Origin of the sequence: Pseudonocardia sediminis, assembly GCF_004217185.1 — a bacterium.
GTDB classification, from domain to species: Bacteria; Actinomycetota; Actinomycetes; order Mycobacteriales; family Pseudonocardiaceae; genus Pseudonocardia; species Pseudonocardia sediminis.
The window spans coordinates 5,452,717-5,568,059 of sequence record NZ_SHKL01000001.1 but is presented as its reverse complement, the minus strand read 5'-3'; the positions used below and the strand labels follow the sequence as shown (position 1 = coordinate 5,568,059).

Genomic DNA, 115,343 nt, shown 5'->3' with positions numbered 1-115,343 from the left:
GACGTCACCCCGCGCCGGCTGCGCGAACGGTCCTGGTGGAGCGGACCGGACGTGTGGCTGCTCGTCGACGACTACGACCTCGTCGCTCCTACCGGGTCGGGCTCGCCGCACCCGCTGCTGGCCCTGACCGAGTACCTGCCGCAGGCCAAGGACGTCGGGCTGCACGTGGTGCTGACCCGGCGCAGCGGCGGCGCCGGGCGGTCGCTGTTCGACCCCGTCCTGGGGCGGTTGCGCGAGCTGGGCGCGCCCGGTCTGGTCGGCAGCGGGAGCCCGGACGAGGGCGCGCTGGTGGAGTCGGTGAAGCCGTCCCCGCTGCCACCAGGGCGCTCAGTGCTGGTGGACCGCCGGCGCGGGGCGCGGCGGGTGCAGCTCGCGTGGCTGGAACCGGACCTGTCGTGACGCCGGTGGTCGCGGTGCAGGCGGGGGTGTCGGCGACGCGGCTGGCCGCGCACGGGCCCGACGGGCGTCCCGAGGTCGTCGCGACGCTGCCGGCCGGGACCGCGCCCGCCGCCGCGCTGGAGGCGCTGTACGGGGACGCACCGGTGCCCCTCGTCGTGCTCGTGCACCCGCCGGGGCAGGGGCCGGAGGAGGTCGCGGCGTCGGCCGAGCAGCTCCGGCCGTGGGCGACGACGGTGCGCCCGGTCCCCGCCCCGCTCGCCGTCCTCGCCGGGCTCCGGGACGCCGCACCCCGCCCCCTCGCCGGAGGCAGCAGCGCGTCGCCGGACTCGGCTCGTCCGTCGCCGGGCCCGCCCCGTCTCGTCGTCGATGCGGGTGCCTCGGGGACCGACCTGACGGTCGTCGTGGGGGAGCGGGTGCTGCCTCCGCGACGGGTGGACGTCGGCGGCGACCGGCTCGACGCCGTGCTCGGTACGGCTCTCGGACTGACCCCGGTGCTCACCCGGCCGGTGCGCGAGTCGCTGTCGTGGCGTACCGAGGTCGTCCTGCCCGGCGGGGGACGCTGCGACGCCGAACGGTGCCGGGAGGTGCTCCGGCCCGCCCTCGCCGAGCTGTCCGCCGCCGTCGCCGAGACCGTGCGACGGTCCGGTGCGGCCGAGGTGGTGCTCGCCGGTGGGCTCGCCCGGACCCCGCTCCTGGCCGCGACGCTCGACGACGCCGTGGCGGTCCCGGTGCGCGTCGCCGGGACCCCGGAGGCCGCGGCCGTCCTCGGCGCCGTCGGTCTCGACGATCCGGGCCGGGACGCCGAGCGGGACGTCACGGCTGTTCCGGGGGCTCACAGGAGCCCTGACGTCCCTCCCGGGACGAGTGGTGACGTCCCGGGAGGTCGACGCCCGGCAGCGCCGGCCGGTGGCCTGCGAAGCCGCTGGGCCGACCCGGCACTTCCCGCCGGAGGCCCGGGGATCGCCGTCGTCCGACGTCGCCGGAGGGTCCGTCTCCGGGGCGCGCCGGTCGCCGCCGCGCTCGGGATCGCCCTCGTCGCCGCGGGCACGATGGCCGGTCGCGGACCGGCGGAGCCCGATCCGTCGGCGGGCGCCGCGCTCGTCGTCCAGTACGGCTACTCGACGGTGCTGCCCGCCGGGTGGGAGCACACCGGCGGGCGTCCGGAGAGCCGCCGGACCCTGCTCACCCGTGCCGGCTCCCCGGCCGGTGTCGAGCTGATCGCCGTCGAACGCACCCCGCTCGGCTACGACAGCGCCGTCGAACCGGAGCGCGCCCGCGCCGAGCTGGCCGCGGAGTTCCGGCGCCGCTCGGGCGAGGAGGACCTGCGCGACTACCGCGACGACACCGTCGCCGGCCGTCCGGTCGTCCGCTACCGCCAGGCCGGTCCCGGACCGGCCGTGGACTGGTTCGTGCTCTTCACCGGCACCGACGAGCTCGTCGTCGGTTGCCGGTACCCGGACGCGCCCGCCGTGGCTCCGGCGTGCGCCGCGGTCGTCGCGTCGGTGCGCCCGACCGGCTGACGACCGGTTCGCAGGCGCGAACGGAACTCCCCGAACGGCCACCGGGTGTCCCCGCCCGCTGCGACCGTCCGGGCTGCCGGGCGCGCCGCACGGCGAGGACACGACACGAGGACGAGGTGACCGCGATGGCCCCGACGGCCGACGGTTTCGGAACGACGACCGAGGAGATGGCACGGGCGGCCCAGCACGTCGACGCCGTGAACGAGTCCGTGCGGGCCGAGCTGGCCGGGCTGCGCGGGAAGCTGGAGCCCCTCGCCGGGCTCTGGACCGGCCGCGCGTCGGTCGAGTTCGTCAGGCTGATGCAGCGCTGGGACACCGACGCGCAGCAGCTCAACGAGGCCCTGCGCACCATCGGCGGGGCCCTGCAGGGGTCGCGCACCAGCTACGAGCAGCGCGAGCAGGACCAGGCCCAGGCCATGTCCGGCATCGCGTCGGCGCTGGGCTGAGGGGGAGGGAGACGATGAGCAGCCCCGAGATCAAGGTCACCTTCAGTGCGCTGTCCACCGCGCAGACCGACGTCGCCGCGACGGCCGGGCGGATCCGCGCCCAGCTGGAGGACCTGAAGAAGTTCCTCGCCCCGATGGTCTCCACCTGGAGCGGTCAGGCCGCCGAGGACTACCAGGTGACCCAGCGCAAGTGGGACACCTCGGCGAACGACCTCGCCCAGGTGCTCGCCCAGATCGGTACCGCGCTGGGCGCCGCGCACGACAACTACCGCCAGACCGAGCAGGCCAACGCCGCCCGCTGGAGGGCGTGAGCGCGGCGCCGCCGCACCCGGACGACCGGCCCGCGGACGCGGACGTACGATGGGAACTTCGGACGATCAGGTCCGGGTGCCCACGAGCGGCGCCCGCGGGCCGGCGTCGTCCCCATGGGGGGCCCGTCAGCCTCCCGGGGATCGGCGGGTACGCTTGACACTCGTTGTGCTTGCGGTGGAGACCCGGGATCGAGTCCGGTCACCGGCGTCCACCGCGCCGCACGCCGTGAGAGTCCGACAGGACGCCCGCGGTAATACCGGAAGAACACAGTGACACCAGAGTGGACGTAACCGACGAGGTCGTCCACCCGCAGCCGAGAACGACGACGAGGTAGATCCGTGCCCACGTACAGCCCGAAGCCCGGCGACATCAACCGCGCCTGGCACGTGATCGATGCCAACGACGTGGTGCTCGGTCGGCTCGCCACCCACGCGGCGACCCTGCTGCGCGGCAAGCACAAGCCGACCTACGCGCCGCACATGGACACCGGCGACTTCGTCGTCGTCATCAACGCCGAGAAGGTCGCCGTCACCGGCAACAAGCGGGAGGGCAAGTTCCTCTACCGCCACTCCGGTTACCCGGGCGGTCTCCGGTCGCGCTCCGTCGGTCAGATGATCGACACGCACCCCGACCGGCTGGTCGAGAAGGCCATCAAGGGCATGCTGCCGAAGAACCGCCTCGGGCGCGCCATGGGCAAGAAGCTGAAGGTCTACGCCGGCCCGTCGCACCCGCACTCGGCGCAGAACCCGACGCCGTTCGAGATCACCCAGGTCGCCCAGTGACCACTGCCGACAGCAACGAAGAGGGACAGCCCGTGACCAGCCCCGAAACCGGACCCGCCGACGAGGTCGTCGAGCCCGCCGAGGTCGTCGACGCCGTCGAGAGCGAGGGCGTCGAGGCCGAGGCCGTCGAGTCCGAGCTCAGCGCCCCGATCGGCGACGAGGTCGCCGACGTCGACTACTCGATCGGCGAGAACGCCGACTTCGACGCCGACACCTTCGCCGCCGAGGCCCCCGTGCTCAGCGACCGCCCGGTGCAGACCGTCGGCCGCCGCAAGGAGGCCATCGTCCGCGTGCGCCTGCTGCCCGGCACCGGCAACTTCACGCTGAACGGGAAGTCCCTCGAGGACTACTTCCCGAACAAGCTGCACCAGCAGCTGATCAAGGACCCGCTGAACACGGTCGAGAAGGTCGAGCGCTTCGACATCTTCGCGAACCTGCGAGGCGGCGGCACCTCCGGTCAGGCCGGCGCCCTGCGCCTGGCGATCGCCCGTGCCCTGGTCGAGCTGGACTCCGAGGACCGCCCGCCGCTCAAGAAGGCCGGCTTCCTCACCCGTGACGACCGTGCCGTGGAGCGCAAGAAGTACGGCCTCAAGAAGGCCCGCAAGGCGCCCCAGTACTCCAAGCGCTGATCGAATACCCGGATGCGTCGACTCTTCGGAACCGACGGGGTCCGGGGCCTGGCCAACGGCGAGCTCCTCACTCCGGAGTTCGCCGTTGGTGTTTGTGCCTCGGCCGCCCGGACACTCGCGCGCGACACCGGACGGCGGCCCGTGGCCGTCGTCGGGCGGGACCCGCGCGCCAGCGGTGAGATGCTCGAGGCCGCGGTCGTCGCGGGCCTCACCTCGGCCGGTGCGGACGCGATCCGCGCCGGCGTGCTGCCCACCCCCGGTGTGGCGCACCTGGTCGCGGAGCTCGACGCCGACTTCGGCGTCATGATCTCCGCCTCGCACAACCCGATGCCCGACAACGGCATCAAGCTGTTCGCCGCCGGCGGCCACAAGCTGGACGACGCCGTCGAGGCCGAGATCGAGCGCGGCCTGGAGACCGTCGTCGAGCGGCCGACCGGTGCGGCGATCGGGCGGGTGCGCGAGTACCCGGACGGTCTGGCGAGCTACGTCGAGCACCTGCTGGCCACGATCCCGGAACCGTTGAACGGCCTGCGGGTCGTCGTCGACTGCGCGCACGGTGCGGCGTCGTCCGCGGCGCCCGAGGCCTACCGGCGTGCCGGGGCCGAGGTGGTCGCGCTCAACGCCGACCCGGACGGTCTCAACATCAACGACGGCGTGGGCTCGACCCACCTCGGGCCGCTGCAGGCCGCCGTCGTCGAGCACGGGGCCGACCTGGGCATCGCGCACGACGGCGACGCCGACCGCTGCCTGGCCGTGGACGCCGCCGGGCAGGTCGTGGACGGCGACCAGATCATGGCCGTGCTGGCCGTCGCGATGCACGACGACGGCGAGTTGGCCCGCGACACGCTCGTCGCCACCGTGATGAGCAACCTGGGCCTGCACCTGGCCATGCGCTCCGCCGGGATCACCGTCACGACCACGAAGGTCGGGGACCGCTACGTCCTGGAGGAGCTCCGCGACGGCGGGTACTCCCTCGGCGGCGAGCAGTCCGGGCACGTCGTGATCCCCGGGCACGCCACCACCGGCGACGGGCTGCTGACCGCGCTGCGGATCATGTCCCGGATGGCGCGCACCGGAAAGCCGCTGGCCGAGCTGGCCGGCGTCGTCGTGCCGCTGCCGCAGGTGCTGGTCAACGTGACGGTGACGGACAAGGCGGCCGTCGCGTCGTCGTCCGCCGTCGCCGACGCGGTGGCCCGGGCCGAGTCCGAGCTGGGCGAGACCGGCCGGGTGCTGCTGCGTCCGTCCGGGACCGAGCAGCTGGTGCGGGTGATGGTCGAGGCGCCCACGGCCGAGACCGCCGAGGCCACCGCGAACGCTCTCGCCGAGGTCGTCGCCGGGGTCCGCTGACGGGTACACCGCCGGATCCTCCCGGCGGGCGCGCCCGGCTCCGTCCTGGGCGGTCGCCTCTTCAACGACCGGCGTGTTCGCGATCGTGACCGGGCGGGGTGGTTCCGTGCCCCGGCGATCATGTGCCGGGGCACGCTGACCGGCATGTCGGCGGAGCTGCATCTCCATCCGGACGGTCTGCGCCGCGTCGCGCACACCGCCCGCCGGATCGTCGATCGCCTCGACGCCGCGTCGGCGCCCCTGCCGTCGGCCGCCGGGGACGCGGTCGAGCGCGACCAGGCGGACGTGCGGCAGGCGGTGCTCCGGATCCGGGACGAACTGCTCGGTCTGGCCGACGCCGCGGTGGCGTCCGCCGCCGGGGCCGAGGAGGCCGACCGTGCGGCGGCGGACCGGTTCCGCCGCTGCGACACGTTCTCCACCGCCCTCGCCGCACCGGACGGCACACGTGCGTCCGGCCCGGTGCCGAGGCGGGAGCCCCGATGACCGGTCCGGCCCCCGCCGACCGTCATGCCGTCGCGCTGCGTGCGGTGCTGGAGGCTCTCGACGACGCCGTCGACGGCACCGCGTCGATGGCCGCCGAGGTCGCCGTCTCCTGGCGTGACGGCGTCGGCGCGGGCTGGGCGGCACGGCTCGACCTGCTCGGGCGCGAGCTGGCCCGTCAGGCCGGTGTGGCGGCCGAGCTGCTGCGGGTGGTCGAGGGGCTCGCCGGTGGAGCCGATACGCCGGAGCCCGGGCACGGGGTCGGCGGGTCCGCGGTCACCGGGCACGCGGTCGGCGGGTCCGCGGTCACTGGTCCTGTGGTCAGCGGGCATGCGGGGGACGGGCCACCGACCGCCGATCGACGCGGTGACCCACGGGCCTGGCCGCCGTCCGACTCCCCGCAGGGATGGTCGCTCCCGGGCGTCCGGCTCGGCGGGACCGACGGCACACGCGCGACCGAGCGGCGCGGCGTCGTCGTGCCGACACTGCCGGACGAGCCCGGCGGCTGACCCGCACCGCCCGAGCCGTGCCGAGTGACGCGGTGTTGCTGTCGGGGCCCGGTGCGGCTGCGACCACGCGTCGTTCGGCGGCCGGTTGGACCTGTCCCTACCCCCCCGCCGCCGGTCGGGGCGGCGAGAGTCACGTAGTGGTCGGTCCGGCCGCCGGAACGTGACGCTCGTTGGTCGAGTTCCGGGGGCGTGGACGGTCGGCGGTCGTGGGGGTCACGAGGTGGTCGATCGGGCCGCCGGAACGTGACGCTCGTTGGTCGAGTCCCGCGGTCGTGGACGGTCGGCGGTCGTGAGGGTCACGAGATGGTCGGCCGGGCCGCCGGAGCGTGACGCTCGGCCGGGGCCGGGGTCAGTCCTCGGTGTTCTCGTCCTCGTCCCGCGTCGGGTCGACCAGGGGAGCGCCGGGGACGTCGCCCTCGGTCAGGACCGAGGCGCGGCTCTCGTCGCAGAGGTGCTCGAGCAGGAACGCGGTGACCAGCGCCCGGGTGATCTTGCGGGTCTTGGGCTGGGCCTTGTTCTGGAACAGGATGCTGCTCCAGTGCCGGCCCGCGCAGAAGCCGAGGTGACCGGCCTTGTCCAGGGTGCGCAGCTGCACCGGACGGCCCGCCTCCAGGCCGGCCTCCGTGAGCGGTTCGGCGTGCCCGGCGGCGGGCGCCCAGGAGTCGATCTGCGCCGCGAGGTGCAGCGTCGGGGCGGTGATCTCCTTGGCCGCGTCGATGTTCGACGGCTGGATCTTCGACGGCGCGAGCGTCACCACGGCACCGAGGCGCTCCCGGCGGGCGGCGGCGAGCATCGCGGCACCCGCGCCGATCCCGTGCCCCATCAGGGCGGTGCGGCGGGCGTCGACGCTGATCCGGCCGTCGCCCAGGCGCACGCCGCAGACGACGTCGAGCGTGGTCAGCAGGTCGGCGGAGAACCGCGTCATGCTCGGGACCGGGCCGCGCTGGGTGTTCGGCGCCGCGGCGACGAAACCCCAGGTCGCGAGGTGGCGCAGCAGCTCGACATAGCGCGAGGCGGGCTGGAGCCAGTCGTGGCCGAGCACGACGGCGGGCAGGCCGAGGCCCTCGACCGGGGTGTAGATCGTCCCGGAGAGCCCGACGAGCCCGAGGTCGCCGATCCGGACCTCGTGCGGGCCCGGACGCGACAGCACCCCGAGCGCGTCCTTGGCGCCCTTCATCGACGGAGGTCGGGTGAACGTGCTGGTCCGGCTCACGTCGGGCACCGTACCGGGGCCGATCACACCCCGCCGCCCGCGGCTCGCCCTACAGCGGTGAAATCAGCCGATCATGCCGCCCTTAGGCTGGGTCCCATGTGTGGCATCGTCGGTTACGTCGGTCATCGCCCCGCACTCGACGTGGTCCTCGCGGGCCTGCGCCGGCTGGAGTACCGCGGGTACGACTCCGCCGGGGTCGCGCTCCCGCACGAGGGCGGTCTGGCCGTGGAGCGCAAGGCGGGCGCCCTGGTGAACCTGGAGACGCGCCTCGACGAGGTCGGCCGCGACACCTTCACCGGCACCGCCGGGATCGGGCACACCCGCTGGGCCACCCACGGCCCGCCCACCGACCGCAACGCGCACCCGCACCGCAGCGGCGTCATCGACGGCGGCAAGACGGCCGTCGTGCACAACGGCATCATCGAGAACTACCTCCCGCTGCGCGCCGAGCTGGAGGCCCAGGACATCTGGGCCGAGTCCGACACCGACTCCGAGATCGCCGCGCACCTGGTGGCCCTGGCCTACGCCGGTCGCGCCGCCGACCCGTCCACCAAGGGCGACCTGACGGCCAGCGTCCGCTCGGTGGCGCTGCGGCTCGAGGGCGCGTTCACCCTCGTCGTCACGCACGCCGACGAGCCGGACACGATCGTCGCCGCGCGCCGGTCGTCGCCGCTGGTCCTCGGTCTCGGCGAGGGCGAGACGTTCCTGGCCTCCGACGTCGCCGCGTTCATCGAGTTCACCCGTGACGCGGTCGAGCTGGGCCAGGACCAGGTCGTCACGATCACCCGGGACGGCTACGACGTCACCGACTTCCGGGGCGAGACGGTCGCCGTCAGCCCGTTCGAGGTGACCTGGGACCTGGCCGCCGCCGAGAAGGGCGGCCACGACTACTTCATGCTCAAGGAGATCGAGGAGCAGCCGACCGCGATCGCGGACACGCTGCGCGGTCACCTCGTGGACGGCCGGATCGTGCTCGACGAGCAGCGCCTGACCGACCAGGACCTGCGCGACGTCGACAAGGTCTTCGTCGTCGCCTGCGGCACCGCGTACCACTCCGGGCTGCTGGCCAAGTACGCCATCGAGCACTGGACCCGGCTCCCGGTGGAGATCGAGGTGGCCAGCGAGTTCCGTTACCGCGACCCGGTGCTCGACCGCTCCACGCTGGTGGTGGCGATCTCCCAGTCCGGCGAGACCGCGGACACCCTGGAGGCGCTGCGGCACGCCAAGGAGCAGAAGGCCCGCGTGCTGGCCATCTGCAACACCAACGGCGCGCAGATCCCGCGCGAGTCCGACGCCGTCATCTACACCCACGCCGGCCCGGAGATCGGCGTCGCGGCGACGAAGACGTTCACCGCCCAGGTCGCGGCGAACTACCTCGTCGGCCTGGCGCTGGCCCAGGCCCGCGGCACCAAGTACCCGGACGAGGTCGTCCGCGAGTTCCACGAGCTCGAGGCCGCGCCTAAGGCCGTGGAGACTGTGCTGGAGTCGCTCGGCGAGGCCCGTGCGCTGGGCCAGCTGCTCGCCGACTCGAAGGCGGTGCTGTTCCTGGGTCGCCACGTCGGCTACCCGGTGGCGCTGGAGGGCGCGCTCAAGCTCAAGGAGCTCGCCTACATGCACGCCGAGGCGTTCGCCGCGGGCGAGCTCAAGCACGGTCCGATCGCGCTGATCGAGCCCGGCCTGCCGGTGATCGTCGTGATGCCCTCGCCCAAGGGGCGCGCGGTGCTGCACTCCAAGCTGCTGTCCAACATCCAGGAGATCAAGGCCCGCGGCGCCCGCACGGTGGTGCTCGCCGAGGCCGGTGACGAGACGGTGAAGCCGTTCGCCGACCACCTCTTCGAGCTCCCGCCGATCTCCACGCTGCTGCAGCCGCTGGTGGCCACGGTGCCGCTGCAGGTGATCGCGGCCGAGATCGCCCGCGCCCGCGGCTACGACGTGGACAAGCCCCGCAACCTGGCCAAGTCCGTCACCGTCGAGTAGGCACCCGCCACCCCGGGAGCGCCCGGCCGATGATCGTCGGCTGGTCCGGGGCGGGTCGGCCACCGGTGGGTCGTGCGGGCGACCGGTACCGACGCCCGACTCCCCCTCGGACGGGCGAGTTCGACCAGCGGTCGCGGATCGGCCCGGCTCGAAGGCGGCGCCGGACTCGGCCTGGGGTGGGGGCGGATGTGTGGGACGGCGCCGGGCGGGCAGTCCGGGTGGGTCGCTGCCCGTCCGTGTGAGGAGACCCGTTGCCACTGAACGCCCAGGCCCAGGAACTGCTCGACGCCCTCGCCGAGCTCGGTCCGGCGGTGATCGGCCGGTCGAGCCTCGAGGAGGCGCGGGACTCGCCCGGCCTCGCGGACGCCGTGAGCGTGATCCTGCGCAGGCGCGGCGAGGACCCCGCCGTCGACGCCGCGCACACCGACGAGCGCCGCACCGTGCCCGGGCCGGCGGGCGACGTCGAGGTCCGCGTGCTCCGTCCCTCGCCGGGCGGGGCCGAGGCGCTGCCGATCCTTGTCTACGTCCACGGGGGCGGCTGGGTGCTCGGCGACCTCGACGACGATGGGATCGTGCCGGAGCTGGTGCGCCGGGCGGGGTGCCTGGCGGTCTCGGTCGGCTACCGGCGTGCCCCCGAGGCGCCCTTCCCCGCGTCGCACGACGACGTCGTCGCCGCGCTGCGGTGGGTGCTCGCGCACGGCGACGAGCTGGGCGGCGACCCGGGCCGCGTCGCGGTCGGCGGCGACAGCGCCGGCGCGACGATGGCGACCGCGGCGTGCCGCACCCTCGCGCTGGCCGGTGAGCGCGGCCCGTCGGCCCAGCTGCTCGCCTATCCGCTCGCCGACCTGACCGACGGCGACCGCCCGTCGCGGCGCGACGCGGCCGACACCCCGCCGCTGACGGCGACCGCGCTCGACTGGTTCGTCGCGCAGGAGACCACCGAGGACGGCCAGCGCCGCGACCCGCGCCTGTCGCCGCTGCTCGCGACCCACGACGAACTCGCCGCCCTGCCGCCCACGCTGCTGTTCACCGCCGAGCAGGACGTGCTGCGCGACGAGGGTGAGGCCTACGCGCGGGCGCTGATGGACGCGCGCGTGCACGTCACGCTGAGCCGCTTCCCGGGGATGATGCACGGCTTCCTCGGGTGCCACCGGGTCCTCGACGGCGCGGACCTGGCGATGACCCAGGCGGCCGCGTTCCTGAGCGCCGGTTTCGAGGGGGCCGAGCCCGCCGCGCAGTAGCCGTCGGCGGTCCGGATCGGCCGTCCGCTCGCGTGTCGACAGGGCGGCGGTGCGCGGCGGGCGGGCGCGGGGGCGGCTAGCGTCACGGCGATGGACGGTGTGTTCACGGCCGATCAGATCCGCGAGGCCGAGGGCGCGATGATGGCCGACGTCGCGCCGGACGCGTTGATGCGCCGGGCGGCGGCGGGCCTCGCGGCGCACGTGCGGCGGTTCCTGGGCGACACCTACGGGCGGCGGGTGACGCTGCTGGTCGGCGCCGGGGACAACGGCGGCGACGCGCTGTGGGCCGGGTTCGAGCTGCGCCGCCGCGGCGCGTCGGTCACCGCGGTGCTGCTCTCCCCGGACCGTGCCCATCCGGCCGGGCTCGCCGCGCTGCGCCGGGCCCGCGGCCGGGTCCTCGCCGTGGACGGCCCCGCGCGGGATGCGGCGCCGGACGCCGCGCGGGACGCCGTCACCGGGGCCGACGTCGTCGTGGACGGCGTCGTCGGCATCTCCGGTCGGCCCGGGCTGCGGGAGCCGGCGGCCGGCCTGGTCGCGGACGCGGCCGGAGCGGGGGTGCCGGTGATCGCGTGCGACCTGCCCAGCGGGGTGGGCGCGGACACCGGCGAGACCGACGGGCCGTACGTCCGGGCCGCCGCCACCGTCACGTTCGGCGCACGCAAGCCGGTGCACGCGCTCGCCGCACCGGCGTGCGGGCCGGTGCACGTCGTCGACTTCGGGCTGGGTCCCTACCTGCCCGAGCCGCACGCCCACCTGCTCTCCGAGGCCGACGTCGGCGCGCTCTGGCCGGTGCCCGGCCCGGCCGACGACAAGTACAGCCAGGGTGTCGTCGGGATCGCCGCCGGGTCGGCGACCTACCCGGGTGCGGCGGTGCTGGCCGCGGGCGCGGCCGCGCTGTCGACGTCGGGCATGGTCCGCTTCGCCGGGTCGGCCGCCGACGAGGTCCGGCGGCACTGGCCGGAGATCGTCGCCACCGGCTCCGTCGCCGACGCCGGGCGCACCCAGGCCTGGGCCGTCGGGCCCGGCATCGGGACCGGTGACGCGGGCCGGGCCCTGTTCGAGGCGGTGCTCGACCTCGACGTGCCGCTGTGCGTGGACGCCGACGCGATCACGCTGCTCGCGAAGCACCGCGACCTGCGCGAGCGGATACACGGACGTCCGATCGTGCTCACCCCGCACGCCGGGGAGTTCGCGCGGATCGCCGGTGACGTCGGGACCGACCGGGTCGCCGCCGCCCGCCGGGCCGCCGCCGACCTGGGGGTGACGGTGCTGCTCAAGGGCAACGCGACCGTCGTCGCCGACCCGGACGGGCGCGCCCTGATCGACCCGGCCGCGGACTCCTTCGCCGCCACCGCCGGGTCCGGGGACGTGCTCACCGGGGTGCTCGGCGCGCTGCTCGCCGCCGGGCTGGAGCCGTGGTGGGCCGCCGGGTGCGCGACGTTCGTGCACGGCCGCGCCGCGACGACGGCGTCACGAGAGCACGGCCTGCCCCCGGTCCCGGCCCCGGCGTCACGGATGCAGGCGGCGATCCCGGAGGCGATCCGCGCCGTCCGCGCCGCCCGGTCCTGAGACGGCCCGGTCCCTGCCCGGCCCGGGGGCGGTCGCCGGGAGGCGATCACCGCCCGTCGTGAGACCACCGTCACACCCGGCGTGACCACCTGGTCACCCGGTGCTCCCGTGTGACGATCATGATCAGGGTCCGCTGCGGCTCCGTCGGGAGCCTCACGGATGTCATGATTCCGCACGTGCCCGAACTCGTCGCCCCGCGCGCCGAGGCGGTCGTCGACCTCGACGCCGTCCGGCACAACGTCGGGCTGCTGTCCGGGACCGCGGCCCGCTCCGGCGCCGCGACGATGGTCGTGGTCAAGGCCGACGGGTACGGCCACGGTGCCGTCGACGTCGGCCGCGCGGCCCTGTCCTCCGGCGCGACCTGGCTCGGGGTGGCCACCCTGGAGGAGGCCACCGCGCTGCGTGCCGGCGGGATCACCGCGCCCGTGCTGAGCTGGCTGCACGTGCCGGACGAGGACTTCGACCCGGCCGTCGGCGCCGGGGTGGACCTGTCGGTCTCCTCCCGTGAACACCTGGCCGCCGTGCTGGCCGCGGGCCGCCGGACCGGGCGGACGGTCCGGCTGCACCTCAAGGCCGACACCGGGCTCGGCCGCAACGGCGCCCCGCCCGCCGAGTGGGCCGGTCTGGTCGACGACGCCGCCACGGCCGTCGCCTCCGGTGCGGCCGAGATCGTCGCCGTCTGGTCGCACCTGGCCCAGGCCGACGAGCCGTCGCACCCGATGCAGGACGTCCAGGCCGCCGCGCTCGACGCCGCGTGGCGCCACGTCCGCGAGCGCGGGTTCACCCCGCTGCGCCACCTCGCCAACTCCGCGGCCACGATGACCCGCCCCGACCTGCACCTCGACCTGGTCCGCCCGGGCATCGCCGTCTACGGGCTGGACCCGATCGCGCAGCCGTCGGCGAGCCCGTTGCGCCCGGCGATGACGCTGCGGGCCCGGGTCGCGCTGGTCAAGACCGTTCCGGCCGGGCACGGGGTGTCCTACGGCCACGAGTGGACCTCCACCGCGCCGACGCGGCTGGCGCTGGTCCCGGCCGGGTACGCCGACGGCGTCCCGCGACGGCTGAACGACGCCGGCCGGATGCGGGTGCGGATCGGCGAGGAGATCCGCCCGGTCGTCGGCCGGGTCTGCATGGACCAGGTCGTCGTCGACTGCGGCGACGTCGACGTCCGCACCGGGGACACCGTCGAGCTGTTCGGCACCGGCGAGGGCGGCGGGCCGACGGCGCGGGAGTGGGCCGACGAGCTGGGCACCATCCACTACGAGGTCGTCACCGGGATGCGGGGACGGATCCGGCGCACGGTCCGCGGAACCGGTACCGGCGCCGGAGCGAACAACAACGGAGCCGGGACACCGGCCGGACACGTCGGGGGCGGGCGATGGTGAGCCGCAAGGCATGGCAGGCGGCGGGCGTGGCCGGGGGCGTCGCGAGCGCGGCCGGTGCGGCCGTCGGGCTCGGGGTGGCCGCGCACCGGCGCCAGATCGCCACGGCCCGGCGCGCGCTGGCCACCGACATGGCCGAGCACGGCGGCGTACCGCCGATCGGTCTCGGCGAGGAGTGCTCGGTCACCGCCGACGACGGCGTGCGGATCGCCTGCGAGGAGATCGAGACCCCGGACGGCGAGAAGCCGGCGCTGACCGTCGTCCTCGTGCACGGGTTCGCCCTGGACCGGCGCACCTGGCAGGAGCAGCGCGCGTTCCTGGCCGGGCTGGCCGAGCCGCGGATCCGGTTCGTGCTCTACGACCAGCGCAGCCACGGCCGCTCCGAGCGGGCCCCGCAGGCCAGCTGCACGATCGAGCAGCTCGGCCACGACCTGGACGCGGTGATCCGGGCGCTCGCGCCGGAGGGACCGCTGGTGCTGGTGTCGCACTCGATGGGCGGCATGACCGTGATGGCGCTGGCCGAGCAGAACCCGGACCTGTTCCACGAGCGGGTGGCCGGCGTCGCGCTGATCTCCACCTCGGCCGGGGACATGGCGTCCGGGCTGCCCGGCACGTTCCTGTCCCGGCGCAACCCGCTGACCCGCGGGCTCGGGATGCTGGCGGCGTGGCAGCCGGGCCTGGTGGAGACCGGGCGCCGGGCGCTCGGCGACGTCATCTGGGCGATCACCAAGCGGTTCGCCTACGGCGACCGCCACGTCGACCCGCGGATGGTCGACCTGGTCGACACCATGATCGACTCGAACGCGGTGGGCGCGCTCACCGACTTCGTCGACACCCTCGGCACGCACGACCGGGTCGCGGCGCTGCCCGGCCTGTCCGGCTGCGAGGTGCTCGTGCTCGCCGGCGACGCGGACCGGATCATCCCGTACCGGCACAGCGAGGTGATCGCGGCCGCGCTGCCGACCGCGCGCCTGGTCCGGCTGACCGGCGTCGGGCACATGCCGATGCTGGAGCAGTCCGAGCGCGTCGACGACGAGCTCGCCGACCTGATCGAACGCAGCCTGGAGCGCTCGCGCAGCGGACGGTTCCGGCTGCGCCGCCCGCGCCGCAGCACCGAACCACCCGCCGGGGCCGACGCCCCGACGAAGGGCCGCGGCGGTGCCCGTGGGCGCCGATCGAAGAAGCGGGCGTGAGCACCCGCCGACATACTCCCTCCCGTGGAGGTGGACATGAGTACAGCGGGGATCGTCGAGGGCGAGCGCGAGCTGCCGACCGTCGACGACACCGAACGCCTCGGCGAGGAGCTCGGCGGGCAGCTCGGGGCCGGTGACCTGCTCCTGCTCGCCGGTCCGCTCGGGGCGGGCAAGACGGCGCTGGTCCGCGGCCTGGCCCGCGGGCTCGGGGTGGCCGGCGCGGTCACGTCGCCGACGTTCGTGATCGCACGCGAGCACCCGTCGGCGGGCGCGGGACCGGCGCTGGTGCACGTCGACGCCTACCGCCTCGGCCTGGCCGAGGGAGCCGACGTCGCGGCCGAGCTGGACGACCTGGACCTCGACACCGACCTCGAGCACGCCGTCGTCGCGGTGGAGTGGGGCACCGGCGTGGCCGAACGTCTCTCCGACCGGTCGGTGCACGTCACCCTCGAACGCCGCCCCGACGACGTGCGGATCGCGACCATCCGCCGCGGCTGAGGGGTCGTGAGCGGATACCGTCGCCCCGGCAGCGATTTCCGCGCACGGCCGGTGGTGGGACGGCGGGCGGCGGGGCCTGGGGACCGGACCCGCGCCGGGCGCTCGTAGTCTGGCCGGTGTGCTGGTACTGGCCCTGGACACCGCGACCCCCGTGGTCACCGCGGGTCTCGTCGACCTGACCGCCGACGGCTCGTGGCCGTCGGTCCGCGCCGCGCGGGCCCACGACGGGCGCAAGCACGGCGAGCTGCTGATGCCGGCGGTGCTGGAGATCGTCGCCGAGGCCGGGGTGACGCTCGCCGACGTCGAGGCCGTCGTCGTGGGGTGCGGGCCGGGCCCGTTCACCGGGCTGCGGGTCGGGATCGTCAGCGCCGCCGCGCTCGGTGACGCGCTCGGGGTCCCGGTGCACGGGGTGTGCTCGCTGGACGCGATCGCGCTCGCCGCGGCCGGGGAGTTCCCGCCGTCGGAGCGGGCCGCGAGCCCGGGCAACCTGCTCGTCACCACCGACGCCCGCCGTCGCGAGACCTACTGGGCCGTCTACGACCCGGCCGGACGCCGGCTCACCGGCCCGTCGGTGGAGGCCCCGGTGGAGCTGCGCGAGCGGCTGACCGAGCTGTTCGTGGGACGGGCCGTCGGCGACGCCGCGTTCGCCGAGCGGCTCGGCCTGGAGATCGGCGGCCCCGCGTCGCCGCCCCCGGACGGGCTCGCCGCGGCCGCGGCCGGGGTGCTGCTCGCCGGGAGCGAACCGGCCCCGCTGGAACCGCTCTACCTGCGCCGCCCCGACGCCGTCGAGCCGACGGGGCGCAAGCGGGTCACGGCCTGATGGCCGCGCCGTCGCCCGAGGTGACGCTCGGCCCGCTCTACCGGGCCGACGCGCCGCGGTGCGCGGAGCTGGAACGGATCCTGTTCCCCGGCGACGACCCGTGGAGCGCGCAGGCCTTCCGCGACGAGATCGCGATCGGGCACCCCTACTTCGCCGCCCGGATCGGTCACGAGCTGGTCGGCTACGCCGGACTGGCGTTCGTCGCCGGTCCGCCGCAGGCCGAGGCCGAGGTGCACACGATCGGCGTCGACCCGGCCTGGCAGGGCCACGGCATCGGCCGCCGCCTGCAGAACGCGCTGCTGGCCGTCGCCGACGAGATGCACGCGACGGTGTTCCTCGAGGTCCGCACGGACAACGAGCCGGCGCAGACGCTCTACGCCTCGACCGGCTTCACCGTCGTCGGCCTGCGCAAGCGCTACTACCGCCCCAGCAACGCCGACGCCTACACGATGCGCCGCGACCCGGCGTGATCGCAGCCTCGGCGGCGATCCACGACACCGCTGACGCGTATCGCCGCCGATCCGCTGATCAACGGTGTGCTCAGGACGTCGCCGAGAGGTAGGTCAGGAAGCGGAGCTCGTCGTGGGTCAGGGCGAGGGTCCGCATCGGCAGGATCTCCGCGAGCTGGGCCGGGGTACGTGCGCTGACGATCGGTGCCGTGACGGCCGGTTGCGCGGCCAGCCAGGCCAGCGCGACCGACGGGACGGGCACCTCGTGCCCGGCCGCGATCTCGTCGAGCCCGGCCAGCACCGCCTGCCCCCGGGAGTCCAGGTAGGCCCGCGCCCCCTCGGCGCGCGGGCTGCCCGGGTCCGGACCGTCGGCGCGGTACTTGCCGGTCAGGAACCCCTTGGCCAGGCCGTAGTACGGGTAGCACGGCAGCTGCTCGGACTCGATCAACGGCGCCAGGGCGGCCTCGAACCCGTCGCGCTCCATCAGGTTGTAGTGCGGCTGCACGGCGGTGAACGCGGTCAGCGAGTCCCGCGCGGAGATCTCCAGCGCCGAGCGGATCCGCTCGGCGGAGAAGTTCGACGCCCCGATCGCGCGGACCGAGCCGTCGCGGACCAGCGCGTCGAACGCGTCGAGGGTCTCCTCCTGGGCGGTGTCCGGGTCGTCGCGGTGCGCCCAGTAGAGGTCGATCCGGTCGGTCCGCAGCCGCCGCAGCGAGTCCCGCGCCGCGGCGGCGATGTTCTCCGCGGACAGCCCCGTCCGCCCGGGCAGCGCGCCGACCTTGGTGGCCAGCACGACGGCGTCCCGGTTCCCGCGTGCGGCCATCCACTCGCCGAGGATCGTCTCGGACTCGCCGCCGGAGTTGCCCGGCGCGCGGAACGTGTACGAGTCCGCGGTGTCGATCATCGAACCGCCGGCCTCGACGAACGCGTCCAGCACCGCGAACGACGCGTCCCGGTCCGCCGTCCACCCGAACACGTTCGCCCCGAGCACCAGATCCGCCACGCCGACGACGCTACCCACCGGCCCGCACCGGCACTCGTGCGCCATCGGTCCCTCGTAGCGGTACGCGAGCCGCACGAGTGCCGGGTCGCCCGGCCCGCGGGTCCGGCACCCGTGCGGCATCGGTTCCGTGTCGCGGCACGGCAGCGTCATGAGTGCCGGGCCGTGCGGCGCCGTGCGGCGGGGCCCGGCGTCAGGCGGGGTTCAGGCCGGGGTTGCGGTCCTCGGTGACGAAGCGGGCGCGGGTCTCGACCGGGGCGCCCGGCTTCTTCACGTACGGGACGACCTTGAACTCGCTCGTCAGGCGGTTCGGCTCGAAGCGGGTCGAGACGTAGCCGCGGCGGTTGTTGTAGAAGCGGATGTGCGGGTTCTCGGCCAGCGTCGTGGCCGTGTCCTTCTGCGTCTCCGAGCCGTCGCCGCCGGAGGTGATCGAGCTCGACACCAGCTCGGTCCCGATCACCGGCGACGACGGGTCGTCGAAGCGGGCCTTGATGTCCGCGCCCCAGTGCGCGTGCACGTCCCCGGTGAGCACGACCAGGTTGCGGGCGCGGGCACGCTTCGTCGCCGCCGTCCAGGAGTCGACGACGCGGTCGCGCGAGCCCGGGTAGCCGTCCCACGCGTCGGGGTTGAACCCGCGTCCGGCGCCCGGGGCGAAGTCGACCTGGGAGAAGAACACCTGCTGGCCCAGCACGTCCCAGCGGGCACGGGACCGGGCGAAGCCGTCGGCGATCCAGCGCTCCTGGGCCGAGCCGGGCAGCGAGCGGGCCGGGTCGGTGCGCTCGGCGCAGTCGGTCCGGAACTCGTCACCGCAGGGCTGGTCGCCGCGGTACTGCCGCGTGTCGAGCATGTGGAACGTGACGAGCCCGCCGAAGCCGACCCGTCGGAAGAGCTGCATGTCCGCCCCGCGAGGGCGCTGCGCGGCGCGCAACGGCATGTTCTCCCAGTACGCGCGCAGCGCCGCCGTGCGCCGGGCGGTGAAGTCGCCGGGCGGGTCGATCGGGAGCTCGCGGACGTCGTCGGCCCAGTTGTTCTCGACCTCGTGGTCGTCGAACACGACCAGCCACGGCGCGGACGCGTGGGCGGCCTGCAGGTCGGCGTCGGCGTGGTACTGCCCGTGCCGCTGGCGGTACCCGGCCAGCGTGGTGGTCTCCGGGCCGGCGTGGTCGCGGACGTTGCCGCCGGGGGCCTCGTAGCCGCCGGCCTCGTACTCGTAGATGTAGTCGCCGAGGTGCAGCACGACGTCCGCGCGCTCCTCGGCGAGGTGGCGGTAGGCGGTGAAGTAGCCGTGCTCGAACTGCGAGCAGGAGGTGAAGCACATGGCCAGCGGCGCCATCGAACCCGGCGACGGCGCGGTGCGGGTGCGCCCGGGCGGCGACAGCGCGGAGCCGGCGCGGAAGCGGTACCAGTACTCCCGGCCCGGGGCCAGGCCGCCGACCTCGACGTGCACGCTGTGCCCCAGCTCCGGGCCGGTCCGGGTGCGGCCGCGGCGCAGGATCCTGGTGAAGCGCTCGTCGAGGGCGATCTCCCACTCGACGTCGGTCGTCCGGTTGCCGAGCCCGCCCAGGCCGTCGTCGGCGGTGGGGTCGGTGGCCAGCCGGGTCCAGAGCACGACGCCGGTGGGCGTCGGCTCGCCGGAGGCCACACCGAGGGTGAACACCTCCCCGGGTGCGGCCGGTCGGGGCCGGGCGGGGGAGGCGGCGAACGCGGTGCCCCCGAGAGCACCGGCGGCGGTCAGGGTGGCGGTGGCGGTCAGTCCGGCGCGCAGGACGTCACGGCGTGTGGTGGGCACTCCGACATCGGATATCGCCCGGACGTGTCCACGGTGGCGACGGCCGGAAGGGCGGGTGAACTCCCGGCGACGAACGTCCCCGGGGCGGGCGATCGGGACCGTCCCGGTGATCTCGGTCGGGTACGGGTGACTCGTCCTGCGACACGTGGTTGTGGCCGCGCGCACGCTCTGGCACTCTCGTGAGTAGAGTGCCAGAGCGCAGCCGGTGACCGGCGGCCCCGACACCCGCGACGGCGGGGACACGGTCGGCCGGGTGCGGACACTTCGACCCAGTGACATCGAGATTCACCCCAGGAAGGGGAGGTCATCGTGGCGAACATCAAGCCGCTCGAGGACAAGATCGTCGTCCAGGCCAGCGAGGCCGAGACCACCACGGCCTCCGGCATCGTCATCCCGGACACCGCCAAGGAGAAGCCCCAGGAGGGCAAGGTCCTGGCCGTGGGCCCGGGTCGCGTCGACGACAACGGCAACCGCGTCCCGCTCGACGTGGCCGTGGGCGACGTCGTCATCTACTCGAAGTACGGCGGCACCGAGGTCAAGTACAACGGCGAGGAGTACCTGATCCTCTCCGCGCGTGACGTGCTCGCGGTCGTCAACTGACCCAGAAGTACCCCGTGTAACAGCGACCGCCCCGGTGGTCCGTCGACTCCGGCGGACCCCGGGGCGTTCGCGTCTCACCCCGAGATAACCGGTACCGAAAGACGAGAGGCACAGATGGCGAAGCAGATCAGCTTCGACGAGGACACCCGGCGCGCGCTCGAGCGCGGCGTCAACCAGCTCGCCAACGCGGTGAAGGTGACGCTCGGCCCGCGTGGCCGCCACGTGGTCCTGGACAAGAAGTTCGGTGGCCCGACCGTCACGAACGACGGCGTCACCATCGCGCGCGAGATCGACCTCGAGGACCCGTACGAGAACCTCGGCGCCCAGCTCGCGAAGGCCGTCGCCACCAAGACGAACGACGTCGCCGGTGACGGCACCACCACCGCCACCGTGCTGGCCCAGGCGCTGGTCCGCGAGGGCCTGCGCAACGTGGCCGCCGGCGCCGGCCCGGCCGCGCTCGGCGAGGGCATCGCCGCGGCCGCGAAGAAGGTCTCCGAGATCCTGCTGTCGAAGGCCACCCCGGTCAACGGCAAGCAGCACATCGCCCAGGTCGCGGCCATCTCCTCGCGCGAGCAGGAGATCGGCGACATGGTCGCCGAGGCCATCGAGACCGTCGGCAACGACGGCGTGATCACGGTCGAGGAGGGCTCCACGCTCTCCACCGAGCTGGAGATCACCGAGGGCCTGCAGTTCGCCAAGGGCTACCTGTCCCCGTACTTCGTCACCGACTCCGAGTCGATGGAGGCCGTGCTCGAGGACGCCTACATCCTCCTGCACCGGGACAAGATCGGGAACATCCAGGACCTGCTTCCGCTGCTGGAGAAGGTGCTCGGCGAGGGCAAGCCGCTGCTGATCATCGCCGAGGACGTCGAGGGCGAGGCCCTGTCCACCCTGGTCGTCAACTCGATCCGCAAGACCGTCAAGGTCGCCGCGATCAAGTCGCCGTTCTTCGGTGACCGTCGCAAGTGGTTCATGGAGGACCTGGCGATCGCCACCGGCGGCACGGTCATCAACGCCGAGGTCGGGCTCAAGCTCGCCGAGGCCGGCCTGGACCTGCTGGGCAAGGCACGTCGGATCGTGGTCACCAAGGACAACACCACGATCATCGAGGGCGCCGGCACCAAGGACGCCACCGACGCCCGCGTCGCGCAGCTCAAGCGCGAGATCGACGAGGCCGACTCGGACTGGGACAAGGAGAAGCTGCAGGAGCGCCTCGCGAAGCTCTCCGGCGGCGTCGCCGTCATCAAGGCCGGAGCGGCCACCGAGACCGCGCTCAAGGAGCGCAAGCACCGCATCGAGGACGCCGTCGCGGCGACCCGTGCGGCGGTCGAGGAGGGCATCGTGCCGGGCGGCGGTTCGGCGCTGGTGCACGCGGCGGCCGAGCTCGAGGGCGGCCTCGGGCTGACCGGGGACGCGGCGACCGGTGTCGCCATCGTCCGCAAGGCGCTGTCCGCCCCGCTGTTCTGGATCGCCGAGAACGGCGGCGACGAGGGCGCGATCGTGATCTCCCGCGTCGCCGAGAAGGGCTGGGGCACCGGCTACAACGCCGCCACCCAGACCTACTCCGACCTGCTCGCCGACGGGGTCATCGACCCGGTCAAGGTGACCCGGTCGGCGGTGGAGAACGCCGCGTCCATCGCGCGCATGGTGCTCACCACCGAGAGCGCCGTGGTGGACAAGCCGGAGAAGGAGGAGCCGGCGCCCGCCGGTGGCCACGGCGGCCACGGGCACGGGCACTGATCTCCCCCTGACAAACGAGAACGGGCGGGTGGCCGATGGCCACCCGCCCGTTCTCGTCGTACGAAGTCCTGCGCCGCGGTGCGCCCGCTCCGTCGCGCGAGCTGCTCTCAGGCGGTGTCGAGCGTCGCCGGGCCGGTGACCGTGGGCCCCGGGTCGCCGACCTTGAGCGTGCGCCGCGGTCCGCGGATGATCGTGTCCCGTTCGGACTCGGACAGCCCGCCCCAGATGCCGTAGGGCTCGTGGACCTCGAGTGCGTGCTGACGGCACTGCGCCACCACGGGGCACTCGTTGCAGACCTGCTTGGCGCGGGCCTCGCGGCGCGCCCGTGCGGGGCCCCGCTCACCCTCGGGATGGAAGAAGAACGCACTGTCCATCCCCCGGCAGGCTCCCTCCATCTGCCAGTCGTAGATGTCGGCGACCGGGCCGGGAAGCCTCCGGATGTCCGCCATGTCTGTCACCTGCTCTCACGTGCTTGCGAAGTCGATGGATCCGAGATTCCCCCGGGTCGGGGGCGGCAAACCTTCCCCACCCCGGGAAGTGGCGGATCGTGCGGTGTGATGTGCGCCGCTGCCCGCGGGGCCGCGGTGGCGCGGTCGTGACGACGTGCGGAACGGCGCCGGGCGAGCGCCGGGAGAGGATGACGGCGTGGATCCGGTGACGCGCTGGGCGCACGCCGTGTCCCTCGGCGGGCGGGGGCACTACGCCGCCGCGGCGACCGTCCTGGACGGACTGCGGACCGGCCACCGGGTGCCGCCCGCGGTCCGGGCGCACGCCGCGATCACCCGCGCCGCGCACCTGCGCCAGCTCGGCGCCCACCGTCTCGCGGCCGCACTGGACGGTCGCGGACTGCATCTGGCCCGCCTCGCCCACCCCGCGCCGGAGCCGGGCACCCCACGACCGGGCACTCCGCGGCCGGGTGCCCCGCGGCCGGGCGCCCCGTCGTCGGAGGTTCTCGCCGCGGACGCCGTGGCGGACGCACTCGTCGGGCTGGCCGCCGACGCCGTCGGGCGGTGGGACGCCGCCGCGGCGGGCCGTCTGCTCGACCGTGCGGAGCCGTGGTGCGCCGGCGGCGGGCGCCCGGCGGTGCGGTGGCACTGGGTGCGGGCGGAGACCGCCCTGCTGAGCGACGACCCGTCGGCGGCGGTGCGGGCGGGCGACGACGCCGTGCGGGCGTCGGGGGAGCTGGGCTCGGAACGGCATCTGCTCAAGTCGCGTCTGGTCCGGGCGGTGGCCCGCTCGGTCGCCGGGCGCGCGGTGACCGCCGCGGCGTCCGGGCCCGTGTCCTCTCCGGACGGCGACGGGGACGGGCTCCCGGAGCTGGACCGGATCGCGGAGGAGGCGGGCGCCACCGGCCTGCTGCCGCTGCGCTGGGCCGCCCTGCTGGCGGCGGCCGACGCCGCGGAGGCCGGTCCCTCCACCGGCGGCACGGGGGAGGCGCCGGGAGCTGCGGCCGGAGGTGGCGCGCACGGGGCCGAACGGGGTGGCAGGGTGGAGCCGGACGGTGATCCGACCCGGTCGGGTACCCCGGTGCGGCCGAACGAGCGACACGCCCGGACGTCACGATCGAATACCCTGAGTCGTCAAACGGATGCACAGCGTCGCCGACATGCCGCAGCAGCCACGTTGAACGTGATCTACCTGCGAACAGACCCCCTCGGACGCCGATCGTTGCGGGAGTCCGCGTGGATCCCGGCCCGGATCGCGGTACCGTACTGACTACTCCATTCGGACATGCTTCACCCACATGACGTCCAGTCATCGGGGGATGGGTTCCCGGATGGAGGGCACAAATTCGCCCCGACCGTGTCAAGGTGAGAGCATCACCCGCCGATTCGGAGGGTGAATATCACCCGGCTGCAGGAAGCTGCAGGAAGGAATCGTCGTGACGACGGTACTCATTTGCGACGATCGTCGCAGCGTCCGTGAGGGTCTGACCCGTGTCATGTCGGCAGTGGCGGGGGTCCAGCGCATCGACTGCGTGGCCCACGGGGACGAGCTCCTCGCCCGGTACGCCCGGCAGTCGGTGGACGTCGTCCTGGTGGGGACGCAGCGCGCGGTCCCGACCGGGGTCGAGGCGACCCGGCGGCTCGTCGCCGCCCACCCCCAGGCCAACGTGATCGTGTTCGGCGCTCCCGACGACGCGGGCAGCATCGCCGCCGCGATCGCCGGCGGTGCCCGCGGCTACCTCCGCTGGGACGCCTCGCGCCCCGAGCTGGTGGCCGCACTGGCACACACCCTGGCCAGCACCTCGGTCCCGACCCCGCGGGTCCCGACCGACCCGGGCGTCCAGCTCACCGAGCGCGAGCTGCAGGTGCTGCGCGGGATGAGCCAGGGCAAGAGCAACGGCCAGATCGGCCGCGAGCTCTACCTGTCCGAGGACACGGTCAAGACCCACGCCCGCCGGCTGTTCCGCAAGCTCGGTGTGCGCGACCGTGCCCAGGCCGTCGCGCACGGCTTCCGCCGCGGTCTGGTGTCCTGACCGCCGATCCCCGGGTTCCTGTGGACCGGTCCCCGACCCGGTCCGTGAACGCGTCGATGTGACGCGCGGCCTCCGCGAGCGCGCGATCCTTCCCGGTGCCGGCCGTGCTCCCCGCGGCCGGGGCCGACCGTTCCTCCTGTGCGCGTGGCCGTGCCCCCGCGGCCGCGCGGACCCCCGCGACGTGCCGGTCCCCGTGACCGGTGCGTCCCCCGCACGAAGAACCGTCCGGATCTGCGGACGGTCGCGCACCCCGTGAAGATCGAACCGGGGACGCGGCGACCGCTCGCCGCCCGTGGTCGTCTGGTGACCGCGCGCATCCGGCGATGTGCGCAACCTCTCGCATACCCGATCGTCTGGTTCTCCGTGGAGCAGATCCCGGACCGGCCAGGTCCTTCGATACGGTGTCCCGTGAACCTCCCGGGCTGCGCTGCGTCGGCCCGGTTCCACGATCGGATGATGTCCACACAGCCTCGTAACGCCTTGGCGGTCCTGCGCGATGAGTGAATCAAGAGACGTTCCCGACGAGTGGATCGCGGCTGCCATGGCCGGTGACCGCACCGCAGTCGAGCGCGTACTCGGAGTCATCCGTCCGCTGGTCGTGCGCTACTGCCGCGCCCGACTGGGGTCCGACCGGTCGTCCGTCTCCGCGGACGACGTTGCGCAGGAGGTGTGTCTTGCCGTGCTGACGGCGTTGCCGGGGTATCGCGTCCAGGGACGCCCATTCCTCGCTTTCGTCTACGGCATCGCGTCGCACAAGGTGATCGACGCGCACCGAGCCGCTTCCCGAAACCGTTCCGAGCCCGTGGCGGACGTCCCCGACCGCATCGCGCTCACCGACGGACCGGAAGCGAAGGCGTTGCAGGTTGAGCTGTCCGAGGAGATGGCCAGGCTGCTGGAGATCCTCCCCGAGAAGCACCGGGAGATCATCACGCTCCGCGTGGTGGTCGGGCTCTCCGCAGAAGAGACGGCCGAGGCCGTCGGATCGACACCCGGCGCCGTCCGGGTGGCCCAGCACCGGGCTCTGACCCGGCTCCGCAAGTCCATGAGTCCCGAGGAGGTGGTCTGAGATGCGTGATCTCGGAAATCACGGTTCCGATCGACGTCCTCCCCGCCCGGACGACACGGATCCGTTCGGCAACGTACGTCAGGGCCGGTTCGGTACGAACGGGCATGCGCACGCCGCCGCCCCGACCCACCGTTTCGAGTACGAGCTCGACGACGAGGGCCCGATCGACCTCGTCGAGCTGCAGGCCGACGACGAGCTGATCAACGCTCTGTCGTCGGGGATGGGCATGACCGGCTCCGGCCGGGGCGGCTACGACTCCGACGACCGGCTGGTCGCGATGCTCGCGTCCTGGAAGGCCGACGTCGACGCCGAGCCGATCCCGGCGCTGGTCGAGCCGGACGTCGCGGCACAGATGCTGCAGCCGTCCCGCCCGTCGCGTCGCGGGGTGAGCTACCTGCGGCCGATCGCCGCGGCGGCCGCCGTCGCCGCGGTGGCGCTGGCCGCGGTGTCGATCGGGGCGCACGAGGCGGTCCCGGGCGACACGCTGTGGGGCGTCTCCAAGGTGCTCTACAGCGAGCGGGCCGAGCAGGTCCAGGCCGCGAGCGACCTGCGCACCGGGATCGAGCGGGTCAACGCCAAGCTCGCCGCCGGCGACACAGTGGGCGCGCAGCAGGATCTCGCCGCGCTGGCACCGCTGCTGTCGAAGGTGGAGCCGGGTCAGCAGCAGACCTACTTCAGCCAGCAGTCGGACTTCCTCGTCGCGAAGGTGGCGGAGACCCCGCCGGGGACGCCGACTGACCCGTCCGCACCGTTGAGGAACGGGACGGCGGCACCGCAGCCGCCGGCGGCCGAGGGCGAGGCGGACCCGGCACCCGCCCCGGCACCGGCCCCGGGCGCGGGGACACCGGCGTCGCCGAACGGCCCGTCGTCCGGCTCCGGGACGCCCGGGACCGCACCGGGTGCAGGCACGCCGGGCCAGGGCGGCCCCACGGACCCGCGCGCGGTGCAGGGGCCGGAGGCGACGGACCCGTCGACGACGGACCCGTCGGCGATCCCGACGACCTCGCCGACTCCGCCGCCGCCGACGTCGCCGACCCCCGAGGGATCGGTGGACCCGTCGACGACCGGTCCGACCACGCGGCCCACGGCCTCCGGCGAGGGGACGTCGGACCCGACGACGTCGTCGTCGAGTTCCGGCGCGGTGAGCAGCACGCCGAACTAGGTCGCGGCACCCCGTAGTACGACGAAGGCCCCGGAGAACCGTCTCCGGGGCCTTCGTCGTGAGCTGTCGTGGGACCGGGCGGTCGTGGGCGCCCCGGCGTCTCAGTCGTCGCTGAGGGTCGCGTCCGCGTAGCCGCGGCAGTACTCCCACGTGACGTAGTGGGCCGGATCCGGGTCGTAGGCCGGCTCGTGCGGGCGCATCTGCCCCTCGTCGAGCAGCTGCTGCAGGCTGGCCCGCAGCAGGCTCCACTCGTGGAAGTGCTGCTCCCCGCAGTCGGCGCAGTCCACGACCACGCCGCGGACGCCGCGACCGGACAGCAGCGCCTGGTAGACGGCGAGGTCGGCGAGATCGGCGAGGATCTCGCTGCGGTCGGACTCGGTCAAGGGCCCGCCGTCCTCGTCGCCGTCCGACATCGCGTCCGTGTCCAGGGCGTCCATGCGCAGAGCCGGGTCGTCCGGGTCTCCGGCAAACGGGTCCGGTGGCAGGGCCTCTGGTGACACGCCGTACACGGTACTCGGCCGGACGGTCACGGTCGCGCGGCCCCGCTCGGCGATCCCGGAGGCCCTCCGGTGCAGGGGGTTTGCCGTCCGCCGCCCCGGCCCGCCCGTGACCGGGCCCACGCCGGGCCGGGACGTAGGATGACATCTTGCGGCGCCGACCCGCCGCGGCGCCGGAGTGCGAAGGGGTGCGTGTCCACCAATGACGAGCGAGATCGGCGGCCTGCCGTCCAAGTTCGCGATGCTCGGCCTGACCTTCGACGACGTCCTCCTGCTACCCGCGGAGTCCGACGTCGTCCCCAGCTCGGCTGACACCTCGTCCCGGGTGACCCGCCGGGTCCGGGTCCAGGTGCCGCTGGTGTCGTCCCCGATGGACACCGTGACCGAGTCCCGGATGGCGATCGCGATGGCGCGCGCCGGCGGCCTGGGTGTCCTGCACCGCAACCTCTCCGCCGAGGCCCAGGCCGCGCAGGCCGAGGTGGTCAAGCGTTCCGAGGCCGGGATGGTGACCGACCCGGTCACCTGCACGCCCGAGGCGACGCTGGCCGACGTCGACGCGCTGTGCGCCAAGTTCCGGATCTCCGGCGTCCCGGTGACCGACGACAGCGGCCGCCTGGTCGGCATCATCACCAACCGCGACATGCGCTTCGAGCTCGACTTCGACCGTCCGGTCTCCGAGGTGATGACGCGCGCGCCGCTGGTCACCGCCCGGGTCGGGGTCACCGCCGAGGCCGCGCTGGGCCTGCTGCGCCGGCACAAGCTGGAGAAGCTGCCGATCATCGACGGCGACGACATCCTGCGCGGCCTGATCACGATCAAGGACTTCAACAAGACCGAGAAGTACCCGCTGGCGACCAAGGACCCGGACGGGCGGCTCGTCGTCGCGGCCGCGGTCGGCGTCGGCCAGGACGCACACGCCCGGGCCATGCTGCTCGTCGAGGCCGGCGTGGACGTGCTGATGGTCGACACCGCGCACGGTCACTCCCGCCGGGTGCTCGAGACCGTGGCGAAGCTGCGTGCCGAGGTCGGTGACCACGTCGACGTCGTCGGCGGGAACGTCGCGACCTACGAGGGCGCGCTGGCCCTGGTCGAGGCCGGGGCGGACGCGGTCAAGGTCGGCGTCGGGCCGGGCTCGATCTGTACCACCCGCGTCGTGGCCGGCGTCGGTGCCCCGCAGATCACCGCGATCTACGAGGCCACCCGGGCCTGTGCCCCGCACGGCGTCCCGGTGATCGGTGACGGCGGCATCCAGTACTCCGGCGACGTGGCCAAGGCGATCGCCGCCGGTGCGTCCACGGTGATGCTGGGCAGCCTGCTGGCCGGTACCGCGGAGTCCCCGGGCGAGGTCGTGCTCGTCGGCGGCAAGCAGTTCAAGACCTACCGCGGGATGGGCTCGCTGGGCGCCATGCAGGGCCGCGCCGGGCAGAACGGGCGCTCCTACTCCAAGGACCGCTACGCCCAGGACGACGTGCTCAGCGAGGACAAGCTCGTCCCGGAGGGCATCGAGGGCCGGATCCCGTTCCGCGGGCCGCTGTCCTCGGTCGTGCACCAGCTCGGCGGCGGTCTGCGCTCGGGCATGGGCTACGTCGGCGCGCAGACGATCCCGGACCTGCAGCAGGCGCAGCTGGTCCGGATCACCGCGGCGGGACTCAAGGAGAGCCACCCGCACGACATCACGATGACGGTCGAGGCCCCCAACTACGCCGCCCGCTAGAGCCTCCGCTCACCGCCGTCGGTACCGCCGGTTAGGGTTGCCCCGTGCGTGACCTCGTGGAGATCGGGATGGGCCGGGAGGCCCGTCGTGCCTACGACCTCGACCAGATCGAGATCGTCCCGTCCCGTCGGACCCGGAGCTCGAAGGCGGTGTCGACGGCCTGGCAGCTGGACGCCTACCGCTTCGACATCCCGCTGCTGACCCACCCGACGGATGCGGTGGTGTCCCCGGCCAGTGCCGCCGCGCTGGGCAAGCTCGGCGGGCTCGGGGTGCTCAACGCCGAGGGCCTGTGGGCCCGGCACGCCGACCCCGAGGCCGCCCTGGCCCAGGTCGTCGCGGCCGCCGCCGGGGACGACCCGGACAGCGCCCAGGCCGTGCTGCAGGAGCTGCACCGCGCGCCGATCCAGACCGACCTGATCACCGAGGCGCTGCGTCCGCTGCGCGACTCCGGCACGCCGGTCGCGGCGCGTGTCAGCCCGCAGCGCGCCCGCGAGCTCACCCCGGCGCTGCTCAAGGCCGGCGTGGAGATCCTCGTCGTGCAGGGCACGATCATCTCCGCCGAGCACGTCTCGGACGACGAGCCGCTCAACCTCAAGGACTTCATCGCCGACCTCGACGTCCCGGTCGTCGCGGGCGGGGTCGGTGACTACCGCACGGCGCTGCACCTGATGCGCACCGGCGCGGCCGGCGTCATCGTCGGGTACGGGCAGTCCAGCGCGACGACGACCGACGAGGTCCTCGGCGTCGGCGTCCCGATGGCCACCGCGATCGTCGACTCCGCGGCCGCGCGCCGCGACTACCTCGACGAGACCGGCGGCCGCTACGTCCACGTGATCGCCGACGGCGGCATGGGCACCTCCGGTGACATCGCCCGGGCCATCGCCTGCGGCGCCGACGCGGTGATGCTGGGCGAGCAGCTCGCCGACGCCGAGGAGGCCCCCGCGGGCGGTCTCTACTGGACCTCCACGGCGGCGCACCCGTCGCTGCCGCGCTCCGAGGTGACCGGCCTGGCCGGCTCCGGGCGTCCGCTGGAGCAGGTGCTCTTCGGGCCGACCGAGAGCCCCTACGGCACCACGAACCTGTTCGGCGCCCTGCGCCGGGCTATGGCCAAGACCGGCTACTCCGACCTCAAGGAGTTCCAGCGGGTGGGCCTGACCATCCGGGCCTGAGCCCGCCCGCCCACGCCGGGGTCACCGGCGTGGACGGACGTGAGGTGCCGGCGGCTCAGGAGGTCGGGGTGCCGCCGGGCGACGTGCTGCCGGTGGAGCCCGATCCGGTGCCGGTCCCTGTGCCCGTCCCGGTCGCCCCGCCGGTCCCGGTCCCGTTTCCTGTACCGCTTCCGGTGGATCCGCCCGTGCCCGTCCCCGTGCCGGGGAGCCCGGGGATGCTCGGGAGTCCGGGAATGCTCGGGAGCCCGGGGACGCCCGGCAGGCTCGGGAGTCCGGGCAGGTTCGGCAGCGACGGTCCGGTCGAGGGATCCGACGGCGTCGTGGGCGTGGTCGGCGGCGTCGACGGGTGGGTCGGGCGCGGGTGGTCGTCGGACCAGTCGTGGTCGTAGCCGTCGTGGGACCAGTCGTTGTGCGACCGATCGCTGTGCGACCACGTGTCGCCGGACCACTCGTAGGACCTGTCGTGGCCGCCGTAGGTGTAGCCCGGCCCGAACGTCGACCCCGCGGAGCCGGAGTCACCGCAGTCGCGGCCGTCGCGGTCGCGTTCACGCAGGTCGGAGAGGTAGGACCCGTCGGCGTCGTTGCGGCCGTCGAACACCGCGGTGTGGTCGCGCGCGGCCATCAGCCGGCCGAGGTCGCCGTCGCGGGTCGCGACGTAGCGCAGCAGCCGGTCGCTCGGGTCGCGGTCCACACCCTGCTCCCGGGTGAGGACGACGGTGCGGCCGGCGAGCAGGTCCCCGGCGTCGTCGGACGCCCGCGTGCCACCGGGGGTCCCCGCCTCGCACGAGTCGATCCCGAGCACCCGGACGCGCTCTCCGCCGCCGATGTCGAAGGTGTCGCCGTCGACGACCCGGACCACGCGCACGGTCTCGGCGCCGACCCCGGCGACCGGGCGGGCGATGCCCGAGGCGTCGTCCGCCGTGCCGGTGGACCCCGACGCCGCCGACACCGGCGTCGAGGCCGGCCGGGACGCGGGTGCGGCACCGGCGGAGCCGCAGCCGGCCAGACCGAGGCCGGCCACGACGACCGCCGCGACGAGGACGGATTTTCGGGCCATGACGGGAGCCACCTTTCGACGCTGACGAGCCGGCATGCGCACGGCTGCTGATCAGGTAGCGCCGGAGAGGGCGTCGTCGTTAACGAAGATCATCAATTCTGGGGATCGTTTACCCGATGAGCGGTCGTCCGGTGGCGGGGACGGCCCGCTCCGGGGAAGGCTCGGTCAGAGTCCGCAGTCGACGAGGAACTGCTCGCCGGCGGCGGTGACCGCGACGCGCGCCGGTCCGTCGTCCGGGGTGCCGGTGTCCGCGATCAGCCCGCCCTCGTACGCGCGCCGGGCGAGCTGCTCGGCCATGGCCTTCTGGTCGTCGGTGGCGTCCGGCCCGGCGCGGAACAGGGCCGAGACCGGGGCGACGTCGTTGCCGGCGGCCTGGATGCGCATCAGGAACGTCGCGAGCGGGTCGAGCATCGGCATGGTGAGTCCTGTCCGTCGTCGTCGGCGGCGCGGCCGGTCCCCGGGCGTGATCTCCGCGCCCTGCGCATTCTGCGCGGCGGCAGCGGGGTGCGGCCAGCCCCGGGACGGCACGGGCGGCCCGTCCGGCGAAGGACGCCGGCGGCCGGCGGTGCGATAGTGGCACCGGGCGCCGTGATCTCCGCGCCCGCCGACGACGAGGGGGCCCGCCCATGAACCCGCCCGATCCCCGCGCCCGGGTCACCGCCGCCTCGGTGATGGGCGGCGGACGCCCGTTCGTCGACGCGACCGGGACCTCGGTCCCGCTGGGTGGCCCGGTCCGGACGGTGCTCGCCACCGACGAGTCGGTCGGGGCGCTCCTGGTCGAGCTGGGCGCGAACCTCGTCGGCTGCGCCGGGTCGCTGGACGGCGTGGCCTCGGTGGGCGAGGCCCGCTCACCCGACCCCGCCGCAGTCGCGAAGCTCCGGCCGAGCGTGATCGTCACCGGCGCGGTGGGCCGGACCCACGACCTCGCCGACCCCGCCGTGGTGACGGCCCTGCGCAAGGTCGCCCCGGTCGTCGCCGTGGACCTCGACAGCCCCGCCTCGGCCGCCGCCGACCTGCGCGCCCTGCTCGGCCCCGTCCAGCCGCCCGGGAGCCGATCCCTCGGCCGCCACGAGGACCCCTCCTCCGCCTGACGCGACCTCACACGGCTCCGGTTCTCCTCACATGCCGTACGACGTGTGTGAGGTGGGGTGAACCCGTGTGAGGTGCGCCCGAGGGACGGGCCGGTGCCGTCGGACACGCAGCGGCGGTGCGGGTGCCGGTGCTCGTTACCCTGGCCCGGTGGAGACGCCGACCGTCCTTGTCGTGGACTACGGAGCCCAGTACGCGCAGCTGATCGCCCGCCGCGTGCGGGAGGCCGACGTGTACTCCGAGATCGTGCCGGCGAGCACGCCGGTCTCCGAGATCGTGGCGAGGAACCCGGCCGCGGTGATCCTCTCCGGCGGTCCGGCGAGTGTCTACGCCGACGACGCTCCCGCCGTCGACGGCGCGCTGTTCTCCGCGGGTATCCCGGTGCTCGGGCTCTGCTACGGCTTCCAGGCGATGGCCCGTGCGCTCGGCGGCGAGGTCGCGCACGACGGGACCCGCGAGTACGGGCGCACCGAGCTGAACCTCACCGGCACCACCGGCACGCTGCACGGCGGGCTGCCCGCGAAGCACCCGGTGTGGATGAGCCACGGCGACTCGGTCGTCGCCGCGCCGGAGGGCTTCACCGTCACCGCGTCCTCGGACAGGGTCGCGGTCGCGGCGTTCGAGGACACCGACCGGCGCCTGGCCGGCGTGCAGTACCACCCGGAGGTCGGACACTCCCCGCACGGGCAGGAGGTGCTGCGCCGGTTCCTGCACGACGTCGCGGGCATCGCGCCGAGCTGGACCACCGCCTCGATCATCGACGACACCGTCGCCGCGGTCCGCGAGCAGATCGGGGAGGGCCGGGCGATCTGCGGCCTGTCCGGCGGGGTCGACTCCGCGGTCGCCGCCGCGCTCGTGCAGCGGGCCATCGGGGACCGTCTGACGTGCGTGTTCGTCGACCTCGGGCTGCTGCGCTCCGGCGAGCGCGAGCAGGTGGAGAAGGACTTCGTCGCCGCGACGGGCGCGAACCTGCACGTCGTCGACGCCCGTGACCGGTTCCTCGGCGCGCTCGCCGGGGTGACCGACCCGGAGGAGAAGCGCAAGATCATCGGCCGGGAGTTCATCCGGGTGTTCGAGGCCGCCACGGCAGAGGTCGCGGCGGAGGAGCATGTCGGGTTCCTGGTGCAGGGGACGCTCTACCCCGACGTCGTGGAGTCCGGGGGCGGGTCCGGGACGGCGACGATCAAGAGCCACCACAACGTCGGCGGTCTGCCGGACGACATCGAGTTCGCCCTGGTCGAGCCGCTGCGGGCGTTGTTCAAGGACGAGGTCCGCACCGTCGGCGCCGAGCTCGGGCTGCCCGAGGTGATCGTCAACCGGCAGCCGTTCCCCGGTCCGGGGCTCGGCATCCGGATCATCGGCGAGGTCACCGCGGAGCGGTTGGAGACGCTGCGCGCGGCGGACGCGATCGCCCGCGACGAACTCACCACGGCCGGACTGGACGCCGAGATCTGGCAGTGCCCGGTGGTGCTGCTGGCCGACGTCCGCAGTGTCGGCGTGCAGGGCGACGGCCGGACCTACGGGCACCCGATCGTGCTGCGCCCGGTCAGCTCCGAGGACGCGATGACCGCGGACTGGACCCGCCTGCCCTACGACGTCCTGGAGCGGATCTCCACCCGGATCACGAACGAGGTGGCCGAGGTCAACCGCGTGGTCCTCGACGTGACGAGCAAGCCCCCGGGCACCATCGAGTGGGAGTGAGCCCGGTGGCGGGCCCGACGTGAACGGGGCGGGGCCGGTGGAACCGGCCCCGCCCCGGGCCGCCCACGTCCACAGACGGCCCGACCCCCGTCGGGCCCGCGACTGCGCGGGCGGAGCGGCCTCCGGCAATGCTCCCCAGCTTGCCGGTGACCGATGCCTGTTAGTCGTCCGAAGTGGTCCGGGAGTTACCGCTACCGCGCAGGCTCATCACAATGAATGACACGCCGGCCAGGACGGCCACCACGGCGAGGCCCCAGCGCAGGTCGACGCCGGTTCCCGGGGTCAGCCCCGAGTAGCCGTAGCCGGCCACGACGAGGGCGAGCAGCCCGCAGATCAGCGCGACCGGGTCGGGTGCGCCCCGCCCGCGGGACCGTCCGTCCTCAGCCACGGGTCACCACCACGGAGCCGACCTCGGCGTGCAGGTCGAGCTCGATCGGACGTCCGCCCGGACCGTCCGAGCCGGGGTCGTTCACGGTCGTCGAGACCGGGGCACCGTCGACGGCCCGGCCGTCCAGCGAGATGTCGCCGACCCCGACGTCGCCGCGGGCCACCAGGTCCGCACCGGGCGGGACGAGCACCGTCACCGTCCCGACGCCGAGCTGCGCCGACGTGCGGACCGGGGTCACCGGGACGCCGGGCGTCGCCGTGAGGTCGAGACCTCGCAGGTCGAGGGTGATGTCGCCGGCGCCACGGCGGTACTCGGTGGCGACCTGGGCCGCCGTCTGCGGCGCGGCGGTGAGATCACCGACCCCGTCGTCCAGATCGGCCCAGGGGACGGCGGCGGCCAGCCACGTCGCCGCGGCGAGCACGAGGGCGAACGGGATCAGCCACCGTCCGACGTGGCGGAACGCCCCGACCACGAGCCCGACACCGACCACCGCGAGCGCGGTCGCCGGGACCGCGGCCACGCCGAACAGGCCCGGTGCGGTCAGCGCGAGGACCGCGACGATGCCCGAGGCGACGAGTGCGATGCCGAGCGTGATCGGGGTGAGCCGTGACCGCGGCGGCAGGGGCGGGGCCGGCTCGGGGCCCGGTTCCGGCAGGTCCCAGGCGAAGGGGGCGGCGCCGAGCGGGTCCCAGGACGGGGGAGCGGGCGGGGGCGCGACCGCGTCGGCCCGCGCCGGGGCTGCGCCGTCACCGTCGGCGGCGGTGTCGCTCGCGACCGGGGCGGTGGCGTCACCGCCGGTCCCGGGCGGGCCGGCGGGCGCCGGACGGTCGTGACCGCCGGCCGGGTCGACGAGCGCGGTGGGGCCCGTGTGGTGGGCCGTCGCCGGGGTGTCCGGACCGGCCGGCCCGCCGTCGACGGCACGCCCGGCCGGGCCGCGACGCCCGCGCGTCACGTGCAGCGCGACCAGCAGGCCCAGGCTGGCCAGCATCGGCAGGAACCAGCCCCCGTCGGCGCCGAGGAACAGCAGTGCGGAGACGACGGCGGCCGACGCGACCAGGACGGTGACCGTCAGGGCCGCCGCCTGCCCGCGTCCCGGACGGTGCGGCGACCCGGCGTCCGGGAGCGCGGCGCACCCGGCGAGGTAGAGCGGGATACCGGGGCCGTAGAACGCGGCGACGACGAACGCGATCCGCACCAGGACCGGGTCGACGTCGTAGCGACGCCCGATCGCCGACGCCACGCCGGCGACCTTGCGGTCGTCGCGCGGCCGGGACGGGCGGGTCCGCCACATGTCGTGCAGCTCCGCCCGTGCCCGCGCCGTCGAGCTCCCCACGTCCGTGTCCGTCCCACCCCGCCGGTCATCGTCCCCGATGTCCGTACCGCTCCGCCGACCGTCCGTCTCGTCCATGTGACCGAGCCTGACCTGCGCCGCCGCCGTCCGGATCGGGGACGTCCCCGATCCGACCCTGACCCCGATCCCGATGGAACGCGCCCGGATGCGTGTGACGATGGTGCCGTGAGCGTTCCGCAGGCACAACGGTCTCCCCGGCAGGGACACCCGCAGCAGGGACCCCCGCAGCAAGGGTCCGTGCAGCAGGGGCCCGTGCGGGCCCCGCTGGCACGGCGCCGATCCGGGCGGATCGTGGCCGGTGTCGCGGGCGGCGTCGCCGACCACCTGGGCGTCGACGTCCGATGGGTGCGCGCCGGGTTCGTGCTGCTGGCCGTCATCGGCTGGTCCGGGGTGCTCGCCTACGCCCTGCTGTGGATCTTCGTGCGGCAGGAGATCACCCCGGTCGAGCGGACGATCGGCCGGTCCGAACGCCAGCAGGCGGTCGGGCTGGCCGCGCTCGGGCTCGGGGTCGGCCTCGCCCTGGCCGCGGCCGGCAACGGGGTCGTCAGCTGGATCGCCGGCCCGCTCGGCGTGGCGGCGGTCGGTGCGGCCGTCGTCTGGCGCGAGGCCGACGAGGCCCAGCGACGCCGGTGGGCGCACGGCGCCCGCGGCGTGACGGCGGGAGGCGGGACGGCGGTGGCCCGCACCGTGGTCGGAGCGGTGCTGGTCGCCGGCGGGCTCGCGGTGTTCCTGCTCGGCAACGTCAACCTCGACCAGGTCCGGTTCGGTCTGCTGGCCGCGTTCGCGACCCTGCTCGGTGTCGCCGTGCTGACCGTGCCCTGGTGGGTGCGGCTGGTCCGCGACCTCGGTGAGGAGCGCCGCGCCCGGATCGTCGGCGCCGAGCGGGCCGAGATCGCGGCGCACCTGCACGACTCGGTGCTGCAGACGCTCGCCCTGATCCAGCGCCAGGCGTCGTCGCCGCGGGAGGTGCAGCGTCTGGCCCGCGGCCAGGAACGGGAGCTGCGCGCCTGGCTCTACGGTCCGAACGGCTACGGCAGGGACCCGTCCGAACGCGACCCGGAGGCGTCCGGGCGGCTGTCGGCGGCACTGACCGAGGCCGCCGCCGAGGTCGAGGACACCTACGCGGTGACGGTCAACCCGGTCGTCGTCGGCGACGCGACGATGGACGGCGACCTGCGCGCGCTGGTCCTGGCGGCCCGGGAGGCGATGGTCAACGCGGCCAAGCACGCCGGGGTGGACGAGGTCAGCGTGTACGCCGAGGTCGAAGACGAGGACGAGGTGAACGTGTTCGTCCGCGACCGCGGTTCGGGGTTCGACCCGGACGCCGTCGCCGAGGACCGGCACGGGCTCGCCGACTCGGTGCACACCAGGATGCGCCGCCACGGCGGTACGGTCCGGCTGCGCAGCGCGCCGGGTGAGGGCACCGAGGTGCGGTTGACGATGCCCGTTCACCGGGAACAGGCGGCGGCCCCGCCTGCACGTCAGGAGTCCGGGGCCGGCGCGGAGACGCAGGAGGGCACGAGATGAGCGACGACACGAGGACCCCGTCGGAGGCCGGACCGGCCCCGGACACCGCGATCCGCGTCTTCCTGGTCGACGACCACGCCCTGTTCCGCTCCGGCGTGCGCGCCGAGCTCGACCGCGGCGACGGCGGCGAGCCCGAGGTCGTGGTGGCCGGCGAGGCGGGCTCGGTGGACGAGGCGGTGGCCGGGATCGGGCACCTGCGCCCGGACGTCGTGCTGCTCGACGTCCACATGCCCGACGGCGGCGGCGCCGAGGTGCTCCGCCGGGTGCGTGCCGCCGGGGCCGGGGGCGGGGCGCAGGCGGGGGCGTCTGTGCAGCCGGTGTTCCTCGCGCTGAGCGTCTCCGACGCCGCCGAGGACGTCATCACCGTGATCCGGGCCGGGGCCCGCGGCTACGTCACGAAAACGATCTCCGCCCAGGAGCTCGCGGACGCGGTGCGCCGGGTGCGGGCGGGCGACGCCGTGTTCTCCCCGCGCCTGGCCGGGTTCGTCCTGGACGCGTTCTCCGACCGCCCGGGCGCGGCTCCGCCGATCGACCCGGAGCTGGACCAGCTGACCCGCCGCGAACGCGACGTGCTCCGGCTGCTCGCCCGCGGCTACTCCTACAAGGAGATCGGCGGGGAGCTGTTCATCTCGGTGAAGACCGTCGAGACGCACGTGTCCAGCGTCCTGCGCAAGACACAGACGTCGAACCGCTACGAGCTGTCCCGCTGGGCCACCGACCGCAGGCTCGTGTAGGCCGCCCCGCGGCCGGAACGGGCCGGAGGGAGCATCGATACCGACCCGGAGGCTCGTTCCAGCTCGGAGCCCGCTACTTCGCGCCGGTCAGGCCGCCGACGAGGCCACCGGCCGTGTCGGTGACCGAGGAGACGGTGTCGGTGACGACGCTGCCGCCGGCCGAGCCGGACGTGTCGTCGGAGGAACCGGAGGCGGACGCCGAGCCCGAGGACTCCGAGCCCGACGAGTCCGGATCCGACGAGGACGAGCCCTGGGACGAGGAGTCCGAGTCGGACGACGACGCGCTGCTGATCTTCGGCGACAGGACGCCCGTCACCGTGCCGACGGTGCCGGAGACCAGGTCGCTGACCGGCTTCGTGGCCGTACCGCCATCGGCGACCGCGCGGTGCTTGCCGCCGGAGGACTTCTTCTCGTCGGCCGCGGGGGTGTCGAGCAGGCCCGTGACCGGCGAGAGCGACTCGAGGATCGGCCCGGTGGTGGGCTCGGTCGCCGCCAGGACCGGCCCGGTGACGGGCTGCAGGGCACCCAGTACGGGCGTCGTGACGGGCTCCAGGGCCCCGGTGAGCGGCTTCGTGACCGGCTTCAACGCGTCGGTCACGGGCTCGACGGTCCTCGTGACGGGGGTGAGGACCCCGCCGACGGTCTCGCCGACCGGAGCGGTCGCCCGGGTGACCGGACGCACGACCTCGCCGACCGTCTCGCCGACCGGGCGCACCGTCTCGGTGACGTCCTGCAGCGGTCCGGTGGTGATCCGGGGCCCGGACGGACCGGACCCGCCGGTCGAGCTGCCGCCGCCGGACGAGCCACCGCCGGTGAGCGGGTCGAGCAGGTTGCTCTCGGTGGGCCGGTCCGGGTTGTTCAGGATCGGCAGGAGACCGCCGCCGCCGGCGGTGCCGCCACCGGAGGAGGAGCCACCGCCGCCGGGGGCGGTCGTCCCACCCGGGCCGGTGCCGGGGGCGGTGGTGCCGCCGGAGGCGGCCGGGGTGTTCTGTACGGCGTTGCTCGCCGCCGGGATGGCGTTGCCGAGGGCGGACGGCATCGTGGTCGCGGTGCTCAGGGTGCCGGTCGCGGCGGAGTTCGGGGCCGCGGCGCTCCGCGGGAAGGCCACCTGCATCCAGTCGGTGGCGCCGGGCTGCAGGACCGAGGCCGCGGGGAGGGGGCTGGTCAGCGCGACGGTGGTCGGCAGGTAGGTCGCGGGCAGCGTCGCCGGGGTCGCGGAGCCGGACGGCAGGCCGAGGCCCGGGAACAGGCCGTCGGCCGCGGCCTGGGCGTCGGAGCTGTGCGAGGCCGCGCCGTTGTACATCGCGGCGCCGAGCACGGAGCCGGCGGCGATCAGTGCGCCGGCGACGGCGGCGGCGCGACGGCGGCCCGACGCCGGGCGGGCCGGCCAGACGGGGGCCATCTCGGCCTGACGGACGGCGCGCGGCTGCATCGGGCGGTCCAGCGCGTGCGGGGCGCGACCCTCCCGGCGGAGCAGCGACCCGACGGAGACGATCTCGGCGACGCCCGTGTGCGACCCGGTCTCCCGGGCGACCGGGACGTGCACGGTGGCGGTACCGGCGGACTGACGCGCGATCAGTGCCGCGACGGTCAGCGGCTCACTGCGTCCGGATCCCGTGGCGCTGGGGAGCGGGGATCCGGCGGGAATCTCGGTCACGGCCGCTGTTCCTCCTTCGGGTGAACTGGACCCGAGAAGGTGTACCGGACCCGGGGACGATCACCAAGCGGAGGTAATCCGCTCGGCGCGCGTCACCCGAGAGGGTGAAATCCGTTCATCGGCCGTATCCGACCGCTGATCGCTCCCGTTATGCGAGGAGGCAACCCTTGTCGGACAGTGCCTCCGGAGAAACCCCAGGTCGTGCTCGCTTTGACCGCTGCGTGACGGCTCAATCACACCGATGTCATCAATCGGCGAGCGGTCGTACCTTTTCCGCCCCGGACGCGGTTGTCCATCGATGCTCCGAGTGGGTGGTCGACTACGCAGCGCGACTCCGCATCAGCTGCTCGGATAACGGTTTCGCTCCGTCTGCAGGCCCTTGTAGCCCACGACGCCTCCGCCGAGCGCGAGGATGAGGCCGAACAGGTCACCGCCGAACGAGCCGCTGCTCGTCACGATGAGTAGCCCGATCAGCGAGACGCCCGCCGCGCCGCCGGCGACCGGCCACCGGCTCTTCGCGTAGGTGGCGACCTCTCCGCCGGAGAGGCCCTTCTTGTTGGCCGCGTTCTGCAGCATGGCGATGTAGCCGACGTGCCCGAGCGCGGCCAGGAGCCCGGCCAGCGCGATCAGTGCCGCGATGATTCCCATACGACCCAGAGTGCCACGGTCGGAGCCCGCAGGTCGGGAAGTGGATCACCCGGTCGGGTCAGCGCCCGCCGAGCCGTCCCCGGCCCAGACGCAGCAGCATCATCGCCAGCTCGCGACCCTCGACGCCCAGGTCGGCGAACCGGTCCAGCACCGCCATCTCGCGGCTGTAGACGATCCGCGGCCCGCCGGACGCCATCCGCGTCGCGCCGATCCGTTTCGAGACCTCGGTGCGGCGCTGGATCGCCGACAGGATCTCGGCGTCGAGGCGGTCGATCTCGCGACGCAGCTCGTCGATCTCCTCCTCGGTCGTGGGGACCGGGGGCAGGTCGGAGGCGTCCGAGGGTGCCTGCGAGGTCAGCGGGTCCGGTGCGGGGGTGGTCATGGTCTGCTCCGATGAGGTGGGAGTCGGCGGCACCGGACATACGAGACGCCCCGGGTCCGCGGACTCCGGGGCGTCGGTTCTGCTCGTTCAGGCGACGGGTGCCGGACTCCGGTACCCGTAGGAAAATCGCCTGGTGGTCTGCACGGCGACGAGTGTGCCACACGATCGGAGCACCGTGGGGCACGCGCGGGCGAGCGCGAGGGTTGTCGGTGGGCGGCGGTACCGTGTTCGACACGATGAGTGCGCTGTTCGAACTCCCCGCCCAGGACACCGGTGCGACCTCCGCCGGGACCGCACCGACGACCTCCCGTGGCCGTGCGCTGCTGGAGGGCCTCAACCCGCGGCAGAGCGAGGCCGTCACCCACGCCGGTGCGCCGTTGCTGATCGTGGCCGGGGCCGGGTCGGGCAAGACGCGGGTGCTCACCCACCGGATCGGCTGGCTGCTGGCCGAACGCGGGGTGCACCCGGGCGAGATCATGTCGATCACGTTCACGAACAAGGCCGCCGCGGAGATGAAGGAGCGGGTGGACGCGCTCGTCGGGCGCCGCTCGGCGGCGATGTGGGTCTCCACGTTCCACTCCATGTGCGTGCGGATCTTGCGCCGCGAGGCCAAGCACCTGGGCGTACGCAGCGCGTTCTCGGTCTACGACGCGGACGACTCGCGCCGTCTGATCGGGATCGTCGGCCGGGACCTGGAGCTGGACCCGAAGAAGTTCGCCCCCCGGGCACTGGCCGCGCAGATCTCGAACCTGAAGAACGAGCTGCTCTCCCCGGACGACGCCTCCGAGCGCGCCGGCACCGAGCACGAGCGCCGGATCGCCGAGGTCTACGGCGTCTACCAGGCCCGGCTGCGCCAGGCGAACGCGTTCGACTTCGACGACCTGATCATGGAGACGGTCTCGCTGCTGCAGCGGATGCCGGCCGTCGCCGAGTACTACCGCCGCCGGTTCCGCCACGTGCTCGTCGACGAGTACCAGGACACCAACCACGCCCAGTACGAGCTGGTCCGCCAGCTCGTCGCACCGGCGACCGAGCGTGCCCAGCCGGCCGAGCTGTGCGTGGTCGGCGACTCCGACCAGTCGATCTACGCGTTCCGCGGCGCGAGCATCCGCAACATCGTGGAGTTCGAGCAGGACTTCCCGAACGCGCGCACGATCCTGCTCGAGCAGAACTACCGCTCCACCCAGACGATCCTGACCGCGGCGAACGCGGTGATCGCGCGCAACACCGAGCGCCGGGACAAGCGGCTGTGGTCCGATCAGGGCGACGGCGAGAAGATGATCGGCTACGTCGCCGACAACGAGCACGACGAGGCCTCGTTCGTCGCCTCCGAGATCGACCGGCTGGTCGACTCCGGGGAGTACCGCAACTCCGACATCGCGATCTTCTACCGCACCAACGCCCAGTCCCGGGTGTTCGAGGACGTGTTCCTGCGCGTCGGGATGCCCTACAAGGTCGTCGGTGGCGTCCGGTTCTACGAGCGCCGCGAGATCCGGGACGCGCTGGCGTACCTGCGGGTGCTCTCCAACGCCGACGACACGGTGAGCCTGCGCCGGATCCTGAACGTCCCCAAGCGGGGGATCGGCGACCGCGCGGAGTCGGTCGTGGCGGACCTGGCCGAGCGCGAGCGGATCTCCTTCGCCGCGGCGCTGCGGATCGCGGCCGAGGAGCCCGACCGCGCACCCGCCCTGGCCACCCGGTCGCAGAAGAACATCGCCGGGTTCGTCCGGATGATCGACGAGCTGCGCGAGATGGTCGAGCGCGGCGACGACACGTCGGAGATCCTGGAGACGATCTACGCCCGCACCGGCTACGTCGAGGAGCTGCAGGCCAGCGAGGACCCGCAGGACGGGACCCGGATGGACAACCTGGCCGAGCTCGTCACGGTGGCCCGGGAGTTCGCCGGCGACGCCGCGGTGGCCGACCTCGCCGCGCTCTCGACCGACCCCGACGCCGCCGACCGCGCCGCGGCGGCCGCGGAGCGGGCCCAGGAGGAGTGGGCCCAGGAGGAGCGGGGACAGGAGCGGGCCGGGGCCGCGGGCACCGCGGAGGACGACGACGCCGACGCCGGCGCGCCCCCACCGGGCTCGCTGGCCGCGTTCCTGGAGCGGGTCGCGCTCGTCGCCGACGCCGACTCCATCCCGGACGACGACTCCGGCATGGTCACGCTGATGACCCTGCACACGGCGAAGGGCCTGGAGTTCCCGGTCGTGTTCCTCACCGGCTGGGAGGACGGGATCTTCCCGCACCTGCGCACGCTGGGGGACCCGAAGGAGCTCGCCGAGGAACGGCGCCTGGCCTACGTCGGGATCACCCGGGCCCGCGAGCGGCTGTTCCTGTCCCGGGCGATCGTCCGCTCGGCGTTCGGCCAGCCCTCGACGAACCCGGCGTCGCGGTTCCTCGACGAGGTCCCGCCCGAGCTCGTGGACTGGCGGCGGACGGAGCCCGAGCGCCCGTCCGCCCCGGTCGGCCGGTTCGGTTTCGGGCAGCGGCGCGGCAGCGGCGACCGCGGGGACTGGAAGGTCCCCGAGCGCACGATGAACGCGACGATCTCGCTCGACGTCGGCGACCGGGTCAACCACGACAAGTACGGCCTGGGCACGGTGATCGCCTCGGACGGCGTCGGCCAGCGCGCCACCGTCACGATCGACTTCGGCAGCTCCGGCACGGTGCGGCTGATGCTGATCGGCGGGGTCCCGCTCACGAAGCTCTGAGCCCGCCCGGCTCCGGAGCCCGCCTGCAAGGGCCGCCATCGGCTCGACGCGGCGGGGTCAGCGGCGCCCGGGCGGCCCGTCGAGCATCCTCGTCGCCAGCCGCGCCCCGAGCCCGGTGCCGTGAGTGTAGAGACCCGGGAGGGCCCGCTTGGCCGCCCACGTCAGGCGTCCCTCGACCTGCGGCAGGACGTGCAGGCGTCCGCGGTCGTGGGCGTCGAGAGTCCGGCGCACCACCGTCTCCGGGGCCCGGCCGGTCGCGGCCATGATCCGGGTGGCCAGGGCCGAGGTCGCCGGGTCGATCCGGCCGGAGCCCAGGATGGACGTCCGCACGAACGTCGGGCACAGGACGCTGACCGTCACCCCGGACCCGGCCGTCTCCGCGGCGAGCGTCTCGGACAGCGCCAGGACGGCGGCCTTGCTGGTCGAGTAGGCGCCCATCCGGGGTGCCGCGGCGAACGCGGCGGCCGAGGCCACGTTGATCACCCCACCGCGCCCGGCGGCGCGCAGCAGCGGGACGAACACGTGGCAGCCGTGCACCACGCCCCAGAAGTTGACGTCGTGGGTGGCGTGCCAGTCGGCGAGGTCGTCGTCGGGGCCTCCGATCACCGGGCCGCCGGCGCCGATCCCGGCGTTGTTGACGACGAGGGTGGGCGGTCCGCCGAAGAACTCCCCGGCGGTCGCGGCCAGCGCGCGGACACGGTCGGGCTCGGTGACGTCGCAGGTCACCGCGAGCGCCTCACCGCCGTCGAGGTCCCGGACGAGGCGCACGGTCTCGGCGGCGCCCGCCTCGTCCCGGTCGGCACAGACGACCCGGCCGCCGCGACGGGCGAGCTCCCGCGCGAACGCCCGCCCCAGCCCGCTCCCCGCCCCGGTGACGACGGCGTCGGCGCGCAGACTGTGCGGGTGGGGGCGGCGGAACGGGCGCATGGGCTCAGCCTCGCGCGCCGGTCCGGGCCGTGCCCGGCCGGACTCCCGGCATCGAGTGACGCGCCACGACCGGAAACGGGCCCGAGCGGTCAATGCCGCGTCACTCGGCAACCGCACAGGGCGGGAAGGGACATGGTGCGTCACTCGGCGGCCGGGCCGTCGCCGGACGGGCCGCGACCGGGTGACGCGTGATCGCGCCGATTCGGGCCGGAGAGGGACGTGGCGCGTCACTCGCGACCCGGTACACGGCCACTCAGGCGCGGCTCGAGTCGTCCGCGCCGCTGCCGGCCTCGCTCTCGGCCTCGGACTTCGCCGGGCCGGTGACGTCGATGCCGCGCTCGGAGAGCCACGGCAGCGGGTTGATCTTCGAGCCGTCCGGCTCCCACACCTCGAAGTGCAGGTGCGGGCCGGTGGACTGGCCGCGGTTGCCGACCTCGGCGATCTCGTCGCCGGCCCGGACCTTCTGCCCGACCTCGACGAACGCGCGGTTGATGTGGCCGTAGACCGAGGAGGTGCCGTCGGTGTGCTTGAGCACGACCCACATGCCGAACCCGCTGGCCGGACCGGCCTTCTCCACCACGCCGTCGGTCAGCGCGTAGATCGGGGTGCCGATCGGTGCGGCCAGGTCGATGCCGTAGTGCGTGACGCCCCAGCGCCCGCCGAAGCCGGAGGTGAACTGGCCGCGGGTGGGCATGGCGTAGGTGGTGCCGTCGTAGACGACGGCCTGCGGTGCGCCGTGGGAGAGCGCGGCACCCGTCGTCTCCTCCTCCTCGGCGGCCTTCTCGCCGAGGCGGGCGGCCTTGGTCAGGTTCGCGACGTCGACCTTCGCGCCCGGGTCCAGCGAGGACACGGCGCCGGTCGAGCTGAGCTGCTCACCGCCGATCGCCGAGGTCACGGCGGGGGCGGTCGGGTCGCCGGTGCGCGTCTCGGACACCGGGAGCATCGCCGAGGCGGCGAGCTTGGCGTAGGACTCCTCGGCCGTCGGGGCGGTGGACATCCCGAACGCGCTGGCCGCGGTCTGTCCGGCGGCGACGAGGGCGCCGCCCGCGGCGGCGATCATGGTCGCGCGGGCACACAGCGGACGTGCCGGTGGCGCCGGGAGCCGGGTGCTCGTCGCGGTGACCGTCACGCCGGGGGACGTGTCGGGCCGGGACTCCGGTCGGGCGCCGCTGGGGGAGCGGTGGCGCGCCAAGACCTGCCCTTCTGGTGTTCAGGTCGTCCGGTCCGGGGCGGCGATCTCGGAGCTGGGGACTCCGTTGGGGAGTGGCGCCGTTCGGGGCTGGCGCCGATCGCTGTGACCGGTCCGTGACGTGGACCGTCAGAAGTTAACCCGTGCGCCGTAGCGGAGCAACGGCAGGGTCCACGGACGGGCGCGGACGGCACACGATCATCGGCGACCGGTCGAGTGAGAACGGTGAACCGTCGTTGCGCCGATCGGGCTGCGCGCATTCGGGTGCGCCCGCCGGAGGGATTCGTCGGCGGGCGAGGTTCAGGGGGCGGCGTTCAGGACGCGGGCGCGCCGCGTTCGGCGTGGTGCGGGTGGGACTGCCGCAGGTGTCCGCCCCGGATCCGGCGGTGCCGCATCCGTTCGTGCTCGGCGTCGCGGGCCCGCTCCCCGCGGGCGAGCTCGCTGGCGACCCAGTGCACGGTGCGCGGGTCGATCGGCAGCGACAGGTGCCCGACGTCGCGCAGCTCGAGCTCGTCGACGTCGAGGTCGGGGTGGCGCAGCCGGGCGTTGCCCTGCGGGACGATCATCTCGTCGAGCCGGCTCCAGACGACCAGGAAGCGGGTCGGGCAGTCCGGTGTGGGCTCGGCCAGCTCGGTGACGATCTCCGACCCGGGACGCAGCTGGCGGGCCAGCGGGGTGGGGAGCAGGTACGCGGCGCGGCTACCGGAGTGCGGGCTCCCCAGCGTGACCAGGGTGTCGACGACGGCGGAGCCGCCCATCCGCTGCACGTAGTAGCGGGCGATCATGCCGCCGAGCGAGTGCCCGACGATGTGCACCTTGTCCGAGCCGGTGAGCTCGCGCAGCCGTTCGACGTGCCCGCGCAGCTCGTGTGCGGCGCTGCGGAGGTCGCCGGTCAGGATGCTGTAGTTGATGGCGTGCACGACGCCGAACCCGCGCCGTCGGAGCGCGTTGCCGAACACCGAGAACACCGACCGGTTGTCCATGATCCCGTGCACCAGCAGGATCGGGGTCCCGGCCGCGGCCGGATCGGCGACGACGAGGCTGCGCTGCGCGGGCGGCAGGCTGTCGGTGCGGTAGACGTCGTGCTGGCGGATCGTCTCCTCGGCCAGGCCGATCGGGTAGAGCGCGATGTGCGTGGCCATCCAGGCCCACTCCAGGGCCATCCCGCGGATCCCCGCGGGGGAGGCGAAGGTGCGCACCGCGTAGTCCGCCGCCTGCCCGACCTCGCCGGCCACCGTCGTGACGCCGTCCGCGAGAGCGCGCAGGCGCCGCAACCCTGCGAGCGCCATCGCCATGGAGAAACGGTATGCGACAGATCACTTCTCGTGCCACTCCTGGCGCCGCGCGCCGCCCGGCCCCCCGGTCGGGTGATCGACGACGCCTGGTCGGCGGGGCGAGGTGACAGCGGTCACCGGCCCAGGTCAGGAACGGTGCGACGGTCGTGGCTAGGCTCCCCCCGGAGCAGCACGACCGACGTCCGCGAACGCACCCCGCCCGCGGCGGGCAGTCCTTCTTCCCGCCCGCGCCGGAGGGTGACGAGCGAATTCGCGGCGAGAGCGAAGTGGAGCGGGAGAGCCGAGTGGACCTCTACGAGTACCAGGCGAAGGACCTTTTCGCCGCGCACGGAGTCCCGGTGCTGCCGGGCCGGACGGTGGAGACCGCCGACGACGCGAAGGCAGCGGCCTCCGAGCTGGGCACCGCCGTCGTCGTCAAGGCGCAGGTGAAGACCGGTGGCCGGGGCAAGGCCGGTGGCGTCAAGCTGGCGCAGACCCCGGACGAGGCCAAGGAGAAGGCCGAGGCGATCCTCGGCCTCGACATCAAGGGCCACACCGTGCACCGGGTGCTGGTCACCGAGGCCAGCGACATCGCCGAGGAGTACTACTTCTCGTTCCTGCTGGACCGGTCGAACCGCACCTTCCTGGCCATGTGCTCGGCCGAGGGCGGCATGGAGATCGAGGAGCTGGCCGTCGAGCGTCCGGAGGCGCTGGCCCGGATCCCGATCGACGCGATCGCCGGTGTCGACAAGGCCAAGGCCGACGAGATCGTGGCCGCGGGCAAGATCCCGGCCGCCGTGGCCGACCAGGCCGCCGACGTCATCGTCAAGCTGTGGGACACCTTCGTCGCCGAGGACGCGACGCTGGTCGAGGTGAACCCGCTGGTCCGTGACCCCGAGGGCAAGGTCATCGCCCTCGACGGCAAGGTCACCCTCGACGAGAACGCGGAGTTCCGTCACTCCGAGCACAAGGGCCTCGTCGACGAGCGCACCGAGAACCCCCTCGAGGCCAAGGCGAAGGCCAAGGGCCTCAACTACGTCAAGCTCGACGACGGCCAGGTCGGGATCATCGGCAACGGTGCGGGCCTGGTCATGAGCACGCTCGACGTGGTCGCCTACGCCGGGGAGAAGCACGGCAACGTGAAGCCGGCGAACTTCCTCGACATCGGCGGCGGCGCCTCGGCCGACATCATGGCCGCGGGCCTCGACGTCATCCTGGGCGACGACGACGTCAAGAGCGTGTTCGTCAACGTCTTCGGCGGCATCACCTCCTGCGACGCGGTCGCCAACGGCATCGTCGAGGCGCTGAAGATCCTGGGCGACGGCGCGACGAAGCCGCTGGTCGTGCGCCTGGACGGGAACTCGGTCGAGGAGGGTCGCAAGATCCTCGCCGACGCGAACCACCCGCTCGTCACGGTGGTGGGCACGATGGACGACGCGGCCGACAAGGCCGCCGAGCTTGCGGCTGGAGCCTGAGAATGTCGATCTTCCTCAACGAGAACAGCAAGGTCATCGTCCAGGGCATCACCGGTGGCGAGGGCATGAAGCACGCCACCAAGATGATCGCCTCCGGGACGAACATCGTCGGCGGCGTGAACGCCCGCAAGGCCGGGACCAGCGTCAACGTCTCCGGCCAGGACGTCACGGTGTACGGCACGGTCGAGGAGGCGATGAAGGAGACCGGGGCGGACGTCTCGGTCCTGTTCGTCCCGCCGAAGTTCGCCAAGGACGCCGTGATCGAGGCCATCGACGCCCAGATCGGGCTCGCCGTCGTCATCACCGAGGGCATCCCGGTGCACGACTCCGCCTACTTCTGGGCCCACGCGTCGGCCAAGGGCAACAAGACCCGGATCATCGGGCCGAACTGCCCCGGCATCATCTCGCCCGGCAAGTCCAACGCGGGCATCATCCCGGCCAACATCGCGGGCCCGGGCAAGATCGGTCTGGTGTCGAAGTCCGGCACGCTGACCTACCAGATGATGTACGAGCTGCGTGAGATCGGGTTCTCCACCGCCATCGGCATCGGCGGTGACCCGGTCATCGGGACCACCCACATCGACGCCCTCGAGGCGTTCGAGGCGGACCCGGAGACCGAGGCCATCGTGATGATCGGTGAGATCGGTGGCGACGCCGAGGAGCGTGCCGCGGACTTCATCAAGGCCAACGTCACCAAGCCGGTCGCCGGCTACGTCGCGGGCTTCACCGCGCCGGAGGGCAAGACGATGGGCCACGCCGGCGCGATCGTGTCCGGCTCGGCCGGTACCGCGCAGGCGAAGAAGGAGGCCCTCGAGGCCGCCGGGGTCAAGGTCGGCAAGACGCCGTCGGAGACCGCCGCGCTGATGAAGGAGATCATCGGCTCGAAGTGAGCCCCCGCAGTACCTCACGCGCGGCCCCCGGGAACCCTCCCGGGGGCCGCGCGTCGTCATGGGGGCGCCCGTGGGCGCTCCCGGGAGGACGCGCTCGCCGCCGGTGCGGTGGAATGCCCCGGATGGGTTAGCGTGCCCGGACCGAACCGTATTGCCGACGCCGCGCCGGTCGCGGCCCGCGGGAGATGTCCGACATGACGACTGGCCCTTCATCGGAGACCTCGCCCTCCGGGGCGCGGGAGAGCGCGGGACGGGGCGGTGCCGTGTCCGCGGTGCCCCCGCTCGCACCCGGACCGGCCCGGATGGTGGTGTTGGTCGGGGCCGTGCTGGCCCTGCTCACCTACCTGTGCGGGTTCTTCGGTGCGGCGATCCTGTCGTTCCCGATCACCCTGATCGTCGCCGGTGGGGTGCTCGGCCTGCTGTCGCTGCTTCCCGGGGTCGGGCGGGTGCTGCCCGTCGCCGCGGCGATCTCGGTCACCGGGTTCCTCATGTCGCTGCTGGCCCGCACCAGTGCCTCGGAGATCGCGGACCCGGGCGCCGTCGGCTGGGTCGCGATCGCGTTCGGCCTGCTCAGCACGGCCGCGCTGGTCGGCGGGCTGCTGCTCGACGTCGGCCTGGTCTCGATGCCGGCCCCGAAGCCGAAGCCGGACCACCACGCCGGCCCGCAGGGAGGCTGGGGGCAGCCCGGGTACGGACCGGCGCCGGGGCAGCCCGGCTACGGCCAGCCCGGCTACGGCCAGCCCGGCGGCTACCCGCAGCAGCCCGGTTACGGGGAGGGCCACCCCGGCCAGGCCGGCGCGTTCGGCCAGGCCCCCGGCTACGCGCCGCAGGGCTACGGGCCCGGGTACGGCGGCTACGCGCCGCAGGGCTACGGCTACGGCGTCGCCCCCGGTCAGGGTGTCCCGGGGCAGGGCGTCCCCGGGCAGGGCTCCTACGGCGCGTCCCCGTACGGCGCCGTGCAGCCCGGGCAGCAGCCTTACCCGGGCTCCTACCCCGGTGCTACGGAGCAGGCAGGTCAGCAGGGGCACGGGGCGCTGTTCGCGGCGCCGCCGGGTTCCGGTGACGCCTCCGCCCACGGTGGCGCCCCGGCCGCCGCGCCGGGGCAGTCCGCCGCCCCCGGCCAGCAGGTGCCGGGCCAGCAGGCCTACGGGCAGGCGGCGCAGGGACAGCCGTCCGCCGGGCAGCCCGGATCGGCGGGATCGGCCGGGTCCTGGGCGAGCGGGGAGGCCACCAGTGCCGTCCCGTCCGCGGGGCAGGCGTCGTCGGAACAGCGTCCCGACACCCTCGTCGAGGGCGCCGACGACGAACGGACCCACTCCTTCCGCCCGGACGGCGACCCGAAGAACTCGGCGGGCTGAGCCGCTCCACACCGGATCCCCGTACGCGGGATCCGGGTGGGAGGGCCCGTCGCGCCGGGGATGTGACCACGGTCCTCCCCGGCGTGCCTGCCCGGTGTCCCGGCCCGGCGCTGCGACCCTGACCGGGTGAGCACCACGGCCCCGATCCCGACCGAGCGCAGCACGGGCGGCGCCGCGCGTGCCCGGCCGCAGCGTCGCCCCGGCCGCGGTGCCCGCGACCGCAAGGGCACGCCGGGCTCCGGACGGCAGCGCCGCGACGGCCTGGAGCGGCTGCGCGTCCTGCTCGCCGGGACGATGGGTGCGATCCTCGCCGGCTACACGATGATGGTCCCGCTCGCGGCGGTGCTGACCGCGTCCGGTGGTGAGGGCGTCTCCCCGGACGGGGCCCTCGCGACCGCCGTCCCGCTGTGGCTCGCCGCCCAGCAGATCCCCCTGGTGCTCGACGGCCGGCAGCTCGGCGTGCTGCCGCTGCTGCCCACGATCGCGGTGTTCACCGTCGTGACGATCGCGTCCGGGTGGTCGGTGCGCCGGCTCGGCGGGCGGGTCCGGCACGACGCGGGCGCCGTCGTCGCGTCGCAGGCCGGGGCGGCCGCGGTGGTCGCGGTGCTCGGAGGGGCGCTGCTTCCCCAGGACATGGCGGTGACCGCGCCGTGGGCGTCGATGGTCGGGGCCGGGCTGGTCGCCGGGTCCGCGGCCGGCGTCGGCGTGCTCCGGGCCTGCGGTCTGCCGGAGACCTGGCGGGAACGGCTGCAGGGCTGGCCCGCGGCCGGGCTGGCGGGCGCCCGTGCCGGGGCCGCCGGGCTCGTGCTGTCCGGGGCGCTGGTGCTGCTGGCCGGTCTGCTCGGGCACGCACCGGAGGTGGCGCGGTCGTTCGCGACGCTCGCCCCGGGTGCCGGGGCCGGTCTCGGGGTGGCGCTGCTCGCCGTCGCCTACCTGCCGAACGCGCTTCTCGGCGGCATGGCCTGGGCGCTCGGTCCCGGGGTCGACGTCGGTGCGGCGCGCAACGGGCCGTTCGGCGCCGTCGACGGGGCGATGCCGCCGTTCCCGCTGTTCGCGGCGTTCCCCACGGCTCCGGTGTCGGTCGGGGCGGTGCTGGTCCTGCTGCTCCCGCTCGGGGCCGGGGTGGCCGCCGGGGTCGTCTGCTCCCGGTCGCTCGGACCGGTCGCGGACCGGACCGACCGCCTGGCCGCGGCCGGTGTCGCCGCCGCGGTGACCGCCGCCGGTGCGGGGCTCGGTGCCGCGATCGCCGGGGGACGCCTGGCCGACGGCCCCTACGACCCGGTGACGCTCTCGGGCTGGCTGGTGTTCCTGGCCGCGCTGCTGCTGGTCGGCCTGCCCGCGGTGGCGGTCTGCATGGGGCTGGACCGCTCGGCCACCGGCGCCGGGCGCGCCCGCGGGGTGGCCGAGGCCCGTCGCACGGCGCGGGCGGACGCCGGACGTCCGGGATCACCGCGTGCGGGGACGGGACGCTCCGCTGCGGCCCGGGCGGCTGCGGCACGGGCGGCCGGACGGGCCGCCTCGGCGGAGCACTCCGACGAGCCCGTCGCCCGCCGCCCGGGGACGCGACGACCGGCCGGGGACGACGAGGGTCGCGACGGGGGAGAGGACGGCGGCGACGACCGTCGGGCGGGGAGCCGCACGCCGTCCGGACGGGGCACGGCCTCACGCGACGCGCGGGCCCGCACGGCCGATGGTCCGTCCCGCCGCTCGGGACCGGCGACCCCGGAGGCGGAGCACGACGAACCGCCTCGCACCGTCGCCGACCTGGTGGCGCGCCGGGAACGCGAGTCGGCCGCACCGCATCCCGACGAGGACTGACCTCCGCCCGCCGGGTGACGCACCATCGCGTCGTCCGGTGCGTTCGGGAGCGACCGTGCGTCGCTCGCGGGCCGATCGGTGCAGGTCGGACGGGCGGCGGGCGTGTGAGCCACGTCCCGGCCTACCCTGGTGGGGGTCCCACCGGGCCCACCGGTGCCCTCGGCCGCGCTCCCCACCGTGCGGCCGACCGCCGGTCCGAGGGGTGTCGGCGTCCCGTCCGCCGCCCCGCGATCTGCCTCGAGGAGCCGTGGTTGCCCGCACCGCACCGGCTCGTCGTCCTCGTGTCCGGGACGGGCACCCTGCTGCAGGCGCTGCTGGACGCCGCCTCCGAGCCCGGGTACCCGGCGGCCGTCGTCGCGGTCGGGGCGGACCGGCCCGGGACCGAGGGGGTCGAGCGCGCCCACCGCGCCGGTCTGCCGACGTTCGTCGAGCGGCTCGCCGGGCACCCGGACCGGGCCTCCTGGGACCGGGCGCTGCTCGACCGCGTGCGTTCCCACGCCCCGGACGTCGTCGTCGGGGCGGGGTTCATGAAGGTCGTCTCACCGGAGTTCCTCGACGGCATCGGATGCCCGATGCTGAACACGCACCCGTCGTTGCTCCCGGACTTCCCCGGCGCGCACGCCGTGCGCGACGCGCTGGCCGCGGGGGTGGCGGTGACCGGCGCGACGGTGCACCGGGTCGACGCCGGCCTGGACACCGGGCCGGTGCTGGGACGGACCGAGGTGCCCGTCCGGCCCGGCGACACCGAGACCACCCTGCACGAGCGGATCAAGACCGAGGAGCGGCGGCTGCTGGTGGAGGTGGTCCGGGGCATCGCCCGCGCGGACGCCGCCCCGGGCACGTCGCGACAACCACAGACCTGACCCGCAGGGGTCGCACGGACCTGCCCGGACCCCGGGCGGCGCGCCGGAGTAGGCACGAACCACGAGGTGAGTCATGAGTGAGCGCAGGCCGGTCCGCCGGGCCCTGATCAGCGTCTACGACAAGGCCGGTCTGCTGGACCTGGCCACCGGGCTGCACGCGGGCGGGGTGGAGATCGTGTCCACCGGCTCCACCGCGCAGCGGATCGCCGACGCCGGGGTGCCGGTCACCGCCGTCGAGGAGGTCACCGGGTTCCCCGAGTGCTTCGACGGCCGGGTCAAGACCCTGCACCCGCGGGTGCACGCCGGGCTGCTGGCCGACACCCGCAAGCCCGAGCACGTCGCCCAGCTCGAGCAGCTGGGCATCGCGCCGTTCGACCTGCTGGTGTCGAACCTCTACCCGTTCGCCGAGACCGTCGCGTCCGGGGCGAGCTCCGACGAGGCCGTCGAGCAGATCGACATCGGCGGGCCGGCGATGGTCCGGGCCTCGGCGAAGAACCACGAGAGCGTGGCCGTCGTCGTCGACCCGGCGCGGTACTCGTGGGTGCTCGAGCAGGTCGGCGCGGGCGGGTTCGTCCTGGACGACCGCCGCCGCCTGGCCACCGAGGCGTTCCGGCACACCGCCGCCTACGACGTCTCGGTCGCGTCCTGGATGGGCGAGACCCTCGCCCCGGCCGACGGCGGGGAGGCCGCCGACGCGGCCGGTCTGCCGTCCTGGTTCGGCGCCACCTGGACCCGCGAGCGCGCGCTGCGCTACGGCGAGAACCCGCACCAGGCCGCCGCGCTCTACCTGGGCGCCCGGTCCGAGGGCCTGGCCGGTGCCGAGCAGCTGCACGGCAAGGAGATGTCCTACAACAACTACGTCGACTCCGACGCCGCCTGGCGCGCCGCGCACGACCACGGTGACCAGCCGACGGTCGCGGTGATCAAGCACGCGAACCCGTGCGGGATCGCGGTCGGAGCGGACGTCGCGGAGGCCCACCGCAAGGCCCACGCCACCGACCCGACCAGCGCGTTCGGCGGCGTCATCGCCGTGAACCGCGAGGTCAGCGTCGAGATGGCGCAGCAGGTCGCGGAGATCTTCACCGAGGTCGTGATCGCCCCGTCCTACGCCGACGGCGCGCTGGAGGCGCTGCAGACCAAGAAGAACGTGCGCGTGCTGCGGATCCCCGGCGGCTACGTCCGCGGAGGCACCGAGCTGCGCCCGATCTCCGGCGGTCTGCTGGTCCAGCAGCGCGACCTGGTCGACGCCGACGGCGACGACCCCGCCGCCTGGAAGCTGGTCACCGGCAGCCCGGTGTCCGACGCGGTCCTGGCCGACCTCGCGTTCGCGTGGCGGGCCTGCCGCGCGGTGAAGTCGAACGCGATCCTGCTGGCCTCCGACGGTGCCGCCGTCGGGGTCGGGATGGGGCAGGTCAACCGGGTGGACGCGGCCAAGCTCGCGGTCGCCCGCGCCGGGGACCGGGCCCGCGGCTCGGTCGCCGCCTCGGACGCGTTCTTCCCCTTCGCCGACGGTCTGGAGGTGCTGCTCGACGGCGGCGTCGCGGCCGTCGTGCAGCCGGGCGGCTCGGTCCGTGACGAGCTGTCGATCGCGGCCGCGGAGAAGGCCGGCGTCCCGATGTACCTGACCGGGACCCGCCACTTCGCCCACTAGCCCACCCGCGCTCCTCCCCACCCGCCGGCGGCGCGCACCCCACCGGTCGGCGCGCGCCGCACCAGTCGTCGCGTACTCCACCCGTCCGCGCGCGGTCCGCGCACCGCGCGTCGGCGGCCCGGGTGCGCGTCGGCCGGTGGATCGGCCTCCGGGCCCGCATCCCGGCCGATGCGCGCCGTCCTTCGTCGCGCGCTCGCGGCCGCGGTCGCGTCACGAAGACGGGCGCGCGTCGTGACGTCGAGCGCGCGATGCTGTGCCTCTCGTCCACACCTGACGGCTCCGGTGTGCAGTGTCGACGTTTCTGTCGGGGGTCCCTGCCAGGGTGTTCCCATCCCCCGGACGGGGACTTGAGGGCGTTCGAGGTCTGACCTAGACTTCGAACATCAGTTCGATGCACCGTCTCCCCGCGGTGCACCGGACGGCGGCGGCGAGGCGGGGAGGCGTTCGGTGATCGATGCGGCGGTCGGGTCCAGGGGGCCTGTCGACGTCGAGGAGGACGCGGCGACGGCTGGGGAGCCCGTGGCCGCGTCTCCGGATCCCGGAGCCGGGTCGCGGGACGGGCGGGGGCCCTCCCGCGACCCGGCGGCACGGGCGTGCGACCGGGGCGGTCGGCTGGAGCTGGCCCGTGGGTTGCTGCGCCGGATGGAGACCCGCAGCGAGCGTCCGCACGAGGCGCCGGTGCCGGGGGAGGACGGTCGGCTGCTGCCGGTGCCCGGGCCGCTGGCTCCGCTGCTGCCCGGGGGCGGGTTGCGCCGGGGGTCGACGGTGTCGGTCGCGACCGGGCCGGGGGCCGGGTCGTTGCTGTTCGCGCTGCTCGCGGCGGCGTCGCAGGACGGCACCTGGGCCGGGGTGATCGGACGTCCGGGGCTGGGCGCGGTGGCCGCGGCCGAGGCCGGGGTCCGGCTGGACCGGCTCGCGCTGGTGCCGGAGCCGGGGCCGGACCTGGTCGCGGTCGCCGCCGCGCTGCTCGACGGCCTGGACCTGGTGGTGATGTCCGGTCCGGAGCGGGCCGGGATCCGGGCCGCGGACCGGCAGCGGCTGGCCGCGCGGGCCCGGCAACGCGGCGCGGTGCTGCTCGCGCTCGGGTCCTGGCCGGGCGCCGACGTGCGGTTGCACTGCGCGACGGTGCACTGGGAGGGCGCCGACGCCGGGGCCGGGCGTCTACGGTCTCGCCGGGTCGAGGTCCGCGCGCACGGCCGGGGGACCGGGGCCGCGGGCCGCAGCGCCGAGCTGCTGCTGCCGGGTCCGGACGGGCGGGTCGCCGTCGCCCCGCAGCGGGCCGGCCGGGGCACCGTGCCGTCGACGCGGGTCGTCGCGGCGGTGGCCGGATGAGCGGCGAGGACCGGGTTCTGGCGGTGTGGTCGCCGGACTGGCCGGTCACCGCGGCCGCCCGCGCCGCGGGTGTCCCGGCGCACCGTCCGGCCGCGGTGTTCCACGCGAACCGGGTGCTGGCCTGCTCGGCCACGGCGCGCCGGGCCGGTGTCCGGCGGGGGCTGCGCCGGCGCGAGGCCCAGGCCCGCTGCCCGGACCTGGCCGTGCTGGCCCCCGACCCGGACCGCGACGCGCGGGCGTTCGAACCGGTGGTGGTCGCGGTGGAGGAGCTCGCCCCCGGCGTGGAGGTGATCCGCCCCGGTCTGCTCGTGCTGCCCGCGCGCGGCCCGGTCGGCTGGTTCGGCGGGGAGCGGCCCGCGGCGGAGCGGCTGATCGACCAGGTCGCACTGCACACCCGGGCCGAGTGCCAGGTCGGGTTCGCCGACGGGACGTTCGCCGCGGTGCTCGCCGCCCGCCGCGGCCGGGGCGTCGAGCCGGGGTGCACGCCGGAGTTCCTGGCCCCGCTGGAGGTGGCCGAGCTGGACCGGGACCCCGACGTCGACCGCTCCGAGCTGGTCGACCTCCTGCGACGGCTCGGGCTGCGCTCGCTCGGGGCGTTCGCCTCGCTGCCGGCCGCGGACGTCGCGTCCCGGTTCGGAGCGGACGCGGTGGCCGCGCACCGCCTGGCCCGCGGGCTCGACCCCCGCCCGCCGGTGCGCCGGGTCCCGCCGGAGGAGCTGGCCGCCGAGCTGGAGCTGGACCCGCCGGTGGACCGGGTGGACGCCGCCGCGTTCGCCGCCCGCGGGCTGGCCATGGAGCTGCACCGCACGCTGGCCGGGCACGGTCTGGCCTGCACCCGCCTCGGCGTGCACGCCCGCACCGGGTCGGGGGAGGAGCTGCTGCGGGTCTGGCGCTGCGCGGAGCCGTTGACGCCCGCCGGCACGGTCGACCGGGTGCGCTGGCAGCTGGACTCCTGGCTGGCCCGGGGCGGGTCCGGCGCACTGGTCGCGCTGCGGCTGACCCCGGAGGACACGGTGACCGCCGGTGCGCTGCAGCGCGGTCTGTGGGGTGACGTCGGGGAGGCCGACGAACGGGCCGGGCGCGCTCTGGTCCGGGCGCAGGCCCTGCTCGGCCCGCAGGCCGTGCTCACCCCGGTGCTCACCGGCGGGCGGGACCCGGGCGAACGCGTGCGTCTCGTGCCCTGGGGGGAGGAACGCGCCCCGGACCCGGCGGAGGAGCTCCCGGCGGTCGTCCCCGTGGCGGTCCCGGAGGCCGTCCCGGAACCGGTCCCGCTCCTGTCCCGGCCCGCTCCGGTGGATCCAGGACCGGCGCCCGCCGCGACGCCACCCGCCGCGACGCCACCCGCCGCGACGCCACCCGCCGCGACACCGCTCGCCGCGACATCGCTCGCCGCGACACCGACCGCTACGACACCGATCGCCGCGACACCGACCGCTACGACACCGATCGCCGCGACACCGACCGCTACGGCACCGACCGCCGCGGGCCCGCCCGATGCGCGACCGCCCGGCCCGTCCTCGGGACGGGCGCGCACGACCTCACCGGTCCGCAGCCGCCCGCCCCGCGACCCGCCGCCGTCGTGGCCCGGCCGCCTCCCCACCCCGTCGCCGGCGACGGTGCCCCCGGAACCGATCCCGGTGCAGCTCCTCGACGTCGACGGCGAGCCGGTGCACCCGGCCGCCCCCGACCTGCTCGGATCGACCCCGGCCCGGCTCGTCGACAGCGGACGGCCGCCCCGGGAGGTCCGGAGCTGGGCGGGGCCCTGGCCGGTCCGTCAGCGGTGGTGGGGCGCCGGGAGTGCGCCCGCCCCGGAGATCGTCGTGCGCATCCAGGTCGTGCTCGCCGACGGCGCCGCCTTGCTGCTCGTCCACCGCGGCCGGGGGTGGTGGGTCACGGGCGTCTACGACTGAGGGGCGTGGCCGGCCGTCGAGCGTCACGTTCCGGCGATCAGCACCGCCGCTTCGTGACGCTCGATCCGTCGTCGTTCCCCGCGACCGGTCGAGCGTCACGTTCTGGTCGGGTGGTCGTCCACTTCGTGACTCTCGACGGGCGACGGGCGACGGGCGACGGGCGACGGGCGACGGGCGACGGGCGACGGGCGACGGGGCGACGGGGCGACGGGCCGGACGGATCGGGGCTGCCAGGGCAAAGGGGATCCACGGGTCGTCCGTGCCACCCGCTACACGACGGCGGGCGCGGCACGGGTCCTCCTCGATCCGGCGGAGGCGGCCGGCGTCTACCGCGCCGGGATCCCGTCCAGCGACACGGCGAAGCGCCCGATCCCGAGGGCCATCGCGTCGATGTTGCGGTCGAAGGCGGTGCGGTCGACGTTGGTCAGGCGATCGCACTCGGTGTGGTAGCACGGGTCGTAGGGCTGCCCGGCCTGTCCGCCCCAGGCCTGGGCCTGCTCGGGGGTCTTGCGCTCCTCGGCGCCGGTGAACAGACCACCGGCGGGGATGCCGGCCTCGATGAACGGGCCGTAGTCCGAGCGCCCGTCGAAGTCGGTGCCCTCGGCCCGCACCCCGACCGAGCCGAGACCGTCGACCAGCACCTTCTCCACCACGTCGGATCCGGCCGGTCCGGGGCCCGCGCCCTCGTCGTCGGAGTTGTCGCCGTCGTAGGCGAGGTAGCCGGCGTTCGGCGAGCCGACCATGTCGAAGTTCAGGTACGTCGCGATCTTCTTCTTGTCGGCGTCGGAGAGCGACTCGACGTACTTGGTGGACCCGACCAGCCCGATCTCCTCGGCGCCCCACCAGGCGAAGCGCACGCTCTGCCCGGCCGGCGGCGCGGCGCCCAGCTTCTGCGCGATCTCCAGCAGGGCCGCACTGCCGCTGCCGTTGTCGTTGATCCCGGCGCCCTCGGGCACCGAGTCCAGGTGCGCCCCGGCCATCACCACGCGGTTCGGGTCGCCGGTCGTCGTCTGTGCGACCACGTTGCGGCTGGTCTGCTGCTGCAGGGTGGTCGCGAGCAGCAGGGTCGCCTGGGCCCCGTTGCGCCCGACCAGGGTCTGCCCGGCGCTCCTGGTGACCGACGTACTCGGGACGACCCCCTGGGTGTCGCCGAGGGTGGCCGAGAGCGGTGTGTCGTCGGTGTTGACCACCACGACGCCCGCCGCGCCGGCCTGCCCGGCGAGCTGGGACTTCTGCCCGAACGGGCAGGTGCCGCGCAGGACCACCGCGATCGCGCCGCGGGGCATCCCGGCGAAGTCGGCGGTCTCGCAGCCCGACGTCGCGTCCTGGGGCACGACGAACAGCGGTGCGGTGAGACCGCCCGGCGCGGTGGCCGGGGAGAAGCCGAGCACCGAGGACTCGACCGCGGTGCCGCCGACGGTCAGGCGCTGGTCCTGCACGGAGAACGTGCGGACGTCGAAGGACGGGGTCTGCACCTCGTAGCCGGCCTGGCGCAGCGCCCCGGCGACGTACTCGACGCTCGCGTCGTAGCCGGGGGTGCCGACGGCGCGGTTGCCGTCGTTCTCGTCGGCGATCCGCTCCAGGGCCTGCAGGTGGGTGACGGCGTCGTCCCCGCTCACCGCGTCGGCGAGACGCCGGGGCAACGTCGGGTCGGCCGCGGCGGCGGACTGCCCGCCGGATCCACCGGACGCCCCGGTGTTCGACGACGAGGACGCCAGGCCGGGACCGGCCGGCTCGTTCGCGCACGCCGCGAGGGCCGCCGTCGTCGCCACCACGGCCACTGCAGCCAGAACGCGTCGTCTGATGGATCGCATGAGCCAGTGTCCCCCGATGCCCGGTTTCGTCTCGTCCGCATCGTGTCATCCCGGGGCCGTCCGGAGTAGCGGAAGCAGTTGTCCACAGGAGTTGTCCACACTGTGATCACCCAGGGTGTCCGTCGCCGGGTGCGATCGGGGCACGATCCACGGACTGTTCACGGCTCGGTCTCAGCTCTTACACAGATACGGCTGGTGAACTGTTCTCACAGCACGGGAGCGGCCGTTCCGACCGGCCGCTCCACTCCTTCCGGAGCAGTCCGGTGCCGACGCTGGGGAGCGGTCGGCACCGGGCGGCTCCGGGTCCTCGTGCGAGGCCGGCCGGCGCTGGGGAGCCCCCGGCCGGCCACGCACGTACTCCCGTCCGCTGTCGTTCGAATATCTGTTCGACTACGATGGCCCGGGTGGGCTGGCAGAACCCGGACGTCCCGTGGACCGAGCTGGAGGGCGTGCTCTCCGGTCGTGCCGGGGCACGGACCGGGTCGAGCCTGAGCGGCGGCCCGGAGGCCGACGGCGGTGACGCGCCCGCGTGGTCGGCGCACCGCGGCCCCTACGAACCGCCGGACACGCTGACGGCCGAGGAGACGCACAGCCCGTACGCGGAGCTGCACTGCCACTCCAACTTCAGCTTCCTCGACGGCGCCGCGCACCCCGAGGAGCTGGTCGAGCGGGCCTTCGAGCTGGGCCTCGACGCGATCGCCCTCACCGACCACGACGGTATGTACGGCGTGGTCCGCTTCGCCGACGCCGCCCGCGCGCTGGGCGTGCGCACGGTGTTCGGCGCCGAGCTGAGCATGGGCCTGTCCGCGCCGCAGAACGGCGTCGCCGACCCGGAGGGCGAGCACCTGTTGCTGCTGGCCCGCGGCCCGGACGGCTACCGGGCGTTGTGCCGCACGATCTCCACCGCCCAGATGCGCGGAGCGGAGAAGGGGCGTCCGGTCTACGACCTGGACGAGGTCGTCGCCGACACTGCGGGCAAGGTCGTGGTGCTCACCGGCTGCCGCAAGGGCTCCGTCCCGCGCGCCCTGGAACGCGGCGGGCCGGGCGCGGCCGCGGCGGCGCTCGACGAGCTGGTCCGGCTGTTCGGGCGCGAGCACGTCCGCGTCGAGCTGACCCGGCACGGCGTCCCCACCGACACCGAACGCAACGACGCGCTGGCCGCGCTCGCCGAGGCCGCGGGCGTCGCCACCGTGGCCACCACCGGCGCGCACTACGCCCGCCCGGACCGGGCGCCGCTGGCCGAGACGGTGGCCGCGGTGCGGGCCCGGCGCAGCCTCGACGACGCCGACCCGTGGCTGCCCGCGGCCGGCGCGGCACACCTGCGCGGCGGCGCGGAGATGGCGCTGCGCTTCGACGACCGTCACCCCGGTGCGGTGGCCCGCGCCGCGGAGCTGGGCCGCGAGCTGGCCTTCGAGCTGCGCCTGGTCGCACCGGACCTGCCGCCGTTCGACGTCCCGCCGGGGGAGACCGAGGCGAGCTGGCTGCGCGCGCTGACGATGCAGGGCCTGATGCGCCGTTACGGGAGCGCGACCGAGCACCCGTTCGCCGCGCACACCGTGTTCCGCGAGCTGGCGATCATCGAGGAGAAGAACTTCCCCGGCTACTTCCTGATCGTGCACGACATCGTGGCGTTCTGCGCCCGCGCGAACATCCTGTGCCAGGGCCGGGGATCGGCCGCGAACTCCGCGGTCTGCTACGCCCTGGGCATCACCAACGTCGACGCCGTGCGGCACGGCCTGCTGTTCGAGCGGTTCCTGTCCCCGGACCGCGACGGCTACCCCGACATCGACCTCGACATCGAGTCCGGGCGCCGGGAGGAGGCGATCCAGTACGTCTACCGGCGCTACGGCCGTCTCTACGCCGCGCAGGTCGCGAACGTGATCACCTACCGTCCGCGCTCCGCGGTCCGCGACACCGCCCGCGCGCTCGGGTTCTCGCCCGGGCAGCAGGACGCCTGGAGCAAGCGGGTCGAGCGCTGGCACGCCCTCGAGGCCGCGGCACTGCCCGAGGACATGCCGCCGCAGCTCCTCGAGCTGGCCGGGCAGCTGATCGGCTTCCCGCGTCACCTGGGCATCCACTCCGGCGGCATGGTCATCTGCGACCGCCCGGTCTCGGAGGTGGTGCCGGTGGAGTGGGCGCGGATGGCCGACCGCACCGTCGTGCAGTGGGACAAGGAGGACTGCGCGTCGGCCGGTCTGGTCAAGTTCGACCTGCTCGGGCTCGGCATGCTCACCGCGCTGCACCTGATGCTGGACCTGGTGGCCGCCCACGACGGGCTCGACATCGAGCTGCACGAGCTGGGCGAGTCCGACCCGGAGGTCTACGCGATGCTCTGCCGGGCGGACTCGGTCGGGGTGTTCCAGGTGGAGTCCCGCGCCCAGATGGCGACGCTGCCCCGGCTGCGCCCGCGGGTGTTCTACGACCTGGTCGTCGAGGTCGCGCTGATCCGGCCCGGCCCGATCCAGGGCGGCTCGGTGCACCCCTACATCCGCCGCCGCAACAACCTGGAGAAGTGGGAGCACGACCACCCGCTGCTGAAGCCGGCGCTGGACAAGACGCTGGGCATCCCGCTGTTCCAGGAGCAGATGATGCAGATCGCGGTGGACGTCGCCGGGTTCTCCCCGGCCGAGGCCGACGAGCTGCGACGGGCGATGGGCGCCAAGCGCTCGACCGAGAAGATGGAGAACCTGCGCGAGCGCTTCTACGCGGGGATGGCCGTCAACGGGATCACCGGCGAGCTCGCCGAGTCGATTTTCACGAAGATGCTGGCGTTCGCCAACTTCGGTTTCCCGGAGAGCCACTCGATCAGCTTTGCGGCGCTGGTCTACTACTCGGCCTGGTTCAAGCTCTACCACCCGGCCGCGTTCTGCGCGGCCCTGCTCAACTCCCAGCCGATGGGCTTCTACTCCCCGCAGTCGCTCGTCGCCGACGCGCGCCGGCACGGGATCCGGGTCCGGCACCCGGACGTCAACGACGGGCGCGCGGAGGCGACGCTGCAGCCGGACCCGGGCAGCGACGGCGGGCACGCGGTGCGGCTGGGCCTGGCCGAGGTGCGCACGATCGGCACCGACCTCGCCGAGACGATCGACGCCGAGCGCGACGCCTCCGGGGCGTTCGCCGACCTGGCGGACCTGGCCCGGCGGGTCCGGCTGACCGGACCGCAGGCCGAGGCGCTGGCCACGGCCGGGGCGTTCGGGTGCTTCGGCGTCGAGCGCCGGGAGGCGCTGTGGGCGGCCGGGGTGGTGGCCGGGGTGCGCCCGGGGCACCTGCCGGGCACCGCGGTCGGCCTCGACGCCCCGGCGCTGCCCGGGATGACCGACGCCGAGCTGACCGTCTCCGACGTCTGGGCCACCGGCGTCTCCCCGCAGAGCCACCCGATGCAGCACCTGCGCGGGCGGATGGACGCCCTCGGCGCCGTCCGGATCGACCGTCTCGACGCGGTGGGACGCCGGGCGGGGCCGGACGCCCCGCCGCGGGTGCTGGTCGGCGGTCTGGTGACGCACCGGCAGCGTCCGGCGACCGCCCGCGGGGTGACGTTCGTGAACCTGGAGGACGAGTCCGGGATGCTGAACGTGACCTGCTCGCAGGGACTGTGGGCGCGCTACCGCCCGGTCGCGCTGGGCAGTGCCGCCCTGCTCGTGCGCGGACGGCTGGAGCGCAGTCCGGAGGGAGTGCTGAACCTGGTCGCGGACCGGCTGCAGCGGCTGCCGCTGGCCGTCGCGGTGAAGTCACGGGACTTTCAGTAGCCCCGGGTTCCCGACGGGCCGGAACGGCCGGACGCGGGCCCCGCCGTGTCGGCGGAGCCCGCGTCGGGTCGGAGCGGGTGGTGGCTACTTCTGGATGGGGTTACCCATCGCCATCTCCTTGCCGCCCAGGTCCTGGGCGAAGTTGGCGTAGGCGATGTAGGCGAAGACCGCGGAGAAGATGAAGGTCGTGATCCCGGCGATCGGGAACAGGCCCGCCGCACCGGCGCTGACGCCGATGAAGGCCAGCACGAACGTGATGTCGACGAACACGAAGGCCGTGGTGAAGGCCAGCGGCAGCCGCAGGGTGGCCAGCGTCATCAGGATGAACACGATCGTGAACGACAGCAGGTAGGTCGCCTGGATGTTCGCCACCTGGTCGGCGGTGATCGCCTCGCCGGTTCCCGCGTTGATGATCCAGCCGTTGTTCAGGGCCAGTACGAGGAACCCGAAGCTGAACCAGAACGCGGCGAACAGTCCCAGCACGCCGGCGACCGCGTTCGCGCGTTCCCGGGCGGCCCAGATCGTCGAGATGATCAGGCCCATGCCGGCCGAGAACATCAGGATCGGGATCATGCCGCCCGGCAGCGCCGTGGTGTCCAGGTAGCCGACGAACCACAGGCCCAGCGTGATACCTCCTGGCAGCACGGTGATCAGGGCCAGGGGGATGGGGTTGGCGGCGGGTGCGGCCGGTTCAGCTGCTGCGGCCGCGGCGTGTGCCCCCGCGGTGTCACTCTCCACGCTCATGAAATACTCGCAATCAGATCGGGCCGGTCCGACACCGGCAGAGTGATTCTGCTCTCAGCAAGATTGTTTCGGCCCCTCCGAACGGGCAGACCGGGCCCACGACCTTTCGTGCACGCGTCCTCCGCGTCACGCCTGGTCGAAGGGGACAAGCCCCTCCTTTTGTCGCACGTGGGCCCGTGCACCCATCGATTGGCGAGGGGTACTTGCCCCGACCGTCCCACCTGTGCCATACCCGTGACGTGGGTCATCCACCCGGCGACGCCGTTTCCCCGGTGCCCCGGACGGCTCTGCGAGGATGACGGCGTGAGCGCACGGGTGATGGACGGCAAGGCGACGTTGGCGGAGCTGCTCGAGGACCTCTCGGGCCGGGTGCAGAAGCTGGCCGCGGCCGGCGTCACGCCGGGTCTGGGGACGGTCCTGGTCGGGGACGACCCCGGCTCGCACGCCTACGTCCGGGGCAAGCACCGCGACTGCGCCAAGGTCGGGATCACCTCGTTCCAGGAGGAGCTGCCCGCGGACGCGTCGCAGGCGCAGGTCTCCGACGTCATCGACCGGCTCAACGCCGACCCGGCCTGCACCGGGTTCATCGTGCAGCTGCCGCTGCCGAAGGGCCTGGACTCGGGCGCGGCGCTGGAGCGGGTGGACCCGGACAAGGACGCCGACGGCCTGCACCCGACGAACCTGGGCCGTCTCGTGCTCAACGAGCCCGGCCCGCTGCCGTGCACCCCGCGCGGCATCGTCGAGCTGTGCCGCCGATTCGGCGTCGAGCTGAACGGCGCGAACGTGACGGTGATCGGCCGCGGCGTGACGGTCGGCCGCCCGCTGGGCCTGCTGCTGACCCGCCGCAGCGAGAACGCGACCGTCACGCTGTGCCACACCGGCACCCGCGACATGGCCGCGCACGTGCGCGACGCCGACGTGGTGATCGCCGCGGCCGGGGTGGCCGGGCTGATCACGGCGGACATGGTGAAGCCGGGTGCGGCGGTCCTCGACGTCGGCGTCACCCGCACCGACCTCGGGCTCGTCGGCGACGTCGACCCGGAGGTCGCCGAGGTGGCCGGCCTGCTGGCCCCGATGCCCGGCGGTGTCGGGCCGATGACACGCGGGATGCTGTTGACGAACGTCGTGGAAGCAGCCGAGAGGAACCTGTCGGCGTGAGTGCCGGGGTCGGTGGAGGCCGGGGCAGCATGTCCGGGCACTCGCTGCGGGCGCGCCTGTCCGCGCACTGGCCGTTGCTGCTGGTGCTGGCGCTGGCGCTGATCGGCATGCAGAGGGTGCTGACCGAGCACTGGCGCGAGGGCGCGGCGCTGCTCGGACTGGCCACGCTCGTGGCGGCAGGACTGCGGGTGCTCCTGCCGCCGGACCGGGTGGGCCTGCTGGCCATCCGGGGCCGGACGGCGGATGCGCTGATCTACGGCGGGTTCGGGATCGCCGTGCTGGCGCTGGCCCTGACGATCACCCGCGGGTCCTTGTCGGTCAGCTGAGGTTGCGGGCCGGCGACGCGGGTGTGCGCGTCGGCGGACGGCGCGGGCCGGCCGGGCGTTTGCTGCCCGGTCGTCCGGGCCCGGTACTGGTGGCGGTCGCCGGCCGCACTCGTACCGGTGCGGCCGGACCCGGTCCGGGCGTCTGCCTCGGAGGCCGGTGGGCGTCAGTGATAGTGATCATCGCTAACAAGATGATACCGGCCGGTAGACGACCTTCCGGCCCCGGGTGAGGGTTCGTTCCAACGATCACGAAGGATCCGCAGGTGCCGGGGGAAGTCGATCGCCGCAGCACTTACCGTGGGTCCGTGTCCGACTCGACCCCGTCCCGCCCGGCCGTTCCCCGTCTCCCCGCGCTGGCCCCCGACGACCTCGACGACGCCCAGCGGGCCGTGCACGCCGAGCTGACCGGCGGCGCCCGCGGCGGCGTCCCCGCCGCCCCCGACGGCAGCCTCGCCGGCCCGTTCAACGCCATGCTGCACGCCCCGGCCGTCGGGGGTCCGCTGCAGGAGCTCGGCGCCGCACTGCGCACGCGTGGTGCGTTGCCGGGCCGGGCCCGTGAGCTGGCCGTCCTGGCCGTCGCCTCGCACCACCGCAGCGCGTTCGAGTGGTGGGCCCACTCCTCCATCGCGGCCCGTCTGGGTGTCCCGGACGAGCTGGTCGAGGCCGTCCGGACGCAGGACCCGGCCGTGCGGTCCGGCGACGTGACCGAGCAGGTGGTGCTGGACGCGACCTGGATCCTGCTGGGCACCGGGGACCTCGACGACCTGCAGTACGCCGCGGTGCACGACGCGCTCGGCGACGCCGGCCTGGTCGAGCTGACCACGCTCGTCGGCTACTACGCGCTGCTGGCGATGCAGCTGCGGGTGTTCCGGGTGGCGCTTCCCGAGGGCGCCGTCGGCGCCTGGACCTGACCGGGTCCGATGTGGTCCCCCGATCGGGGGCCGATCACGGCAGTATGTGTCCATGAGCGACCGCGCCGGCCTGATCGTCGACACCCTCGTGACCGCGTTCGACGACCTGATGGCCGCCGACCCCGCGGCGTTCCGGACGAAGTTCCGCAAGATGGCGGGGAGCCCGTTCGCGTTCTACCGCGGCAGCGCGTGCCTGTTCTACGCCGACGCGGCGGAGCGCGAGGACCCGTGGGCCGACGAGCGGACGTCGCGGGTGTGGATCCAGGGCGACCTGCACGCGGAGAACTTCGGCACCTACATGGACGGCGACGGCGTCCTGATCTTCGACGTGAACGACTTCGACGAGGCCTACGTCGGGCACTTCACCTGGGACATCACCCGGTTCGCGGCCAGCCTGGCGCTGCTGGGCTGGAGCAAGGCGATCTCCGACGACGACATCACCGACCTGGTCGAGCGTTACGTCCGCGCCTACCTCGACCAGGTCCGCTGGTTCGTCGAGTCCAGTGACGACCGCAGCTTCTCGCTGCGCCTGGACACCACCGACGGCCCGGTCCAGCAGGTCCTCGAGCTGGCCAAGCTGCGCACCCGCGTCTCCCTGCTCGACGGCATCACCGAGACCGAGGGCTTCGACCGGATCCTGCGCGACGGCCCCGGGCTGCGCCGTCTCGACGACGCCGAGAAGGAGAAGGCGAGCGAGGCGTTCCGGCGCTACGTCGAGACGATCCCGGAGCACAAGCGCCACCGCGGCGTCGCCTACGAGATCAAGGACATCGCCGGACGGTCCGGGTTCGGCATCGGCAGCGCCGGCCTGCCCGCCTACACCGTGCTGGTGGAGGGCCTGAACCAGGCGCTGGACAACGACATCGTGGTGTCGATGAAGCAGGGCAACATCGCGGCGCCGTCGCGGGTCGTCACCGACGAGTCGGTGGCCGGGCACTTCGAGCACCACGGGCACCGCACCGCGGTCTCCCAGCGCGCCCTGCAGGCCCACGCCGACCCGATGCTGGGCTGGACCGACGTCGACGGCGTCGGGTTCGTCGTCAGCGAGGTCTCGCCCTACGAGGCCGACCTGGACTGGTCCGAGCTCACCGAGCCCGACGAGATCGGGCCGGTCGTGGAGTACCTGGGCCGGGCGACGGCGAAGGTGCACTGCGTCGCCGACTCCGACGCCGACCACTCGCTGGTGGACTTCCAGACCGAGGAGGCGATCGAGAACGTCGTCCGCGGCCGGGAGGACGAGTTCGTGGCCTGGGTCGTGGAGTTCGCCCACTCCTACGCCACGCAGGTGCGTGAGGACCACGCCCTGTTCGTCGACTCCTTCCGCGAGGGCCGCATCCCGGGCGTCTCCGCCAGCGGCTGAGCGGGGACCGTGGTCACCACTCGAACGGTGCCGACAAGCCGTCGAACATCGGGAAGTGGCGGACGTTGAGCGTGGCGAGATCGCAGCCGTGCACGAGAGCGGTCGCCGCGATCAGATGGTCCGCGATACCGATCGTGTGGTGCGAACGGTGGAACCGGCGGCGGAGCTCACCTGCCTGCCGTGCGACGGCGTCGTCGACGGGAAGCGCGATCAGTGTGTCGAGCAGCCGGACGACGTCGCGACGCTCGGCGGACCGCATCCCGCCGGTGATCTCGGCGACGGAGACGACACTGATCGCCAGGCGTCCGGTCCGCTTCCGGGCGTCGGTCAGCCAGAGACGGGCGGCCTCGTGTGCACGCAGATGCGCGATCAGCACATCGGAGTCGACCAGGATCATCGCGAGGCGATTCGCTCCAGGTGGTCACCTCGTGCTCCGTCGCCGCGTTCGACGGTGAGGTCGACGTCGGAGAGGGCGCCGAACGAACCGTCGATGGCGGCGAGGTCGGAGTCGAGGTCGTCCGAGCCGCCCTGGAGAGCGCGGTCCAGGATGCGTCGCACGAGCTCGGCACGCGAGATCCCCTCCGCCCGGGCGCGGGCGTCGAGCTCGGCACGCTGCCCATCACTGAGGTAGATGTTCGTGCGATTCATACACCACAACATACATCAGAGTGGGCCTCCCATCGCTGTGAACAGCACGAACGGGACCCGGGGTGCACTGGTGCACCCCGGGTCCCGTTCGTGGGGCTCAGCGCGTGGTCAGAACCCGTCGATCGCGGCGTTGAACGTCGCGGACGGGCGCATGATCTCGTCGGCCTTGGCGCGGTCGACGTAGTAGTAGCCACCCAGCTCGACCGGCTCGCCCTGCACCGCGGCGAGCTCGGAGACGATCGCGTCCTCGTCGGCGGCCAGCTTCTCGGCCAGCGGGGCGAAGATCGAGGCCAGCTCGGTGTCCTCGGTCTGCTCGGCCAGGGCGCGGGCCCAGTACAGCGCGATGTAGAAGTGGCTGCCCCGGTTGTCGATCTCGCCGACCTTGCGCGAGGGCGACTTGCCGTTCTCCAGCAGCGCCCCGGTCGCGTCGTCGAGCGCCTGCCCCAGCAGCTTCGCCCGCAGCGGCTCCTCGGTCTTGGCCGCCAGCATCTCCAGCGAGACGGCCAGCGCCAGGAACTCGCCGAGGGAGTCCCACCGCAGGTGGTTCTCCTTGACCAACTGCTGCACGTGCTTGGGCGCCGAGCCGCCGGCCCCGGTCTCGAACAGCCCGCCGCCGTTCATCAGCGGGACGATCGAGAGCATCTTCGCCGACGTGCCGAGCTCGAGGATCGGGAACAGGTCGGTGAGGTAGTCGCGCAGCACGTTGCCGGTGACCGAGATCGTGTCCTCGCCGGCCCGCGCACGCTCCAACGTGTAGCGGGTCGCGTCGGCCACGTTCTTGATCTCGATCGTCAGACCGGACGTGTCGTGCTCGCCGAGGTACTCGCGCACCTTCTCGATCAGCTGCGCGTCGTGCGCGCGGTCGGCGTCGAGCCAGAACACCGCCGGTGCGCCGGTGTCGCGCGCCCGCTCGACGGCCAGGCGCACCCAGTCGCGGATCGGGGCGTCCTTGGTCTGGCAGCCGCGCCAGATGTCGCCCTCGGCGACGGTGTGCTCCAGCTTCGTCGCCCCGGAGGCGTCGATGACGCGCACGGTGCCCGCGACCGGGATCTGGAACGTCTTGTCGTGGCTGCCGTACTCCTCGGCCTTCTGCGCCATCAGCCCGACGTTGGGCGTGGTGCCCATCGTCGTCGGGTCGAACGCGCCGTGGGCCTGGCAGTGCTTGACGGTCTCGTCGTAGAGCGCGGCGTAGGACGAGTCCGGGATGACGAACTTGGCGTCCTGCTGGGCGTCGTCGGCGTTCCACATCTGCCCCGACGTGCGGATCGCGGCCGGCATCGACGCGTCGATGATGACGTCCGAGGGCACGTGCAGGTTCGTGATGCCCTTCGACGAGTCGACCATCGCCAGCGACGGGCCCGAGGAGTAGGCGTCGGTGATCGCCTTCTCGATGGCCTCGCGCTTGTCGGCGGGCAGCTTCTCCAGCGCGGTGAGGATCGAGGCCAGGCCGTCGTCCGGGCTCGCGCCGACCGAGGCCAGGTCGTCGCCGAAGGAGGCGAACACGTCACCGAAGTAGGCGCGCACCGCGTGCCCGAAGATGATCGGGTCGGAGACCTTCATCATCGTGGCCTTGAGGTGCACCGAGAACAGGACGCCCTTCGCCTTCGCGTCGGCGACCTGCTCGGCCAGGAAGGACTGCAGGGCCCCGCGGCGCATCACGGCCCCGTCGACGACCTCGCCGGCCAGGACCTTCAGGCCCTCCTTGAGGACGGTGACGGTCCCGTCGGCGGCGACGTGCTCGATGCGCAGCGTGTCGTCGGCCGCCGAGGTGTAGGACGTCTCGGAGTGCCGGAAGTCGCCGTCGTCCATCGTCGACACGTGCGAGGCCGAGTCGGAGGCCCAGGCACCCATCGAGTGCGGGAACTTGCGGGCGAAGTTCTTCACCGACGCCGGCGCGCGGCGGTCGGAGTTGCCCTCGCGCAGCACCGGGTTGACCGCGCTGCCCTTGACGGCGTCGAAGGCCTTGCGGGCGGCCTTCTCCTCGTCGGACTGCGGGTTCTCCGGGTAGTCCGGGATGTCGTAGCCGGCGCCCTGCAGCTCCGTGATCGCGGCCTTGAGCTGCGGGATCGACGCGCTGATGTTCGGCAGCTTGATGATGTTCGCGTCCGGCGTCTTGGCCAGCTCGCCCAGCTCGGCGAGGGAGTCCGGCACCCGCTGGGCGTCGGTCAGCCGGTCCGGGAACTGGGCCAGGATGCGGGCGGCGAGCGAGATGTCGCGGGTCTCCACGTCGACCCCGGCCTTGCCGGCGAACGCCTCGATCACCGGAAGGAACGAGTGCGTGGCGAGCGCCGGCGCCTCGTCGGTGTAGGTGTAGATGAGCTTCATCGTTGCTTTCGGCCTGCCTCTGGCTCGTCGGGAGAGGGCACAGGGGCGTTCCGCGCCGGCGATGATCCGGGCCTGCGGGCCGTTCCCGGCGAGTTACCAGGGCGGGAGAGGGCCCACGGGCGAGAAGCAGGCGTCGGCGCTGCCCCGCTGAGCACACGCTATCGGTTGTGCACCCACATGCGCGTGCAGAGTAACCGGACGCACGTACTGGATGGATTCCCGGCGCGTGCCGACACCCCCGCGCGGAGGATCTCGGTCCCGGGCCCGCTCCGATACCGTGGGGTGGCACCGCCGCTCGGCGGGGCAGGGGAGGAGCGCGCGTCGATGTCGAACAGGTTCTCCCTGCCGGGACTCAGCAAGTCCTGGCTCACCGGCTGGCCGCTGGTCGGGATCCTCGGCGTCGGCCTGGCCCTGGTGGCCCTGCTCTACGGCAGCGCCACCGACAACCTGGACAACGCCTGCACGATGACGGTCCAGGCCGAACGCGTCCCGGTGCGCCCCAGCCCCGGCACGGCCGAGGCCCCGACCGCGACCTTGGCCAAGGGGACCGAGGTCGCCGCGCAGCCGGTCACCGACAGCGGCTACCGCAAGCTGAACGACGGTGGCTGGGTCCCGTCGAGCAGCGTGGCCGCGACCTCCGGCAGCGTCTGCTGAGCACACCCACGGTGCTGAGCGGACGGGCTACCCCGTTGGTGCGAACGGACGCGTCATACGTCAGGGTGGTCGCATGCCGACCGTGAGCACCGCCAACGTCAACGGGGTGCGGGCGGCCGCTGGCAAGGGCCTGCTGGAGTGGGTCGCCGGGTCCGACGCCGAGGCCATCTGCCTGCAGGAGGTCCGGGCCCTGCCCGACGAGGTCCCGGTTGCGCTGACCGACCTGCTCGCCGAGCACGGCTGGTGGCTGACGCTGGCGCCCAGCGAGACGGCGAAGGGGCGCAGCGGCGTCGCGGTGCTGACCCGCACCGAGCCCGACGCCGTCCGCATCGGGTTCGGCGACGACGAGATCGACGTCCAGGGCCGCTACCTCGAGGTGGACGTGCCCGGGCTGACGGTCGCGTCGCTGTACCTGACCAAGGGCGTCACCGGCACCGACAAGCAGGTCGCCAAGGACCGCTTCCTCGACGTGTTCGGCCTCTACCTGCGCACGGCGTTCGACCGCAGCGCCGTCGACGGACGCGAGATGGTGGTCTGCGGCGACTTCAACATCGCCCCCACCGAGCTCGACCTGCGCAACCACAGGACCAACCAGAAGAACTCGGGCTTCCTCCCGCACGAGCGGCGGTGGTGGGCCGACCTGCTCGATCACGGGTGGGTCGACGTGGTGCGGGAGCTGCACCCGGACACCGACGGCCCGTACTCGTGGTGGACCTACCGCGGACGGGCCTTCGACAACGACGTCGGCTGGCGGATCGACCACCAGCTCGCCACCCCGGGGCTCGCCGCCCGGGCCAAGGACGCCGTGGTGGAACGGGCACCCGCGCACGACCGGCGCTGGTCCGACCACGCTCCCGTGACCGTCCGGTACGAGGCGTGAACCGCAGCCGGGTCGTCGGCGGGCGCTACCTGCTGCTGGCCGAGCTCGACCGCAGCGGGTTCGGGAGGTCCTACAAGGCCGAGGACCGGATCACCGGACGTCAGGTGGCGGTGATCGAGATCCGGCTGCCCGCCGCGCCCGGCGACGGCGACGATCCACTGAGGGACCGCCTCCTGCGCGAGGTCCGCGCGGCCGGGCGGATCCGGCACCCCGGTGTCGTCCCGGTGCAGGACCTGGTCACCGACCGGCTCCCGGACGGCAGCCTGCGCGAGCACCTGATCACCGAGCTGCCCGACGCCCGGGCGCTGTCCGCGGTCGTCGCCGACGGACAGATGCCGCCGCGGCGGGTCGCGTCGATCGGGCGCGACGTGCTGACCGCACTGGGCGCGGTGCACGCCGGTGGCATCCCGCACGGCGGGCTGAACCCGGACTGCGTGCTGGTCGACGGGGCCGGACGTGCGGTGGTCACCGACATCGGGCTGGCCCGCGCGGTCGGCGGGCCCGCCGGCGCCACCGACGCCGGCGGGTTCCTCGCCCCGGAGCGCCGCGCGGGCGGGCCCGACACCCCGGCCGCCGACCTGTGGGCCCTGGGCGCGGTGCTGCACCACGCGACCGGCCGCCGCCCGCCGTCGAACGGGCCGCTGGCCGAGGCGATCGCCGGTCTGACCGCGGCCGACCCGGAGCAGCGGCTGTCGCCGCCGGAGGCCGACGCGCTGCTCGAACGTGCGTCCCGGCCGGTCCCCGCCGCCGGTGACCTGGGACGCTCGCGCACCCTGTTGCTGGTCGTGGCCGGGATCCTGCTGGCGGCCGTCGTCGTGATGGTCGTCCTGGCACTGCTCTAGGAACCCCGCCCGAGGGCCCGGCGGGACACCCACGGGCGTGCCGAGGCGTATTCCCGGCGGAACCCGGTGATCGTGTGAGTATCACGGCCATCGCGCGGTTCGTGATCGGTACCTAGTGTGGTGGGATGGCTGACCTGCCCGATCCGATCGTGTCCGCCACGCCCGCCGGCGCGGCGTCCGAGGCCCCGGCGCCCCACGCGGGCGCTCCCCAGGAGGCGGCTCCCAGCGCGTCCTCGCTGAAACGGGCCCTGCGGCGGGTCCGCGACGGCGCCGCCCTGGACGTCACCGAGGCCTCGGTGCTGCTCGCCGCCCGCGGTGAGCAGCTCGACGAGCTGCTCTCCCACGCCTCCCGGGTCCGCGACGCCGGCCTCGTCGCCGCCGGGCGCCCCGGCGTCGTCACGTATTCCCGCAACGTGTTCATCCCGCTCACCCGGCTGTGCCGGGACCGCTGCCACTACTGCACGTTCGTCACCGTCCCGCACCGGCTGGACTCGATGTACCTCGAACGCGACGAGGTCGTCGAGATCGCCCGCCAGGGTGCCGCCCAGGGCTGCAAGGAGGCCCTGTTCACCCTCGGCGACCGGCCCGAGGACCGCTGGCCGCAGGCCAAGGAGTGGCTGGAGGCGCGCGGCTACGACTCCACGCTGGACTACGTCCGGGCCTGCGCGATCGCGGTGCTGGAGGAGACCGGCCTGCTGCCGCACCTGAACCCGGGCGTGCTGAGCTGGGCCGAGCTGACGCGGCTCAAGCCCGTCGCCGCCAGCATGGGGATGATGCTCGAGACCACCGCCGAGCGGCTGTGGTCGGAGAAGGGCGGGCCGCACTACGGCAGCCCGGACAAGGAGCCCGCGGTCCGGCTGCGCGCGCTCACCGACGCCGGACGCGTCGGCGTCCCGTTCACCACCGGCATCCTGATCGGGATCGGGGAGAACCGCACCGAGCGCGCCGAGTCGATCTTCGCCATCCGGTCGGCGTCGCGCCAGCACGGTCACGTGCAGGAGGTGATCGTCCAGAACTTCCGGGCCAAGCCGGACACCGCGATGGCCCACGACCCGGACGCCGACCTCGAGGACCTGGCCGCCACGATCGCCGTCTCCCGGCTGGTGCTGGGCCCGAAGATGCGCATCCAGGCGCCGCCGAACCTGGTCGGGGACGAGTACGGCCTGATGCTGCGCGCCGGCATCGACGACTGGGGCGGCGTCTCCCCGGTGACCGTCGACCACGTCAGCCCGGAGATGCCATGGCCGGCCGTCGACGAGCTGGCCGCCCGCACCGCCGAGGCCGGTTTCACGATGCGCGAGCGGCTCACCGCGTACCCGAAGTACGTCAACGCCGGGTCGCCGTGGATCGACACCCGCCTGCACTCCCACGTCGCGGCGCTGGCCGGGGAGGACGGCCTGGCCCGGGAGGACGCGGTCGTCACCGGCCTGCCGTGGCAGGAGCCCGACGGCGGTTTCGAATCCACCGGGCGCACCGACCTGAACAGCTCGATCGACACGACCGGGCGCACCGACGACCGGCGCACCGACTTCGGCTCGGTCTACGGCGACTGGGACGAGGTCGCCTCCGAGCTGGCCGACCAGCGCTCCCGGCACGGCGAGACCGGCGCCGGCACGGTGCCCAGCCGTCTCGACGCCGACGTCCGCGCGGGCCTGGACCTGGCCGCCTCGGACCCGGCCGCGCTGCTCGACCCGGCGCACCACGACAAGGCGATGGCCGTGCTCACCGCGGACGGCGCGGGCCTGGAGGAGCTGGCGCGCCTGGCCGACGACGTGCGCCGCGACGTCGTCGGTGACGACGTCACCTTCGTGATCAACCGCAACATCAACTTCTCGAACGTCTGCTACGTCGGGTGCCGGTTCTGCGCGTTCGCCCAGCGCGAGCGCGACGCCGACGCGTTCCGGCTCTCGCTGTCCGACGTCGCCGACCGCGCGGCCGACGCCGCCCGCGACGGCGCGACCGAGGTCTGCGTGCAGGGCGGCATCGACCCGCAGCTGCCGGTGTCGTTCTACGCCGACCTGGTGCGCGGCGTGCGCGAGGCCGTGCCCGGGATGCACGTGCACGCGTTCTCGCCGATGGAGATCGTGTCCGCCTCGGCCAAGGCCGGGGTGTCGATCCGGGAGTGGCTGACCGAGCTCAAGGCCGCCGGGCTCGGCTCGATCCCGGGCACCGCCGCGGAGATCCTCGACGACGAGGTCCGCTGGGTCCTGACCAAGGGCAAGCTGCCGGCGTCGCAGTGGATCGAGGTCGTCTCCACCGCGCACGAGCTGGGGATCGCGTCGTCGTCGACGATGATGTACGGCCACGTCGACGAGCCGCGGCACTGGCTCGGGCACCTGCGCACACTCGCGGAGATCCAGGACCGGACCGGCGGGTTCACCGAGTTCGTGCCGCTGCCGTTCGTGCACCACAACGCGCCGATCTACCTGGCGGGCCTGGCCCGTCCGGGCCCGACCGAGCGGGACAACCGGGCCGTGCACGCGTTCGCCCGGCTCGCCCTGCACGGGCGGATCGACCACATCCAGTGCTCGTGGGTGAAGCTCGGCGACGACCTGTCCGCCGACATCCTGCGCGGTGGCGCCGACGACATGGGCGGCACGCTGATGGAGGAGACGATCAGCCGGATGGCCGGGTCGGAGAACGGCTCGGAGCGCTCGGTGGAGGAGCTGACGGCGATCGCCACCGGCGCGGGACGCCCGGTGCGCCAGCGCACCACGACCTACGCGGGTGAGCCGCAGGTCCTCACCCCCGCTCCGCGCGCCACCCCGCGCCTGCTCCCCCTGGCCTGAGCCCCCGTCCCAGCGAACGGCACCCTCGTCGGAGTCTTGGCGACGAGAGTGCCGTTCGCTGGACGGGTGTGCGGATCCGTCACCGCGCCCCGGCGTCCGTCCCGACGTAGCATCGAGGGCGATGACTGCCTACGTAACGACCAACCCGACCACGGGCAAGACCGAGAAGCAGTTCGACGAGCTGAGCGACGGCGCCGTCACCGGCGTCCTGGCCGAGTCGGCCGGCGCCTTCCCGAGCTGGCGGGCGACCTCCGTCGCCGACCGCGCGGCGATCCTGAACGCCGTCGCCGACGCCTACGACGCCCGCTCCGACGAGCTGGCCACGCTGATCGCCACCGAGATGGGCAAGCCGGTCAAGCAGGCCGCCGGTGAGGTCGGGCTCGCCTCGGCCATCTACCGCTGGTACGCCGAGCACGCCGCGGAACTGCTGACCTCGGAGACCCTGGACCCGCAGGGCGCCCAGGAGTCGCTGGTCGAGACCGGGCCGATCGGGCCCCTGGTCGGCGTCATGCCCTGGAACTTCCCGTACTACCAGGTGGCGCGGTTCGTGGCGCCGAACCTGATGGTCGGCAACACGATCATCCTCAAGCACGCCCCGATCTGCGCGGCGTCGGCCGAGGTCATGGCCGAGATCTTCCACACCGCGGGCGTCCCCGAGGCCGTCTACATCAACGTGTACGCGACCAACGAGCAGATCGCCGACATGATCGCCGACCCGCGGGTGCAGGGCATCTCGCTGACCGGCAGCGAGCGGGCGGGAGCCTCGGTCGCCGAGACGGCCGGGCGGAACCTGAAGAAGGCCGTGCTCGAGCTCGGCGGTTCCGACGCGTTCATCGTGCTCGACGACGCCGACCTCGCCGCGACGGCCACCACCGCGGCCAAGGCGCGGCTGTCCAACACCGGCCAGGCCTGCAACTCGCCGAAGCGGATGATCGTGAGCAACGACCGGTTCGACGAGTTCGTCTCGACCGTCGTCGGGGTCTTCGAGTCCGCACAGGTCGGCGACCCCCTGGACCCGGGCACCCGGGTCGGTCCGCTGTCGTCGGTCGCGGCGCGCGACGGCGTCGTGGCGCAGGTCAAGCGTGCGGTCGAGCAGGGCGCCACCCTGCACACCGGCGGCGACGCGGTCGAGGGCGACGGCGCGTTCATGCGCCCGGCCGTGCTCACCGGCGTCACCAAGGACATGGACGCCTACTCGGAGGAGATCTTCGGGCCGGTCGCCGTGGTCTACGGCGTCGACTCCACCGACGAGGCCGTCAAGCTCGCCAACGACGTCGCGTTCGGGCTCAGCGGCTCGGTGTGGAGCAGCGATATCGAACGTGCCCAGCAGATCGCCGACCAGCTCGACGTGGGGATGGCCTACGTCAACGAGCACGGCACGACGCTGCCCGGCCTGCCCTTCGGTGGCGTGAAGCGTTCCGGCTTCGGACGCGAGCTCGGCCGGTGGGGCATGGGCGAGTTCGTCAACACCCGCCTGCGCCGTACCGCCAAGGCTCCGAGCTGATCCTGCGTACGGTGGAGGCATGAGCTTCCTGGGTGAGCTGTTCCCGCGGCCGAAGGTGCACGACGACGCCGACGCCTCGGCCGACGGGCAGCGGTTCCGGATCGGGGAGATCGACCTGGACTCCGGCGTCGTCCAGCTGCGCCCGGCCCGTCCGGCCGAGCAGGCGGACGACGAGCCCGCCGCGGAACGCTGACGCAGAACCCACTCGGCGCCTGCCCGCGCACCTCGCCCGATCCCGCGCACCGAACCGGTCCGCGCGCGGTCCGCGAGGTGCGCGGCAGCCGGTGGAGTGCGCGGGAGGGCCGCCGGACATCGGCGGACATCGGCGGACGGCGTTACGCGGGGGTGTGGCGGAGCTGGTCCTGGCGCACCCAGGTGGCGTGGAAGCCCAGCGGCACCCGCTGCGGCAGCCGCACCCGGGCGACCGGGCCCGCGGCCAGGTCGGAGGCGTCGAGGATCTCGACCTCGGAGCGGCCGTCGCGCTCGTCGGTGACGAACGAGACCAGGTAGCCGTCGTCGTCGCCGGTGCTGCCGTCGCGCGGGGCGAACGGGGCCTCGCTGCCGAAGCGGCCCGGCCCGAAGAAGTGGTCCTGGCGTTCCCCGGTGACGCGGTCGCGGCGCAGCAGCCCGGAGAACCGGACGGTCTCGTGGTCGGCGATGTGCACGCCGTAGGAGTGGCGGTACCCGGCACCTCCCTGGGCGCGGGTGTCGATCGAGGGGAACTCGGTGTTCGCGTCGTCGAGCTGCGTCTCGGTGGTGGTGCCGGTGTGCAGGTCGAACACGTAGCGGTGCAGCCGGGCGTCGAGGCGCAGATAGCCGAGCAGCTTGCCGATCGGGCCCGGACGGGTCGGTCTCGGCTCCGGGCGGGTGACCCGGCAGACGTCGAGGACGACGGTGTCGTGCCCGGCCGCGGAGCGCTCCTCCCAGGCCCCGACCACGTGGTAGATGTAGCAGGGCTCGGCGTCGAACCAGCGGATCTCCGCCGACGCGCCCCGGCGGGGGATGACCCCGAACCGGGCCGGTATCGACCGGTCGAAGAGGAGCTTGTGCCGGCCCTTCCGGGCGGCCTCGGGGTCGGCGACGAGCGGCAGGTCCATCAGCACCGAGTGGTTCTCGGTGATCGCCATGTCGTGCGGCATCCGCGGGCCGGGCAGCTCGATCGGGACCTCGTGCTCGATCGCCCCGGACGGCCCGACGACGCCGTAGCGCAGCAGCGGGTCGCGCGCGCCGTAGTCGAACCACATGAGCTCGCCGGTGCGCTCGTCGAGCTTCGGGTGGGCCATCACGTCGCCGTGCAGGGTGTCCAGGAACGTCTCGGCGCCGAGCGTCTCGAGCGACAGCGGGTCCATCGACACCGGCTCGCCGCACAGGTACCAGGTGGCCAGCACGCGTCCGCGGTGGAACGTCAGGTCGGTGTTCGCGGTGTCCTTGTAGGGCAGCCCGCGCGCCGTGCCGACCGGGTTGCCGGCGGGCGACTCGACCATCCCGGTCCACAGCGGGTGCCCGGCGGCCTCCTCGCGGGACAGGCCGCGGGTGCGGACGTAGCGGTTGCGGTAGCGGGCGGTGCCGTTCTCGAACGAGATCGCGTGCACCATGCCGTCGCCGTCGAACCAGTGGTAACGACCGGTCACGTCGAAGCGCGGGTTCGGGCCGTTGCGCAGGTAGACGCCGTTGAGGTCGCGCGGGATCTCGCCGATCACCTCGAGGTCGTCGGCGGTGATCTCGTCGCGGACGGGGGCGAAGACGCCCAGCAGGTAGGGGTTCGGCTCGTCGGGCTGCGCCGCGGTGCCGTCCGGACGTTCCTGGACGTCGGTCACGTCGCCCACCTCCGTCGTCGGAAGAAGTACGTCCTCGTGCGAGCCGAGGGACGAACGGCCGGCCGGTGCGGCGACGGCCTCCCCCTCTGACGGGCCGTCGCCGGCACCGGCCGGCTGTCCCGTGGATCGAACCCCCCTGTCGATCCACCTCTGCCGGGCGTGTCCTTCGATCGTGAACTTCGATCAGCAGAGCCAGGTCTCACGGTACGATCATGAACAGGTTTGGTCAAGGTGAACGGGATCGTCGTGGGTGCGGATCAGAGGGAGACGGGTGCCGGGAGGAGCTCCGGCGGAGCGGGCCTGGGCACCGTCGGACGCACGCTCGGGGTGCTCGCCGACACCTGGACGCTGCTGATCCTGCAGCGTGCGTTCCTGGGCGTCAGCCGCTACGCGGGCTGGCGCGAGACCCTGAACATCTCCGACGCGACCCTGACCGCGCGGCTGCGGTCGATGACCGACGACGGCCTGCTGCGCACCCGTCCGTACCGGGAGGGCGGGCGGGCCCGGCTGGAGTACCGGCTGACCGAGCGGGGCCTCGACACCTGGCGGCTCCTGCTGGCCACCTGGGCCTGGGAGCGGGCGTGGGTGCCGCGCGAGGTGCCGCTGCCCGACATCGTGCACCGCGAGTGCGGCCGGTCCTCCGACATCGTGCTGTGCTGCGCGCACTGCGGTGAGCCGGTCGGGCCGCAGGACACGGCGGTGAGCATCTCCGGGGCGGTCGCCGGGCGGGGAGGACTCGCCCGGGTCCATCCGCGCCGCACCCGCGGACGGCTGCCCGACGATCCCCTCTCGTTGCTGCCCGGCGCGATGGAGATCATCGGGGACCGCTGGGGCGCGACGGTGCTGGGTGCGTGCCTGGTCGGCGTCCGGACGTTCACCGACTTCGAGGCCCACCTGTCGATCTCGCCGGAGGTGCTGGCCGACCGGCTGCGGAGGTTCGTCGAGCTCGGGATCCTGGTCCGCACCGGCGACCACGGCTACCGGCTGACCGAGAAGGGCCGGGCCGGGTTCCAGATCCACGCCTGCCTGGTCGACTGGGCGAACCGCTGGCAGGCCGTCGACGGTGCGCCGGTCGATCTCGACATCTCCCACCGCGCCTGCGGCCGCTCACTGCGGGTCCGGCTCGACTGTGTGGCCTGCGGGGCCCCGTTCGGGCGGGGCTCCGTCGAGCCGCCGCCGGGGACGGCGGGGGCGTGACCGGCTGTCGGCCGGACTCCTCCGGTGGGGACAATGGGGTCATGACCGAGCCCTCCGCCTCCCGCCCCCGGGTGCTCTCCGGGATCCAGCCGACCGCCGACTCGTTCACACTCGGCAACTACCTCGGTGCGCTGCGGCAGTGGGTGGCCCTGCAGGACGACCACGACGCGTTCTACTGCGTCGTCGACCTGCACGCGATCACGGTCGAGCACGACCCGGAGCTCCTGCGCCGGCGGACCCGGGTGGCCGCGGCCCAGCTGCTCGCCATCGGCCTGGACCCCGACCGGTGCTCGCTGTTCGTGCAGTCGCACGTCGCCGAGCACGCCCGGCTGAGCTGGGTGCTCGAGTGCCTGACCGGGTTCGGCGAGGCCGGCCGGATGACGCAGTTCAAGGACAAGGCCGCCCGCCAGGGCACCGACCGCGCCACCGTCGGGCTGTTCACCTACCCGGTGCTGCAGGCCGCGGACATCCTGCTCTACCAGGCCGACCAGGTCCCGGTGGGCGAGGACCAGCGCCAGCACCTGGAGCTGACCCGCAACCTCGCGCAGCGGTTCAACTCCCGGTTCGGTGACACGTTCACCGTCCCCGAGCCCTACATCCCGCGGGAGACCGCGAAGATCTACGACCTGCAGACGCCGGAGAAGCAGATGTCGAAGTCGCTGCCCGGCAACGGTTGCGTCTTCCTGCTCGACGAGGCGAAGGCCACCACGAAGAAAATCAAGTCCGCGGTCACCGACACCGGGCGCGAGGTCGTCTTCGACGCGGGTAACAAGGCGGGCGTGTCCAACCTGCTGACGATCCTGTCCGCGCTGACCGGCCGGAAGATCGCCGAGCTGGAGTCCGACTTCGCGGGGCGCGGGTACGGCGACCTCAAGGGCGAGGTCGCGGCCGCGGTGACCGACACGGTGGGCCCGATCCAGAAACAGGCGCAGGAGTACCTCGACGACCCGGCCGAGCTCGACCGCCTCCTCGCCCGCGGTGCCACCCGTGCGCGTGAGGTCGCCGGCGCGACATTGGCGCAGGTTCACGAGAGGATCGGCTTCCTACCGCCGACCGGATGATTTTGGGGGACCGCCGTGGCGACCGACACGAAGCCGGGAGCGAGGCTCGAGCACGAGTCCGACGACACCGGTGACGCCGAGCCCACGGCGTTGGAGAAGGCGCGCGAGCGCTACCCCTGGCTGGACCACCTGGTCCGGGCCGGGGCGCGCTACACCGAGAACCACGGCGACCACTACGCGGCGGCGATCACCTACTTCAGCATCCTGGCGCTGGTGCCGCTGCTGATGGTCGCGTTCGCGGTGGCCGGGTTCGTGCTGCGCGGGTCGCCGGAGCTGCTGATGACGTTGCGCGACGGGATCCGGACCTCGGCGCCGGCCGGGATCGGCGACCTGCTGGGCGGCATCGTGGACACCGCGATCGACCGGGCCGGCGCGATCGGGACCGTCGGTCTGCTCGGTGCGCTCTACTCCGGCATCGGATGGATGTCGAACCTGCGCGAGGCGCTGTCCGAGCAGTGGGGCCAGCGCGAGGAGGCGCCGCCGATGCTCAAGCGCATCGGGTTCGACCTCCTGGCCCTCGTCGGCCTGGGCCTGGCGCTGGTCGCGTCGTTCGCGATCTCCGCGATCGGCGGCTCGCTGGGCAAGTTCCTGCTCGGGCTCGTCGGACTCGGTGACGTCGGCTGGGCCCTGTTCCTGCTCCGGGCGGCGACGATCGTGATCGGCATCGCCGCGAACTGGCTGGTCTTCCTCTGGGTGATCGCCCGCCTGCCACGCGAGCCGGTGACCATTCGCAGCGCGATGAAGGCCGCGCTGTTCGGGGCTCTCGGCTTCGAGGTGCTCAAGCAGGTGATGGTCTACTACCTGGGCTCGGTGACGGCCTCGCCTGCCGGCGCCGCGTTCGGCGGCATCCTGGGTCTGCTGGTGTTCATCTTCTTCGCGTCCCGGTTCCTGCTGTTCGTGACGGCGTGGGCCGCCAGCGCCGACGAGGACGACTACGACCCGCGCGAGATCCCGTCGCCGGCCGTCATCCGCCCGCAGTACGTCGTCCGCGAGGGCCCGGGTGCCCTCGCCACCGCCGGCCTGGTCGGAGCCGGTGTCGTCACCGGCCTCCTGGGCCTGCGCGCCTTCGGCTCCCGCCGCCGCCGGGGCTGACCCCGGCGGGTCGTGACGGGGCCGTCGAGTCGATCGGCCGCACCCCGTCCGTCCTGACACGCACCCCTGCCCTTGATCCGCACTTCCCGCAGGTGGTGCGGAGAGGTGAAAGGGGTGCGGATCCGTTCGCCTCCGAGTCGGTCGGGCCGGCACCGGCCCCTTCCGGTCCGTGCCGGGTCGGTTGTCCACATTGTGGTTCGGCTGTCCACAGGCCGGCGATGCACGGGTCCGTCGACCGGTGGCGGTCCGAGACTCGGTGGATGGACTGGATTCCAGGTGAGATGCCCGTTTCCCGATCGGCGCTGGTGGCGTCGGGAGTGACTGATGCCGAGCTACGGCGCGCCCGTTCCGACGGGAGCGTGGTCCGGCCCTGCCGTGGCTCGTACCTGGCCGCGGACGATCCGCGGCTTCGGGATCCGGCGCAACGACATGCTGTCCGGGTGCGGGCGATGGCGCCGCACCTGTCGCCGGACGCCGTCGTCAGCCATCAGTCGGCGGCCGCGTTGCACGGCCTGTGGCTCTGGAATGTCTCGTTCGCTCAGGTGCACGTGACCCGCACCCGTCGCCACGGAGGACGCCGCACCCCGAGCCTGCACGTCCATGCGGCGCCGGCGGACTCGGACGACGTCGTACCGGTCGACGGACTGGCCGTCACCTCCGTCGCGCGCACGGTCGCCGACCTGGCCCGGACGGTGCCGTTCGAGCAGGCGGTCGTGGTGGCGGACTCCGCCCTGCGTCCTGGTGGGGAGCGGCTCGCGGTCACCGTCCCGGATCTGCTCGCAGCGGTCCGGGACGGGCGTGGGCGGACCGGGAACGCCGCCGCCGAACGGGTCGCCCGGTTCGCCGACGGGGTCGCCACCGGTGTGCCCGAGTCCCGCAGCCGGGTCGCGATCCACCGGGCGGGCCTCCCACTGCCGGTGCAGCAACAGCACGTGTACGACTCGTTCGGCGGCTGGCTGGCGACCGTCGACTTCTGGTGGGACGGAGCCCCGGCCGTAGTCGGGGAGTTCGACGGCAGGATCAAGTACGGCCGCTCGCTGCGACCCGGACAGCGTGAGGGGGACGCGGTCTTCGAGGAGAAGATCCGGGAGGACCTGATCCGCGCCGAGGGTCACGCGGTCGTCCGCTGGACCTGGCGCGACCTCGACGACTTCGCCCCGACGGCCCGTCGCCTGGCCCGGGCGCTCCGGATCTGCGAGGCGTGATGGTCCGGATCCGCACCCCTGCCGGCCCTTCGCACCTCCTGCACGAGGTGCGAACCAACGGTAGGGGTGCGGATCGGCCAGGGGTGCGGGTGCGTGGGTCAGCCGCGGCGTCGGCGGCGGAGGGCCAGGGCGGCGCCGGCCAGGACGATCGCCACGACGGCGAGAGCGCCCACGACGAGAGTCACCCCGGGGTCGCTGCCGTCGGCGGGGTCGTTCCGCCTGGTCGTGGACGGTGATCCTGCGCCGGGTGGGCCCGCCCCGGGTGACCCCGCGCCGGGTACCGTTGCGCCGGCACCGACCGTCGTCGTGCCGGGCTCGACCAGCGTGCCGACAGGCTCCGCGGTGCGCGGGACGGTGAAGCCCCAGTCCAACAGCGTGCGGGCGGAGTCGACCATCCGGACGGGGCGCTGCTCGCCGCGCATCAGCACCACGACCAGGCGCCGGCCGTCGCGGTCCACCGCACCGACGAACGTGTGCCGCGCGGCGTCGGTGAACCCGGTCTTGCCGCCGATCGTGCCCGGGGTGCCGAGAAGCGGGTTGTCGTTGGCGATCAGGAAACCGGGCTTGCCCCCGAAGCCGGGGAACGGGGCGGTGCGGGTCAGCATCAGGGCGGCGACCTGCGGGCGGGCGACGGCGGCACGGAACGCGAGCGCCAGGTCGTAGGCCGAGGAGGACATGCCGGGACCGTCGAGTCCGGACGGTGTCGCCGGGCGGGTGTCCAGCGCGCCCAGTTCGCGGGCGGTGTCCTGCATCGCGGCGAGCGTCGCCGGGGTCCCGCCTAGCGTGCGGGCCAGTGCCGAGGCGGTGTCGTTGCCGGAGTTGAGGAGCAGCCCGGTCAGCAGCTGCTGCACCGTGTAGCGGCCGCCGGGGCCGATCCCGGCGCGGCTGCCGTCGATGTTCGCGTCCTCGTCGGTGGCCGTGACGACCCGGTCGGGGTCCAGCCGCGCCGTGGCCACCAGGACCAGGAACAGCTTGAGCGTCGACGCCGGGCGCTGCCGGGCGTGCGGGGCGCGGACGGCGAGCACGGCACCGGAGTCCAGGTCGGCCACGACGTAGCTCGCGATCCCGACCGGCGGGGGAGGAGCGACGCCGACGGCGTGGGCGTCCGCGCACGTCCCCGTCCCACGACCGCCGACCGGCTCGTCGGGCACCGGGAGCGGTGCGACGGCGACGGTCTCCTCCCGCGCGGGCGGTCCCGGCGGGAGGTCCTGGCCAAGGCATCCGGTGCGGGCGGCCGGTGCCGCGGAGGCGACCGGCCCCGTCGCGAGCACCGCGAGTCCGACCAGGACGGACACCGTCAGGAGGGCCGCGCGCCGGACGGGAGGAGCTGCACCGGGCACGGCCGCGGGCTCAGGCGTCGCGTTCGGCGGCCGAGCGGACGGCGTCGAGGGTCCGGCGCATCCCGTCGGCCATCAGGGTCTCGCGGTCCCGGCCGATGATCCCGCTCTTCTGCAGGGCCGTGACCAGCGGGTTCGTCTTCCCGACGCGCTCGCGCCAGTGCGTGACCTTCGTGCCCTCGCCGTCCGGTTCCAGGATCCAGCCCCAGGCGGTGGCGCTCTCGCCGACGACGAACGTGAACCGCGACGGCGGCTCGCACTCGGTGACCCGGCAGTGGGTGTTCCAGCGGATCCGGCCGTGCCGGTTGCTGCCGACGAACCGCGCGCCCGTCTCCGGCCCGCTCGCGCCGTCGCGCCACCGCCCGCCGGTCGCCTCCGGGCTCCACTCGCCCATCCGCGTGATGTCGGTGACCATCCGCCACACCTGCTCCGGAGGGCTCGCGATCGTCGCGGTCGCCTGGTCCATCGCCTACCCCGTCCTGTCGCACGTCATTGCGCCGAACGGACGGTACCGCCCGCCGGGGTCGACAACGGCCGGGACCGCCGATGTCGGGCAACGGCCATCCGCCCGGCGCCCGATCATCACCGCCCCGACGCCCGTGCCGCCATGTGATCGTTGTCGGGCGATCAGGTCACGGCGTCGTTTCGACAGGTGTCATCCGCGCGTGCAACGACTACGGTCCCGCGGGGACCGATCGGCGGGGCTGATGAGGGGGAGGCGTTTTACGTGCGGACGAGACGTGGTGTGACGGTGGTGGCGGTCGCGATGACCGCGGCGCTGGCGCTGGCCGGGTGTGCCCGGGACACCGGCGGCGGGGGAGGCGCGCAGGGCGGGGCGCAGGACTGCACCCGCAACCAGCCGCCCGCGGTGTCCGGAGCGGCGGCCCAGCCCGCGCCGGAGCCGGCCAGGGCCGACGCGAGCAAGCTCAAGGTGGGCCTGGCCTACGACATCGGCGGGCGCGGCGACGCCTCGTTCAACGACGCCGCCGCGGCCGGTATCGACCGGGCGTCCGCGCAGCTGAAGATGCCGAAGGCGACCGAGGCCACCGCCCAGCCCGGCGAGAGCGAGGACGCGGCCGCGAGCCGTCTGCGCCAGCTCGTCGCGGGCGGGCACAACCCGATCATCGCGGTCGGGTTCAACTACGCCGGCGCGCTCTCCGACGTCGCGGCGCAGAACCCGGACGTCAGGTTCGCGATCGTCGACGACGACACCGTCTCGCTGCCCAACGTCACCCCGCTGGTGTTCGCCGAGGAGCAGGGCTCGTTCCTGGTCGGTGCCGCGGCCGCGCTCAAGACCACGACCTGCAAGGTCGGCTTCGTCGGCGGCGTGGACAACCCGCTGATCCAGAAGTTCGCCGCCGGCTACGAGCAGGGCGCCAAGGCCGTCGCGCCGAACATCCAGGTCGACACCAAGTACATCTCCCCGGCCGGCGACACCACCGGGTTCAACGACGCCACCAAGGGCACCGAGATCGCCAAGGGCCAGTACGACGGCGGCTCCGACATCGTGTTCGCCGCGGCCGGCAAGTCCAACCAGGGCGTGTTCTCCGCGGCGCAGACCGGCGGCAAGCAGGCCATCGGCGTCGACTCCGACCAGTACAACTCCCCGCAGCTCGCGCAGGTCAAGGACGTCATCATCACGTCGATGATCAAGCGGGTGGACGTCTCGGTGTACGACTACATCAACGCCGTCGCCGCGAACAACCTGACGACGCTGCCGAAGCGCTTCGACCTCAAGGTCGACGGCGTCGGCTACTCCACGTCCGGCGGGAAGATCGACGACATCAAGCCCCAGCTGGAGGCGTACAAGGCCGCGATCATCGCCGGGCAGATCCAGGTGAAGTCGACGAAGTGAGCACGGACGCGGCGAGCGAGTACGCCGTCGAGCTGCGCGGGATCACCAAGCGGTTCCCGGGCGTGGTGGCGAACTCCGACATCGACCTGGCGGTGCGTCGCGGCGAGGTGCACGCGCTGTGCGGGGAGAACGGGGCCGGCAAGTCGACCCTGATGAAGATCCTCTACGGGATGCAGGGCGCGGACGAGGGCACGATCTCGGTGGACGGCACCGAGGTCGTGTTCCGCACGCCGGCCGACGCCATCGCGGCCGGGATCGGCATGGTGCACCAGCACTTCATGCTGGCCGACAACCTGACCGTCGCGGAGAACGTGCTGCTCGGGGCCGAGCGCTCGCACGGGATCGGCCGGAAGGCCCGGGAGCGGGTCGCCGAGCTGGCCGCGACGGTCGGGCTCGACGCACCGCTGTCCGAGCGGGTGGAGCGGCTCGGGGTGGCCGACCGGCAGCGGATCGAGATCCTCAAGGTCCTCTACCGCGGCGCCCGCACGGTGATCCTCGACGAGCCGACCGCCGTCCTCGTGCCACAGGAGGTCGACGAGCTGTTCGCCACCCTGCGCGCGATGCAGGCGCAGGGGTTCACGTTCCTGTTCATCTCGCACAAACTCGACGAGGTGCGCGCGATCGCGGACACGATCACCGTCATCCGCCGGGGCACGTCGGTCGGCTCGGCCGACCCGGCGACGGTGACCAACCGGGAGCTGGCCGAGATGATGGTCGGCTCCACGCTGCCCACCCCGCAGACGCGGGAGGGAGGCGTCACCGACCGCGAGGTGCTGCGCGTCGAGGGGCTCGGGCTGTCCGACCCGGCCGGTGGGCGCGACCTGCTGAGGGGGATCGACCTGGTCGTGCACGCCGGTGAGGTGCTGGGCATCGCCGGGGTCGAGGGCAACGGCCAGACCGAGCTCGTCGAGTCGGTGATGGGCATGCGCCGGGGGACGCGGGGACGGATCCTGCTCGGCGGCGTCGACGTCAGCGGCGCCGACACGATGGCGCGGCGCGAGGCCGGCGTCGGCTACGTCCCGGAGGACCGCTCGCGGCACGCGCTGCTGCCCGAGCAGCCGCTCTGGGCGAACCGCGTGCTCGGGTTCCAGAGCCGCGCCCCGATCGGACGGCGCGGGCTGATCGACCGGACCGCCGCGCGCACCGACACCGAACGGATCGTCGCCGACTTCGACGTCCGCACCCCGGGCATCGACGTCACCGCCGGTGCCCTGTCCGGGGGAAACCAGCAGAAGCTCGTCGTCGGCCGCGAGCTCTCCGGGGACCCGGTGCTGCTCGTCGCCGCACACCCGACCCGCGGCGTCGACGTGGGGGCGCAGGCCGGGATCTGGGAGGAGCTGCGCCGCGCACGTGCGGCGGGACTGGCGGTGCTGCTGGTCAGCGCGGACCTCGACGAGCTGATCGGCCTGTCCGACACCCTCGCGGTGATCCTCGACGGCCGTCTCGTCGGCACCGCCGACCCGGCCACCGTGACGCCCGAACAGCTCGGCACGGCGATGACGGGGGCGACGGCGTGACCACCGCCGACGTGCTCTTTCCCGCGGAGGCGGCATGACTACAGCGAAGATCCGTTCGGCGGTGCTCGCGCCGGCGCTGGCGGTGCTGGTCGCGGCGCTGCTGTGCGCGGTCGCGCTGCTGGTCAGCGGCGACTCGCCGTTGCAGGCGTTCGGCGTGATGATCTCCCAGCTCGGGTCCGGCACGGTCGCGGTGGACACCGTCAACTCGGCGGCCGTCTACTACATCGCCGCGCTCGCGGTGGCGATCGGCTTCCAGATGAAGCTGTTCAACATCGGCGTCGAGGGCCAGTTCCGGGTCGCGGCGTGCATGGCCGCGATCGTCGGCGGAACGCTGCCGCTGCCACCGGTGCTGCACACGATCGTGATCATCGCCGTGGCCGCGCTGTCCGGGGCGGCGTGGGTCGCGGTCCCGGCGCTGCTCAAGGCCTACCGCGGGGTCAGCGAGGTGATCTCGACGATCATGCTCAACGCCGTCGCGACCGGCCTGATCGCCTACCTGATCAGCACCGACACGTTCGGGCAGCTGGAGGGCAACAACATCACCACGCCGCCGATCGCGCCCAGCGGCTGGTTCCCCGGACTGACGCTGGGGGAGTCCGGGACGCTGTTCGGGATGATCCTGGTCGCCGCCGTGCTCGGTGTCGGCTACTGGTTCCTGCTCGGGCGCACCCGGTTCGGCTTCGAGCTCAAGGCCTCGGGCCAGTCGCCGACGGCGGCCGCGGCCGGCGGGGTGAACGCGCGGCGCATGGTGCTGATCGCGCTGCTGAGCTCGGGCGCGGTCGCCGGGCTGGTCGGGCTGCCGGAGCTGCTCGGGCGCGACCACGCCTACACGCTGACGTCGCCGTCGGGCTACGGGTTCACCGGTATCGCGATCGCGCTGCTCGGCCGCAACCACCCGGTCGGCATCGCGCTCGGTGCGCTGCTGTGGGCCTATCTGGACAAGTCCGCGGTCGCGCTCGACGTCGTCGGCATCCCGCGGGAGATCGTGCTGATCATGCAGGGGTTGATCGTGCTGTCGGTGGTCGTGGCCTACGAGGTGGTGCGCCGGGTCGACCTGCGCGCCGAGCAGCGCCGGGTCGCCGAGGCCGCCCCGGTCGCGCCGCGACCGGCCGGGGTGACGTCGTGACCGCGCTGATGGACCGGGCCACCTCGTGGCGCCCGCCGCGCTGGGCCCGCCCGATCCTGCTCGCCGTCGTCCTCGTCCTGGTCCTCGCGATCACGGTGACGCTGACCGGGCAGACCCAGCTGACCTCCAGCGGCACCTCCGAGGCGGCCGTCCGCCTGGCGTTGCCGATCCTGTTCGCCGCGCTCGGCGGGCTCTGGGCCGAACGCGTCGGGATCATCAACATCGGCCTCGAGGGCATGATGGTGCTGGGCACCTGGGGCGCGGCGTGGGCCGGTTACCAGTGGGGCCCGTGGGCGGCGCTCGTCGGCGGGCTGGCGTTCGGCGCCCTGGGCGGGCTGCTGCACGCCGTCGCCACGGTGACGTTCAACGTCAACCACATCGTCTCCGGCGTCGCGATCACGCTGCTCGGGCTGGGGCTGACGAAGTACCTGTCGACGCTGCTGTTCGAGCCGGTGTCGCAGAACCCGCGCGAGTCGCCCCGGGTGCCGGGCTTCACCGAGTTCTCCGTCCCCGGGCTGTCCGAGGGTCTGCAGTCGGTGGAGCAACAGCAACGGGTGTTCGTCTCCGACGCCGCCGGGCTCCTCGGCGGGCTGGTCACCGGCCTGACGCCGCTGGTGCTGATCGCGGTGGCGCTGGTGCCGATCAGCTACCTGGTGCTGTGGCGGACGGCGTTCGGGCTGCGGCTGCGCTCGGCCGGGGAGTCGCCGGTGGCGGCGGAGTCGCTCGGGGTGAACGTCGTCGCCCACAAGTACGCCGGCGTCGTCGTCTCCGGGGCGCTGGCCGGCCTGGGCGGTGCGGCGCTCGTGCTCAACCCGGGCCAGCTCGGCTACCTGGAGAACCAGGTCGGCGGGCGCGGCTACATCGGGCTCGCCGCGATGATCTTCGGCAACTGGCGTCCGGCCGGGCTGCTGGCCGGGTCGGCACTGTTCGGCTACGTCGACGGGCTGCAGCTGCGCGCCGGGGGCGAGGCCGTGCACGCGCTGCTCTACGGCGCGACGCTGCTCGCCGTCGTGATCGCGGTGCTGTGGGTGGCCCGGCGGCGCTGGGTGCCGGCGGCGATCGCGCTGGTCGCGGGCCTGGCCGTCTACGCGCTGTACTGGGCGATCGACACCGTCCCCACCGAGTTCGCCACCTACGCCCCGCAGCTGGTGACGCTGGTCGTGCTCGCGGCGGCGTCGCAACGTCTGCGACCACCCGCGGCCCTGGGCGCGGAGTACCGGCGCGGGGAGGGCTCCTGATGGCCGGCGGCGGACCGAGCGGGGCCGGGCGCGACATCCTGGGCGACGAGGACCCGGCGGCGGTCCGCGCGGCCCGGCGCGCCGCGCGGCCCTCCCCGGAGGGAACGGCGGGTTCCGTGCCCGACTGGGACGCGCTGCGGGCCGCCGCGGTCGACGCCGCCGCGTCCGCCTACGCCCCCTACTCCGGGCTGCTGGTCGGGGCCGCCGCCCTGTGCGACGACGGTCGCGTCGTGACCGGGTGCAACGTCGAGAACGCCTCGTACGGGCTCGGGGTCTGCGCCGAGGTGACGCTGGCCGGGCAGCTGCGCCTGACCGGCGGCGGGCGCCTCGTCGCGCTGGCCTGCCGTTCCGGTGAGGGCACGCTGCTGATGCCGTGCGGGCGCTGCCGTCAGGTGCTCTACGAGTTCGGCGGGCCGGACTGCCTGTGCGACACCCCGCGCGGACCCCGGCCGATGTCGGAGGTGCTCCCGGACGCGTTCGGGCCGGCTGATCTACCGTCGGACCGTTCGTGATCCGAGGTGTCGGCTGGGCCGACGTGGAGGTGGCTCCGGTGCCGACGTACAGCGCCGTCGACGTGGTGACGGCCAAGCGGGACTGCCGCGAGCTCACCGGCGAGCAGATCGACTGGGTCGTCGGCGCCTACACCCGCGGCGAGGTCGCCGAGGAGCAGATGGCCGCACTGGCGATGGCGATCCTGCTCAACGGCATGGACGGGCGCGAGACGGCCCGCTGGACCCAGGCGATGATCGACTCCGGTGAGCGTCTGGAGCTCGGTGACGTCGGACGCCCGCTGGTCGACAAGCACTCCACCGGCGGCGTCGGCGACAAGATCACCCTGCCGCTGGCCCCGCTCGTCGCGGCCTGTGGCGCCGCCGTACCGCAGCTGTCCGGCCGCGGGCTCGGGCACACCGGCGGGACGCTGGACAAGCTGGAGTCGATCCCGGGCTGGCGTGCGTCGCTCTCGGTCGAGGAGATCACCGCGCAGCTCGCGTCGATCGGCGCGGTGATCTGTGCGACGACGCCGGCGCTGGCCCCGGCCGACCGCAAGCTCTACGCGCTGCGCGACGTCACCGGCACCGTCGAGTCGGTGCCGCTGATCGCCAGCTCGATCATGAGCAAGAAGATCGCCGAGGGCACCGGCGGGCTGGTGCTCGACGTCAAGGTCGGGACCGGGGCGTTCATGAAGACCCGCGCCCGGGCCGGCGAGCTCGCCGACGCGATGACCGCGATCGGCGCCGCCCACGGTCTCCCGACGACGGCGCTGCTCACCGACATGTCGCGCCCGCTGGGCCGCGCGGTGGGCAACGCGCTGGAGGTCGCCGAGTCGGTCGAGGTGCTGCGCGGCGGCGGCCCGGCCGACGTCGTCGAGCTGACCGTGGCGCTGGCCCGGGAGATGCTCGCCCTGGCCGGGATCACCGGCGTCGACCCGGCCCGCGTGCTCGCCGCGGGCGAGGCGTACCCGGTGTGGGAGGCGATGATCGCCGCGCAGGGCGGGGACCCGTCGGCGGCGCTGCCGGTCGCCCGGCACGTCGAGACCGTCGTCGCCGAGCGCGACGGCGTGTTCACCGGCGCGGACGCCCTCGCGGTCGGGACCGCGGCGTGGCGCCTGGGCGCCGGGCGGGCCCGCAAGGAGGACGCGGTGCAGGCCGCCGCCGGTGTGCGGCTGCTCGTCGAGCCCGGCGACCCGGTCAAGCCCGGCACCCCGCTGGCCGAGCTGCACACCGACACCCCGGACCGCATCCCGTCCGCCCGCGCCGCGCTCGAGGGCGCCGCACTGCTGATCACGAACGACCCGGGCGACCGCGTCGCCCGCACCCTGGTCCTGGACACCCTGCGACCCGCCTGACCCCCGCCGGGGCGTACACCCGCGGGGGCGATACGGGCCCACAACGCGCCGGGCGGACACCCGTGATCGCGGCGGGACGCGGGGGTGGAGGGGACGGACGGCACGGGTCCGGACGAAAGGGGCGGCGGCCGGAGGCGGCTGAGAGAACCCCGGCACGGATCCGGCACGATGGGCGACGATGCGTGAGGATCGACGTCCCCCGATGCCCCCTGGACCAGGGGGGACTTCGCCGCGCCCGGTCCCGCCCGAGAACGCGGGCGAGGTGACGGTGCCGGTCTCCCGGCCGGTGACCCCCGGCGAGGACCCGACGGCGCCGCTGGACCCGGTCCGCACAGCGCCCGCCCCGGACTCGGACCCGGGTTCGGCTTCGGGTTCGGCCTCGGAGGGGGCCGGGTCGCTCGTCCGGTCGTCGAGCCTGATCGCGATCGCCAGCCTCGTCAGCCGCCTGACCGGCTTCCTGCGCAACCTCGCGCTCGTCGCCGTCCTCGGGCTGGCCGTCGTCAACGACTCCTACACGGTGTCGAACACGCTGCCCAACATCGTCTACGAGCTGCTGCTCGGTGGCGTGCTGACCAGCGTCATGATCCCGGTGCTGGTCCGCGCGCAGACCGACGACGCCGACGGCGGTGACGCGTTCACCCGGCGGCTGCTCACCGTCGTCGGGGTGGGGTTGTTCGTCGCGACGTTGATCGCGATGCTGGCCGCGCCGCTGCTGACCCGGCTCTATCTCGGCTCCGGCGACTCCGGCCAGGCGAACCCCGAGCTGGCGACGGCGTTCGCCTGGCTGCTGCTGCCGCAGATCTTCTTCTACGGCATCGGTGCGCTGCTCGGGGCCGTGCTCAACTCCAAGGGCGTGTTCGGCCCGTTCGCCTGGGCGCCGGTGCTGAACAACGTCGTGATGCTGCTCGTGCTCGGCGTCTACGTGTTCGTCCCCGGCGAGATCTCCACCGATCCGGTCCGGATGGGCGACCCGAAGCTGCTGGTCCTGGGTCTGGGGACGACGCTGGGCATCGTCGTGCAGGCCGTCGTCCTGATCCCGGCGATGCGCCGGATCGGGTTCCGCTACCGGCCGTCGTGGGGCTGGGACCCGCGCCTGACGCTCGCCGGCGGGATGGCGCTGTGGATCGTCGGCTACGTGCTCGCCGGGCAGGCCGGCTACATCGTCACCACCCGCGTCGCGGCGGGCGCCGACGGCGGTTCGGTCTCGACGTACCAGAACGCGTGGCTGCTGCTCCAGGTCCCGTACGGCGTGCTCGGGGTGTCCCTGCTGACCGCGCTGATGCCCCGGATGAGCCGGGCCGCGGCCGAGGGGAACACCGGCCAGGTCACCACCGACCTGTCGCTGGGCGCGCGGCTGTCCACGGTCGGGCTGATCCCGATCGCGGCCCTGCTGACGGTGTTCGGCACCGAGCTCGGGGTCGCCCTGTTCTCGATCGGTGCCGGCAGCGGGACCGGGGCGTCACGCCTCGGCGCGACCGTCGCCGCCTCGGCGTTCGGGCTGCTGCCCTACGCGGTGACGATGCTGCAGATGCGCGTGTTCTACGCGATGACCGACTCCCGCACCCCGACGCTGATCCAGATCGGCATGATCGTGGTGAAGATCCCGCTCCTGCTGCTGTGCCCGGTGCTGCTGCCGCCGGAGCAGGTGGTGCTCGGCCTCGCCGCGGCGAACGGGGTCTCCTTCGTCGTCGGGGCCGTCATCGGGCAGGTGCTGCTCGCGCGGCGCCTGGGCCGGGTCCGCACCCGCGAGGTGCTCTCCACGCTCTGGCGGACGACCGCGGCCTCGGTCGTCGGCGCGGCCCTGGCCTGGGTGGTCGGACGGCTGCTGGCCAACGGGCCGCTCGACGGCTGGCCCCCGGTCGGACAGGCGTGGGTCCTCCTCGCCGTCGGCGCGGTGATCGCCCTGCCGGTGACGGTCCTGATGATGCGCGTCCTGCGCGTGGCCGAGCTCGACACGGTGTTCAAGCGCTTCTCCCGCCGCTGACGCGCCCACCTCGCACACCCTGTGGTGTCCTCGCACAGGTTCGACCCTGTGCGAGGACACCGGAACCTGTGCGAGGTCAGGTCAGCCGGGCCGCGAGACCGTCGAGCTCCACCTCCGGCCCGAAGGTGGAGCTCTCGTCGGTGACCTGCTGTGGATCGCACACGGCTGCCGCACCCCGTGCACGGGGTGCGGCAGCCGGTGGTGCTCTACGGACGCGTGGGGCTCAGTCGTCCGGGTCGTCGCCGACCAGGTCGGAGGCCGAGGCGCCGTTCTGGCTCTTCACCGCTCCGGCCTTCGCCCGGGCGGCCCGGCGCTGCGCCGGGCGGGGCGGCGGCGGGGGTTGCTGCTGGGAGTACTGCGCCCCGCGGCCCATGATCAGCTCCGCGAACGTGGCCATGGCCTCGTCGAGCTGGCTGGAGTTGCGGCGCTCGGACTCCTCGTTGGCCCTGGCCACCAGCTCGGTCACCGACGAGGTGTCCGGGCGGGCTCGCAGCGCGGAGTCGATCTCGCCGAGCCGCGAGTCGACCGACCCGCCGATCTCGCCGATCTTCCCGTCGAGCCCGGTCTCGACCGAGTCGAGGCGGCCGCCGATCTGCTCGAGCTTCTCGGTCAGCGCGTCGATCCGCTCGGTCAGCGCGTCGAACGCCGGCGTCGGGTCGACGGCCGGGCGCCCGGCCAGGTCCTCGAGGCGGCGGTGCAGGCCGACCGAGGTGTCGCCGAGCAGGTTGCGCAGGCCCTCGCCGGTCTCCTCGAACGAGTGCACGGCTGCGTCGAGCTGGTCCTTGACCTGGCGCTCGATGCCGTCGACGCGCTCCTTGATCGGGGTGGCGACGGCGTTGGGCATCGCGTCGAGGCGCATCTCGTGCCGGTCGAGGCGGTTGTCCAGGTCGTCGAGGCGCTTGTGCAGCCCGCCGAGGCGGTCGTCGAGGCCGTCCATCCGGCCGGAGACGCCCTCGAGGCGTCCGCCCATGCCGTCGAGGCGGCCGTCGAGCTGGGCGAAGGGCTTGGCCAGCTTGTCCGGGAGGGACTCGATCGCGCGGGTGATCGCGCCGAGCGCGACCTCCTGGTTGTCCAGCTTGGACACGGTCTCGTCGAGACGCTCGGCCAGGACGCCGACCTCGGCCCGGTCGGGGAGCTCGGTGAGCTTCTTGCGGACGGTGCCGATGGCGTCCAGCGCCGCGAGGCGGGCGTGGATCTCGTCCAGGGAGTCGAAGATCTGCTGCTGTTCGCTGTCGCGGATCTCGGCCGCACGCGTCAGCATGCCGCGCATCCGGTCGAACGAGAGGTTCGAGTTGTCGCTCATGGCACCGCCGCGTTTCCTCTGAGCCAGATGGGGAGTACTCAGAGGGTAGCGACCGCCGTCCGGGGGTCGACGGACGGTCACCGGGTTGGGCCGTACGGGCGTACCGGGCGACCCGGATCGGGCTGCCCACCAGCATGTTCTACCGTTCCGGCCGTGGCTGCTCCGCTGACCGCCGAGACCATCCGGACCGCTCCCAAGGTACTGCTCCACGATCACCTGGACGGCGGCCCACGGGTCACCACGGTGATCGAGCTGGCCGAGGCCGCCGGCTACCGGGACCTGCCCACGACCGACCCGGCCGAGCTCGCCGCCTGGTTCCTCGGCGCGGCGCACTCCGGGGCGCTCGAGCGCTACCTGGAGACGTTCGGGCACACCGTCGCGGTGATGCAGACCCCCGAGGCGCTGGCCCGCGTCGCGTCCGAGGCGGCGCAGGACCTGGCCGCCGACGGCGTCGTCTACGCCGAGATCCGGTTCGCCCCGGAGCTGCACGTCGACAAGGGACTGGACCTCGACACCGTCGTCCAGTCGGTGCTCTCGGGGTTCCGCACCGGCACCGAGCTCGCCGCGGCGAGCGGGCGCACGATCCGGATCGGGGCCCTGCTCACCGCGATGCGGCACGCCGCGCGGTCGCGGGAGATCGCCGAGCTGTCGGTGCGCTATCGCGACGAGGGCGTCGTCGGGTTCGACATCGCCGGTGCCGAGAAGGGATTCCCGCCCACCCGGCACCTGGACGCGTTCGAGTACGTCCGCCAGCAGAACGCGCACGTCACGATCCACGCCGGCGAGGCGTTCGGGCTGCCGTCGATCTGGGAGGCGATCCAGTGGTGCGGCGCCGACCGCCTCGGGCACGGCGTGCGGACCGTCGACGACATCGGAGTCGCCGACGACCCGGGGGAACCGCCGCGGCTGGGCCGGCTCGCCGCCTACATCCGCGACATGCGGGTGCCGCTGGAGATGTGCCCGACGTCCAACGTGCACACCGGTGCGGCACCGTCGCTGGCCGAGCACCCGATCGGGCTGCTCACGCGGCTGCGTTTCCGGGTCACGGTCAACACCGACAACCGCCTGATGTCGGCGTGCACGATGACCAGCGAGATGACCGACCTCGTGGAGACGTTCGGCTACGACTGGCCGACGCTGCAGTGGTTCACCGTCAACGCGATGAAGTCGGCGTTCATCGGGTTCGACGAGCGGCTCGCGCTGATCACCGACGTGATCAAGCCGGGCTACGCCGCGCTGATGGCGGACTGAGCGGAGCTCGCGGAACGACCCGGCGGCCTGCGACGAAAGTCGGTACCGGGTGGGCCGTGGGTCGGCGATGACGGCAGGTCCGTGTACTACGCCGATACCGTGACCGTCGTGACCGACAGCCCCGCTCCGAGCGCGCCGCGCCGTGCGGCTGCGGGACCGTGGCGGGCCTGGCTGGAGTCCACCGGGCTCGCCGCGTTCCGCCCCTCCGGGGCCCGCACCGGTGGGGACCCGTCGGGCTGGCCGCGGCCCGGGCTGTGGCCGGCCCGCTGGGTCGCGGTGCTCGTCGTCGGCGCGACGGTGCTGTTCACCGGTCTGGACGTGCTCGCCGCCGTCGTGGGCGGGCGGACCACCGGCGCGGCCGGCCCGTACGCCGGACTGGTGCTGCAGATCGTCTGCGACCTCGCGCTGCTGTTCGCGATCCGCGCCCCGCTCGTGGTCTCCGGGCTGATGCTCGCCGCGGGCCTCGCGTTCACCGGCAGCGAGCTGGTCTCGCCCGGGCTGCTGGTCCCGTCGCCGACGCTGACCGGCAACCCGCTGCTGCCCGCCGCGACCGCCACGGTGGTGTTCATCCTCGTGCAGCTGCGCGGCGGACGGGCACCGTGGCTGATCGTCGGGGCGCTGGTGGTGATCGCGGTGCGGCCGTGGGCCCCGGCCCTGGACACGATCGCGCTTGGCCTGCTCGCCTCCGCGGTCCCGGCGCTGGCCGGGCGGTTCGTGGAGGCCCGCCGACAGAACCTGGCCGACCTGCGCGAACGCGCCGAGCGCAGCGACCGCGAGCAGCATCTGCTCGCCGAGCGGGCACGGGCGCAGGAACGGGCGCGCCTGGCGTCGGAGATGCACGACGTCGTCAGCCACCGGGTCTCGCTGATGGTGCTGCAGGCCGGTGCACTGGAGGTGGCCGCGACCGACCCGGCCACCCGCGAGGCCGCGGCCGCACTGCGCGGGGCGGGCGTGACGGCGCTGGACGAGCTGCGCGAGGTCGTCGGTGTGCTGCGGGCGCCCGGGCCGGGTGGAGGCGGCGGGGCCCGGCTCGCCACCTCGCCCCGGGTGGGCCCGGAGGCGGGTGCGCCGGAGCTCGACGAGCTGCTGGAGTCCTCCCGCGCCGCCGGGCTGCGGGTGCGCGCCGAGGGACTCGACGGCCTTGCGGACCTGCCGGCGTCGGTCGCGCGGGCGGTGCACCGGGTGGTGCAGGAGGGACTGACGAACGTGCACAAGCACGCCCCCGGATCCGAGGCGGCCGTTGCGGTGCGCCGCGGCCCGGACGTCGTCGCGGTCGAGGTCCGCAACTCCGCCCCCGCCGCCCCCGCCCCGGCCGTCACCGACCTGGCCGCCACCGGTACCGGCAGTGGCCTGCGTGGTCTGCGGGAACGCGTGGAGCTGCTGGGCGGGACGCTGGAGCACGGGTCGTCCGCGGACGGCGGATTCGTCGTGACGGCGACGGTCCCGTCCTCCGCCGTGCCCGGACCGGTGCGGCGATGACCGCGCCGGGGAGCGGCCCCGCCACCGCGGCGGACGGGCCGGTGCTGCGCGTCGTCGTCGCCGACGACGAGCTGATGGTCTGCGCGCACCTGCGCACGATCCTCGGGGCGGCCGGGGACATCGAGGTCGTCGCCGAGGCCGCGGACGGCGCCGAGGCGGTCGAGGCCGTCGTGCGGCACCGCCCGGACGTCGTGCTGATGGACCTGCGGATGCCCGGAGTCGACGGGCTGGTCGCGATCGGGCGGATCGCCGCACTGCCCGACCCGCCGCCGGTCGTCGCCCTGACGACGTTCGACGGCGACGACCACGTCCACCGCGCCCTGCGCGCCGGCGCCGCGGGCTACCTGCTCAAGTCGACGCCGCCGCACGAGCTGGCCGGACTGGTCCGGGTCGCCGCCGAGGGGCACACCGTGATGACGCGTTCCGCGGCCCGCTCACTGGTCACCGGCACGGCCGGGCAACGCGACGCCCGCAGAACCGCCCGTCGCAGGCTGGCGGCACTGACCGAGCGGGAGCACGACGTCGTCGCCCTGCTCGCCGACGGCGCCACGAACGCCGCGATCGGACGGTCGCTGCACCTCACCGAGGCGACGGTGAAGGGCTACGTCTCCCGCGCCCTGGACAAGCTGGCCTGCGACAACCGCACCCAGCTCGGCCTCCTGGCCCGCGAGGCGGGCCTGGGCGGCGGCCGAGGCCGCGCAGTTCCCTCCGGCGAGGGGGGAGATCAGCGCTGACGCAGCCGCCCGCGCAGGGTCGCCACGAGCTCGCCCCACTGCGCCGCCTCGGGGCCGAACGGCGGGCTCGGGGCCATCCGGGTCGGGTCCGGGCGGACGATGAACGACACCAGCCACCCCAGCCGCGACGACTCGACCAGGGCCTCGGCGGGCTCCGGGTCCCCGGCCCACTCGCCGACGTCGAGCAGCAGCTCCGAGGCCAGGTCCAGCTGGACCGGGTCCATGTCCAGCACGCCCTCGGCCAGGTCCTCGCCGATGCCGGTCAGCACGTAGGTGTTCATGTCCTCGACGGTCGCGGTCAGCTCCCCGACGTGGGCGGCGTCGAGCACCTCCTGCCACGTCGACGCCGCGGCCAGGTCGGAGTTCGTCACGACCTCGCCGTCCGGGTCGGCCAGCGCGCGCACCAGCGCCCGCTCGGAGGAGAAGACGTCGATCCTCCCGGCCGAGCCGAGGAACACCGGCTTGTCGTCGAGGTAGCAGCGCAGCGTCACGACCTCGCCGTCGGAGGTCTCGATGCGGATCGGGTCGATGCCGACCTCACCCCAGAACCCGACCGGCTCGTCCGGCGCGTCGGGGGAGTCGACGACGGCGCCGTGACCCTCGGCCTCCAGCTCGGCGTCGTCGAGGTCGTCCTCGTCCGGGACGCCGTCGTCGGCCTCGGCCAGCGCGACGGCCTCGGCGCGCGACTTCTCCAGCGCGGACTCGTCGATCTTCGGCGTCGCGACCAGCTCGTCGAGTGTGTCGACGACCTCGTCCCAGCTCTCGCCGATGGTCTCCGACAGCGCGGACCACTGTTTGGCGCCCTCACGGCCGGCGAATGCGACCGCGCCCTGGCGGAGCAGGTCGAAGCCGGGCTCGCCGTCCAGGATCCGGGTGACGTTGTCCAGGTCGCAGACCTCGGCCAGCGACCGGATGATCGCGACCGTCTCGTCGAGCTCGGAGATCGTCCAGCCGTCCGGGTCGCCGGCGGCGACCTCGGGGAGGCCGACGACGTCGAACCGGTGGTTCTCGTCCGGGGTCAGCTCACCGACCGACAGCGTCGGCACCACCGACCACGCGGGATGGTCGGTGAGGTCGTGCTCCGGGGCGGTCCGGACGTAGGCGGCCATCCCGGCCACCTCGTCGAAACCGAACACGGCCTCCTCGTCGCCGAGGAAGGCCTCCCACTCCTCACCGTCCTCGCGCCACCGGGGCGCCCACAGGGTGACCACGTCACCCCGGGTGAGGGCGAGCTGGATCGGGACGATGTCGCTTGCCACGTCCGCGAGCCTAGCGTCGGACCCCGACGGTTCGCCGCCTCGGCCCGGCCGTCCGGTCGGGACCGGCGGCCGCCCTGCGGCGACGCCGTCTGCGCCGGATGGATCAACCGTCGTCTGCGCCGTACGGACGAGGCACCGTCGGGTGCCCGGCGATCTGCGCCGAGTACCGACCCGCCCCGTTCGTCGCGTCACCGAGACCGCGATCCCCCCGTGGACCGTTCCCCGCCTGAGCCGGGAGCGGCCCGCCGTGCCCGACCCGCGAGCGGGTCAGGCCTGGCTGTGCAGACGCACCACGCCGATGGAGACGTCTTCGAGTCCCCCGCGGTCGAAGTCCCGTCGGAGTTGGTCCGCCTTCACCGTCGCCGTCATCCCGTCGAACGGCCCGTGTGCGTCCACCTCCCCGGTCTGCGGGTCCACCGCCAGAACGACGTACCCGTCGCACTGTGTAAGCCTTTCCGCCGCAGCGATCAAAGTCGCCTCTTCGGAAGTCGTGTTCTCCGGCACCGGATCACCTCCTCGTCATCTAGTACAGCGTCGGCGGGGGCTCCGGTGTGACACCGTTTCGGCCATACCACCCGTTCGGGTCAGGTGAATCCTGATTTCGGCGACCGCGAGTGCTGATCTTGGCACGCACTGCAGTGCGTCACGCGACCGAGGGAGCGGAGGGTGCATGATCAGCAACTCATGGTCACCGCTGATTCTTCCGTGGATCGGCTGCTACGCAATGCCTTCCGGGGTGGTCCGAAGATCACCCGGGCGGACCAGATGGGCGCTCGGGCCGCCCAGTGCCTCACCCGTCGGAGGACGATTACCGATCACATGGCGTGAACGCTGACACACTCTCGTGTCGAGGTTCTCCGGGCCGCCGACCGGCCGCGATGTCGGTGCCGGATGTCAGGATCTCCTCCATGCGCACCCTCCGGACACCCGAGGCGCGGTTCACCGGCCTCCCGGGACCCGACATCGCCCACCGTCACGCGCAGGTGCGCGACGGCGACGGCGGGACGCTCCGGATGGCGTGGGCGCACGCCGGGCCCGAGGACGGCCCGCCCGTGCTGCTCCTGCACGGCGAACCGACCTGGTCGTTCCTCTACCGGACGATGATCCCGGTGCTGGCCGGGGCGGGCCTGCGGGTGATCGCGCCGGACCTGGTCGGCTTCGGCCGGTCGGACAAACCGGCCGAGATCGCCGACCACAGCTACGCCCGGCACGTCGAGTGGGTCCGGGAGCTGGTCTTCGACGTGCTCGACCTGCGCGGGGTGACGCTGGTCGGGCAGGACTGGGGCGGGCTGATCGGCCTGCGCCTGCTCGCCGAGCACCCGGACCGGTTCGCCCGCGTGGTCGCGGCCAACACCGGGCTTCCGACCGGGGACCACGACATGCCCGAGGTCTGGTGGAGCTTCCGCCGGGCGGTGGAGAAGGCGGGCGCGGCCGGGACGCTCGACGTGGCCCGTCTCGTCGGGTCCGGGTGCCTGCGGCCGATGTCCGACGACGTGCGCGCCGCCTACGCCGCCCCGTTCCCGGACCTGTCCTACGCGGCCGGCCCGCGGGCGATGCCGCTCCTGGTGCCGACCCGCCCGGACGACCCGTCGACCGGGCCCAACCGCGCGGCCTGGGACGTGCTGCGCCGCCTCGACGTCCCGGTGCTCCTCGCGTTCTCCGACTCCGACCCGATCACCGGGCCGATGCGGGCGGTGCTGGCCCGCGAGCTCCCCGGCGCCGCCGCGCGGCAGCACCCGACGATCGCCGGGGCCGGGCACTTCCTGCAGGAGGACGCCGGGCCGGAGCTGGCCGCCGCGATCGTGGAGTTCTGCCGGTGAGCGCGGCCGGGAGCCGGGTCCCGCTGCCGGTCGGACCCGACGCGGCCGCCCCGTCGCGCGCCGGGGAACGCGAGGCCGGCTGGGAGTGCGCGGAGATCGGGGAGTTCGCGGCCCGCGTGCCACCGCAGCCGCCGGTGCCGATCTGGTGGCGGTGGCTGCCGCGCTGGCTGCAGCCGGGGCCGCTGTGGGACTCGCGCAACGACGTCGTCGCGAAGCTCCTCGGCGACCCGACCGACGCGATCCGCACCGCCTGGCTGCGCCGGATGGACGACGGCCCGCAGGACCCGGCGCGGAACCTGCGCACCCGGGTCGTGGACCGCTTCGCCGACCGCGAGCAGATCTCGGTCGCGCTGCTCGGCGACCCGGGGGAGGGCGACGCGTCGCAGTACGTCGTGCCGCCGGTGCTGGAGCGGGTGGCGGGCGACACCGACCTGGCCGTCGTCGTCAGCGACGTGATCTACCCCGCGGGCGGCGTCGCCGAGTACGAGAACCGGCTGCACCGTCCCTACACCGGCTACCCGGGCCCGATCTACGGCCTGCCCGGCAACCACGACTGGTACGACGACCTGACCGGTTTCATGGCCACGTTCTGCGGCCAGGCCCCCGACGACGGCCCGCCGCGGGTCCCCGGCCCCGGCCCGGCCGCGAAGCGGTGGCTCAGGGCGCGCCTGTGGCGCCGGGCCCCGCGGGGCACCGCCGCGGACGTCGAGCGGATGCGGGCCCGCTGGCGGGGAGCTCCGGGCCAGCAGGCCACCCAGCCCGGCCCCTACTGCGCGATCGACGCCGGCCCGGTCCGCCTGGTGCTGATCGACACCGGCCTGCACGGCGGGATCGACGCCGACCAGGCCGACTGGCTGCGCGAGGTCTCCCACTCCGACGACCGGCCGAAGATCCTGCTCACCGGCAAGCCGCTGCTGACCTACGCCGCGCCGCAGCCGTGCCCGGTCCGCGACCCGCGTCCGGGCGGGCCGAGGTCGGTGGAGGAGATCGTCACCGACCCGCGGGCCCACTACATCGCCGCGATCGGCGGCGACGACCACGCCTACCAGCGCTACCCGCTCGCCCTCGACGACGGCCGCACCCTGCTCTGCCTGGTGGCCGGGGGCAGCGGCGCGTTCCTGTCCGCCACCCACACCATCCCCAACCTCGACGACGTGCCCGTCGCCGTCACCGAGGACGAGTTCCGCTGCTACCCGCTGCGCGGCGACTCCCTGGCCTACTTCAGCCGCCGCTACGACCGGATCCTCGGGCTGGGGCTCGGCAGGCTCGTCCTGAGCCCGGGCGAGGCCTCCGCACTGGTCGCGAGACGGCTGCACATGGATCCGCCGCGGGCCGCGCGCGTCGAGCCCGGGGTGTGGGCGCGACGCATCGAGCCCGCGCTGTTCCGGCTCCCCTCGCGCGGCTCGGCGCCCGGGCACAACCTGATGTCGGTGCTATTCGACGGCGACGCCCCGCCGCTGTTCAAGTCGTTCCTGCGCCTCGACGCCACCGCCGACGAGGTCGTGATCAGCGCATGGTCGGCCACCGGCTGTCTCGAGCACGAACGGCACCCGGCGTGTGAGGACCGGATGCGGGCCCGCCGCGGCGCCGACGGGCGCTGGACCTGGACGAGCGAGACGCCCGGCCGGGCGACGCCCTGACGAGGCACCCGATCCCCGCGGGCCCGCGGCTACGCTGCGGGACATGGACGTGCGTGTGGTCGACCACCCCCTCGCGCGGGCGCGCCTGTCCAGCATGCGCGACGCCCGCAACGACAACGCGACGTTCCGTGCGGCCCTGCGCGAGCTGACGTTGATGCTCGTCTACGAGGCCACCCGGGACGCGCCGCTCGCCGAGGGCCCGCTGCACACCCCGGTGGCCCGCACCGTCGGCTACCGCCTGGCGACGCCGCCGGTGCTGGTCCCGGTGCTGCGCGCCGGGCTCGGGATGGCCGACGCCGCGCTGAACCTGGTCCCGGAGGCCCAGATGGGCTTCGTCGGCATGGCCCGGGACGAGAGGACGCACCAGCCGGTGCCCTACATGGAGTCGCTACCGGAGTCGCTGGTCGGGCGCCCGGTGTTCGTGCTGGACCCGATGCTGGCCACCGGCGGCTCGCTGGTGCGCACGATCGAGCTGCTCACCGCGCGCGGCGCCGACGACGTCACCGCGATCTGCGCGCTCGCCGCGCCCGAGGGAGTGGAACGCCTCGGCGGCAGCGGCCTGCCCGTCCGGCTGGTCACCGCCAGCGTCGACGAGCGGCTCAACGACTCCGCGTTCATCGTCCCGGGCCTCGGGGACGCCGGCGACCGGCAGTTCGGCGCGGTCTGAGACCCGTGCGTCACCGGACCGTCCGTCCGCTGCGCCGCCTCACGCTGATCGTGGGCGTGCTCGTGGCCGCGCTGGGCGCGGTCGCGGTGCTCCCGGCGGACCGGCCACAGGCCCCGGAGGTGCGGGCCTCGGCGCCGGGGACGCTGCGGGTGATGCCGTTCGGGGCGTCGAGCACCGAGGGCGTCGGGAGCGTGTCCACCGCCGGGTACCGGCTGCCGCTGTGGCAGCGCCTGACCGCGGACGGGATCCGGGTCGACTACGTCGGCTCGCGCTCCGGCGGCCCGCCGGCGTTGCCCGACCGCGACCACGAGGGCCGGTCCGGCACCACCGCGGCCCGGATGGCCCCGTCGGCCGGGGGCTGGGTGCTGGCCGCGGACCCGGACGTGGTCCTGCTGCACGCCGGCACGAACGACCTGCTCGGCGGGGCGTCCGGGGCGACCGTCGCCCGGCGTCTGGACGCGCTGCTCACGACGATCTTCGCCGCCGCACCGGACACGCACGTCGTGATGGCCGGGGTGTGGGCACCGCTGCCCCGCCACAGTGCGGCGCGCGCGGAGCTGGCCCGGCTCTCCCCGGGCGTCGCCGCCGCGCACCGGGCCCGCGGGCACTCGGTGGAGTTCGTCGACACCTCGCGCCTGTTCGCCGGGTCCCGCACCGTGGACGGGCTGCACGCCGGCCCGGCCGCCTACCGGACGATCGCCGCGATGTGGGCTGAGAGGATCGAGGCCTGGCGCGACGACCGGCCCGTACAGGGCCCCGCGCCTACTCCGCCTCGGCCACGGCCTTGATGCGCTGCAGCGTCTCGGTCATGCCGCGGACGTTCGTCCTCCGCCGGGCCCGTCCGGCGATCGCCCAGTAGATCCTCGTCCCGAGGCTCTGCTCGAGCGCGAAGGACTCGGTGACGTCGGTGCCGTCGCCGTTCGGGGTGAAGCGGTAGTGCCAGTTGTTCACCCGCAGCGAGCCGGCCATGACGGTGAACCCGAACTCGCGGCCGGGGACGCACGCGGTGACCTTGCAGACCGTCCAGTACATCGGCCCGCGTCCGTTGCGCTTGACGTGCCCGCGGAACCGGGCGCCCAGCGCCGGTCCGGTCGCGCCGTCGAGCCACTCCGCCTCGAGCGTCTCGGGGGAGAACCTCCCGGTGTTGCGGACGTCGGAGACCAGCTCCCAGACCTTCTCCGCCGGTGCGTTCATGTGCACCGTGACCTCGTCGCGCACGTGTGTCCTCTCAGGATTCCATCAGCCCGGCGGCCACCGTGGCCCCGAGCTCCCAGCATGCCTGCCGGGCAGCCGCGTCCGGTGCACCGGTGATCGTCACCGGCGCGGCGGCGGGCGTCCAGCCCATGCCACCGGCGATCGTCGTGACGGCCTTCACCGCGCCCGTGGTGTCCGAGCCGCCGTGCACCCACAGGCCGTAGGGCAGGTCTTTCGTGTCGTCGCCGCAGACGTAGAAGACCTGGTCGAAGAAGTGCTTGAGCGCTCCGGACATGTAGCCGATGTTCGCCGGGGTGCCGAGCAGGACGCCGTCACACGCCAGCAGGTCCGACGCCGTCGCGGCCAGGGCGGCGCGGGCGACGACCTCGACGCCGGTGATCTCCGGGTCGGACGCGCCCCGCCTCACCTCGGCGAGCAGCTCCGCCGTCGCGGGCGAGGGCGTGTGGTGGACGATCAGCAGGCGGCTCACGGGCGGTCGTCCGCGAGGAGGGTGTCGACCTCGTCGTGCAGCTCTGTCAGCCGCCGTTCGGCGCGGGAGCGGGCGTCGGCGAGACCGTCCGGGCCATCCGGGTGCTCGACGACCTCCAGATAGGTCTTGAGCTTCGGCTCGGTGCCCGACGGGCGGATCACCACCCGCGCGCCGTCGCGGCGCAGGCGCAGCACGTCCGGGGCCGGGCGGTCGAGGTCCCAGCCCGACGGCGGGTGCTCGCGCAGCCGGGCCACCGCGGCGTCCCGCTCGGCCGGGTCCATCCGGACCGACCGGCCCCGGGTCAGGTGCACGCCGTGGGCGACCGCGAGCTCGTCGAGGCGGTCGAGCAGTGTCGCGCCGTCCGCGCGCAGGGACGCGGCCAGGTCGGCGGCCAGCACGCACGCGGCGATGCCGTCCTTGTCCAGGACGGCGGCGGGGTCCACGCAGTAGCCGAGCGCCTCCTCGTAGCCGTAGACCAGCCCGGGCCCGCCGCGCACGATCCACTTGAACCCGGTCAGCGTCTCGGCGAACCGCGCACCGTGGGACTCCGCGAGCGGGCGCAGCATCGACGACGAGACGACCGTCGTGGCGACGAGCGGGTCGTCGCTCGTGGTGTGGCGCAGGACGTGGTCGGCGAGCAGCACGCCGGTCTCGTCGCCGGTCAGCATCCGCCAGCCGTCCGGACCCTCGACGCCGAGCGCGCAGCGGTCCGCGTCCGGGTCCAGGGCGACGGCGAGGTCGGCGCCGACGTCGGCGGCCAGGGCGAGGACGGCGTCGGTCGCGCCGGGCTCCTCCGGGTTCGGGAACGCGACGGTCGGGAAGTCCGGGTCCGGCGCGGCCTGCGAGGCCACCACCCGGACGTCGGAGAAACCGCTGCGCGACAACGCGTGCACGCACGTCTGACCGCCGACGCCGTGCAGCGGGGTCAGCGCGATCCGCAGCGCCGTCGCGCCGGTGCGGGGCAGCGCGACGACGCGGTCCAGGTAGGACCCGGTGACCGACACCGGCGGCGGCGGGCTCGCGACGTCGACCGACACGGCGGGTGGCGCGGCGGCGATCGCGGCCTCGATCTGCGCGTCGACCGGCGGGACGATCTGGGCGCCGTTGCCGAGGTAGACCTTGTAGCCGTTGTCGCCCGCGGGGTTGTGCGAGGCGGTGACCTGCACCCCGGCCACCGCGCCGAGGTGCCGGACGGCGAACGCGAGCACCGGCGTCGGGACGGCGCCGTCGAGCAGCGCGACGGCGAACCCGGCCCCGGCGAGGACCCCGGCCGCCGCGTCGGCGAACGCCGCCGAACCGTGCCGGGCGTCCCGGCCGACGACGACCGTGCGCCCGGCCTGCCCCTGCTCGACCAACCACGTCGCCAGGCCGGAGGTGGCCCGGCGGACGACGGCGACGTTCATCCCGGACGGTCCGGCGCGGACCGGTCCGCGCAGCCCGGCCGTCCCGAACCTCAGCGGCCCGGACATGCGGTCGGCCAGGTCGGCGACCGGACCCGTCGCATCCGGACCGTCCGGGGCGGTGCCGCCGGTCATCGCCGCGACCAGCACGCGCTGCAACTCGTCGCGGGTGGACGGGTCGGGGTCGTCGGCGATCCAGCGCATCGCCGCGTCGCGCAGGGCCGGGAGCAGGGCCACGGTCGTCAGACCTGCCCGAGGAGCTCGCGCAGCAGCTCACCCATCCGGGTCGCCGCGGCCGCGCCGGCCTCCAGGACCTCCTCGTGGTTCAGCGGCTGCCCGCTCATCCCGGCGGCGAGGTTCGTGACCAGCGAGATGCCGCAGACGTCGAGTCCCTCGGCGCGGGCGGCGATCGTCTCCAGCACCGTCGACATGCCGACCAGGTCCGCGCCCAGCCCGCGCAGCATCCGGATCTCGGCGGGGGTCTCGAAGTGCGGCCCCGGCAGCCCCGCGTAGACGCCCTCCTCCAGCGACGGGTCGATCGCGCGGGCCAGCTCGCGCAGGCGCGGGGAGTAGGCGTCGGTGAGGTCGACGAACCGCGCCCCGACCAGCGGGGACCGGGCGAGCAGGTTCAGGTGGTCGGAGACGAGCACCGGCTGCCCGACCGACATGCCCTCGCGGATCCCGCCGGCCGCGTTGGTCAGCACCACCGCCCGGCAGCCCGCCGCGGCGGCCGTCCGCACGCCGTGCACGACGGCGTCGACGCCGTGGCCCTCGTAGAGGTGGGTGCGCCCGAGCAGCACCAGCACCCGCCGGTCGCCGACCGGTACCGAGCGGACCGTGCCGCCGTGCCCGAACGCGGTCGGCGCGACGAACCCGGTCAGGTCCGCCATCGGGACCTCGGTCCCGGCGCCGAGCACGTCGGCGGCGGGCCGCCAGCCCGACCCCAGCACGACGGCGACGTCGTGGGACGCGACGCCGGTTGCCTGCGCCAGGTCGGCGGCGGCGCGGGCGGCGTTCTCGGCGGGATCGGGGACGGCCGGGGAGCTCATGGCGGCCAGCCTAGACACGGCCGCGGGCGGCGACCCCGGACGGCGACCCAGTGCCGCGGCGTCAGGACCCGGTGACCCGGAACTCGTCCGCGACGGCGTCGAACAGCGCCTCCGAGGTGGCCTCGGAGCGGTCCGACGGCGTCGTCAGGCTCACCACCCACACCCCGGAGTTCCGGCCCGGGACGATCCGCATCCAGCTCGTCCGCTGCTGCGGGCCCTCGACCGTGCGCACGCTGACCTGCTCCGCGCCGGGCGTGCCCGCGACCGGCGCCGCGGCGGAGGCGGTGGACACCGAGTCCACGCCCAGCGCCGGGGCGGTGAGGTTGTCGGTGACGGCCGCCGAGGAGTCCGCCGGGCGGACCGAGATCTCCTCGGTGCCGTCCGGGCTGACGAACCGGACGACCGTGGTGTCCGGGCCCGCCGAGTAGCGGTACTGCGACCAGTTCTCCGGGACCGAGACGCTGAACCCGAGCGGGTCCGGGTGCGGCACCCGCGGGGTGCGCTCGGTCGCGACGGTGACCGTGCTCAACGGCTCCTGACCGGCCACCGACCGGACACCGGCATAGCCACCGGCCGCACCGAACAGCACGATCAGAGCGCCGCCGACGACCAGTGGGATCCCACCCATCACGCCGACCCTCGACGGTGCGACGGGCGGTGCGGGCGCCGGGCGGGCGACCGGGCGCGGTGCCGGCCGGATCGGCGGGGGCGCCTGCCGGGCCGGATGGAACCCGGTCCCGTGCTGCTGCTCGGGCATCGGCTGCGGCCCACCGGGGAACCCCGGGGGCAGCGGGCCGGGGTCGGCGGACAGCGGCGCCGGGGGCGCGGACGTCTGGGGCGTGGAGGTCTGGGGCGCGGACGTCGGGGGCGCCGGGGCCGGCGGCGCGGCGGCGACCGCCTGCGACGCCGATGCGGCCGGGCCGGAACGCTCCACCGCGGGCTCGGCGGCACCGCGACCGCCGCGCAGCAGCGAGCGGCGCTTGCGGGGCGCCGGGGCGGCCGGGCCGGACGCGTCGACCGGACGGGCCGCCGAGGCACCCGAGCCGCCCGGGCCACCGGTGCCCGAGGGGACCCGCGCCATGATCGTCGGGACGTCGGGGGAGCCGGGGAAGATCGGGTCGTCCGGGTCGGCGAGCAGGGGCCGCAGGCGCGCGCGGACCTCGTCGAGCGGCATCCGGTCGGCCGGCTCCTTGACCATCAGACCGGCGATGACGTCGCTGACCGGGCCCGGCTCGGACAGGCGCGGCACCTCGCCGTCGACCACCTCGGTGATCGTCAGGACCGGGTCGCCGTTCACGTCGTAGGGCGGGCGGCCCTCGACGGCGGCGAACAGCGTCGCGCCCAGTCCCCACAGGTCGGCCGCGGGTGTGACCGGCTGACCGGCGGCGACCTCGGGCGCGATGTAGGCGGGCGAGCCGAGGACGAGACCGGCCGAGGTCATCGGGGCGTCGGACTCGTTGCGCGCGATGCCGAAGTCGGTGAGCTTGATCCGGCCGTCGTCGGAGATCAGGACGTTGCCGGGCTTCACGTCGCGGTGCGTGATGCCGGCGCGGTGCGCCGCCCGCAGCGCCGCGGCGGTGCCGAACCCGACGACCGCGGCCTGCGCCCGGCTCAGCCGGCCCAGCTCGCCGATCGCGGAGGCGAGGTTGCGGGAGGGGACGAGCTCCATCACGACCAGCGGCTCGCCGCCGGAGTCGAGGACGTCGAAGACGGTGACGACGTTGGGGTGGCTGAGCCCGGCGAGCGCGCGGGCCTCGCGCATCATGCGTTCCCGGAGCTCGAGCTCCTCACCGGACGGCATCCCGTCCGGGATCTTCAGCTCCTTGATCGCGACCCGGCGCTGCAGCACGTCGTCGAAGCCGGACCACACGGTCCCCATGGCGCCGCTGCCGAGCGGCCCGTCGACGCGGTAACGCCCGGCGATCTGGCGCTGGACCTCACCACCCGGAACGGACACGCACCCAGTGTCCCATCGCGGCCCGTCCGTCCCCGCACGGACCGTCCCGGACGCCGCTGACTACCTGACGTGCGCAAACGTGACTCAACGTGAACGTCACAGGAGCATCACCGCGGGGCGACGAACGGCTGTGATGTCCGCTCGTCGCGGTGGGAAGCGACCGTTCATCACGATGGGTGTCTCCGTCCGCAGCATCCCGCCGACCCCTCGCCGCGCATTTCCGAGCAGGGCCATTTTCGGGTGGAACACCGCCGGACGGGTGAGCACCATGAACTTCGACGGACGCGCCGGCTCGGTGTGTCCCGACTGTGTTCCGGGAGGCCATGGTGACTGCGCTGCAGGCTCGCTCCGATGTTCCGGCCGTGTCCGACGTATCCGTCGACGACCTCGGTGCCGGCACCGGTCCGGCATGGCTCGAGTCCTGGATGCGGGCGAACGCCGGCAAGGTCGTGGGCTGGCGCCGCGCCATTCACGCCCAGCCCGAGCTGGCCCGTCACGAGCACCTGACGACGGCCCGGATCTCCGAGTCGCTGATGAGGGCCGGCCTCGAGCCGCGCACCCTGCCCAGCGGCACCGGCCTGGTCTGCGACATCGGCCACGGTGAGCCGATGGTGGCCCTGCGCGCGGACATCGACGCGCTGCCGCTGGACGAGCAGACCGGCCTGGAGTTCTCCTCCACCGTCCCCGGCGCCATGCACGCCTGCGGGCACGACGCGCACACCGCGATGCTGCTCGGCGCCGCGCTGGCGCTCGCGTCGGCGCCGTCGCTGCCCGGCCGCGTCCGGCTGCTGTTCCAGCCCGCCGAGGAGGTCCAGCCCGGCGGCGCGCTCGACATGGTCGAGGACGGCGTGATGAAGGACGTGCAGCGGGTGTTCGCGCTGCACTGTGACCCGCGCCTGGAGGTCGGCCGGCTCGGCACCCGGGTCGGCCCGATCACCTCGGCGTGCGACCTGCTGGAGATCCGGCTCACCTCGCCGGGCGGCCACACCTCCCGCCCGCACCTGACCGCGGACCTCGTCGAGGCCCTCGGGCTGCTGGTCACCCAGGTCCCGCTGCTGCTCACCCGGCACGTGGACCCGCGCTCCGGCACGGTCATGACGTGGGGCGCGGTGCACGCCGGCGAGGCGGCCAACGCGATCCCGCAGAGCGGCCTGGTGCGCGGCACGCTGCGCACCGCCGACCACGCGACGTGGCTCGGCCTCGAGGAGACCGTCCGCTCGCTGGTGGCCTCGGTGCTGGCCCCGACCGGCGTCGGTTACGTGCTCGACCACATCCGCGGCGTCCCGCCGGTGGTCAACGACGCCGAGTCCAGCGCGCTTCTGCGCGACGCGGCGGTGCTGATCGGCGGCGAGGACGCGGCCGCCGACACCGAGCAGTCCAGCGGTGGCGAGGACTTCGCCTGGTACCTGGAGCACGCGCCGGGTGCGATGGCCCGTCTCGGCGTCTGGCCGGGCGAGGGCCCGAAGCGCGACCTGCACCAGTCGACGTTCGACCTCGACGAGCGCGCGATCCCGTTCGGCGTCCGCACGCTCGTGCAGACCGCGCTGGGTGCTCTCGACGCGGGCTGACCCCACTCACGACAACGGCCGGCCATCCCGTTCCCGGGGTGGCCGGCCGTTCTCGTCGGTGCGCGGGTGCGCGGGGGTCAGCGCGACTTGCGGCTGGGACGGCTGCGCAGCTCGTTGACGTAGTCGTCGGGGGCGCCCGCGGCCTCGGCCGCATCGGCGATCACCCCGAGGTAGCGCGCCGACGGCTCGCCGCCCTCGTAGGCGTTGAGCACGTAGATCCAGGCCAGCGCGCTGCCGTCCAGCGTCGCGACGCGCAGCCGCAGCTTCTTGTGCAGGCCGAGCTCGCCGCCCTCCCAGCGGTCCAGCTGGGCCTCGTCGGGCTCCGGGACGTCGTAGAGCACGACGAAGACCTGCGAGCCCGACTCCTCGACGACCGTGGAGAGCGCGCCCTCCCACGTGTAGTCCTCACCGCCGAAGGTGAGCCGCCAGCCCTGGAGCCAACCGGTCCCGGCCATCGGAGAGTGCGGGGCACGCTCCTTCATCTGCGCCGGATCCATGTTCGACCCGTAGGCGGCATACAGAGGCACGGTCGTGAGCGTAGTCGCTCCCCGGTCCGGGCGGGTGCCCCGCCTCATCCGCGCCGGTCAACCGGGACACGCGTACGGTTAGCGGGTCGGGTCCGGCGGCGAACGGCCCCTTGCCGGACCTCCCACCACCGACTTCTGAGGAGACCCTCGCGTGACCCGCATCGTGATCATGGGCGGCGGTCCGGCCGGGTACGAGGCCGCACTCGTCGCAGCGCAGCACGGCAGTGAGGTCACCGTCGTCGAACGCGACGGGATGGGCGGCGCCTGCGTGCTGGACGACTGCGTGCCGTCGAAGACCTTCATCTCCTCCGCCGCGGTCCGGGTGGACCTGCACCGCGCCGAGGACCTCGGGGTGCTGGTCGACCGGGGCGGGGCGCGCGTCGACCTGCCCGCCGTGAACCAGCGGGTGAAGTCCCTGGCTCTGGCGCAGTCGTCGGACGTGCGGACGCGGGTCGAGCACGAGGGCGTCCGGATCATCCCCGGGACCGCCCAGTTCAGCGGACCGTCGGGTGGCCGCAGCGGGTACGGCGTCACCGCGACCCACACCGACGGCACGGTGGAGGAACTCGTCGCCGACAACGTGCTGATCGCGACCGGTGCGACGCCGCGGGTGCTCGACTCCGCCCGCCCGGACGGCGACCGGGTCCTGGACTGGCGCCAGCTCTACGACCTGACCGAGCTGCCCGAGCACCTGATCGTCGTCGGCTCCGGCGTGACCGGTGCCGAGTTCTGCTCCGCCTACGTCGAGCTCGGCTGCCGGGTGACGCTGGTGTCGTCCCGGGACCGGGTACTGCCCGGCGAGGACCAGGACGCGGCCGTGGTGCTGGAGGAGGTCTTCGCCGAGCGCGGGGTCGAGATCCTGCCCAACGCGCGGGCCGAGTCGGTGGTGAACACCGGCGGCGGCGTCACGGTGACGCTGTCCGACGGGCGCACGGTCACCGGCTCGCACGCCCTGATGACGGTCGGGTCGGTCCCCAACACCGGTGACCTCGGCCTGGACAAGGTCGGCATCGAGCTCGGCCCGGGCGGGTTCATCCCGGTCGACCGCGTCTCGCGCACCTCCGAGCCGGGCATCTACGCGGCCGGGGACTGCACCGGAGTGCTGATGCTCGCCTCGGTCGCGGCCATGCAGGGCCGGATCGCGATGTGGCACGCCCTCGGCGAGGGCGTGGCGCCGATCCGGCTGCGCACGGTGGCGGGCAACGTGTTCACCCGCCCGGAGATCGCCACCGTCGGGATCAGCCAGCGCGCGATCGACGCCGGGGAGACGCCCGCGCGCACGGTCATGCTGCCGCTCTCGACGAACCCGCGGGCCAAGATGCGCGGGCTGCGACGCGGGTTCGTGAAGCTGTTCTGCCGTCCGGCGTCCGGCGTGGTGATCGGTGGCGTCGTGGTGGCCCCGGTGGCCAGCGAGCTGATCCTGCCGATCGCGATGGCCGTGCAGAACGGTCTCGGGGTGGACGACCTGGCGCACACGTTCTCGGTGTACCCGTCGCTGTCCGGCTCGATCACCGAGGCCGGCCGCCAGCTGATGCAGCACTCCGACCTGGAATAGGGCCGGGATCTGGAGTAGGGCCGGGACCTCGAGTGGCGCTCACCGCGCGGCGTCGACGGCCTCCTGCGCGGTGCCGAGGAGGTCGCCGAGCAGTGCGTGCAGGCGACGGGTGTCGACCGGGGCCAGCGTGGACCACTCGACACCGTCGTCGGCGGTGGCGCGGGTGAGCCGGTAGCGGCCGTCCGGGGCGTCGAGCAGCGTGAGGTGCCCGACCGGCCGGTGCGGGCTGCCCCACCGGTCGTGCACGACGGCGGCGACCTGACCGCGGTGGGCCGGCCCTCGCAGCACGGCGGCCACCGTCGCGGCGTCGCGCGGATCGACACCGAGCCCGGTCAGCGTCCCGGCGATGTCGGCTGTCTCGTCGCCGGTGAGGACCTCGGCGAGGACGGACGTCGGCAGCGTCACCGCGCGTCCACGCCCGGCCGGGCGTGGCGGCAGCGCACCGGTGACGGCGTGCGCCGGTGACCCGCACGCGCCGAGCACGACGGTGCGGTCGCGGTGTACGGCGAGCGCACCGTCGCCGTCGCGTTCGGCGGCACTCGCCCGGACCGGGTGAC

At 74.1% G+C, this 115,343-nt stretch carries 102 protein-coding genes (2 of these 102 only partly in view); 69 read left to right on the top strand and 33 right to left on the bottom strand.

Annotated elements, in window-relative coordinates:
* From eccCa to EV383_RS25975, 9 genes are all read left to right on the top strand, one after another.
* A protein-coding gene (eccCa, locus tag EV383_RS26015) for a type VII secretion protein EccCa (protein ID WP_130292360.1) crosses the window boundary here: on the top strand, positions 1-399 show its final stretch. The gene continues 3,501 nt to the left of window position 1, outside the view; only the last 399 of its 3,900 coding nucleotides appear in the window; its start codon lies off the left edge, out of view; its stop codon occupies positions 397-399.
* The gene (locus EV383_RS26010) at positions 396-1,919 is read left to right on the top strand and encodes a type VII secretion-associated protein (protein ID WP_130292359.1); all 1,524 of its coding nucleotides are present in this window, start codon (positions 396-398) and stop codon (positions 1,917-1,919) included. The genes eccCa and EV383_RS26010 overlap by 4 nt, the downstream gene beginning before the upstream one ends.
* A 125-nt stretch (positions 1,920-2,044) precedes the next feature.
* Positions 2,045-2,365 (top strand): WXG100 family type VII secretion target, encoded by a 321-nt coding sequence (locus EV383_RS26005; RefSeq protein ID WP_130292358.1) that lies wholly within the window; start codon positions 2,045-2,047, stop codon positions 2,363-2,365.
* A gap of 14 nt (positions 2,366-2,379) precedes the next feature.
* Complete coding sequence (locus EV383_RS26000; protein ID WP_130292357.1) at positions 2,380-2,676, top strand: WXG100 family type VII secretion target; 297 nt, start codon at positions 2,380-2,382, stop codon at positions 2,674-2,676.
* A 339-nt stretch (positions 2,677-3,015) separates the two neighbouring features.
* On the top strand, positions 3,016-3,459 hold the full coding sequence (gene rplM / locus EV383_RS25995) for a 50S ribosomal protein L13 (protein WP_130292356.1): 444 nt from the start codon (positions 3,016-3,018) through the stop codon (positions 3,457-3,459).
* A 32-nt stretch (positions 3,460-3,491) separates the two neighbouring features.
* Positions 3,492-4,088 carry a 30S ribosomal protein S9 gene (rpsI, locus tag EV383_RS25990; RefSeq protein ID WP_130292355.1) on the top strand — a complete coding sequence of 199 codons (597 nt, stop codon included), beginning with the start codon at positions 3,492-3,494 and terminating at the stop codon, positions 4,086-4,088.
* A gap of 12 nt (positions 4,089-4,100) precedes the next feature.
* Positions 4,101-5,435, top strand: a complete 1,335-nt coding sequence (gene glmM / locus EV383_RS25985) for a phosphoglucosamine mutase (RefSeq protein ID WP_130292354.1) — start codon at positions 4,101-4,103, stop codon at positions 5,433-5,435.
* Between the two features lie 144 nt (positions 5,436-5,579).
* Entirely contained in the window at positions 5,580-5,918 is a 339-nt protein-coding gene (locus tag EV383_RS25980) for a hypothetical protein (RefSeq protein ID WP_130292353.1), read from the top strand.
* Positions 5,915-6,424, top strand: a complete 510-nt coding sequence (locus EV383_RS25975) for a hypothetical protein (protein WP_130292352.1) — start codon at positions 5,915-5,917, stop codon at positions 6,422-6,424. The genes EV383_RS25980 and EV383_RS25975 overlap by 4 nt, the downstream gene beginning before the upstream one ends.
* Before the next feature lie 349 nt (positions 6,425-6,773).
* Here the strand turns inward: EV383_RS25975 and EV383_RS25970 are convergent, their stop codons facing one another.
* On the bottom strand, positions 6,774-7,601 hold the full coding sequence (locus EV383_RS25970; RefSeq protein WP_423213702.1) for a dienelactone hydrolase family protein: 828 nt from the start codon (positions 7,599-7,601) through the stop codon (positions 6,774-6,776).
* A 132-nt stretch (positions 7,602-7,733) separates the two neighbouring features.
* Between EV383_RS25970 and glmS the strand changes: the two genes are divergently transcribed.
* The 8 genes from glmS (at position 7,734) to rimI (ending at position 16,787) form a co-directional block, all read left to right on the top strand.
* Positions 7,734-9,614: a glutamine--fructose-6-phosphate transaminase (isomerizing) gene (glmS, locus tag EV383_RS25965; protein WP_130292350.1), complete on the top strand. Its 1,881-nt coding sequence runs from the start codon at positions 7,734-7,736 to the stop codon at positions 9,612-9,614.
* A gap of 251 nt (positions 9,615-9,865) precedes the next feature.
* Positions 9,866-10,855, top strand: a complete 990-nt coding sequence (locus tag EV383_RS25960) for an alpha/beta hydrolase (protein ID WP_130292349.1) — start codon at positions 9,866-9,868, stop codon at positions 10,853-10,855.
* 90 nt (positions 10,856-10,945) lie between these two features.
* Entirely contained in the window at positions 10,946-12,424 is a 1,479-nt protein-coding gene (locus tag EV383_RS25955; RefSeq protein WP_130292348.1) for an NAD(P)H-hydrate dehydratase, read from the top strand.
* 164 nt (positions 12,425-12,588) lie between these two features.
* A complete protein-coding gene (gene alr, locus EV383_RS25950) occupies positions 12,589-13,809 on the top strand; it encodes an alanine racemase (protein ID WP_130292347.1) in 1,221 nt (406 codons plus the stop codon).
* Complete coding sequence (locus EV383_RS25945; RefSeq protein ID WP_130292346.1) at positions 13,803-14,999, top strand: alpha/beta fold hydrolase; 1,197 nt, start codon at positions 13,803-13,805, stop codon at positions 14,997-14,999. The genes alr and EV383_RS25945 overlap by 7 nt, the downstream gene beginning before the upstream one ends.
* A 36-nt stretch (positions 15,000-15,035) precedes the next feature.
* Positions 15,036-15,497, top strand: coding sequence for a tRNA (adenosine(37)-N6)-threonylcarbamoyltransferase complex ATPase subunit type 1 TsaE (gene tsaE / locus EV383_RS25940; protein ID WP_130292345.1), 462 nt, complete (start codon positions 15,036-15,038; stop codon positions 15,495-15,497).
* Positions 15,498-15,615: 118 nt separating this feature from the next.
* Complete coding sequence (tsaB, locus tag EV383_RS25935) at positions 15,616-16,317, top strand: tRNA (adenosine(37)-N6)-threonylcarbamoyltransferase complex dimerization subunit type 1 TsaB (RefSeq protein WP_130292344.1); 702 nt, start codon at positions 15,616-15,618, stop codon at positions 16,315-16,317.
* Positions 16,317-16,787 (top strand): ribosomal protein S18-alanine N-acetyltransferase, encoded by a 471-nt coding sequence (gene rimI, locus EV383_RS25930; RefSeq protein WP_130292343.1) that lies wholly within the window; start codon positions 16,317-16,319, stop codon positions 16,785-16,787. Before tsaB ends, rimI begins: the two co-directional genes overlap by 1 nt.
* 70 nt (positions 16,788-16,857) lie before the next feature.
* On the opposite strand, the gene EV383_RS25925 is transcribed toward rimI, so the two are convergent.
* Positions 16,858-17,814 (bottom strand): aldo/keto reductase, encoded by a 957-nt coding sequence (locus EV383_RS25925; RefSeq protein WP_130295041.1) that lies wholly within the window; start codon positions 17,812-17,814, stop codon positions 16,858-16,860.
* Between the two features lie 145 nt (positions 17,815-17,959).
* Entirely contained in the window at positions 17,960-19,555 is a 1,596-nt protein-coding gene (locus EV383_RS25920; protein WP_242623318.1) for an alkaline phosphatase D family protein, read from the bottom strand.
* A gap of 306 nt (positions 19,556-19,861) precedes the next feature.
* On the opposite strand from EV383_RS25920, the gene groES reads away from it, so the two are divergent.
* The gene (gene groES / locus EV383_RS25915) at positions 19,862-20,155 is read left to right on the top strand and encodes a co-chaperone GroES (RefSeq protein ID WP_130292341.1); all 294 of its coding nucleotides are present in this window, start codon (positions 19,862-19,864) and stop codon (positions 20,153-20,155) included.
* A gap of 114 nt (positions 20,156-20,269) precedes the next feature.
* Complete coding sequence (gene groL, locus EV383_RS25910; protein WP_130292340.1) at positions 20,270-21,895, top strand: chaperonin GroEL; 1,626 nt, start codon at positions 20,270-20,272, stop codon at positions 21,893-21,895.
* 107 nt (positions 21,896-22,002) lie between these two features.
* Here groL and EV383_RS25905 read toward each other — a convergent pair whose 3' ends face one another.
* A complete protein-coding gene (locus EV383_RS25905) occupies positions 22,003-22,344 on the bottom strand; it encodes a WhiB family transcriptional regulator (protein ID WP_130292339.1) in 342 nt (113 codons plus the stop codon).
* A gap of 196 nt (positions 22,345-22,540) precedes the next feature.
* Here EV383_RS25905 and EV383_RS25900 point away from each other — a divergent pair, with 196 nt between their 5' ends.
* The 4 genes from EV383_RS25900 to EV383_RS25885 all read left to right on the top strand — a co-directional run bounded on the left by EV383_RS25900 (position 22,541) and on the right by EV383_RS25885 (position 26,602).
* Complete coding sequence (locus tag EV383_RS25900; RefSeq protein ID WP_130292338.1) at positions 22,541-23,611, top strand: hypothetical protein; 1,071 nt, start codon at positions 22,541-22,543, stop codon at positions 23,609-23,611.
* Between the two features lie 166 nt (positions 23,612-23,777).
* Positions 23,778-24,374: a response regulator transcription factor gene (locus tag EV383_RS25895; RefSeq protein ID WP_130292337.1), complete on the top strand. Its 597-nt coding sequence runs from the start codon at positions 23,778-23,780 to the stop codon at positions 24,372-24,374.
* Between the two features lie 496 nt (positions 24,375-24,870).
* Positions 24,871-25,440, top strand: a complete 570-nt coding sequence (locus EV383_RS25890; protein WP_130292336.1) for a sigma-70 family RNA polymerase sigma factor — start codon at positions 24,871-24,873, stop codon at positions 25,438-25,440.
* Between the two features lies 1 nt (position 25,441).
* Positions 25,442-26,602: an anti-sigma-D factor RsdA gene (locus EV383_RS25885; RefSeq protein WP_130292335.1), complete on the top strand. Its 1,161-nt coding sequence runs from the start codon at positions 25,442-25,444 to the stop codon at positions 26,600-26,602.
* 101 nt (positions 26,603-26,703) lie between these two features.
* On the opposite strand, the gene EV383_RS25880 is transcribed toward EV383_RS25885, so the two are convergent.
* Positions 26,704-27,102 (bottom strand): DUF5319 domain-containing protein, encoded by a 399-nt coding sequence (locus EV383_RS25880; protein ID WP_165438506.1) that lies wholly within the window; start codon positions 27,100-27,102, stop codon positions 26,704-26,706.
* Positions 27,103-27,301: 199 nt separating this feature from the next.
* Between EV383_RS25880 and guaB the strand changes: the two genes are divergently transcribed.
* Positions 27,302-28,813: an IMP dehydrogenase gene (gene guaB, locus EV383_RS25875; RefSeq protein ID WP_130292334.1), complete on the top strand. Its 1,512-nt coding sequence runs from the start codon at positions 27,302-27,304 to the stop codon at positions 28,811-28,813.
* Positions 28,814-28,857: 44 nt separating this feature from the next.
* Positions 28,858-29,982: a GuaB3 family IMP dehydrogenase-related protein gene (locus EV383_RS25870; protein ID WP_130292333.1), complete on the top strand. Its 1,125-nt coding sequence runs from the start codon at positions 28,858-28,860 to the stop codon at positions 29,980-29,982.
* Between the two features lie 55 nt (positions 29,983-30,037).
* Here EV383_RS25870 and EV383_RS25865 read toward each other — a convergent pair whose 3' ends face one another.
* On the bottom strand, positions 30,038-31,039 hold the full coding sequence (locus tag EV383_RS25865; protein ID WP_130292332.1) for a thermonuclease family protein: 1,002 nt from the start codon (positions 31,037-31,039) through the stop codon (positions 30,038-30,040).
* Positions 31,040-31,204: 165 nt separating this feature from the next.
* Positions 31,205-31,456, bottom strand: a complete 252-nt coding sequence (locus EV383_RS25860; RefSeq protein ID WP_130292331.1) for a hypothetical protein — start codon at positions 31,454-31,456, stop codon at positions 31,205-31,207.
* 209 nt (positions 31,457-31,665) lie between these two features.
* Between EV383_RS25860 and EV383_RS25855 the strand changes: the two genes are divergently transcribed.
* Together EV383_RS25855 and guaA are read left to right on the top strand one after the other, a co-directional pair.
* Complete coding sequence (locus EV383_RS25855) at positions 31,666-32,130, top strand: substrate-binding domain-containing protein (protein ID WP_130292330.1); 465 nt, start codon at positions 31,666-31,668, stop codon at positions 32,128-32,130.
* 148 nt (positions 32,131-32,278) lie between these two features.
* Complete coding sequence (gene guaA / locus EV383_RS25850; protein ID WP_130292329.1) at positions 32,279-33,829, top strand: glutamine-hydrolyzing GMP synthase; 1,551 nt, start codon at positions 32,279-32,281, stop codon at positions 33,827-33,829.
* A 160-nt stretch (positions 33,830-33,989) separates the two neighbouring features.
* Here guaA and EV383_RS25845 read toward each other — a convergent pair whose 3' ends face one another.
* Entirely contained in the window at positions 33,990-34,217 is a 228-nt protein-coding gene (locus EV383_RS25845; protein ID WP_130292328.1) for a hypothetical protein, read from the bottom strand.
* Positions 34,210-35,550 (bottom strand): PspC domain-containing protein, encoded by a 1,341-nt coding sequence (locus EV383_RS25840; protein ID WP_165438505.1) that lies wholly within the window; start codon positions 35,548-35,550, stop codon positions 34,210-34,212. The genes EV383_RS25845 and EV383_RS25840 overlap by 8 nt, the downstream gene beginning before the upstream one ends.
* 183 nt (positions 35,551-35,733) lie before the next feature.
* Here EV383_RS25840 and EV383_RS25835 point away from each other — a divergent pair, with 183 nt between their 5' ends.
* Positions 35,734-37,095, top strand: a complete 1,362-nt coding sequence (locus EV383_RS25835) for an ATP-binding protein (RefSeq protein ID WP_130292326.1) — start codon at positions 35,734-35,736, stop codon at positions 37,093-37,095.
* Positions 37,092-37,829 (top strand): LuxR C-terminal-related transcriptional regulator, encoded by a 738-nt coding sequence (locus tag EV383_RS25830; RefSeq protein ID WP_130292325.1) that lies wholly within the window; start codon positions 37,092-37,094, stop codon positions 37,827-37,829. The genes EV383_RS25835 and EV383_RS25830 overlap by 4 nt, the downstream gene beginning before the upstream one ends.
* Positions 37,830-37,902: 73 nt before the next feature.
* Here EV383_RS25830 and EV383_RS31455 read toward each other — a convergent pair whose 3' ends face one another.
* The 3 genes from EV383_RS31455 to EV383_RS25810 form a co-directional block, all read right to left on the bottom strand.
* Positions 37,903-39,486 carry a hypothetical protein gene (locus EV383_RS31455; protein WP_165438504.1) on the bottom strand — a complete coding sequence of 528 codons (1,584 nt, stop codon included), beginning with the start codon at positions 39,484-39,486 and terminating at the stop codon, positions 37,903-37,905.
* A gap of 339 nt (positions 39,487-39,825) precedes the next feature.
* A complete protein-coding gene (locus EV383_RS25815; protein WP_130292324.1) occupies positions 39,826-40,134 on the bottom strand; it encodes a hypothetical protein in 309 nt (102 codons plus the stop codon).
* A 58-nt stretch (positions 40,135-40,192) separates the two neighbouring features.
* A complete protein-coding gene (locus EV383_RS25810) occupies positions 40,193-40,516 on the bottom strand; it encodes a chorismate mutase (RefSeq protein ID WP_130292323.1) in 324 nt (107 codons plus the stop codon).
* A gap of 236 nt (positions 40,517-40,752) precedes the next feature.
* On the opposite strand from EV383_RS25810, the gene EV383_RS25805 reads away from it, so the two are divergent.
* A complete protein-coding gene (locus tag EV383_RS25805) occupies positions 40,753-43,230 on the top strand; it encodes a UvrD-helicase domain-containing protein (protein WP_130292322.1) in 2,478 nt (825 codons plus the stop codon).
* A 57-nt stretch (positions 43,231-43,287) separates the two neighbouring features.
* Here EV383_RS25805 and EV383_RS25800 read toward each other — a convergent pair whose 3' ends face one another.
* The 3 genes from EV383_RS25800 to EV383_RS25790 all read right to left on the bottom strand — a co-directional run bounded on the left by EV383_RS25800 (position 43,288) and on the right by EV383_RS25790 (position 46,641).
* Positions 43,288-44,157, bottom strand: a complete 870-nt coding sequence (locus tag EV383_RS25800; RefSeq protein WP_130292321.1) for an SDR family NAD(P)-dependent oxidoreductase — start codon at positions 44,155-44,157, stop codon at positions 43,288-43,290.
* 253 nt (positions 44,158-44,410) lie between these two features.
* A complete protein-coding gene (locus EV383_RS25795) occupies positions 44,411-45,286 on the bottom strand; it encodes a M23 family metallopeptidase (RefSeq protein WP_242623316.1) in 876 nt (291 codons plus the stop codon).
* Between the two features lie 374 nt (positions 45,287-45,660).
* A complete protein-coding gene (locus EV383_RS25790) occupies positions 45,661-46,641 on the bottom strand; it encodes an esterase/lipase family protein (protein WP_130292320.1) in 981 nt (326 codons plus the stop codon).
* A gap of 266 nt (positions 46,642-46,907) precedes the next feature.
* On the opposite strand from EV383_RS25790, the gene sucC reads away from it, so the two are divergent.
* From sucC to EV383_RS32970, 8 genes are all read left to right on the top strand, one after another.
* Entirely contained in the window at positions 46,908-48,095 is a 1,188-nt protein-coding gene (gene sucC / locus EV383_RS25785; RefSeq protein ID WP_278044884.1) for an ADP-forming succinate--CoA ligase subunit beta, read from the top strand.
* Positions 48,096-48,097: 2 nt separating this feature from the next.
* On the top strand, positions 48,098-48,985 hold the full coding sequence (sucD, locus tag EV383_RS25780; RefSeq protein WP_130292318.1) for a succinate--CoA ligase subunit alpha: 888 nt from the start codon (positions 48,098-48,100) through the stop codon (positions 48,983-48,985).
* Positions 48,986-49,257: 272 nt separating this feature from the next.
* Positions 49,258-50,343 (top strand): DUF5336 domain-containing protein, encoded by a 1,086-nt coding sequence (locus tag EV383_RS25775; protein ID WP_130292317.1) that lies wholly within the window; start codon positions 49,258-49,260, stop codon positions 50,341-50,343.
* A 126-nt stretch (positions 50,344-50,469) separates the two neighbouring features.
* Positions 50,470-52,161: a cell division protein PerM gene (locus tag EV383_RS25770; protein WP_130292316.1), complete on the top strand. Its 1,692-nt coding sequence runs from the start codon at positions 50,470-50,472 to the stop codon at positions 52,159-52,161.
* A gap of 251 nt (positions 52,162-52,412) precedes the next feature.
* Positions 52,413-53,024 carry a phosphoribosylglycinamide formyltransferase gene (gene purN / locus EV383_RS25765; protein WP_207223663.1) on the top strand — a complete coding sequence of 204 codons (612 nt, stop codon included), beginning with the start codon at positions 52,413-52,415 and terminating at the stop codon, positions 53,022-53,024.
* A gap of 73 nt (positions 53,025-53,097) precedes the next feature.
* Complete coding sequence (gene purH, locus EV383_RS25760; protein WP_130292315.1) at positions 53,098-54,675, top strand: bifunctional phosphoribosylaminoimidazolecarboxamide formyltransferase/IMP cyclohydrolase; 1,578 nt, start codon at positions 53,098-53,100, stop codon at positions 54,673-54,675.
* A gap of 519 nt (positions 54,676-55,194) precedes the next feature.
* Positions 55,195-56,007: a hypothetical protein gene (locus EV383_RS25755; protein ID WP_242623315.1), complete on the top strand. Its 813-nt coding sequence runs from the start codon at positions 55,195-55,197 to the stop codon at positions 56,005-56,007.
* Positions 56,004-57,917 carry a DNA polymerase Y family protein gene (locus EV383_RS32970; RefSeq protein ID WP_130292314.1) on the top strand — a complete coding sequence of 638 codons (1,914 nt, stop codon included), beginning with the start codon at positions 56,004-56,006 and terminating at the stop codon, positions 57,915-57,917. Before EV383_RS25755 ends, EV383_RS32970 begins: the two co-directional genes overlap by 4 nt.
* Before the next feature lie 326 nt (positions 57,918-58,243).
* On the opposite strand, the gene EV383_RS25745 is transcribed toward EV383_RS32970, so the two are convergent.
* A complete protein-coding gene (locus EV383_RS25745; protein ID WP_207223662.1) occupies positions 58,244-59,689 on the bottom strand; it encodes a M28 family metallopeptidase in 1,446 nt (481 codons plus the stop codon).
* Positions 59,690-60,135: 446 nt separating this feature from the next.
* Here EV383_RS25745 and EV383_RS25740 point away from each other — a divergent pair, with 446 nt between their 5' ends.
* On the top strand, positions 60,136-63,477 hold the full coding sequence (locus tag EV383_RS25740; RefSeq protein ID WP_130292312.1) for an error-prone DNA polymerase: 3,342 nt from the start codon (positions 60,136-60,138) through the stop codon (positions 63,475-63,477).
* An 84-nt stretch (positions 63,478-63,561) separates the two neighbouring features.
* Here EV383_RS25740 and EV383_RS25735 read toward each other — a convergent pair whose 3' ends face one another.
* Complete coding sequence (locus EV383_RS25735; protein WP_130292311.1) at positions 63,562-64,221, bottom strand: GPR1/FUN34/YaaH family transporter; 660 nt, start codon at positions 64,219-64,221, stop codon at positions 63,562-63,564.
* 303 nt (positions 64,222-64,524) lie between these two features.
* Between EV383_RS25735 and EV383_RS25730 the strand changes: the two genes are divergently transcribed.
* The 4 genes from EV383_RS25730 (at position 64,525) to EV383_RS25715 (ending at position 67,976) form a co-directional block, all read left to right on the top strand.
* The gene (locus EV383_RS25730; RefSeq protein ID WP_130292310.1) at positions 64,525-65,379 is read left to right on the top strand and encodes a bifunctional methylenetetrahydrofolate dehydrogenase/methenyltetrahydrofolate cyclohydrolase; all 855 of its coding nucleotides are present in this window, start codon (positions 64,525-64,527) and stop codon (positions 65,377-65,379) included.
* Positions 65,376-65,705, top strand: a complete 330-nt coding sequence (locus EV383_RS25725; protein WP_242623314.1) for a DUF3017 domain-containing protein — start codon at positions 65,376-65,378, stop codon at positions 65,703-65,705. Before EV383_RS25730 ends, EV383_RS25725 begins: the two co-directional genes overlap by 4 nt.
* Before the next feature lie 305 nt (positions 65,706-66,010).
* A complete protein-coding gene (locus EV383_RS25720; protein WP_130292309.1) occupies positions 66,011-66,616 on the top strand; it encodes a carboxymuconolactone decarboxylase family protein in 606 nt (201 codons plus the stop codon).
* A 52-nt stretch (positions 66,617-66,668) separates the two neighbouring features.
* Positions 66,669-67,976 (top strand): DUF2252 domain-containing protein, encoded by a 1,308-nt coding sequence (locus EV383_RS25715; RefSeq protein ID WP_130292308.1) that lies wholly within the window; start codon positions 66,669-66,671, stop codon positions 67,974-67,976.
* Between the two features lie 13 nt (positions 67,977-67,989).
* Here EV383_RS25715 and EV383_RS25710 read toward each other — a convergent pair whose 3' ends face one another.
* The 3 genes from EV383_RS25710 to EV383_RS25700 all read right to left on the bottom strand — a co-directional run bounded on the left by EV383_RS25710 (position 67,990) and on the right by EV383_RS25700 (position 70,949).
* Positions 67,990-68,373: a type II toxin-antitoxin system VapC family toxin gene (locus tag EV383_RS25710; RefSeq protein ID WP_130292307.1), complete on the bottom strand. Its 384-nt coding sequence runs from the start codon at positions 68,371-68,373 to the stop codon at positions 67,990-67,992.
* The gene (locus EV383_RS25705) at positions 68,370-68,624 is read right to left on the bottom strand and encodes a ribbon-helix-helix domain-containing protein (RefSeq protein WP_130292306.1); all 255 of its coding nucleotides are present in this window, start codon (positions 68,622-68,624) and stop codon (positions 68,370-68,372) included. Before EV383_RS25705 ends, EV383_RS25710 begins: the two co-directional genes overlap by 4 nt.
* A 108-nt stretch (positions 68,625-68,732) precedes the next feature.
* Positions 68,733-70,949: an NADP-dependent isocitrate dehydrogenase gene (locus EV383_RS25700; RefSeq protein ID WP_130292305.1), complete on the bottom strand. Its 2,217-nt coding sequence runs from the start codon at positions 70,947-70,949 to the stop codon at positions 68,733-68,735.
* A 324-nt stretch (positions 70,950-71,273) separates the two neighbouring features.
* On the opposite strand from EV383_RS25700, the gene EV383_RS25695 reads away from it, so the two are divergent.
* From EV383_RS25695 to EV383_RS31450, 6 genes are all read left to right on the top strand, one after another.
* Positions 71,274-71,603 (top strand): hypothetical protein, encoded by a 330-nt coding sequence (locus tag EV383_RS25695; protein ID WP_130292304.1) that lies wholly within the window; start codon positions 71,274-71,276, stop codon positions 71,601-71,603.
* A 73-nt stretch (positions 71,604-71,676) separates the two neighbouring features.
* On the top strand, positions 71,677-72,483 hold the full coding sequence (gene xth, locus EV383_RS25690; protein ID WP_130292303.1) for an exodeoxyribonuclease III: 807 nt from the start codon (positions 71,677-71,679) through the stop codon (positions 72,481-72,483).
* Positions 72,480-73,325: a serine/threonine-protein kinase gene (locus EV383_RS25685; protein ID WP_165438503.1), complete on the top strand. Its 846-nt coding sequence runs from the start codon at positions 72,480-72,482 to the stop codon at positions 73,323-73,325. Before xth ends, EV383_RS25685 begins: the two co-directional genes overlap by 4 nt.
* A 236-nt stretch (positions 73,326-73,561) precedes the next feature.
* A complete protein-coding gene (locus tag EV383_RS25680) occupies positions 73,562-76,114 on the top strand; it encodes a bifunctional FO biosynthesis protein CofGH (RefSeq protein WP_242623513.1) in 2,553 nt (850 codons plus the stop codon).
* Positions 76,115-76,235: 121 nt separating this feature from the next.
* Complete coding sequence (locus EV383_RS25675; RefSeq protein WP_130292300.1) at positions 76,236-77,618, top strand: NAD-dependent succinate-semialdehyde dehydrogenase; 1,383 nt, start codon at positions 76,236-76,238, stop codon at positions 77,616-77,618.
* A gap of 19 nt (positions 77,619-77,637) precedes the next feature.
* Complete coding sequence (locus tag EV383_RS31450; protein ID WP_165438502.1) at positions 77,638-77,811, top strand: hypothetical protein; 174 nt, start codon at positions 77,638-77,640, stop codon at positions 77,809-77,811.
* Positions 77,812-77,953: 142 nt separating this feature from the next.
* Here the strand turns inward: EV383_RS31450 and EV383_RS25670 are convergent, their stop codons facing one another.
* Positions 77,954-79,435 carry a carotenoid oxygenase family protein gene (locus tag EV383_RS25670; protein WP_130292299.1) on the bottom strand — a complete coding sequence of 494 codons (1,482 nt, stop codon included), beginning with the start codon at positions 79,433-79,435 and terminating at the stop codon, positions 77,954-77,956.
* 246 nt (positions 79,436-79,681) lie between these two features.
* Between EV383_RS25670 and EV383_RS25665 the strand changes: the two genes are divergently transcribed.
* From EV383_RS25665 to EV383_RS25650, 4 genes are all read left to right on the top strand, one after another.
* Positions 79,682-80,632 (top strand): winged helix-turn-helix transcriptional regulator, encoded by a 951-nt coding sequence (locus EV383_RS25665; RefSeq protein ID WP_165438501.1) that lies wholly within the window; start codon positions 79,682-79,684, stop codon positions 80,630-80,632.
* A gap of 41 nt (positions 80,633-80,673) precedes the next feature.
* The gene (trpS, locus tag EV383_RS25660) at positions 80,674-81,693 is read left to right on the top strand and encodes a tryptophan--tRNA ligase (protein ID WP_130292297.1); all 1,020 of its coding nucleotides are present in this window, start codon (positions 80,674-80,676) and stop codon (positions 81,691-81,693) included.
* Positions 81,694-81,708: 15 nt separating this feature from the next.
* Positions 81,709-82,785 carry an inner membrane protein YhjD gene (gene yhjD, locus EV383_RS25655; RefSeq protein WP_341273746.1) on the top strand — a complete coding sequence of 359 codons (1,077 nt, stop codon included), beginning with the start codon at positions 81,709-81,711 and terminating at the stop codon, positions 82,783-82,785.
* Positions 82,786-83,234: 449 nt separating this feature from the next.
* Positions 83,235-83,990, top strand: a complete 756-nt coding sequence (locus EV383_RS25650; RefSeq protein WP_130292296.1) for a hypothetical protein — start codon at positions 83,235-83,237, stop codon at positions 83,988-83,990.
* A gap of 98 nt (positions 83,991-84,088) precedes the next feature.
* Here the strand turns inward: EV383_RS25650 and EV383_RS25645 are convergent, their stop codons facing one another.
* Together EV383_RS25645 and EV383_RS25640 are read right to left on the bottom strand one after the other, a co-directional pair.
* A complete protein-coding gene (locus EV383_RS25645; RefSeq protein ID WP_242623313.1) occupies positions 84,089-85,285 on the bottom strand; it encodes a D-alanyl-D-alanine carboxypeptidase family protein in 1,197 nt (398 codons plus the stop codon).
* A 55-nt stretch (positions 85,286-85,340) separates the two neighbouring features.
* Positions 85,341-85,793 carry an SRPBCC family protein gene (locus tag EV383_RS25640; protein ID WP_130292295.1) on the bottom strand — a complete coding sequence of 151 codons (453 nt, stop codon included), beginning with the start codon at positions 85,791-85,793 and terminating at the stop codon, positions 85,341-85,343.
* Between the two features lie 300 nt (positions 85,794-86,093).
* Between EV383_RS25640 and EV383_RS25635 the strand changes: the two genes are divergently transcribed.
* The 7 genes from EV383_RS25635 to murJ all read left to right on the top strand — a co-directional run bounded on the left by EV383_RS25635 (position 86,094) and on the right by murJ (position 94,893).
* A complete protein-coding gene (locus EV383_RS25635; protein WP_130295027.1) occupies positions 86,094-87,182 on the top strand; it encodes a BMP family lipoprotein in 1,089 nt (362 codons plus the stop codon).
* A complete protein-coding gene (locus EV383_RS25630; RefSeq protein ID WP_130292294.1) occupies positions 87,179-88,699 on the top strand; it encodes an ABC transporter ATP-binding protein in 1,521 nt (506 codons plus the stop codon). Before EV383_RS25635 ends, EV383_RS25630 begins: the two co-directional genes overlap by 4 nt.
* Positions 88,700-88,733: 34 nt before the next feature.
* On the top strand, positions 88,734-89,825 hold the full coding sequence (locus tag EV383_RS25625; protein WP_130292293.1) for an ABC transporter permease: 1,092 nt from the start codon (positions 88,734-88,736) through the stop codon (positions 89,823-89,825).
* Positions 89,826-89,833: 8 nt separating this feature from the next.
* On the top strand, positions 89,834-91,063 hold the full coding sequence (locus tag EV383_RS25620) for an ABC transporter permease (protein ID WP_130295025.1): 1,230 nt from the start codon (positions 89,834-89,836) through the stop codon (positions 91,061-91,063).
* Positions 91,064-91,179: 116 nt separating this feature from the next.
* The gene (locus EV383_RS25615) at positions 91,180-91,575 is read left to right on the top strand and encodes a cytidine deaminase (RefSeq protein WP_242623512.1); all 396 of its coding nucleotides are present in this window, start codon (positions 91,180-91,182) and stop codon (positions 91,573-91,575) included.
* Between the two features lie 38 nt (positions 91,576-91,613).
* Positions 91,614-92,909, top strand: a complete 1,296-nt coding sequence (locus EV383_RS25610) for a thymidine phosphorylase (RefSeq protein WP_130292291.1) — start codon at positions 91,614-91,616, stop codon at positions 92,907-92,909.
* A gap of 268 nt (positions 92,910-93,177) precedes the next feature.
* Entirely contained in the window at positions 93,178-94,893 is a 1,716-nt protein-coding gene (gene murJ / locus EV383_RS25605; RefSeq protein WP_242623312.1) for a murein biosynthesis integral membrane protein MurJ, read from the top strand.
* 223 nt (positions 94,894-95,116) lie between these two features.
* On the opposite strand, the gene EV383_RS25600 is transcribed toward murJ, so the two are convergent.
* A complete protein-coding gene (locus EV383_RS25600; RefSeq protein ID WP_130292289.1) occupies positions 95,117-96,196 on the bottom strand; it encodes a coiled-coil domain-containing protein in 1,080 nt (359 codons plus the stop codon).
* Between the two features lie 153 nt (positions 96,197-96,349).
* On the opposite strand from EV383_RS25600, the gene EV383_RS25595 reads away from it, so the two are divergent.
* The 3 genes from EV383_RS25595 to EV383_RS25585 all read left to right on the top strand — a co-directional run bounded on the left by EV383_RS25595 (position 96,350) and on the right by EV383_RS25585 (position 99,660).
* Positions 96,350-97,447 carry an adenosine deaminase gene (locus tag EV383_RS25595; RefSeq protein WP_242623311.1) on the top strand — a complete coding sequence of 366 codons (1,098 nt, stop codon included), beginning with the start codon at positions 96,350-96,352 and terminating at the stop codon, positions 97,445-97,447.
* Between the two features lie 108 nt (positions 97,448-97,555).
* The gene (locus tag EV383_RS25590) at positions 97,556-98,926 is read left to right on the top strand and encodes a sensor histidine kinase (protein WP_242623310.1); all 1,371 of its coding nucleotides are present in this window, start codon (positions 97,556-97,558) and stop codon (positions 98,924-98,926) included.
* Complete coding sequence (locus EV383_RS25585; RefSeq protein WP_423213666.1) at positions 98,923-99,660, top strand: response regulator transcription factor; 738 nt, start codon at positions 98,923-98,925, stop codon at positions 99,658-99,660. The genes EV383_RS25590 and EV383_RS25585 overlap by 4 nt, the downstream gene beginning before the upstream one ends.
* Here the strand turns inward: EV383_RS25585 and EV383_RS25580 are convergent.
* Entirely contained in the window at positions 99,651-100,919 is a 1,269-nt protein-coding gene (locus EV383_RS25580; RefSeq protein WP_130292287.1) for a primosomal protein, read from the bottom strand. The genes EV383_RS25585 and EV383_RS25580 overlap by 10 nt on opposite strands.
* A 267-nt stretch (positions 100,920-101,186) precedes the next feature.
* Positions 101,187-101,423, bottom strand: a complete 237-nt coding sequence (locus tag EV383_RS25575; RefSeq protein ID WP_130292286.1) for a hypothetical protein — start codon at positions 101,421-101,423, stop codon at positions 101,187-101,189.
* A gap of 404 nt (positions 101,424-101,827) precedes the next feature.
* Here EV383_RS25575 and EV383_RS25570 point away from each other — a divergent pair, with 404 nt between their 5' ends.
* Genes EV383_RS25570 through EV383_RS25555 form a run of 4 tightly spaced genes read left to right on the top strand, consistent with a single transcriptional unit; the run spans position 101,828 to position 105,834 of the window.
* Positions 101,828-102,739 carry a haloalkane dehalogenase gene (locus EV383_RS25570; protein ID WP_130292285.1) on the top strand — a complete coding sequence of 304 codons (912 nt, stop codon included), beginning with the start codon at positions 101,828-101,830 and terminating at the stop codon, positions 102,737-102,739.
* On the top strand, positions 102,736-104,379 hold the full coding sequence (locus tag EV383_RS25565; protein WP_130292284.1) for a metallophosphoesterase family protein: 1,644 nt from the start codon (positions 102,736-102,738) through the stop codon (positions 104,377-104,379). Before EV383_RS25570 ends, EV383_RS25565 begins: the two co-directional genes overlap by 4 nt.
* Positions 104,380-104,422: 43 nt before the next feature.
* Positions 104,423-105,046 (top strand): uracil phosphoribosyltransferase, encoded by a 624-nt coding sequence (gene upp, locus EV383_RS25560; protein WP_130292283.1) that lies wholly within the window; start codon positions 104,423-104,425, stop codon positions 105,044-105,046.
* 5 nt (positions 105,047-105,051) lie between these two features.
* The gene (locus tag EV383_RS25555; protein WP_130292282.1) at positions 105,052-105,834 is read left to right on the top strand and encodes a GDSL-type esterase/lipase family protein; all 783 of its coding nucleotides are present in this window, start codon (positions 105,052-105,054) and stop codon (positions 105,832-105,834) included.
* Here EV383_RS25555 and EV383_RS25550 read toward each other — a convergent pair.
* The 5 genes from EV383_RS25550 to EV383_RS25530 all read right to left on the bottom strand — a co-directional run bounded on the left by EV383_RS25550 (position 105,809) and on the right by EV383_RS25530 (position 111,136).
* Complete coding sequence (locus EV383_RS25550; RefSeq protein ID WP_207223660.1) at positions 105,809-106,264, bottom strand: SRPBCC family protein; 456 nt, start codon at positions 106,262-106,264, stop codon at positions 105,809-105,811. The genes EV383_RS25555 and EV383_RS25550 overlap by 26 nt on opposite strands.
* A gap of 10 nt (positions 106,265-106,274) precedes the next feature.
* Positions 106,275-106,730: a flavodoxin family protein gene (locus tag EV383_RS25545; protein ID WP_130292281.1), complete on the bottom strand. Its 456-nt coding sequence runs from the start codon at positions 106,728-106,730 to the stop codon at positions 106,275-106,277.
* Positions 106,727-108,334 carry a phospho-sugar mutase gene (locus tag EV383_RS25540; protein WP_130295017.1) on the bottom strand — a complete coding sequence of 536 codons (1,608 nt, stop codon included), beginning with the start codon at positions 108,332-108,334 and terminating at the stop codon, positions 106,727-106,729. Before EV383_RS25540 ends, EV383_RS25545 begins: the two co-directional genes overlap by 4 nt.
* A gap of 38 nt (positions 108,335-108,372) precedes the next feature.
* Positions 108,373-109,179, bottom strand: a complete 807-nt coding sequence (locus tag EV383_RS25535) for a purine-nucleoside phosphorylase (protein ID WP_130292280.1) — start codon at positions 109,177-109,179, stop codon at positions 108,373-108,375.
* A 61-nt stretch (positions 109,180-109,240) separates the two neighbouring features.
* Complete coding sequence (locus tag EV383_RS25530; protein WP_278044852.1) at positions 109,241-111,136, bottom strand: serine/threonine-protein kinase; 1,896 nt, start codon at positions 111,134-111,136, stop codon at positions 109,241-109,243.
* Between the two features lie 323 nt (positions 111,137-111,459).
* Here EV383_RS25530 and EV383_RS25525 point away from each other — a divergent pair, with 323 nt between their 5' ends.
* Positions 111,460-112,704, top strand: a complete 1,245-nt coding sequence (locus tag EV383_RS25525; protein WP_130292279.1) for an amidohydrolase — start codon at positions 111,460-111,462, stop codon at positions 112,702-112,704.
* Between the two features lie 77 nt (positions 112,705-112,781).
* Here EV383_RS25525 and EV383_RS25520 read toward each other — a convergent pair whose 3' ends face one another.
* Positions 112,782-113,231, bottom strand: coding sequence for a gamma-glutamylcyclotransferase (locus tag EV383_RS25520; RefSeq protein ID WP_130292278.1), 450 nt, complete (start codon positions 113,229-113,231; stop codon positions 112,782-112,784).
* A gap of 151 nt (positions 113,232-113,382) precedes the next feature.
* Here EV383_RS25520 and EV383_RS25515 point away from each other — a divergent pair, with 151 nt between their 5' ends.
* A complete protein-coding gene (locus tag EV383_RS25515) occupies positions 113,383-114,786 on the top strand; it encodes an NAD(P)H-quinone dehydrogenase (protein ID WP_130292277.1) in 1,404 nt (467 codons plus the stop codon).
* Between the two features lie 39 nt (positions 114,787-114,825).
* On the opposite strand, the gene EV383_RS31445 is transcribed toward EV383_RS25515, so the two are convergent.
* Positions 114,826-115,343: the 3' portion of an ESX secretion-associated protein EspG gene (locus EV383_RS31445; protein ID WP_165438500.1), read on the bottom strand. 328 nt of this gene lie beyond the right edge of the window; the window shows 518 of its 846 coding nt (coding positions 329-846); its start codon lies beyond the right edge, outside the window; the stop codon is at positions 114,826-114,828.

What these genes read in the sequence shown, in the direction of transcription:
- EV383_RS25830 (WP_130292325.1), top strand. Translation starts at nt 37,092, where the DNA reads ATGAGCGACGACACGAGGACCCCGTCGGAGGCCGGACCGGCCCCGGAC.
- EV383_RS25625 (WP_130292293.1), top strand. Translation starts at nt 88,734, where the DNA reads ATGACTACAGCGAAGATCCGTTCGGCGGTGCTCGCGCCGGCGCTGGCG.
- EV383_RS25860 (WP_130292331.1), bottom strand. Translation starts at nt 31,456, where the DNA reads ATGCCGATGCTCGACCCGCTCGCGACGTTCCTGATGCGCATCCAGGCC.
- groL (WP_130292340.1), top strand. Translation starts at nt 20,270, where the DNA reads ATGGCGAAGCAGATCAGCTTCGACGAGGACACCCGGCGCGCGCTCGAG.
- sucD (WP_130292318.1), top strand. Translation starts at nt 48,098, where the DNA reads ATGTCGATCTTCCTCAACGAGAACAGCAAGGTCATCGTCCAGGGCATC.
- EV383_RS25815 (WP_130292324.1), bottom strand. Translation starts at nt 40,134, where the DNA reads ATGGGAATCATCGCGGCACTGATCGCGCTGGCCGGGCTCCTGGCCGCG.
- upp (WP_130292283.1), top strand. Translation starts at nt 104,423, where the DNA reads ATGGACGTGCGTGTGGTCGACCACCCCCTCGCGCGGGCGCGCCTGTCC.
- EV383_RS26005 (WP_130292358.1), top strand. Translation starts at nt 2,045, where the DNA reads ATGGCCCCGACGGCCGACGGTTTCGGAACGACGACCGAGGAGATGGCA.
- EV383_RS25705 (WP_130292306.1), bottom strand. Translation starts at nt 68,624, where the DNA reads ATGAATCGCACGAACATCTACCTCAGTGATGGGCAGCGTGCCGAGCTC.
- glmS (WP_130292350.1), top strand. Translation starts at nt 7,734, where the DNA reads ATGTGTGGCATCGTCGGTTACGTCGGTCATCGCCCCGCACTCGACGTG.
- EV383_RS25695 (WP_130292304.1), top strand. Translation starts at nt 71,274, where the DNA reads ATGTCGAACAGGTTCTCCCTGCCGGGACTCAGCAAGTCCTGGCTCACC.
- EV383_RS25955 (WP_130292348.1), top strand. Translation starts at nt 10,946, where the DNA reads ATGGACGGTGTGTTCACGGCCGATCAGATCCGCGAGGCCGAGGGCGCG.
- EV383_RS32970 (WP_130292314.1), top strand. Translation starts at nt 56,004, where the DNA reads ATGAGCGGCGAGGACCGGGTTCTGGCGGTGTGGTCGCCGGACTGGCCG.
- EV383_RS25650 (WP_130292296.1), top strand. Translation starts at nt 83,235, where the DNA reads ATGGCGCCGCACCTGTCGCCGGACGCCGTCGTCAGCCATCAGTCGGCG.
- EV383_RS25980 (WP_130292353.1), top strand. Translation starts at nt 5,580, where the DNA reads ATGTCGGCGGAGCTGCATCTCCATCCGGACGGTCTGCGCCGCGTCGCG.
- EV383_RS25715 (WP_130292308.1), top strand. Translation starts at nt 66,669, where the DNA reads ATGAGCGACCGCGCCGGCCTGATCGTCGACACCCTCGTGACCGCGTTC.
- alr (WP_130292347.1), top strand. Translation starts at nt 12,589, where the DNA reads ATGATTCCGCACGTGCCCGAACTCGTCGCCCCGCGCGCCGAGGCGGTC.
- EV383_RS25525 (WP_130292279.1), top strand. Translation starts at nt 111,460, where the DNA reads ATGGTGACTGCGCTGCAGGCTCGCTCCGATGTTCCGGCCGTGTCCGAC.
- tsaE (WP_130292345.1), top strand. Translation starts at nt 15,036, where the DNA reads ATGAGTACAGCGGGGATCGTCGAGGGCGAGCGCGAGCTGCCGACCGTC.
- EV383_RS25675 (WP_130292300.1), top strand. Translation starts at nt 76,236, where the DNA reads ATGACTGCCTACGTAACGACCAACCCGACCACGGGCAAGACCGAGAAG.
- EV383_RS25635 (WP_130295027.1), top strand. Translation starts at nt 86,094, where the DNA reads ATGACCGCGGCGCTGGCGCTGGCCGGGTGTGCCCGGGACACCGGCGGC.
- EV383_RS25535 (WP_130292280.1), bottom strand. Translation starts at nt 109,179, where the DNA reads ATGAGCTCCCCGGCCGTCCCCGATCCCGCCGAGAACGCCGCCCGCGCC.
- EV383_RS25805 (WP_130292322.1), top strand. Translation starts at nt 40,753, where the DNA reads ATGAGTGCGCTGTTCGAACTCCCCGCCCAGGACACCGGTGCGACCTCC.
- EV383_RS25620 (WP_130295025.1), top strand. Translation starts at nt 89,834, where the DNA reads ATGGACCGGGCCACCTCGTGGCGCCCGCCGCGCTGGGCCCGCCCGATC.
- EV383_RS25905 (WP_130292339.1), bottom strand. Translation starts at nt 22,344, where the DNA reads ATGGCGGACATCCGGAGGCTTCCCGGCCCGGTCGCCGACATCTACGAC.
- EV383_RS25700 (WP_130292305.1), bottom strand. Translation starts at nt 70,949, where the DNA reads ATGAAGCTCATCTACACCTACACCGACGAGGCGCCGGCGCTCGCCACG.
- EV383_RS25810 (WP_130292323.1), bottom strand. Translation starts at nt 40,516, where the DNA reads ATGACCACCCCCGCACCGGACCCGCTGACCTCGCAGGCACCCTCGGAC.
- EV383_RS25925 (WP_130295041.1), bottom strand. Translation starts at nt 17,814, where the DNA reads ATGGCGCACGAGTGCCGGTGCGGGCCGGTGGGTAGCGTCGTCGGCGTG.
- EV383_RS26000 (WP_130292357.1), top strand. Translation starts at nt 2,380, where the DNA reads ATGAGCAGCCCCGAGATCAAGGTCACCTTCAGTGCGCTGTCCACCGCG.
- EV383_RS25570 (WP_130292285.1), top strand. Translation starts at nt 101,828, where the DNA reads ATGCGCACCCTCCGGACACCCGAGGCGCGGTTCACCGGCCTCCCGGGA.
- guaB (WP_130292334.1), top strand. Translation starts at nt 27,302, where the DNA reads ATGACGAGCGAGATCGGCGGCCTGCCGTCCAAGTTCGCGATGCTCGGC.
- EV383_RS25970 (WP_423213702.1), bottom strand. Translation starts at nt 7,601, where the DNA reads ATGAAGGGCGCCAAGGACGCGCTCGGGGTGCTGTCGCGTCCGGGCCCG.
- EV383_RS25945 (WP_130292346.1), top strand. Translation starts at nt 13,803, where the DNA reads ATGGTGAGCCGCAAGGCATGGCAGGCGGCGGGCGTGGCCGGGGGCGTC.
- EV383_RS25890 (WP_130292336.1), top strand. Translation starts at nt 24,871, where the DNA reads ATGAGTGAATCAAGAGACGTTCCCGACGAGTGGATCGCGGCTGCCATG.
- EV383_RS25710 (WP_130292307.1), bottom strand. Translation starts at nt 68,373, where the DNA reads ATGATCCTGGTCGACTCCGATGTGCTGATCGCGCATCTGCGTGCACAC.
- EV383_RS25585 (WP_423213666.1), top strand. Translation starts at nt 98,923, where the DNA reads ATGACCGCGCCGGGGAGCGGCCCCGCCACCGCGGCGGACGGGCCGGTG.
- rimI (WP_130292343.1), top strand. Translation starts at nt 16,317, where the DNA reads ATGGCCGCGCCGTCGCCCGAGGTGACGCTCGGCCCGCTCTACCGGGCC.
- EV383_RS25735 (WP_130292311.1), bottom strand. Translation starts at nt 64,221, where the DNA reads ATGAGCGTGGAGAGTGACACCGCGGGGGCACACGCCGCGGCCGCAGCA.
- EV383_RS25975 (WP_130292352.1), top strand. Translation starts at nt 5,915, where the DNA reads ATGACCGGTCCGGCCCCCGCCGACCGTCATGCCGTCGCGCTGCGTGCG.
- purH (WP_130292315.1), top strand. Translation starts at nt 53,098, where the DNA reads ATGAGTGAGCGCAGGCCGGTCCGCCGGGCCCTGATCAGCGTCTACGAC.
- EV383_RS25540 (WP_130295017.1), bottom strand. Translation starts at nt 108,334, where the DNA reads ATGCGCTGGATCGCCGACGACCCCGACCCGTCCACCCGCGACGAGTTG.
- EV383_RS25600 (WP_130292289.1), bottom strand. Translation starts at nt 96,196, where the DNA reads ATGAGCGACAACTCGAACCTCTCGTTCGACCGGATGCGCGGCATGCTG.
- EV383_RS31450 (WP_165438502.1), top strand. Translation starts at nt 77,638, where the DNA reads ATGAGCTTCCTGGGTGAGCTGTTCCCGCGGCCGAAGGTGCACGACGAC.
- glmM (WP_130292354.1), top strand. Translation starts at nt 4,101, where the DNA reads ATGCGTCGACTCTTCGGAACCGACGGGGTCCGGGGCCTGGCCAACGGC.
- EV383_RS25640 (WP_130292295.1), bottom strand. Translation starts at nt 85,793, where the DNA reads ATGGACCAGGCGACCGCGACGATCGCGAGCCCTCCGGAGCAGGTGTGG.
- xth (WP_130292303.1), top strand. Translation starts at nt 71,677, where the DNA reads ATGCCGACCGTGAGCACCGCCAACGTCAACGGGGTGCGGGCGGCCGCT.
- EV383_RS25855 (WP_130292330.1), top strand. Translation starts at nt 31,666, where the DNA reads ATGAACCCGCCCGATCCCCGCGCCCGGGTCACCGCCGCCTCGGTGATG.
- EV383_RS25800 (WP_130292321.1), bottom strand. Translation starts at nt 44,157, where the DNA reads ATGCGCCCGTTCCGCCGCCCCCACCCGCACAGTCTGCGCGCCGACGCC.
- EV383_RS25865 (WP_130292332.1), bottom strand. Translation starts at nt 31,039, where the DNA reads ATGGCCCGAAAATCCGTCCTCGTCGCGGCGGTCGTCGTGGCCGGCCTC.
- trpS (WP_130292297.1), top strand. Translation starts at nt 80,674, where the DNA reads ATGACCGAGCCCTCCGCCTCCCGCCCCCGGGTGCTCTCCGGGATCCAG.
- EV383_RS25885 (WP_130292335.1), top strand. Translation starts at nt 25,442, where the DNA reads ATGCGTGATCTCGGAAATCACGGTTCCGATCGACGTCCTCCCCGCCCG.
- EV383_RS25790 (WP_130292320.1), bottom strand. Translation starts at nt 46,641, where the DNA reads ATGGCGATGGCGCTCGCAGGGTTGCGGCGCCTGCGCGCTCTCGCGGAC.